This is a genomic window from Cohaesibacter sp. CAU 1516, assembly GCF_005771485.1.
GTDB lineage: Bacteria > Pseudomonadota > Alphaproteobacteria > Rhizobiales > Cohaesibacteraceae > Cohaesibacter > Cohaesibacter intestini.
The window spans coordinates 115,344-230,686 of record NZ_VANT01000005.1; the positions used below are offsets into that span (position 1 = coordinate 115,344).

A 115,343-nucleotide genomic window follows, 5' to 3' on the forward strand; every position below is an offset into this window, starting at 1 on the left:
TTGGTGGATTGACCGATCCTCGGGTCACCTATTGGGAGCCTGCAAAATGGGTCGCCAAGCTGCGCGAAAAGCGGCTCGATGACAATTTGCTGCTGCTGAAGATCAATATGGATAGCGGCCATGCGGGCGCATCAGGGCGCTTTGATCGCCTGAAGGAAACCGCCCTTGAATATGCCTTTGCTCTGAAGATCAGCGGCAAGCTCTGATCGCCCCCCAAACAACAAAAGCCGCCCCATATTGGGCGGCTTTTTTGTTTTGGCTTCAGCGATGGCGATCAACCAAAGCGTTGACTGGTCATGTTGACAACCTTCTTGGCAATGGTCTTGATCAGACCGCCCTGATTATAGGCTTGAAGCGCCAATGATCCCATCAGGCTTTCAGCCTGCGCCATATGCTTGAGCGGAGTTGGTGTTGCCCCAAAGCGCGCCTTGTAGGCTTCATCCCCGATGGTAAAGTCCGCACGAAGGTCGCCTTGCTCGGCCCGAAATTCGAGCACATAGTCCATGGCCAGGATGCCCGGCGACAATTTGGCATACCGCCCTTCCGTGATGCCTCCGAGAATGAAGTGGTAGCAATGGTTATGGATCAGGCCAAATTCCACTGCAACAACATCGCCCCCGGCACGCAGGATTGATGTTTGGGCCAGACCGATCCGGGCCCCTTCCTTGGCAACCTTCGAATAGAAGTCAAAAAAAGCATCCTGCTGGAACAGGTCGTCGTCATAGCGCGCGGATCGCTGCTCGCGCATCAGATCCATTGCCAGCTGAATTTCTACCGGGTCGTCAAGCACTTCATAGGAAACTTCGCCGAACTCTTCCAACTTGCGTCGATTGCGCCGCAAGGTCTTACGAAAGCTTGAAGACATGATTGCCTTCTTCCAATCCTCATACGGGGCGAAAAGGTCGACGTCATGAGCGCAGCTTTCCATTACTCCAACGTCGCCTTCACCGAGCATCTGCTCTATGACCTCACAACTTTTCGAGACTTTCCGGAAAAAGATCAAATGAACCGGGCGCAGTTCATTGATGATCTTCTCTCGCAACCTGTCATCGGAAAGCAAATCGTCGCCAAGTTCCTTGACCGTGATCGCCGCATTATAGTCGCAAATCCCCAAATCTGCAGGCTCGATACAACTCAGTCCCACATAGGAACTGCGCACCAGCGGCAGCACAGATTTCAAGCTGCCATTGTTTGGGTCACGAACCGTTATGATGACGGGATCAACGCCGCATTTGGGAATGAGATTCTGATACATCAGATGCAGCCACAACGGATGCTGGAACACCGTTGCGTTGCTGGTCTCATACAAGGTCTGAAATTCTTCGCTCAGAAAATCAAATGCATCAAGATATTCTATTTTAAAACAATGCCTGTTGGGCACGACATATCTCCCCACGTCCGTCGCCTGAGCCACCATCTGGTGTCTGCCCAAAAGTTAGGCGAAAAACCTTCAGATTGTGTTTCCGAATGTTTCCCTCCTGCGGATCGCAAGAAAGAAAGGGCTTTAGGGTTAACGAAAGCCAAACGGCCTTGGGGAAAAGAGAATATGGCAGCTGATACCCCATACTGGCTTGTTCATGCTTGTGAGACGCCTGGGCACCACAGACTGTGTTGCAGCATTTGTGCAAACCTGCCATATCAGGCCATTGTCGGAACTTCAGTGTGATTCGCCTTCTGTGGGCGCGTTCTTCAGGTTGTTAGCGTTATGCATAAAGATGTCATGGCCAATGAACAGGCAGCCCACCGTCCGAGCCTACTGTTTTTTGCGCCGGACCGTGCGGACGCCGCTCTCGCCGAGGCGGCCTACATGCTGTATCTCGATGAGTTGCTGGACGCACAGCAGTTTGACATCACGATTATAGCTCCCAATGGCTCACGGTTGGCAGACAGGGCACGAGCCGAGGGGTTAACGTTGCATCCCCTGTCGGACTTTGCCCGCAAGTTGCTGATGCGCACGCCCCAATTGTGGCCGATCCTGACTGCTATGCGGCGCTGGCGCTATGATATAGCGCTGACTCATGAGGGCTATGCCTGTCGCGGTCTTGGGGTGATTGCCCGCAAGGTGGTCGGCATTTGCCACGATGATCAGGTTGAGCGCTTCAGCGCAGCCAACCAGATCATTGTTCTGAATTCCGGCATTGCCGACCTTGCGAAAGACCTGATCGAGGATGGTCCGCCGATTGAAGTTCTGCCCTATCCCTATGATTGCCGGTTTGATAGCGTCAAAACCTTGCCCGACGAGCAGACCCCGCTGCGTATCGGCACCTCCGCTCCTTTCCTTGAGGGTGACGGGCTTGGGGTTTTCATTCACATGGCGCAATTGCTCAAGCAGAGCCATCCGGAGATCCACTTTGTCGTTGCTGGCAATGGACCGACCGAGCATGACATGAAGGAACTGGCGGATCATATCGCCCCCTTCATCGAGTTTGTCGGAGTGGCATCGAGCTATGAGTTGGCCAACAGCATCGATCTTTTTTGTCTGACCTCAAGGGACACTGCCTACTCGCTTGACTTGTGCAGCATGATGGATGCGGGTCTTGCCTGTGTTGCCACCTGCACCAATGGTGCGATGGATATTCTCAAAGGTGGCATGGTGGCGCCTTTGGTGCCAATTGATGATGGTTTTATGTTGGCGGTACAACTTCAGGAGTTGCTTGACGATCGGGCGCATATCTACCGCATCAAGAAGGCATGCTATGAGAGAATCCGCGAAGAGGATTTTTCACGTTCTCATTTTTCCTATCGATTGCAGAATCTGCTGCTTTCGCGCTCTGGGCGATGAGTGCCTTGAGAGCACGACCGCGGCCATTTTGATGCCACATCTCAAAAGAGACGCAATAATTGCTCTATCTCTTTCTTTTCAATTGTGAATTTTTTAGCAGTTCGTCGAAGAATTGACCTTGCCCCCTTGTTCTCGGACCGCTTTGACCCTATTTTGACCTAAATCAAACAGCAAAACCCTCCCGGAGATGCTGGCTTTTCGACAAGGAGATATTCGATGGCTTTTGAACTTCCCGAACTTCCTTATTCCTATGACGCGCTCGGTGACTTCATGTCCGCTGAAACGCTCGAATTTCACCATGACAAGCATCACCTTGCCTATGTCACCAACGGCAACAACCTGCTGAAGGATTCCGGTCTGGAAGGCAAGAGCCTCGAAGAAGTCGTCAAGGAAAGCTACGGCAAAAATCCGGGCCTGTTCAACAATGCGGCTCAGCATTACAACCATATCCATTTCTGGAAATGGATGAAGCCGGTCGCCAAGGAAGCTGGTGTACCGGGCGCTCTGGCCGCAAAGATCGAATCTGATCTGGGTGGCATGGACAAGTTCCGCGCCGACTTCATCAATGCTGGTCTGACCCAGTTCGGTTCTGGCTGGTGCTGGTTGGCTCTGGTTGACGGCAAACTGGCTGTCACCAAGACCCCGAACGGCGAAAACCCGCTGGTGCATGGCGGCGTGCCGCTCTTGGGCTGTGACGTTTGGGAGCATTCCTATTACATCGACTACCGGAATGCGCGTCCGAAATATCTCGAAGCATGGTTCGACAATCTCATCAACTGGGACTATGTCGCCGAGCTTCTGGAAGCTGCTTCCTAAGGGAAAAAGCACCTGTCTCTGACTGACGACCTCAGAAACAGGAAAACCCCGTCTCTTCAAGAGGCGGGGTTTCTTTTTGTCTTGTTCTGCTTCGCCTGCTGCACCTCAGCCAATTTCGCTCTCTCAGAGCCCGCGTCGGCAGGGTTTGATGGCGTGGAAGTCATAAAATTCGGTGCGCTTCCAATAAAGCCAATTCTCACAATCCTGACGGCTCTTGAAACAACCGATTGCATTGAAATATTCCCGGCGCGGCCCCCAGTCAAACATCGTGTCTCGCTCGCGCGAGCCTACATGGCGCCCCCACCAGACCCGCGAGGCTCCGATTTGCTTGGCCAGCGCGAAGCACTTTTCCGGTTTGGGATTGGGGCGCTGGGCAGCGTGCGATGGCAAGGAGAGCATGACCATCGGTCCGGCTATGACCGAGAGCGTGATTGCCAATGAGAGAAACGCATAAAGACTCTTTCTCGCCAAAATCAAGCTCCTGAGATTAGAGATCCGGGGATGGACCTCTTCAATATTCTGTCTTCGTGATCCTGACTTGACCGACAGGCATGCCACAATGGGCGTGGTGCAGACTGCAAGGATCAGAAACCTGTCAAAAATGGCAATCCATTCCTGACGCTCACTGGTTATCTAGATCAGCAAAATGTCAAAAGCTGGGCAATAGTCCAACTGGTTGTTAACGGATGCAATAACTCCAAGAACAAAAAAAGGGAGCAATGCTCCCCTTTGTGAATGCCCAATTTTCAGGCGCCGTTGGCCCTCTATTTGTGGGCATAGTCCCAATAGAGCGCACGCGCACGTTCGGCGATGGGGCCGATACCAAGCTCACGATCACAGAATGTGTGGATCGGGGTGACCTTGGAATAGTTGCCCGTCGAGAACATTTCGTCAGCCTCAAGGCAATCCTGCGGCTTCAGGGTACATTCGACCACTGTTTCGCCAGCTTCCCGAAGCAGCTTGATGACACGCTGGCGGGTGATGCCATTGAGGAATGTCCCATTCGGGATCGGGGTCTTGACGATGCCGTCCTTGACGATGAAGACGTTGGCGGTGGCCAGTTCAGCAACATTGCCCAACATGTCGCAAACAAGCGCATTGTCAAAGCCATTGGCAATGGCTTCGTTGAGACAGCGAGCATTGTTGGGATAGAGGCAGGCTGCCTTGGCGTTGACCGGCATGGTTTCAATTGTCGGGCGACGGAATGAGGTGGTGCCGACACTGATGCTGCCAGTCTTGTTCAGGGGGGCATCGAACAGCGTCAGGCAAAAGTCGATTTCATCAGGATGGGCGGCGATGACACCATTGCCCTGCCCAACGGCCCAATAGGTCGGGCGCACATAGATGGCAGAGCCTGCGTCGAATTTGGCCGCGCCTTCCTTGGTCAGCTCCATCATTTCACCAACCTGCATGGTCGGATTCATACCAAGAGCCGAGGCCGAATCGTTGGTGCGACCACAATGAAGGTCGAGATCAGGCATCACACCGTCAAACACGCGGGCACCGTCAAAAACCGTCGAGCCAAGCCAGAAGGCGTGGGCCCGAGGGCCCATCAGTGGCGGATTGCCTTCATGCCATTCCCCTTTGTACCAGGTCCAGGTTTTTGAAAATTCCGTCATCGTCTTTCCCTCAGTTGTTGTCCCATGCCTTGTCTGGTTCGCGCATACAGGTACTTTCCCGGCCTTTGACCCTTCACGGGAGCCGGCCTGATCCTTTGCATTGCGATGTGTCCGGGGTGCCTTTCGGCAGGCATGGCAGGATATTTTTCAGATCTGAATGGAAACCAAACTGGGCGCAGAGGTCAAGACATTCCTGTCTATTGATGAAATAAGGTGCAAATCATTCTCTCTTCTGTTGAAAGAGCAAAGAAAGCGCAAGAAACCTTCTCAAACTACGCACTTTTACCCCACCATCTCGCCTATGGGGTGCCTACGACCCTTTGCCCCCTTGAAATATGGTCAACCATGGGCAACTCTGCCTTTCCGCTCCGGCCCTGTTATTTGCGGCGCCGAGGCAACAAATCAAAATGGCTTTCGGCCTGAAGGCAAAGCCAACCTGAATAAAAAAAGAACCTGACGATAAAAAAAGGGGGAGAGAGACATGGCGGGACAGGATCCATGCTCCATTTTCGTATTTGACGCCTATGGGACCTTGTTTGATGTTCATTCTGCCGTGCGCCGCCATGGCGATCGTCTCGGTCCAGACGCACAGGCTTTTTCCGATCTGTGGCGACTAAAGCAACTGGAATATAGCTGGATCTATGCCCTAATGGAGCGTTATGTCGACTTTTGGGCTCTGACCGAGCGCGCACTCGACTTTGCTTTTAGCAAATATCCCGAAGTTGACCGTGCTGTGCGCGGCGATTTGTTGGCGGCCTATGAGGAGTTGGATGCCTATGAAGAAGTGCGCACCATTCTTGAGCAGCTGAAGGGAAGCGGGAAAGAACTGGCGATTCTGTCCAATGGCTCACCCGCCATGCTGTCGTCGGCAGTGGAGCGCAATGGTCTTGGCGACCTGTTTGATCATGTCCTGTCGGTCGATGGCATTCGCACCTTCAAGACAAAACCGGCGACCTACGATCTGGTGACCACGGCCTTTCGCTGTTTCCCCAGTGCGGTGTCTTTCCAGTCTTCAAACCGCTGGGACATTGCCGGGGCAAGCGCCTATGGCTTCCAGACGGTCTGGATCAACCGGACCGGCCAACCAGATGAGTATCGCGACTTCTCACCCTTGGCGCAGCTGAAGGATCTGACAGGGCTTCTGAATCTTTAAAGCGCCTTGCCCAACACCCAGAATTCCGAGCCGTTCTTGTCGAATGGCTCGATCTTCTGATAGCCGCTGGTCCGGTGCAGGTCCGGCTCTCCAGTGGCGATGAACAGCTCTTCGAAGCCATAGTCACGGGCGATGGCCTCGACCTTCTCGACCAGATCAAGGGCCAGAGACGAGCCTTTCAGGTCAGGGGCGAACGAGATACCAGAAATCCAAGGTCCAAGATCGTCAAAGGCTTCGGTATCGGTCTGGACCAGAGCCGCGAGTCCGACAATCTGCCCTTCCTTCTCCCCGTCTGCCCGGTAAGCGACAATCGCATCTTCCTGCTCACCATCAAGCGCCAGCTTGCGGAAGGCAGCCAAGCGCATTTCGTACCCCTCTATGCTGTCATCACCGCTCAAATCCGCATGAAAGGCGGCGCATGGTGCGGCAAGGTCAGGCAGTTCGGACAGGCGAATGAAGTCGAGAGTCTGGAGACCAGTCATCAGGTCTGGCTTTCCTTGGTGATCCATTTGCCGACATTCTGAGGGGCTTGATAGCCCTCCATGCGATCGAGCAATGCGGTCACCTCTTCCTCAACAATCAGCATATCGCGGTGGCCTTGCTTGACAAAGGCTTCGGCCACCATGTTGTCGAAGAACTTGATGAGATGGTCATAATATCCATCGACATTGAGCAACGCAGATGGCTTGCCGTGCCAACCGAGCATGCCCCATGTCCAGACCTCGAACATTTCGTCCATGGTCCCTGCCCCACCGGGGAGCGAGACAAAACCATCGGACAGTTCGACCATCATGGCTTTACGGGTATGCATGCTGTCGACAATATGCAGCTCGGTGAGGCCTTTGTGGTCGACTTCCTTGCGCATCAAAGCATCGGGCAGGACCCCAATCACTTCGCCACCCGCTTCCAATGCGGCATCGGCGACGACGCCCATCAGGCCAACAGAGGAGCCGCCATAAACGACGCGGTATCCCCTGCGCACGATTTCCTTCGATAGGGTGATGGCAGCTTGTTCAAATTCCTTCTTGCGGCCCCAGCTGGCGCCGCAAAAAATGCAGATGCTCTTCATGGCAAGTCTCTTGTCTGTTCTGTTTGCGTGAGACTATTGCAGATTCGTTACTTGATGACGACAGCAGTACCAGAGGCTGCGACCATCAGCATCGAGCCACGCTCACCGACCGTTTCATAATCCACGTCAACGCCAATCACAGCATTGGCTCCGAGGCGCTGGGCATATTCGGTCATTTCGTCAAGGGCAATGTCCCGCGCCTTTTGCAACTCGCCTTCATAGGCTCCGGCCCGACCACCGACGATATCTCGGATTCCGGCAAAAAAGTCCTTGAAGACGTTGGCACCCAGAATGGCCTCGCCATTGACCATGCCTTTATAGTCAACGATCTGGTGGCCTTCGACATTATCGGTGGTGGTGATCAGCATGGATGTATCCCCCTATGGCTGCTGAATGCGGCTTGGATCATCCATAGGTGGGATCTGTGACAAGGGGATCAAGATGCCAGATAAAAAGAAAGCCGCCCCGTGGGGCGGCTTTCCTATCTCGTTCGAACGTTGGGCGACTTATTTGTAGCCGAGACGCTCGTTGAGTTTTTCGATCACGTCGATTGCGGAGTCTGCAATCACGGTGCCTGGAGCGTAAATCGCTGCAGCGCCAGCTTCGTAGAGAGCATCGTAATCCTGTGGAGGAATAACACCACCAGCAACGATCATGATGTCGCCACGACCTTCGTCTTCGAGCACTTTCTTCAGAGCAGGAACCAGGGTCAGGTGACCAGCTGCCAGAGAGGAAGCTGCTACGACGTGAACGTCGTTTTCAACTGCCTGACGGCCAGATTCTTCTGGGGTCTGGAAGAGAGGTCCGATATCAACGTCGAAGCCGAGGTCAGCAAAGCCGGATGCAACCACTTTCTGGCCGCGATCGTGGCCGTCCTGGCCCATTTTGGCGATGAGGATACGAGGACGACGACCGTCGTTTTTCTCGAAGTCAGCAACCAGTTTTTCGATCTTCTCGATTTTGTCAGACATCGCAGCAGCCTCTTTACGGTAGACACCGGAGATGGACTTGATCTCTGCTTTGTGACGGCCAACGACTTTCTCGATAGCGTCGGAGATCTCACCAACAGTTGCCTTAACGCGAGCAGCTTTCACGGAGAGGTCAAGCAAGTTGCCATCGCCAGCCGCACATGCGTTGGTCAGAGCGGTCAGAGCGGAGTCGACATCAGCCTGACTACGCTCGGCCCGCAGGCGCTCGAGTTTTTCAAGCTGCTGTTGACGAACAACCGTATTTTCCACTTTAAGAACTTCGATCTGCTCGTCAACTTCTGGAACATACTTGTTCACGCCAACAACGGTCTGGGAACCGGAGTCGATGCGAGCCTGAGTTTTCGCAGAAGCTTCTTCGATGCGAAGCTTAGGAACACCAGATTCGATGGCTTTTGCCATGCCGCCCAGTTCGTCGACTTCCTCGATATGCTTGAGTACTTTTTCTACCAGCTCGGCAGTCAGTTTCTCAACATAGTTGGAGCCACCCCATGGGTCGATCACTTTGGTGGTGCCGCTTTCCTGCTGCAGGAACAGCTGGGTGTTACGAGCAATACGAGCAGAGAAGTCAGTTGGCAGAGCCAGTGCTTCGTCAAGCGCGTTGGTGTGCAGGGACTGCGTGTGGCCCTGGGTAGCACCCATTGCTTCGATCGCGGTACGACCGATGTTGTTGTAAACGTCCTGAGCGGTCAAAGACCAACCGGAAGTCTGGGAGTGGGTACGCAGGGAGTAGGATTTAGGATTCTTCGGATTGAAGCGTTCCTTGACCAACTTCGCCCATACCAGACGACCAGCGCGCATTTTGGCAACTTCCATGAAGAAGTTCATGCCAATTGCCCAGAAGAAGGACAGGCGCGGTGCGAAGGCATCAACGTCGAGGCCGGTTTCTACACCAGACTTGATGTATTCCAGACCATCGGCGATGGTGTATGCGAGTTCGAGGTCAGCGGTCGCACCTGCTTCTTGCATGTGGTAACCGGAGATCGAGATCGAGTTGAATTTCGGCATGTTCTGCGAGGTGTACGCAAAGATGTCCGAAATGATGCGCATGGAAGGTGCTGGTGGATAGATGTAGGTGTTACGGACCATGAACTCTTTCAGAATGTCGTTCTGAATGGTACCGGCCAGCAACTTCTGGTCTACGCCCTGCTCTTCAGCTGCGGTGATGTACAGAGCCAGAACTGGAAGAACGGCGCCGTTCATGGTCATGGACACGGACATCTTGTCGAGCGGAATACCGTCGAACAGGGTGCGCATGTCGTAGATGCTGTCGATGGCCACACCAGCCATACCAACGTCACCTACCACGCGTGGGTGGTCAGAGTCGTAACCGCGGTGGGTTGCAAGGTCAAACGCGATGGAGAGACCTTTCTGACCAGCGGCCAGGTTACGACGGTAGAATGCGTTGGATTCTTCAGCGGTGGAGAAACCGGCATACTGACGAACAGTCCAAGGACGCTGGGTATACATGGTCGGGTATGGGCCACGAGCGAACGGAGCCATACCTGGGTAGCTGTCCAGGAAGTCGTAGGATGCGATGTCAGCATCGGTGTAGGTGTTCTTCACTGCGATGCCCTCAGGGGTCATCCAGGAAGCGTCGGAGCCATTGGCCACTGGGCCTTCAGGCTTGAATGCGACGTCGGCAAAATTAGGGAGTTTGCTCATAATTCAAGTTCCTTAAGCCTTAAGCCTTCGCGATGCCCAAACGAGCGTGGATGTTCTGCAGTTCACCAAGAACGTCGCAGCCTTCGAAGCAGTAAGCTTCAACACCAGCAGCAGACAGTTTTTCCATGATGTCAGCAGGACGACCAGCCAGCCAGAGCATTTCAACGCCAGCTTCTTTGAGTTCCTTGGCAACTTCTTCGCCCATTTCTTCATAGCGAGCATCAGACGCTACGAGACAAGCGATTTTCGCACCGGAAGCCTTGAAGGCTGCGCCGATTTCGCCAGTTTCCAAGAAGTTCTGATCGGACAGAGACTTGATGCCACCGGCTTCGAAGAAGTTTTTCGCCCAGGTTGCACGTGCGGTGAATTCGGCAATTTTACCGATCTGAGCAAAGAAGACGGTTGGTTCACCGGCAGCTTTGGCAGCATCACGCAGCGCTTCGAAAGGCATGGAGTAGCGGAAGACTTTGAGAGGTTCGCAAGATTCGCCTGCTGGAGCCGCAGCCAATTCGGTGCGTTCAGCTTCGTCAACAGCGGTTTCGCCTTCCAGAATGTTCGGGAATGCGGAAGAACCGGTCAGCGCTTCTTTACGCTTGGCGATCAGTGCGTTACGGACTTCGCTCGACTTGGCGATAGCTTCCTGAACCAGACCGGATTTCAGAGCTGCGTCGATACCGCCGGCAGCAAAGATTTCCTGGAACAGAACCCAAGCAGCGTTGCCATACTGGTCGGTCAGATCTTCAACATAGCCCGAACCAGCTGCAGGGTCAGTGACGCGATAGAGGTTGGATTCCTCGATCAGCATGATCTGCAGGTTACGAACGATACGACGACCCAGAGCATTTGGCAGGCCAAGTGCGATGGCATGTGGCAGGATGCAAACGCTGTTTGCCCCACCAACACCGGCAGCGAAGCCAGCGGTGGATACGCGCAGGGTGTTCACCCATGGATCCAGACGGGTGGTCATAGCAAAGGAGGTTTCAGCATGCAGGCTGAGCGCTTTGAACTCAACGCCAGCAGCATCCAGCAGGTTCGCCCACAGTTTACGCATGGCGCGCAGTTTGGACAGGGAACCGAACTGGTCAGCGCTTACGGACAGGGTGACATCGATGAGACCAAATGCCTCTGCGGTGTCAAAGCCGTTTTCTTCAAGCGCCTTCACATAGGTGATGATGGTTGCGACAACAGCGCCGAGTTCCTGAGAATCGGAAGCGCCAGCATCATGGTAAGGACGGCCATCAACAGTGATGAATGGGCCTTTGAAGCCTTTGTCCTGCAAGCCACGGATGGTTTCAGCCAGTTCAGCTGCCCAACCGGTAGCAACACCACCAGTGGAAGCGAAGTTGCCCAGAGGATCAAAACCGAAGGACAGGCAGAGACCAGCTGGGGCAGCGCCCTTAGCTTCAACGAACTCTACGAAAGCAGCCTGGCCAGCGCCTTCGAGGCGGAGGCTAACGACGTCAAGCATGACACCGTCGAGTGCTTTGGCGATTGCGTCCTTGTCAGCGGCAATACCGTAGCCACGGGCGGCTGCGCTGCCTGCGAAAGGAACAACCAGCATGTTGGAGCCGTTTTTCAGGTCGTCCAGCGCTTGCTTGTTAGCTTTAGCGACATCTGGATTGTCGACGCGCTGAGCAACAGCCCAAGGGGTGTTGTCTGCACGCATGGCCAGAGGCTCTTTGCCTTTGGCACGGTGATACATTGGTTCCACTTCAAGACCATCAACGGTCTTGGTGGTCAGGCGGGAAACAGGTTTCCCTTTGAGGGCCTTTTCTACTGCCGCAACCCATTCATCACGGGAGAAGCCAGGAAAAGTGTCAGTTATCCTCAGAGCATCGCTCATCGTGTTCGCTCCAGTTAGTTAAAGATGAATACAGGAAACACGCCGCTCGCGCCCCTGCTCCAACCTCGGATTGAGTTTCCCAAACGCCGCCCCTCTCGCTCACTCAGCGGTTTGGCGCTTCCCTTGCGAAACATGCATCTGAACTGAATGATAGAGCAATGAACATCGACCGCTTTGTTATATCGCAAGTCCCTGTCCAAAGATGCGCTATTCTCCTCAGCTCTCATGATGTTCTTGTCGAATGCCGTGGACCCGAAATCGGAAGCCATTCTGGCCCAACGATTCAACGACGGATTGAAGGTGACCGAACTGGTCGGGATCCAACTATGGTTTAAGACCCACCCGTCCGTTCCGCAAGCTGGCCAAATGGTCCGGTTTGGGTTTGATATGTCTCAAATACATTTTCTCAGGCTGCGGAAACTGGCGAAATTCTCAGGGAAAATGCCTAACCCCTGCCTAGTCCAGACTGTTACGAATCATCGCACCGGTGATCTGGTATTTCCGCTTTGTCTTACAGGCATAGGTCGATTGATTTTTACGCAGACTTGACGAAACCATCGTCATTTTTGCCAAATCCAACGTTATAACCGCCGTTCACATCTGTTCAGAACCCAATATTTATGGTCGCGCTGTCACTCTTTTGGGTTGCCCTTTAGGGAACAATGGTTCAGGTATATCTACGGGTAAAAGTGGGGAAAGCGACTGTATTTCGATCCTGAATGTTCGGGATTGCGATTCATGTTGCCTTAAATAACAAATCAGGCGTCTCGATGGGGCGCTCAGATCGCAACACCAGAATTGCAGAAAAAGATAAATGTTCCATACCCAATGGTCTGCCAACGAGGCGATTCTGTCCGGACAGAATCGCGGTGGCACAAAAGGTTTATATCAGGAAATTGGGCAACGATTTCGCACTTATGGTGTGGAACGTGTTCTGATTTCGGGCATCCCCCTTCCTGGTCGTGACATGAGCAAGCTCGTGCTTCACCAAAATTGGGGCCAAGAGCCACTCACCCCTGTTCAATTGTCACAGATTCGCGGTAATGACGCGCTCGTGCGACGTCTTGCGGTGGCTCACAGGCCGGTCCGCTTGCTATCAAATGGCGCAGAAACCGAATGGCTGGCAAACGCTCCTCTATATGGTTTGCTTAAACGCAACAGCGGTGACCAGAATGGTTTCGACTCACTGATCGGCATGCATATTCCGCTCGAGCAGTTGCAGATACTGATCCTTCTGGCCGGCGCCAACGTTACCATTTCCGATGCTGACCTGTGCAATGCCATGAGCATGATCAGTCGCGATATGGAAGCGATGCACAGCGTCAAGCCATTGCTGCCGCCCCGTCCCGGCGAACTGTCCGTGCGCGAAAAGATGGTTCTGAGCAAGACGGCGGAAGGCAAGACTGCCAATGACATTGCCGTTGAGTTGGAAATTTCCCAGCGGACGGTGCATGCCCATCTGCAAAATGCTTCAGAGAAGATGCAAGCGGCCAACAAAACCCAGACGGTCGTTGAAGCTTTGCGTTACGCCCAGATCTCACTTGCCTGAGCAATAGACTCTTCGATGATGACAGCAAGACCGATTCTCGGTCTGCCTTGCAAAGAATGCCGCTTCATCGCGGCATTTTTTGTGTTTTGTAACAAAGTTTGTCCGTCCGGAAACACGATACAGTGGGTTACCAAAAAACTGGGATCTCACTTGCCTGTTTGGCGCCAGAGCCACGTCAACCGCTCCTATTGTTGCTAAGATCTGAATATACAGACCAACTCGACACAGGAGACCATCATGAAAACTCTTCTCAGCGGAGCTCTGATTGCGGCAGTTGCTATGACCGGCGCAGCAATGGCCTTTGGCCCCGGTTATCAGACCAACCAGCAAATGACACAGAATAACGGTCAATTCCAAATGCAACGCCCCGGCATGAGGCAAGGAATGGGACCAGGCATGCGGCAGGGAATGGGCCGCAGAATGGACTTCAATCAGACTCAGACCAACGCCTTCCCCAACCGTGGCAAGCGCACCGGAGAACCGGTGTTCGTCGATAGCTGGGACAGTGATGAAGACGGCACCGTCAGCCTTGCAGAAGCCAACGAGCGTCGAGCCGAGTTTTTCAGCGTGCTGGATGATGATGAAGACGGCAAAATTGTCGCCAAGGAGTTCACGGCCTTCCTGACCAACCAGAGAATGCCGCCAGAGGAAGCCACCAATGGGCAGCGAGGCCTGTTTGGCATGGATCTCGCCTTCAATGATGCCAACAAGGATGGTTTTGTGACCAAGGAAGAATTCCTGGCTCAAACCCAGCGTTGGCTTGATGGCATGGATCGTTCGGGTGACGGCAAAGTGACAAGCGCGGACTTCGGGCCGCGCAACGGACAGATGGCCAATAACAGCCAGTCCAACCAGACCTGGGGACCGGGCCGTGGCATGAAACAGGGCATGCAACGCGGTATGGGCCGTGGGATGAGACAGGGCATGGGCCGAGGAATGGGCCGCGGCATGGGCATGCGCTGGCAACAACAAGCCCAATAATCCCTACCGTTTCAGACCGGCCATTTGCAAAAAAGAGCTGAGCCAATCATAGTCGGTTGGCCCAGCTCTTTTCCTTGTCACATCTGGCAAGCCTTTGACCGCGCGAACCGCGATGGCCAGCCGCTCGCACTCGCTTAGTAGGTCATCATTGGCGGCAGTTCTTTTGCCTGCGCCACCCACTGTTCAACATTGCTCTGGGCTGGTACCTGACGAACAAGCTTCCGCTTTTCGTTGGCTTCTTTCATGGCGACGGTCAGATTGGCTGCATTGCGGTTGCGCAATTCCTTGACCGTGTCGACGCCAGCGGCTTCGAGCAGTTCGGAATATTCCTCACCGACACCCTTGATCCGCATCAGGTCAGCCATATTGGCCCATTTCAGAATGCGGGCATGCTCAATCCCGGTCTCGGTTTCCAGCGCCTTGCGGCCAGCCGGATCCTTTGCACGCTCCAGATAAGCCTTGGTGTTGGAAATGCCAACGGCTTTGAGTTTTTCCGCATAGGTTGGACCGATACCCTCGATTTTCGCAATTGGATAGGACGACATTCTTCTCTCCTCTGTACAAACGCTGTCCGTTGCAAACCAGCTTTTTGCTCATGATTGGACTGGACAGGCTCCCCATTTGATCCCCGCGGTGGTCGCCAACTGATCAAGTTCCGGTCAGTTAACAACCGCGTCATAGCCAGAGTGGGCCAAAAAAAAGCGACCCGCAAGGGCCGCTTTCTGACTAGATGATTTGGCTCAGGCCGGGGACCGATGAAATCACTTCATCGACTATCGACTCGTCGACATGTTCCTTGGCAATGTCAATCATCTCGCCAGCAACGGACTTCACTTCGCCCATGCCGAGACCTGCACTGTTCAGCTCGCTCATAGCGGCCATAGCACCACCCATGCCGCCCATCAGGCCACCGAGCAGTCCGCCGCCCGAATTGCTCTCTGCCTCAAGCAATTCCTTGGCATTGAGCGCTCCGGCAATCTGCTCCACCTTGTCGGTGTCGGCTTCCTTAGCAAGGAAGTTGAGGATGATTTTCACCGCAGCCTGAGCCATCTCTTCAGAAATACCCGCGGCCGATGCGATGCGCGAAATAATGACGTCTTGCATTCTAGTCTCCCTTGCAGCAGCCCCTTCCCCTTGGCTGGTGACTGCCTTCAACAAATTCGACGGTCGCTCCCCGCTCATCCAAAGCAATTGGGAAGGTGGTCCGTCTCCCGATTCAAACCTTACGTGTACGTTACCCTACACATGCTTGCATCAAAGGCAAGAGCATAGATGGTCCGTCTCAGACACAAGTCTTATCCATCTAAGCCCAGCGACACAATGCGAGAGCAATTTCCGAAAAGCCGGTTGCAGGCTTGTGACAAGCACCGTAAAAGAATCGGTGTGGGATTGATCTCTTCTGTCGCATTCAGCCTTATCGCACGCTGCCTGAACGCTGTATGAATAGATCATGGGAGTGGATGCAAAATCAGGATGCCCAATGGTCGCAGGACCAGGATGAGGAACGGGGAAAGCACATGCTGCAGGACGGCAAGGTCTATCTGGGAACTTCTTTTCTTACCAATGCAGACGGGAGCGAGACCAGTCAGGGAGAATATCTCAATCTGGCATTGGCCAATCGACACGGCCTGATTACCGGGGCAACGGGGACGGGCAAAACGGTGTCCCTCCAGATCCTGACGGAAGGCTTTTCCAATGCAGGGGTGCCGGTCTTCTGTGCCGACGTCAAGGGCGATCTGTCTGGCTTGGCAGCGGCGGGCGAACCGAAGGATTTCCTCGCCAAGCGGGCGGAGAAAATCGGCTTTGCAGACAAGTATGTCTTTGAAGCCATGCCGACCATTTTCTGGGATCTGTTCGGCGAACAGGGGCATCCGATCCGCACCACGATCACAGATATGGGCCCGTTGCTGCTGGCACGCCTTTTGGGGCTGAATGACACGCAGGAAGGGGTTTTGAACATCGCGTTCAAACTGGCCGATGACGAGGGTCTGTTGCTGCTTGATCTCAAGGATCTACGTGCCTTGCTGGTCAATATGGAAGAGCGACGCAAGGAACTGTCTGCCGCCTATGGCAATATTTCCACCGCCTCGATCGGCGCCATCCAGCGCGATCTGCTAGTTTTGGAACAACAGGGCGCAGAGCAGTTTTTTGGCGAGACTGCGCTGAATATCCTTGATCTGATGCGCACCACCCGTGACGGACGCGGGGTGGTCTCCGTGCTCGCAGCAGACAAGTTGATGCAGTCGCCGCGTCTCTACGCGACCTTCCTGTTGTGGCTGCTGTCTGAATTGTTCGAAGAGCTGCCAGAAGTCGGCGACCGGGACCGCCCTCGCCTCGTCTTCTTCTTTGATGAAGCCCATTTGCTGTTTGATGACGCGCCGAAGATTCTGGTCGAGAAAGTCGAACAAGTGGTCAAGCTGATCCGCTCCAAGGGCGTCGGTGTCTATTTCGTCACCCAGAACCCGCTCGATGTGCCCGATGGGGTTCTCTCCCAGCTTGGCAACCGGGTGCAACATGCGCTGCGTGCCTTCACACCCCGCGACCAGAAGGCCGTGAAGGTGGCCGCTGATACCTTCCGGCCCAATCCCGCGCTTGATACCCGCCAGGTGATCATGGAAATGGGTGTTGGTGAGGCTCTGGTGTCGACGCTGATGAAAAAGGGCGTGCCTTCCATGGTGCAACAAACCCTGATCCGCCCTCCTAGCTCACGTCTGGGGCCGATCAGCTCAGCCGAGCGGCAAGCAGTGATCAATAACAGCCCGGTATTGGGGGTCTATGACACTGTCGTTGACCGTGAAAGCGCCTATGAGATTCTCAAGGAACAGGCGGCCGAAAAGGCCAAGCGCGAAGCTGCGCAGCGGGCCAAGGAAGACAAACAACGCGAAGAGCAAGGCCGCATGAAACGAGGCCGTACAGGCTTCTCATTGCCGGATTTCGGCCGCGACGACCGTCCAACACGGCAATCACGACGCAGGACGACCAGCCGCCGCTCCAATAGGCAATCGGTCGCTGAAGCGGCCATGAAGTCCGTTGCCCGTTCGGTCGCCACTTCGCTTGGCAAAGCTTTGGTGCGCGGCATTCTGGGCAGTCTGAAAAGCGGGCGATGACTGCGACTTTCGACCGCTATGATTAGTCAAAAGTAACTGTATCTGTTTACGAAATCCAAGGAATTCTAGCGGACACTAGACGAACCCTTTGCTGGCTTGTCTGTTCAGGGCGTCCAGTCATTGACCAACAATTTATCCTTTCGTGGCGCTTTGTCTTTGCTGCGGGAGGATTTGGCATAGATATCTCGAAGTGTGAGGCCATCTTGTCGCGTCGCTTAAAACCAATCAAAGATCTCTCGGTTCTCATTCTTGCACCACGCAAGCATGACCGGCAATTGTGGGCAGAACTGCTGAAGAATTGTGACATTCGTAATCCGATCTCCATGACCGACATCAAGCAGGCCACTATCACAATTGGGGCAGGCCAAGTGGATGTGGTGTTTGTTGATGAAGCCTATGGACCGCAGGACATTGCCAACATTCTCATTCCGGCACGCAATGTCGAGTTTGCGGGAGGGCGCGGGGTGTGCCTGATCCTGTGTTCCAAAAAAGCGACGACTCAGGATGTGCTCAATGCCAGAAAGCTGGGTTTTGCCTCGCTGGTGATCCTGCCGGCCTCCACTGGAACCGTGCAAAAGCATCTGGAGCTTGCCGCGCGCTATATCCCGATGAGCGATGAAGAGCTGGGCTGGTCAGCCCCGAAAATTCAGGAGCATCGGGAAACCAAAGCCATGCCAGCTCCAAAGGACGATCCGGCATTTGGTTCGATATCTTCACCCTCTCCCATCCCATCAGGTCAGACTCATCAGTCATTAGCGAAATCCGATGCGTTCCGAGAAAGCCAAGCTGCTTCTTTGCCTGCATCCCAGACCTTGGCTGTTGACGGCACTGAGGAAGAGCCCCCGTCCCAAAGCGATGTTCTGAACCTGTCACGGCGCGACATAAGCAGAGAACCCGAGCCATCGCCCGCCAGTCAGCCAAGCGACAAACCGGCGTCTGATCCGGACCGCGAAGACGCCCTCGAGCGCCTGAAAGCGCCGGGCCGCAGTGGGTCTTCGGCAGAGGAAGAGGTGATTTTCCTGTGACCCCCTTCCCTTGCCTTCGCAAGACGCAAAAAACCGGGCCAAGAGCCCGGTTTTGTTTTTCTCAAGTCAGAGACTGCTCAGGCTTTGGTGTTGCTGAATAGCAGTCCCTGAAGCGTGTAGGCCACCATGACCGTACCAACCGCTCCGGCAATCCAGATCAAGGCGAGGATAATCAGATCGATCGGGCCACCAATGTCTCCATAGCCTGAGGAGGTCATTGTCTGGACGAACCAAATGGCCGCAAAGCCACCAATGACGCCGAGAATCTCGGAACGCAGGAAGCGCCCCGAAGCGAGTGTCCTTTCCCGGAACAGCACATAAAGAAAGGCGATCAGGCCGATGACTGCCAGTGCAACCAGCGCCCAGAAAAGGGCGGGGCCGAAAACTTCCTCGAAAACCGCCAGCAGGGTGGAAAGTGTCAGTTCTTTCATTGTTTCAACTCCTTTGCCGAGGGTTAGGCGCGGCCGCGCACCATGGCCAAATAAGTGGCTTTCAACGCAATTTCCTTCATCAACCAGGAAATCCAGAGTTCTTCCAGCGGTGCAATGACACCGGGGAAGCTGGGCACCAGATTGTTGTTGTAATCAAACTCGATCAGCATCGCCCGTCCGATCTTGGTAATCAGCGGACAAGAGGTATAGCCGTTATAGACTTCGTCGGACGTCTTGCCCTCGATGTCGGCAATTATGTGATCGACCGCCACCGGTACCTGCCATTTGACCGAGGCTGCGGTTTTGCCCTTTGGCACGCCTGCAACATCGCCAACCGCCCAGACATTTTTGAAGCGATTGTGGCGCAGATTGTATTTGTCGACATCCACCCAGCCGCCTTTGGCCATATCGCCCGGATGGATCGGCAGTGGGCTGTTCAACACAGCGTCGGGTGCCCGCATGGGCGGGATGACGTTGGTGAAGTCATAAGGCATGACCTTGTCACCGTCCGGTGTGGCAAAGGTGCAGATCTTCTTGCCCGGATCGATGGCTTTGAGCACATGATTGAAGACAGGCTTGACGCCGCGGTCGGCAAATAGCATGCGCAGCTTTTCATTGACGATCGGCACACCGAAAAAGCCATTATTGTGCGCGGCATAATGGACTTCGATCTTGCCGCGTGTTCCTTTGCGGCGGGCTCGATCATCGGTCAGGAAGGTATATTTGAGTGGCGCACCGGCACATTTCATACCGGTCGCTGGTCGGTAGAAAAGACCGACGCCGCCTTTATCGGTGAAGCGGTCCATTTCTCGCCATGTGGCTTCAGCTTCTTCCGGCCCCGCATAGACCGCCCCTATGCCGTCCTTACCGATGAGGCTCTTTTCGAAGCCTTCGATGGCATCGAAATCCAGCATCAAACCGGTTGTGACCAGCAGGTAGTCATAGGCAATGGCCTTGCCGCTCTGGGTGATGACCTTGTTGCCTTCCGGGTCAAACTCCGCAACGGCTTCCTCGATCAGCTCCGCCCCCGATGGCATCCATTCTCGGGTGGAGGAAACGGAATAGTTGGCGGGTTTGAGGCCTGCGGCAATCAGCGTGAAACCTGGTTGATAAAGATGACGCTTGCGACCATCAATCAGGGTGATTTTCACCCCATCCAGTTGCTTGGCCAGCCGGTTGGCCGCGGCAAGACCGGCAGCCCCAGCACCGGCGATAACGATATGAGCCTTGGTCTTGGTTTGCGCCTTGCTGTTGGATGCTGCGGCCGCTGCCGTCAGAAGAAGACCACTGCCTGCGGTTAATTTGAGCAGATCCCGGCGCGATGGGCGGGTGAGCGCTTTGAGCATTTGGGACATCTGGATCCTCCCGTGCTGAGCCTGTTGAGGGGTGACACCCGCTCCATGCGCGGTGCGCAGCGGAAGGATGAACGCCCCTGAGTTGCACTTTGATTATGCCATATTCACATCACTCTGTTTGGCAAAGCCCGGTCTTGCGACCACCAGCCGCACGTGTCGCACAGCTGCCCTGCGGAATAGCAGGGGCCACAAAACAGGCTTAACCCTCTGAAATACTGAGTTATTTAGGTAAATTCAGAGCAAAAATTCCATGACATAACGGTCAAATTCACTGACCTTTCGGTCTTTTATGGCGTCTTTATATTATAATTATCTTATTTGCGAAATATACTAACTTTAGAAAAAGACGCAAATTACATGCTACTTTTGACTACACCCAAGTCTCAATTTGGCTACCTCAGACTGGAAGTGATTCCCTTACGCCGGTGCATGAGACGGAAAAAGCACTCCCCGCTGTCTGGCAAGTGAGGCATCTTGCTGTTAGATTGACCTCTTCCCAATTGGGCTCTTTGCGCCCCTCCCCCCGACGAACTCACATAATCCAACAAGGATGTTCGATGTCTAAACTTGATGCCGTACTTGATCATATCGATGCTCATATCGATGAGTCCCTGTCCCGTCTTGAAGCGCTGGTGCGGTTCAAATCCATATCGACGGATCCAGCCTATAATGACGAGTGCAGAAAAGCCGCTGACTGGCTGGCGGGCGAGCTGAATGGCATCGGTTTCACGGCAGAGGTACGGGACACACCCGGCCATCCGATGGTCGTTGCCCATGATGCTGACCAAGCAGAAAAAACCGGTCCCAGTGTGCTGTTTTATGGTCACTATGATGTGCAACCGGTCGATCCGGTCGACCTTTGGAACACCGATCCGTTCGAGCCAACCATCGTTGAGCGCAAAGGCGTAAAAATGATGATGGGCCGCGGCACATCGGACGACAAGGGACAGTTGCTGACCTTTGTTGAGGCCTGCCGCGCCTATAAGGCCGTTGCGGGCTCGCTGCCGCTGGCGGTATCCTTCCTGTTTGAGGGAGAAGAGGAAAGCGGCTCCCCTAGCCTGTTGCCGTTCCTGCATGCAAACAAGGACGAGCTGTCAAAAGATCTGGCTCTGGTCTGTGATACAGGCATGTTTGATGCGGATACACCAAGCATCACCACAATGTTGCGTGGCCTGGTTGGTGAGGAAATCATCATCACAGCGGCTGACCGCGATTTGCATTCGGGCATGTATGGTGGGCCTGCTGCCAATCCGATCCGCATCCTGAGCAAAATCCTTGCCGACTTGCATGACGAGAATGGCCGCGTTCAGATCCCGGACTTTTATGAAGGCGTGCAGGAGTTGACCCCAGAGGTCAAGGCACAATGGGATGCCCTGCCATTTGACGGCAAGAGCTTCCTTGGTGAAGTTGATCTGTCGATCCCGGCCGGTGAGACCGGTTACAGCGTCTATGAACAGATCAATGCGCGACCAACCTGCGAATTCAATGGCATTATGGGTGGCTATACCGGCGATGGCTTCAAGACGGTTATTGCTTCCAAGGCGTCAGCAAAAGTCTCCTGCCGTCTGGTGGGCCAGCAGGATCCAGACAAGATCCGCGACAATCTGCGAGCCTTTGTCGAGGCGCGCGTCCCGGCTGACTGTACGGTAACCTTCGAAGAGCATGGTGCTGGACCAGCGCACAGCCTGTCGCCGGACTTCCCGCCACTGGCCAAAGGGGCGCAAGCCCTGAAGGATGAATGGAACAAGGATGCCATTCTGATGGGCATGGGTGGCTCGATTCCAATCGTCGGTGAGTTCAAGACGATTTTGGGCATGGATTCGATGCTGATCGGATTTGCGCTTGACGAGGACAATATCCATTCGCCAAACGAGAAGTATAATCTCAAGAGCTACCACAAGGGCATTCGCTCCTGGGCACGGGTGATTGCATCGTTGGCTGATGCCTGATCGCCTTGATTGAAAGACAAAAAAGCCGGGCGTTGCCCGGCTTTTTTGTGTTCCTTTGTGGCAAAGCCATGCTTATTCTTCGATCATCGGGGCTGGCGCTCGCTGCCCCAGACGGTCATCCATATCCTGAAGATTCCACTCATCATCGCCCGCAGCCAGCGCCAATTTGTAATTGCGGCGGAAGGTATCCTCTTCCTCGACCTGCTCCTCAAGAAACCATTGCAGCATGGCCGTGGTGCCATATTCGCGAGCCTCTGCAGCGGCAGAGAAAATATCATGAATGGCGGCCGTTACATGCTTCTCATGTTCATACGCTGTTTTCCAGGCATCCGCAGGTGAGTCAAACTCCGCCTTGGGTGCGTCCAGCTTGCCGATGGTGATGCGCCCGCCTCTTTTTTCCATGAAGTCGAACAGTTTGCGGGCATGCTCATGCTCTTCAATCGAGTGGGCCTGAAACCATTTTGCCATGCCGGTCAGATCGAGCGAGGCGAAATAGGCCGCAATCGACATATAGAGGTGAGAGGCAAACAGCTCGCTATTGATTTGAGCATTGAGTTTTTCAGCAACAGTATCATTAAGCATGCGTGTCATTCCTTGTCTTGAGACTGCCACCGTTCCCGGGTAACAGAACGTGAAGGGCTTGGTATCGCGCCATTTTACGTGATTTGTTGAATGTAAGCCGCATATTAAGTCAAGATCAATCCAAATATGATGGTTAACCCCTTGCTTATCCCCATTGGACGGCCATGACTACTTTCACCCGGAGGGCCTTGGTGTTAGGCTCTCGTTCTAACGGTCTTGAGCGAACCGTTGACCCGACGTTGTCAGGCCCGTCATTGGCCGGATATGGGCGTTTCTCAAGCGGCCATCAAAACAAAAGAAGAAAGCAGTCAGTTCAGTTCATGCGTGCATTCCTTACTAAAATTCTGCGCCCTGCGGCATTCGTGTTTGTCAGCGCAACGCTTGCAGCTTGCGGTGTTTCCATGGGGCCGATTGGCAATCAGGGTGCAGCACCGCCCCCCAAGGCAGTGTTGAGTGTGACCGATGCAGGCGTTGCGGGCCTGACATCTGAGACCAGCTATGGGCCAAAGGCTATTGGCGCCGCCATGCCGGGCTATCAGATCGAAACGATCCAGACCGCTGGTGAAACTGGAACGCAATGGACGTATGCGGCCTTTCTCAATGGCTTGCAGATGGCTCAGATTTTCAAAGGCACGGGCGGCAAGATCGGCGTTGTTCATGGCGTTGGCGATGCGGTGGCCGGACCGAATGGCGAGCGTCTTGGCATGTCCTTTGCGCAATCGCGTCTGCCACGCAGTGCCTGCCGGGTCGGCACTGGTCTTTGGCGCGGCATGGGGATTTGCAAGGCGGCCAACACCGAAAAAGTCACGCTGATTTTCGCGATCTCCGGCTTCACCGGCCCATTTGACCGTTTGCCTCCTGCCAATCAGTTTGATCAGGCCACCCTGCAACGCATTCTTTGGACACCTTGATCCAATTTTCTCTCCCAATCCTCCTCCTTGCGGCCTAAAGTGTTTAAAAGGTGAGCAAAAGAGCGTCATTGGGCCTTGCCTCATTTATGTGCAGATGCATGTTTATAGTTAAAGTGTTTTTCTTTTCGGATCGGACCTTCTCCCAAATGCAAAATCCGCTTGCAGTGATCAATCAGGGCAAATGCATGGATGCGCATGGCACCAGCCGTGCCGCTCGCCTGTTTTTGTCCCTGACCTTGCTGGGCGGGTTGCTGCTCAACGGCACTGCATTGGCCGATGGACTGGCAGAACCGGTCAGTTTTATGGTGCAAGACCCACCCCAGGATTTGGGCATTGACCTATTGCCTTCCACCCCGACGCTCAAGCCGTCGCCAGCCAAACTGGTTGAGAACAGGACTGAGGCTGCCCCGGCTCAGCAGAACGAGCTTTCAGGCCCGGATGCTACAAAGAGAAAATCGGAGACCGCATCGGATCCGGCAGTGCCAGTTGAGAGCATGCCACGGGCGCTGACCAGTCCTGTCCTTGAGAATGTGCCCACCACGCTCGACAAAAGCCAAATGCAGGACTCGGTCGGAGAGGCCCCCGACATACCGGCGGCGACAAGCCAGCTCGAACCATCAGACGCAACAGCCGAAGCCAAGGATACACGACAAGACGGCGCACCGAATATTGTGCCGCAAGGTCCCCGCTTACGGCAGCGCTTTTCAGTGCTTTTCACCGAGCAACGTCCTTTCCTTCTTTATGCGCAAGATACCTCGATTTCCTATCTGATGCCGAATGCTCTGGTAGAGCATCCTTGGATCAGCAGAATTCTGCGTGGAACACTGGAAAACAGAGCCCTTTCGCAATGGCAGGAGCTGCGCGCGCAGCAGAAAGCCAATCCGGGCAACACGAGCGGGACAGATCGACCGAAACGGGTTATTTCCGGTCGGGTGGAAGACCGCTTTTCGTCCTCGGAGCTCAGCTCGCTGTTTCTCAAGGAAACCATCACCGAGAGCGATGCACACAAGCATGTTCAGCTTTTGAGCTTCAACTTCGATCACCGCTCACAGCAGGCCTTTGGTTTGCGCGATTTGTTCGGAAGCCAGAATGATGACGCATTGAAGGCCACGATCAATCTGATAGCTGCCTATATGCGCGCCGATATCGTGCGCCAGAAGTCCATACGCCTTGGTACGACAATCAGCATCGAACAGGATTCATGGTTGAAGGATCTCAACCCGGATCTTGATCTGCTCAACACCTTCACGCTGGTGCCCTCAAAACTGTCCGGCAAGATTGCCGGACTGACCTTCCATTTCAATCCCGGTCTGCTCGGGGCCGAGGCTGATGGCCCCTATGCGGTCTATATTCCGACAGCGATCTTTGCCGCCTCCCTAGATGCCTCCTATGCTGATCTGTTTGAAGGCGATGCCATGTTGGTCTCGCGTCATACGGCAACCGGTTTTTCAACGGCCAGCGTCAATCTGGACGGGGTAAGGGAGAATGCCGAGCTGGGGGGCGACATGCTGATTGAAGGGGAGGTTCCGGGCAGTTGGTGTGATGGGTTCCACCTCACTCTTGTTGATAACAAGACCGGTCAAATCGTCACAGAAGCACTGATTGAGTTGTTGCCGTCACTACCACCTTATGGTCTGGCGGGGAACATGATGCGTTTCCGCGCTGAATTGCCGGTTTCTGGCAATGGCGGCCAGCAGGGCCAACTGATTTTTGAACCCTATGCGGTCGCAACCGAAGGGGATCGGGTCGTTATGCGTCCCCAAAGTGCCTGTGACGTGGACAGTGCAATGACCGTACCCGACCCGACACGCGATTCTATCGCTATTCCAGTTACTTATTGATTTTATCCACTCATATCCTGAATTTTCCCCTGACACCCTTGAGGCACTTGGTCCATTTGGTCAGGCAGACAATCGTTCTTTTATACGTTAGACCAATAGGGAACATCCATTGGGAGGCGATTCAACGCCCTCGCTGGAAAGGGGTTCCCCGTAACCCGACCTTATCGATGTCCGAAACGAATGAAAGCTCGCTGCAGCGGGCCAAGGAAGCACTGCTATGGTACCTGATCGTCTGAATGCGGAGAAACTGACGGAGCAAATTCTGGAAGGCAACCGATCGGCTTTGGCGCGCGCCATCACGCTTGTCGAAAGCCGGAAGCCTGATCACAGAATGATTGCCCATGATCTTTTGACCCGACTGCTGCCCTATTCTGGGAAAGCGCACCGCGTTGGCATCACTGGTGTGCCCGGGGTTGGCAAATCGACGACGATCGACCAGTTGGGTTCGAACCTGACTGCAGCTGGCCACAAGGTTGCCGTTCTGGCGGTTGATCCGTCCTCGACCCGAACAGGTGGTTCGATTCTTGGCGACAAGACCCGCATGGAGCAGCTTTGCACTGACACCAACGCCTTTATCCGTCCCTCCCCATCTGCCGGCACACTGGGCGGTGTGGCAGCCCGGACGCGGGAATCGATGTTCCTGTGCGAGGCCGCCGGATATGACGTGATTCTTGTTGAGACCGTCGGCATCGGCCAATCAGAAACCACCGTTGCCGACATGGTGGACTTTTTCCTCGTTCTGATGCTGCCAGGAGCAGGCGACGAGCTTCAGGGCATCAAGAAAGGTGTGCTGGAAATTGCCGACATGATCGCCATCAACAAGGCAGATGGCGACGGATGGACGCGGGCGCGCAAGGCTGCAGCCCAATATCGCACTGCTCTTCACATCATGAAGCCAACCAGCCCCAACTGGAGCCCTCCGGTGATGACCATTTCCGGTCTGGCCAATGAAAGCCTCGACAAAATGTGGAAGCAGGTCGAGTTGCATCAGGAGAAATTGTCGGAAACCGGCGAGTTCCAAACCAAGCGCAGCGAACAGCAAGTGCGCTGGATGTGGGCCATGCTGGAAGATCGCATGCGCGCCATGCTGCACGAGAATGACAGCGTTCAAGGGTTGCTAAAACAGGTTGAGCATGCCGTCGAGATTGGTGAGCTGCCTGCGTCTGTCGCGGTAGAAAATGTCATCAACCAGCTATTGACAAGCTTACGAAGCGAACGTTCCTAATCTTATTTGGTACATTTTGCCCGCTGGGCGGACATTTTTTTCTTACAAGTTGACCAAAAAGACGTGTATCGTTTGAGAGGGGGACTAAACTTAGACATCTGCAAGTCACCATAGGTTTGCATTCAACCTATATGTGTGACCCATGCAGAGAGGGTCAGGTTTCAATGGTGCGACAAAGCAAACGTGTTCTGGTCGCGGATCAATCCGCGACCAACCGAAACAAGCTGACACAGCTTGTCAGACAGTTGGACGTGACTGCTGACCTGACAGAAGTTACGACGTTTGAAGACTGTTTGGGCAAGTTTAAAAAAGCCCAAAAGCAGCCGTATGATCTTGCGTTGATCGGTAGCTTTGAAGAGGTTGATCAAACGAACTTGCCGATGCAATTGTACGACATCGGCGAGGAAACGGTGATTGCACTGATCGTCGATGCTCCGAACCCTGACCTGTTTGTCAATGCTGTTGAATCTTCCGTCTATGACTGCCTTGTCGCACCGGTTGATCTGCCCAGCCTCGAGCGCGTGATGAAACGGGCCAGCCTTTCCAGAGATCCCCTCCCTGCGTTGATCGTCGATGATACGCGCGTCATGCGCAAAGTCGTGATGAAGGTCCTTGGCGAGAGCCAGTTCGCGTTGGCGATCTCGGAGGCCGACTCCAGTGAAATGGCGGTGTCTCTTTGCCGCAAAATTCCCTATTACTGCGTTTTCCTTGACCTCAACATGCCTGTTCAGAACGGGTTGGAAACGGCAAAGCAAATTCTCAGATTGCAGCCCCAATGCCGCATCGTGCTGATGTCGACCAGCAACGTTGATATGGACGACAAGGTTGCCGAGAACGGTTTGGCCTGCTTCCTGCCAAAGCCCTTCTATCCAAAGGATATCAATCGACTGCTTCACGAGTTTCTCGGTTTGGAACAGCCCAATCTGGCAGACCCCGACTTTGTGGGCGATAAAGATGCAGCCGAACCGTCCAAGGACCCCGGGAAAGACGAGCGTGAATATATTCTGGTCTGAATGAACGAGGCGCTAGCCTTTGAAGTAGCGCAGGGACATGCAGGACAAGCCGCCATCCACGCGGGCCGCCTCACTGGTGTCGAGTTCGACAACACGCACATCAGGCGTGGTTTTGCGCAACAAGGTTGCAGTTTTGGGAAAGCCCTTTGACATCAGGATGGTGTCATTGACTCGAATAGCATTGGCTGCCACCTCTTCCCCCTGCGGTATCACGACGGTTTTGTAGCCTTCGAACAAACCGCTTTCGGCCATGTCACGGGTGCACAGAACCGTTTCACTGCCCAGATATGAGCTGGCTGTCTTGAAGTGCAGGATGGTTTCTGGGGTCTTCATCATGCGTGGCCTGTAACCCCACGCCTTGAGATGCTTGGCGAGTTCCTCAAATCCTTCTTCGTTGGTGCGGGCAGACAGACCAACAAGCACCTCACGATCAGTGACCATGATGTCTCCCCCATCAACATAGCCCGGCCCCTGCAATTGGATCACCGTTGGAAACTGCTCTTGCAGCACCGGCAGAATGGCTTCAGCTTCTCCGAGGCGTGTCTGCGCACCAGGCCTGAGCAGGATCGCACCTTCGGGGAAGCAAAGGGCAGGATCCTCGACAAAGACCGAATCCGGGAAGGCTTCAAGCGCAGGCAAACAGAGTGTCGTCACCCCGGCCTCGGCCAACGCATCGAGATAGGCTTGATGCTGGGCCAAAAACAAGGCTGGATCCGGGTCCGGTCCGCTGCCAGCCCTCAGTCCGTCAGCAATCGAGCTGCCCGGCGTGCGGCTGATGGTATGAGTGAAGCGATATCCGACCTCTGACAACATTAATCTTGCTTTCCTGTTTTTCTGCACGCTGTTTTTCAGCGTCGTACCCAACCGATCGTGCCCAATTGGCTAGGCGGTTTTTCTCTGCATGAGATGACTCAAGACACCTTCGGCCAGTTGAACATCACCGACATGGATTCCATTCCAGTTGATCATCTTGTCTCTACGCCAGCGATCTAGCGCTACGGCCTCACCTTCGCTCATTGGCAAGAAGGCATCAATAACAGCGGCCATCATCACTTCTGCGGCTCGGAACGCCCCGTCCCAGCATTTGAGTGCAACGCCGATCCCCTGCTCTGGCAGAGTGGCGCAAAAGACGCCTTCAGCCCCAACCTTGACGAAAGCCCGTTCACCGAAAATATCCATCACGCCCGTGCAGAACCGATCATGCCCTGCAACCATGTAAGGCGCCTTTGCCACCGCTTGGCGGATATGGCTGGCTGCCTTGGCACGCTCTGGCGACAGATCCTGCCCGGTGCCAAACCGGGCAAAGGCATGTGCGAGGTTCTTAAGCGGCATGGCGTAGGTGGGGATCGAGCAACCATCCGTGCCGCACAGATCATGGACGCTATGCTCGTCCATCTGGAAGCTGGCCATGGATTCGACAACGGCCCGGATTTCCCGTTGGACCGGATGCTCGGCCTTGATGTAGCCGTGGTGATCGAGCCCCGCCTTCTGCGCAAAGCACAAGAAACCGGCATGCTTGCCGGAGCAATTGTTGTGAGCAGCGGTTGGTTCGATGCCTGCACGATGCAGGATCGCCTGATCAATCTCGTATTTCGGGCTGTGGGCACCGCATTCCATGGCGTCCAGCGTCAGACCGCACGCCGCTAGCATGTTATGGACAGTCTGCACATGGCTTTCCTCGCCATTGTGAGAGGCACAGGCAATCGAGACGGCTTCAGTCGGCAGACCATAGGCATCAACGGCACCGGATTCGACAAATGGCAGCGCCTGTAAGCCTTTGATGGCCGAACGCGGATAAACCGGGCTTTCGATGTCGCCGATAGAGGTCACAAGTTTTCCGGTGGTATCGACAACGGCAATCGCGCCCATATGCCAGCTTTCCACGCGTGCGCCACGTGTGACTTCAACCAGAACAGCCATAGAAGGGTCTCCTTGGTGAGAGATCATGGCAGCATTGCAGAGCTGCAGTCCGGGGAGACTAACGGTGACCGTATTCCAGAACAAGCGCGATTGAGACGGTTTGAACAAAAAGGCTCCGCAAGCAGGCAAGAAGCGGAGCTTTTGAGTCTTGGAACTGCTGGCTTATTTCACACGCTCAAGGATCGAAACATAGTTGGCGACCGCAGCCCCGCCCATGTTGAAAATGCCACCAATGTTGGCGTCGGCAATTTGCATGTCACCCGCCTTTCCGGTCAGCTGCATCGCCATCAGGGCATGCATGGAAACACCGGTTGCTCCGATTGGGTGGCCCTTGGATTTGAGGCCGCCGGATGGATTGACGGGCAGCTTGCCATCCTTGAGCACAAGGCCTTCCTTGATGGCCCGTTCGCCCTCGCCTTCCGCCACAAGGCCCATGGCTTCATATTCGATCAGTTCGGCAATGGTGAAACAGTCATGAGTTTCCACCAAAGCCAAATCAGCTAGCGTCAATCCGCTTGTCTCAAAGGCACGGGCCCACGCGGTGCGGCACCCTTCGAATTTCAGAATGTCGCGTTTGGACATGGGCAGGAAGTCATTGACCTGAATGTTGGCGCGGAACTGAATGGCCTGATCATGGCTTTTGGCAGAGTCGTTATCGGACAGAACCACGGCAGCGGCCCCATCAGACACCAGCGAGCAGTCGGTGCGTTTGAGTGGGCCGGCAACAATCGGATTTTTCTCGCTTTCGTCGCGGCAGAATTCAAACGGGAATTCCTTGCGCATCTGGGCATAAGGATTGGACATGCCATTCCTGTGCGCCTTGGAAGCAATCATTGCCAAGGCTTCTGTCTTGTCGCCATAGCGCTCGAAATAGAGATGGGCAATCTTGCCAAAGACACCCGCAAAGCCCATCGGGGTGTCCCCATCCTCGGGTAGATAAGAGGCTTTGAGCAGATTCGCGCCGATTTCCGGGCCGGGGGTCGTGGTCATTTGCTCGACACCGACAACCAGCACTTTGCGGGCACGCCCTGCTTCAATCGCCTTGATGCCTTGAGCGATGGCTGCGGAGCCGGTGGCGCAGGCATTTTCAACGCGGGTGGCGGGCTTGAAGCGCAAGTCGGGGCTCGCCTGCAAAACCAGCGAAGAGGTGAAATCTTGATGCGAGAAACCGGCATTGAAATGCCCCAAATAGATTTCATCAACATCCGCAGGCGCAAGACCAGCATGAGCGAGGGCTTCGGTTGCAACCTCGACCACCAACGACTCCACCGTCGCTCCTTCGAGTTTTCCGAACTTGCTATGCGCCCAACCAACAATGCTTGCTGACATAAGGTCCTCCCCGACCATTCTGGACTGCGCCGCCTCATCAAGGCCAAGGCCAGTCACACTTGATTTGTTTGACCGCCATACAATCGTGTTTTGACGTAAACGTCAAAATAATTTTGTTCTTTCACGGTCCTCCGCAACAAAAGTTTCTGTGATCCGTCCCCAGAGAAATGTGTGGTGTCACTAATCGTGCGTTTTGTCTTACCTTGGCTTGCACGTCCCCGCCCAGTTGCCTAGGGTCGCCGCAAATGAAAGACAATTGAAGGCCGAAAGGGCAACAAGACGATGAGTGAACGCAACGCGGCAGATTTTGGTATCCGGATCGGAACAATGACCCCCGGCCCTTCCAACAGCATGGCCGACATTGCTGGATTGTCCTTTGGCCATGTCACTTTGTCAAACGGTGCGGTGCAAACCGGGGTGTCGGTGATCCACCCCCATGGAGGCTCACTGTTTGAGGAAAAGTGCGTTGCTGCTGCCCATGTGATCAATGGTTTTGGCAAAAGCGTCGGCCTGATGCAATTGACCGAGCTGGGTCAATTGGAGACACCGATTGTCCTCACCAACACGCTGTCTGTCGGCACCGCGTCAACGGCGCTGGTCCGGCATATGCTGGCCGACCATCCGGCCATTGGCGAGGCCACCGGAACGGTTAACCCACTGGTGATGGAGTGCAATGATGGTGCTTATCTGAATGATATTCGTGGCCTGCATGTCACGCAAGATCATGTCGCGGACGCCTTGGTGCAGCGCTTGAGCCACTGTCAGCATGGGGCAATTGGCGCGGGCACCGGGATGAGCGCCTATGAGTTGAAGGGCGGCATTGGCTCGGCCTCACGCCTTGTGCCTGCAGGGCCGCAGTCCTATCGTCTTGCAGCGCTGACGCTTTGCAATATGGGTTTGCTGTGTGATCTGGTGGTTGATGGCCAGCCGGTGGGGCGGATGCTTGAACGACAGCAAGGTGCTGATGAGGAGAAAGGCTCTATCATCATTATCCTTACCACCGACGCTCCCCTCACCGCACGGCAATTGCAACGGCTTTGCGTCCGAGCCAGCGCCGGATTGGCACGGACCGGCACGCAGTTTGGCTCGGGCAGCGGGGATATCGTGCTGGCCTTCACGACGGCCAACCGCATCCCGCATGATATGCCGCAGGATCCGGTGACGATGATCGAGCATTTGCACGAAAACGCGCTTGATCCCTTCTTCCGTGCGACGATTGAAGCCACCGAAGAGGCGATCCTAACGGCGATGTTTGCTGCCGAGCGGACGGAAGGCAAACACGGCCGCTGCCGCGAAAGCCTTGCGGACCTTTGGCCTTCTCTTCCTTTGAAGAAAGACTGACATCTAGCGGGTGGTCAGCAGGCTGCGGGTGATCAGGGCCAGCATCATGGCAGGGACGGCCTTCAGCAACGAGCCGAGCGGATCGGCCCAGAGATCAGGCACCAGAATGGTTGCGGCAGCCAAATAGATGATGGTCATCAGCACCATTGCCAGACAGACCTGTCGGGCAAGATTTCGCACAAGGATCGCCACCCCCAACACGATGTCGATCATCGCGGCGCTGGCCAACAGGAACTGTGATTGCAACAAAGTGGTGCCGGATTCAGCCAGAAGATTGGTGGCATCCTGCATCTGGATCAGGGTTATCACCCCGGTCAGCACCCAGAAAAGTGACAAGGTCAATACCAACACCGGCAGCATCAGGGACAGTTTGGAAAACCAACGCTCCTGTGTGGTGCTTGGCAGAATGCCCAGCGTGTCCTGATAGGACCGGCAATAGCGACCTGAAATGGCGTGCCACAGAGTGGGATCACCAGCGACATGACCTTCCAGCACCTGCAGGGCGGTTGAGCGGAGCGGCGAGCGCCAGCCCAGATGTCCCAGCCCATTGGCAATGCTCGTGATCACTCCGGCCCATTTTTCCGACATGCGGATGGTGTAGCGCGCAGGCGAGAAGCCAAGCCAAGCGCGCATGCCGCGCACCAGATCCTCGAAGGAATGGGTTTCCTCTTCCACCAGATCGATGTCCGCATGGGCCGGAATACGGCCTTCAATCGCCATCAAGGCGGCTTCGGTCAGCTCTTCAACATGGACGGTCTGCATGCGGCGATCAGCCATGACCAGCGGTTGCCAGTAGGGAAAAGCAACCAGCAGGCGCAACAGGGCCGTGCCACTATAAGCAGACGGGGCCAGCACAAGACCGGGGCGCAAGATCACCCAGTCAATCGACGAGTCCATGATGGCATCGTCACCGGCAGCCTTGGTGCGCATGAAAGGTGTCGGGGCATTTGGTTCGGCGCCCGTAGCAGAAATCTGCACAAAGCGAATGATGCCACGTTCAATACAGGCATCAAGGCAGGCCTTGACTGAATGGTGATGGACGGCTTCCAGATCAGCCAACAGTCCATCCTGCAGGGCGCTGGCAGCATTGATCACCGCATCAACGCCAATGAGCATGTGGTGCCACTCACCGGGATCCTGTAGGCGGCGCATGTCTCCGGTATGCCATTCCACCTGCGGCAACAGGCGAGAGGCATCTTTGGGCGTGCGAGACAGACTGACGACCTCATGCCCGGCCTTGAGCAGAGTTCGGCAGATTTCCGATCCGATAAGACCAAAGCCACCAAGCACCAGAACTCGCATGGGTCGCCTACTGCTCCTATATTCAAATTTCGAGCGAAAAAGCCCGATTGTTCAAACGGTTGTATTCATGACAGGCAACTCGCCCGGACGTGCCAAAAATGGAAATCAAGTCGTGTGGACTTTAATCGGGGCTGACGCGCGGGTCACCACCTCAATTAGCATTAGACAATTGCCCCTATGCTGGTCTTTTGACCGGTTGCGACCAATTTACGCAACCGATTGTGGACAGGCAAGGGGCAGGTTTCACCCCTTGATCCATTTTGACAACCGGGCGATGGCTTCATCAAGAACAGGGATCTGCTTGGAGAAGCAAAAGCGGACAAATTGGCTGGGGATATCACTTTGCTGTCCGGGCCGATAAAAGGCCGAGACAGGTACGGCGGTCACCCCCGCTTGCTCGGTCATGGCCTGACAGAAGGCGACATCATCGATTGGCAACTGCTTATGACGGCACAGGGCGGCGATGTCGGCGGTGAGAAAATAGGTTCCGGCACAGGGAATCATCGCAAAGCCAATTGCGGCAAGGCCGGCATTCAAATGATCGCGCTTGGTTTGCAGCTCACCGGCCAGCGACCGATAATAGGTATCCTCCTTGGCGAGACCGAAAGCAACAGCCGCCTGTAGAGCCGGAGGCGTGGTGAAGGTGGTGAATTGATGGGCCTTGGCGACAGGGTCAAGCAACTGTGCCGGTCCGGAAATGTAGCCGACCTTCCAACCCGTCAGCGAAAAGGTCTTGCCAGCAGACCCAATCCGCAGGCAACGCTGATCCATGCCATCGAGGGTCATCAGCGGGATGTGGGTCCGGTCGTCAAACAGGATATGCTCATAGACTTCGTCGCAAATGGCATAGGCATCATGCTTTGTGACCAGCTCTGCAATCAGTTCGAGTTCGGCGCGGTCAAAGACCTTGCCCGCCGGATTGTGCGGATTGTTGAGCAGAATCGCTTTGGTCTTGTCGCTGAAGGCGGCTTCAAGCTCGGCGCGGTCCAGCTTCCAGCCCGGAGGGACAAGACGCACGCTTTTCACGTGCGCACCGGCCCGCTCGGCCAGTGGCAGATAGCAATCATAAAGCGGCTCGATCAGAATGACTTCATCCCCCGGCTCGATCAACGCGTTGAGGCAATCGGACAAAGCCTCGGTTGCACCAGAGGTGACCAGAATATTGGTGGCTGGATCCATATCCAACTGATAGAAGCGGCGGTTCGCCTCTGCCACGGCTTCTCTGAGCGCTGGCAGACCGAGCATTGGGGGATATTGGTTTGGCCCATCGATCAGCAGTTCAGCGGCCATTTGCCGGATGTCGAGCGGGCCATCCTCATCCGGGAAGCCCTGCCCCAGATTGATCGCGCCATGCTGGATGGCCAGTCTGGACATGGTTTCAAAAATCGTGGTCGGCAAACCTGTATAAATGGAATTGGTCGGTTTCATGAAATCCTCCAGCGATCGCCCTGCCTCAAACAAACCAGCCCTTGACCGAAGCATCTTGACGGGCCGACCATGAGGCCTACATGATTTCAGCCCGGATGGAAAGCCGGTGACCAAAATGGCTGTGTTGAGACCAGTGGGAGATTACGATGGTGCGGTTCGAAGACATCGAAGATGGTTATAGCCTTGAGGAGCGAACTGCCTTTTTCGAGGCGGTCTATCAGCGTGCAGCAGGCAACCAAGCCGAGATACCATGGACCAGTGAAGATGCCAAACCGGAGGTGCTGGAGTGGCTGGCAGCCAACCCGGCAACCACTGGCGCAAGGGCCGTTGATGTCGCCTGTGGACTGGGAGAAAATGCCGAAGCATTGGCCAAGGCTGGCTATCAGACCCTCGCCTTTGATGTCAGCAAGGATGCAATTGAATGGGCGCAAAAGCGTTATCCAGACAGCAAGGTGGAGTACCATGTCGCCGACATGTTCGATCTGCCAGCCGATTTTGGCCGTTTCGATTTGGTGCATGAATGCTATACGTTGCAGTCCCTGCTTGATGCCCTGCGGGAACCTGCCTTTGCAGCGATTGCCGATTTGGTAAAACCCGGAGGAACCCTGCTGGTCTATGCCCGTGTGCGGCCCGATGGTTCAGCATGGGAAACGGTGCCATGGCCTGTGATGCTGGGAGAGTTCAAGGCTTTTGAGGCGGCAGGACTGAGTATGGTCAGTGAAGTGCATTTTGATGCGCCGGGCCGCAGCGGCATGATTCCACATGCCTTTCTGATCTATCGCAGGGAGGTTTAATCCCTCCCCGCGGCAAGACACGATCATGCGTCCAGCATGAAGTAACGGCCAATGCCATAGATATAGAGCAAGCTGAAAACGATATTGATGTATTTGAGCTGCCGTTCTGTATGCAACCAGGCGCAATAGATCCAGATCATGCAGAAGGGCAGATTGATGAACATCGTATAGGGATACCAGTCCTGCACGATACCAATCGTGCTGACCACGCCCAACATGAGGGCGAACCATTTGAGATGCTGTTCATAGTTGGACAAACGAAGTCTTGTCATCGGTCACCTATTCAATTGACGTCTATCCCGCAGACACGACAACAAGCCGGGTCTGAAGACACGTCCATTCAGCGCACAGCAGACCCAGTCAGATCGGGCTGAAGCGCAATTGTTGGTTTTTTGAAAAGGCGGCGCGCAATCCGTTTCCATGACGGATCGGCTAGGCCAAGGCCCAGAGTGGGACAGCGCCATCATAGCGATCTGGGCTCAAAATGCAAACCACTCAATGATTTACTGGCAAGTGGCGCGAAACCGACGGCTTCAGATCATGTGACGATAGATCTTTGCCAAAGCGTCGATGGTCTTGCGGACCGCCGGTTCACGTAGCAAATCCCGATTGACAATCACATGCTCCGGCCCGGTCATCTCGTCCAAAGTGCCGGACAGGTTGATCAGTGCGTCGTCAGCCTCCCCAACGAAGCGCGGCAGAATGGCCAGCCCAACCCCCGCTTTTGTTCCCGCCAGACAATCGGCAATGCAGTTGTAACGCAGGCGCACGGGCGCCGTGACATGCGCCTCCATCCAGAGATGCTCCTGCGGATACCATTTGGTATCGGCACAAAAACCGATCCATGGTGTGGCGGCGAGATGCTCGGCCATACTGCGTTCGGGCAATTTGGCGAGCCAGTCCCTTTGACCATAGACCGCATAGGATTGCTCTGCGAGTTTGCGCATGATCACCGTGTCAGTGTCTGGCAGGCAGGTGCGAATCTGCAAATCGCTGGTTCGGTCGACCAGATTGAGATGCTGGTGAGTGGAGAAGAACTCCAACTCGACATCCCCCACCGCGTCCACCAGTTCGGTCAAATGCCGGTTGATGAACTGGATTCGCATGTCGTCGACGGAGAGACGGATCTTTCGCAAACCTCTGGTCGACAGGTTGGGCGTCACGCGGTAGACCGCGTCGGCCGCTTTGCGCATATCTTCGGCGTGGGGCAACAGGGTTTCTCCGGCCCGTGTCAGTTTGAGGCCTTGCGGCGTCCGGTCGAACAAACGCGCACCAATGCCATCTTCCAGTTGGCGCAGGCGACGGGACAATTGCGGCTGCGACAGGTTCAGGCGACGGGCGGCCCCGGTCATTGAACCAGCCACCGCTGCGGCATGAAAAAGCTGCATATCATCCCAGTTCATATTCATTTTCGCATTCTCACTATTTTCTGCATGCATTTACGCATACCCATAATGCCAAAATGGCGGCTGCATTTCCATCGCTAAATCGGTCATTGTCCGCGCTATTCAAAACGGATACGGATGTCAAAAGAGCGTGGCGGGATGGCAGGCATGGACAGAGATGTAGTGAAGGCAATCGCCTATTCATTGGTCGGGACGGCCTGCTTCACACCGATCTTTGCCGCGGGCAAGCTGATGGGGGCAGAGGTGCCGATCCTGCTGATCGTTTTCATGCGCTTTCTTGGTGGCTTTGTCTCGATTGCCAGTCTTGCTCTGATCACGCGAACACCGCTCAGTGGTCTCAAAGCGTCCAATCCTTCAACCCATCTGATGCGGGCCATGCTGGCACTCAGCGGGGTGGGTGTAACCATCTTTGCTGCGGCCAATATGCGGCTTGCCGATGCAACGGCGATTGGTTTGCTCGAAGGCTTGATCGTTATAGGTCTGGCGGCTTTGCTGCTGGGAGAACGTGTGCGGCGCGCCCATTGGGTGGCTGGCTTCCTTTGTGCCATAGGGGCTTATATCGTGCTGTTCGGAGACAGTGGGTTTTCCCTTGCCCTCACCGCGCAAGAATGGATGGGCGCAACGGCGGCACTGGCCGGGGCAGTGATTTTGGGTCTTGAGGTGTTGGTTCTCAAGGTTGTCGCCCGTCGGGACACGGCCTACAGCGTCATTTTGCATGTCACCGGCATCAGCAGCCTTCTGATATTGGTTCCTGCTGGGTATGTTTTCATGACCTCGTCCCTGACCTTTGCCGATCTAGCCCCCCTGCTCTGGATCGGCCCTTTGGCAACCATCGGCCAGCTGTTCAACATCAAGGCTTTCCGTCTGGCGGATGCAGCGATCCTCGGGCCAGTCAATTACAGCTGGATTCTGTTTGCCACATTGATGGGCTGGATGGTCTTTGAGGAAGTGCCGGGCCCGTTCACTTTGCTCGGTGCTTTGCTGATCCTGTTTGGTGGTGCCAAACTTGCCCGGATTGTACCAATGCCTGCGGATCCATCCCGGTCTTTGCTGCGTTACCTGCCGGCACGTCTGCGCAAGGTGGCATGACGCCCGGCATGCATGCTCAGTTGCAGGCGGGCTGGTGAATGTCCGACAAAGCTCCGATCTGATCGCTCAACCCCAAAAGCGGCTTGAGGCAGTCCGGGTGGCTGACAAGGTCTGCCAATGTGTGGGCGTCGAGCACCTTCAGGAAAGCGGCCAAGGCATCCATCAACAACAAGCGGAATTTGCATTCGCTGATCAACGGGCAGGTATTGCTTTCCTCGGAAAAGCACTCGACGATCACCAGATTCTCTTCGGTCTGACGGAGGATTTCGCCGATATTGATGTCCTTGGGATCCTTGGCTAGACGAATTCCACCATTGCGTCCGCGGATTGCCTGAATCGCGCCGATATGGGTCAATCTCTGGGCTATCTTGTTGATATGATGTCCAGAAATATCGTAAGCATCGGCAATTTCAGCCAAACGGACCGGTTGGTCTGGCTTCAGGGCACAATACATCAGCAGCCGCATGGCATAATTGGAATGCTGTGTCAGTCGCATGAAACCTCCCAGGTGCGTGTGTGCACGCTTCTCATTTTATTCGTTGTTTTACGGATCATCTCACACAGTAAAAAGCATCTCGTCAACCAGCCTGCGAAGCTGCTTCTTCAAATTTCACCGACATAATCCGATTGTCTGTTGTCAAGTAAAGTGCACTGCCACCCAAGCCAGCTAGAGACCGGGGTGACAAGCCCGGATGGCAGTGCCATCGTCTCTCCTCGTCGGAAAGCGATGATGGGTCGAAGTATGTTTATACTTTCGAATATATTTGACTTTTTCCCGTGATCAACGTGATCATTTGTTGCATATCTTTTAGCACTTAATATAACAAGCATCAAGTTTACTTGTTTAAACACTGTACGCCCACGGAGAGGCACAATGACGCAGATGGTCACCAGTGAATTGCCCAAACAGGTCGAGGCAGCAAAACCGGAACCGGCGGACACATCAAGATTGGCGCACTTTCCCAATGCCTTCTTTGCCATGGTGATGGGACTGGCGGGGCTCACTCTGGCCGCCGAACGACTTGAGAAAAGCCTAGGGGTGGCGCATGGAGCCAGTTTGGGGCTGTTGATCGGCACTGTGGCGGTACTGGTGGCCCTGCTGGCACTCTATGGGCTGAAGGCTGTGCGCTATCCCGAGCAGGTTGTCTGGGAATGGAATCATCCTGTGCGGATCTGCTTCTTTCCAGCCGCCTCGATCGGCATCATTCTTGTGGGTACGGCGATGGAACCCTTCTCCCATGGGCTGGCTGTAGGCGTGTGGGCGCTGGGGGCCGGGCTGCATCTGTTGGGTACGTTGGCGGTGTTAACAGCCTGGATCGGCCACCGGACATTTGAAACCCTGACCCTCAACCCGGCCTGGTTCATTCCGGTGGTTGGCAACATCATCGTGCCAATCGCTGCGAGCCGCTTTGGCCTGATCGAGCTGGGTTGGTTCTATTTCTCGGTCGGGATCGTCTTCTGGATCGTACTGCTGACACTGGTCTTCAACCGGCTGGTCTTTCACAATCCCCTGCCCGAGCGGCTGCTGCCGACCCTGATGATCCTGATCGCCCCGCCTGCGGTGGGCTTTGTGGCTTATGTCAGCCTGACCGGAGGGCTCGATCCCTTTGCGCGGATTCTCTACAATACCGGCATTGTCTTCTTCCTGATCATTCTCACCCAATTGCCAAAACTGTCGCGGATTCCCTTTGCCATGTCGTGGTGGGCTTACAGCTTCCCCTTGGCTGCCCTGACCATCGCAACATTATTGTTTGCGGAAAAAGCGCAATCAGACCTTCATCTCATTGCAGGCATTGGTCTATTTGGTCTACTAATTCCAGTTATTGTCGGTCTGCTGCTCAGAACGGCAAAGGCCATAGCAAATCGACAGATCTGCAAGCCCGAATGATTCCGGCGTCTGCTACCCTAGGGATACGATCCTCGGGACCGATCAATGGCAGACCCTGACAGATTGAGGACCATCAATTTGTCGGATTTTTTACCGGATTCGGGCCATGCAATCTGTCAAGGGAAGGATTGCATATCGCTTTATGACCAAGGATCTGGCAGCTAACGACAAGACGTTCAAGGACCGAGCGCCAAAGCAGGAAAGAGCCAAGAGACGGAAGGAAAAGCGACCAGCAGATCAATGGCTGGCCGCCGTGCTGTTACCGCACGCCTCCACTCTGTCCCGCAAGGCCTGGCTTGACGTGGCATCGGGCCTGATGGCCATTCCCATAGCCTTCTCTTTGGCCTTCGGCATTGATGCCCTTGTCGCCGACAAAAGCGGCCTTTCGGGTCTGTTCCCCTATGCCTTGGCTCTGTTTGCATCCATCGGCCTGCGCGCGCTGTTGGCCTATCTGGCGGGGCGCCTCGGCCATCATGTGTCCAGTGCGGTGCGTCGGGATCTGCGCGGTTTATTGGCTTTGCGATTGGCCAACCACCCCCCGCTCGACAAGGAGCGCAAAGCGGCAGGAGAAGTGGCTGCGCTCGGATCGGATGTGATCGAGGCACTCAATGATTATACGGCACGCTATCTGTCCTTGAAGCGGCAACTGATTGTCATTCCGCTGATGATCCTCATCGCGTCCGCCTCCATATCATGGGCGGCGGCCTTGATCCTCATGGTCTGTGGTCCCTTGGTGCCCGTGTTCATGGCCATTGTCGGCATCCGCGCCAAGAAAGCCTCGGACGACCAGATCTCTGCCCTGTCAGACATGAGCAGCCTCTTTCTGGACCGCCTGTCAGGCATGACGACGCTGAAACTGTTCCGCGCCGTTGGCCGCACCCGAGAGGAGTTTGACATTCTGGCCACGGACTATCGCAAGGCAACAATGCGGGTTCTGCGCATTGCCTTTCTGTCCTCTGCGGCGCTTGAATTGTTCGCCGCGCTTGGCATTGCCCTTACCGCCATTTTCGCCGCCTATCACTATTTGGGCAGTATCGACTATGGCACCTATGGTGCCCCGATCACGCTGGGCACCGGCTTGTTTTTATTGTTGCTGGCACCGGAATTCTTTTCTCCGTTGCGGGAGTTCGCCGTCGCCTATCATGACAAGGCAACCGCACAAGCGGCCGCCGACCGCCTGATGCAGGTGTTGCCGATAGACTGGATCACGGCCCAAAGATCTGAGATGGAGACCGCTTTGGTGCCGTCCTCCACGGCATCTGCACCGATCACAATCGATAGCGTTGTGTTCAAGTCTGCAAACCTTGGCTATTTGGAAGATGCACCCGCTGTCTTGAAAGACGTTTCCTTTCGTTTCGAGAAGGGTGAGAAGATCGCCATTCTCGGGGCGTCCGGTTCGGGTAAATCAACCATTCTAGGGGCCCTGTGCGGTTTCCTGTCCCCTCTTGCCGGCAATCTTGAGATCAATCATCAGGCGCTTGATGCAGAACAGTGGGCCGCGCTGCGCCCAACGATTGGCTGGATTGGCCAGAGGCCACACATATTCCATGGCTCGGTTTTGATGAATGTCCGCTTGGCTGCACCGAAGGCAGATCGCGATGCGGTGCGCCAAGCACTTGAGCACGCCCACGGGGATCACTTCGTCACCCAGCTGCCGCGCGATCTGCTGACCATACTCGGGGAAACCGGCTTTGGCATTTCCGGGGGACAGGTGCGGCGGCTGGCGATTGCACGGGCGATGCTGAGCGACGCCAGTCTTATTCTATGCGACGAACCGACCGCGGATCTCGATGCCGAGACTGCGTCTCTGGTCACCGACAGCCTGATGCAGATTGCTGAAGGACGGTTGCTGGTGGTTGCCACCCATGACCGCTCGGTTGCCGAATGCTGCGACCGAATCCTGTATGTGCATGACGGTCGCGTGCAAGCCATCTCACATGCAGAGCTGGCTGCCCTTGATGAAGCAGCGCTTGCTGAGCGAACGGCCGACAGCCCCCTCCACACAAAGGAGGACGCATCATGAAGACCTTGATGTCTGTGCTCTCGCTTTACTGGCGGCATTATCCCAACTGGTTCCTGTGGGGACTGCTGATCGGATTGATGGCAGCGCTGGCCAGCATCGCGCTGATGGCAACAGCGGGCTGGTATCTTGGCGCCACAGCCATTTCAGGGCTCAGTGGTGCCAGTGTGGCGCTGGCCTTCAACACACTGTATCCCGGCTTTCTCATTCGCACGGCGGCTTTGGCCCGTACTTTCGGGCGCTATGGGGAGCGGGTGATCACTCATGACGCCACCTTCCGTTTCATTGCTCGATTGCGGCTTTATGTATTTGACGGCATCTCTCAGTTGACCTTCCGGCGGCTACGCGACTTCCGCTCCGGGGAACTGCTCGCCCGTTTGACTGCGGATATCGACGCGCTTGATGGCATCTATCTCAAGGTGGTCCTGCCTCTGGCAAGTGCCATTCTGTCGACCCTCGTGGTTCTGGTCGCCTTGCATACCATCAATGGCCCGATGGCGCTGGCTGTTGGCGGTATTTTGCTGCTGGCGCTGATCCTGCTGCCGCTGCAAGCGGGGCGGGTTGGTGTCGGTCTGGGACGCAGGTTGGCCTTTTCGTCAGAAGCCCTGCGGCTGCGTTATATCGATTTACTGCGCGGTCAGGTCGAATTGATCATGGCAGGGCGCTTGACCGATCAGGTGGATGCGATTCAGCGTGCTGCTGATCGCATTCACATCTTGCAGGACCGGTTGGCCAAACATGATCTGGTTGGTCGGGCGCTGATCAGTCTCGCTGGCGGAGCGGCTCTGGTGGCGGTGCTGCTGACCGGGGCATATGCCTATGAACAAGAGGCGATATCCGGGTCTGTTTTGTTGATGGCGGTGCTGGCGACATTGGCACTCACCGAATTGATGGCTCCCATCCGCCGCGGCTTGCTGGAAATCGGCAAAGCGATTTATGCAGGGCAGCGAATCCTGCCTTTGGTGGCTGATCCTCTTGAGGACGAAAGCACGGATTTGAGCGACCATGGCCCCATCCTGCTGGAGGTGAGCCGCGTGGACTTCGCCTATTCCGACAAGGCGGCTTTAATCTTTTCCGACTTTTCCCTGTCGCTGCGCTCAGGCGAGGCCATCGGCATTGTGGGCGCATCCGGAGCGGGCAAATCGACCCTGCTCGGGCTTGTTTCGGGATTGCTGGATCCACAATGCGGGCGCATCCGACTGGATTACGAAGATGGGCGGGCCGCCCATTTGCAGCCTCGCATCGGACTATTGACCCAGCGCACGGAATTGTTCCGCGAGTCGCTGGCCTTCAATTTGCGCATTGCCGATGCTTCAGGCAGCGACACACTGCTGAGGCAAACGTTGCAAAAAGCCCAATTGGCCAAGGTGCTGGAACGCTCGAATGCCGGACTTGAGCAGACGCTCGGGGATGATGGCCTTGGCCTGTCTGGTGGCGAAAGCCGACGGCTCGCCCTGTCACGGCTGCTGCTGTTCAAGCCCGATCTGTGGCTGCTGGATGAAACCACGGAAGGTCTCGACAGTGAGACGGCGGCTGCGATCCTGTCAGTGTTGCGTTCTGAGACCGCCAACAAGGCCTTGTTGTTCGTCACCCACAAACAGGCCGAAGCCGAACTGGCCGACCGCCTTCTGATCATGCATGAGGACCAACCGCCCAACTTGATCAGCCGCGCTGATTCTGATCAATGGCAGGCAGCGGTAAATGGCTTGCGCTAGGATCCATATTTGACGCCCGGTCTCGCAGCATGGCGGACAGGCAGAGGCTGCTGCCCAACTAGCCTGTTTTGTTACCAGACAGAGCACATCGTCGAGCTGAGGCAAAGCACCGCCTGAGATCGACTCGTGGATCGCCACATTGATTCAGCCCAAATTGCTGAAAAAATCGCCAGATTTTCCTCAAAAACATTGGCCTTTCGGACGCCTTCGACCCGCATTTTTCTCTTTTGGTCCGATAGGGAAACCCAAAACCCGGTGTTATACTTTCGATTGAAGGTCGACCTTCGATCCGTTTCAGGGAAGAGGAACCGGGTATGTCCACATTTGAAGCGCAATATCAGGCCAAATTGACCACACCAGTCAAGGCAGCCGAAGCCATCAAAGACCATATGAACCTGATTATGGGATCGGGTGCCGGGCAACCTTTGGCCCTGATGAAGGCAGTTGGAGACCGCGCTCGTGATGGTGCCTATGCCCGCCTCAATGTCTATTATCTGCACGGTCATGATGAGCATCTGAACACGATCTTCACCCCGGACACGATTCCCTTCATCAAACCACATCCGCTCTTTATGTCCCGCGCCGACCGCGAACTGGCGCGCAGAGGCCATGAAAAGGGCGAGGAATGGGTGCATTTCGTCCCTTGCATGTTCCATCAGGCCGGGCGCCTGTTGACCGAACATGTGCGCCCGGACGTGCATATTGTCACCGTGTCGCCAATGGATAAATCCGGGCATTTCTCTCTCGGCACCAACCCTGATGTTTCGGTGAGCGTGATCCGCAAGGCCAAACATGTGATTGTGGAAGTCAATCCGCAAATGCCGCGGACATTTGGTGAATGTTTGGTCCATGTCAATGACGTCGACCAAGTGGTCGAATATGACCACCCCCTCATGGAGTACGAGGTGGAAAGCGGCTCCGAGGTGGATGAAGCCATCGGCAAACTGATTGCAGAACAAATTCAGGATGGCGCGACAATCCAAATGGGGATTGGCGCGGTTCCGGACGCCGTGATGCGGTTCTTGGGTGACAAGAACGATCTTGGCCTTCATTCGGAACTCTTCTCGCCCGCGATGGCTAAGCTGATCCAGCAAGGTGTCATCAATGGCCGCAAGAAGACCTTCCTGCCCTACAAACATGTCTACACGCTGGCATTGGGCAATCGCGAGATGTTCGACTTCATGGACGATAACCCATCCGTTGTCGGCTATCCGGCGTCGTTCACGAACAGCCCGAAAAACATTCGCCTGAACAAAGGCATGATTTCGGTCAATGCGGCTATCGAGATGGATCTGGGCGGTCAGATCAACTCGGAAATGGTGGGTGGACTGCAGTTTTCGGGCACAGGTGGACAGCTCGACTTTGTCCGCGGTGCCTATGCGTCGGAAGGGGGCAAATCGTTCCTTGCCCTGCATTCAACCGCCAAGAATGATACGGTTTCGCGGATCGTGCCAAGACTGGAAAACTGCGCAGTGACGGGTCCGCGCATGGAAGTGATGAATGTGGTGACGGAATATGGTGTCGCCGAAATGAAGGGCAAATGCATGCAGCAGCGGGCCGCCGCTCTGATTGAGATTGCCCATCCAAAATTCCGCGAAGGCCTCCGTGTGGCGGCTCGGAAGTCAAACCTTTTGTAGGATCAACGAGAGTTTCAATCGGTGACGCAAACTGCCAAAGCGCAACTGGCTATGATCAAACAAGGCCTTGGAGGCCAATCCAGAGGCCTCAGCCTGTGCTGTGGCCGGGATGTGATCGAACGCACCGACCCATCAATCGGGGCAGCTTCTTGCAAGGCTGCCCCTGCCCTATCCAATTCGAACGCAAGAACCACTGCACAAGAGACCAGACTTTCACTTCAATTATTCAAAACTGATTTGGTGACTTTCCTCTGCTCGATCACGCATATCGGGAACCAAGCACGGGAAATGACCCTTGAATTCGTTGCTCGCAACAGAGCAACAGCTTAACAGGAGAAAAAGAAGAATGGGTACGTATGGAACACTGGAAGAACGCGTCCGCTGTCCGTTCCTGATGAACAAAGTTAAAACCGTCGAAGAAGTCCTTCCGATGTTCAAAGACGGTATGAACCTTGGCTGGTCAGGTTTTACCCCTGCCGGTTACCCTAAAGCGGTTCCGATCGCTCTTGCCGATTATGTTGAAGAGAACAATCTTCAGGGCAAAATGCGCTTCAACCTGTTCATCGGTGCTTCTGTTGGTGCAGAAACCGAAGACCGTTGGGCAAGCCTCGACATGATCGACCGTCGCTGGCCTTACCAGACCGGTAAAAACATCGCCAAGGCCATTAACGAAGGCCGCATCCGCATGGGTGACAAGCACTTGTCCCTGTTTGCTCAGGATCTGGCCTATGGTTACTACACCAAAGACACCCAGTCTGGTAAACTCGATCTGGCGATCATCGAAGTGTCTGGCATCACCGAAGATGGTGGCCTTATTCCTTCCGCTTCCGTTGGTGTGATCCCTGAAATCGTTCAGACCTGCGAAAACATCATCATCGAAGTCAACACCGCCATGCCTTCCTTCGAAGGAATGCACGACGTGATGGTTCTGCATGCGCCTCCGCATCGTGAAATCATCGGTGTCACCAAAGCTGACAGCCGCATTGGCTCCACTTATGTGCCTTGCGATCCTTCCAAGATCGTCGCAATCGTCGAATCCGAGCATACCGATAAAGGCCGTTCCTTGGCCGGTGCTGATGAAGATTCCATCGCTATCGCCAACCATTTGCTCGACTTCTTCGGCGCTGAAGTAAAAGCAGGCCGTCTGCCGGGCAACCTGCTGCCACTGCAGTCCGGTGTGGGCTCCATCGCCAACGCTGTTGTGTCTGGTCTGGCCAACGGTCCTTTCTACGATCTGTCGGTTTACACCGAAGTTCTTCAGGACGGTATGCTTGACCTGTTCGACTCCGGTCGTCTGAAACGTGCATCTGCCTGCTCGCTTTCCCTGTCGGAAAATGAAGGCATGCCACGCTTCATCAAAAACCGCGAGCTGTATCAGGACAAAATCGTCCTGCGTCCTCTGTCGATCTCCAACAACCCTGAGGTTGCCCGTCGTCTCGGCGTTATCGCCATGAACACGCCGGTTGAAATCGACATGTATGGCCATGCAAACTCGACCTTGATCAACGGTACCCGTATCGTCAACGGTATCGGTGGGTCGGGCGACTTCCTGCGCTCCGGCTTCCTGAAGATCATGCATACCCCATCCAGCCGTCCAACCAAAACCGATCCAACCGGTATCAGCTGCATCGTTCCGCACGCACAGCATATTGACCATACCGAACACGATCTGGACATCGTCGTAACCGAACAGGGTCTGGCTGACCTTCGTGGTCTGTCTCCTCGTGACCGTGCACATGCCATCATCAACAATTGTGCGCATCCGGACTACAAAGACATCCTGAACGCCTATTTCGACAAGGCTGAAAAAGACTGCCTGGCTCGCGGCGTTGGCCACGAACCACAGCTTTGGGATTGCGTCTTCAAGATGCAGTTGAACAATGCCCAGAACGGCACCATGAAGATCAACAACTGGGACGTTAAACTCGACCTTCTTTAATCGAGAATTTTCCCGGTGATGGGCGTCAAGCGGCTCATCAATTCAGCATATATCAAGGGCGGGTCCTTCGGGGTCCGCCCTTTTTGTCTGTCCTATCGAACCGTGTAGCCAAGATCTCACTTTAAGCAAATTCCACTTTAAGTAGACTGGAAGCGAGAGTCATTTCAGAGGCTTGCTGGGGATTGCGAAGAGACAGATTCATCTGGCTGAGAAAATGATTCCGTTGCCTCACAGAGTGATTCAAGTTGTTCGAATAGTGATTCACCGTCTTGCCCGTGATGCTGTTGTATTGCTGGGCTCTTCCTCATTCGCTAGGCCGGTCTTTTCCGGAGCCATCATGGTGAACAAAGTCTTGCGCGAAAGACGTAAATGCGGCGTCTGGCTTTAGGTCGTTTTAAGGCTGATTGATAGATGTGGTTGAAAGTCCTCATTTCTTTTCCACCTTCTGACGAATGGCAAGTCGGGGTGTCTTTCTCGATCATGCCTAACAAAGTCTTTCGGGAATTGATCAGCAAATCGGATTTTGTCAATCCAGCAGAGATTTGCCAATCCGTGGCAAAAATTCGGTCTCGCAAGGCCCATTCGCCGACCCGTTTTTTTCGCTGTCATGATTAAGCATCTGTGAATTAACGATCTTAAATCTCCAATAGTTTCAAAGCGCATATTTAAAAGCGAAGCCTAGCCTCGGTCCCGAAATCTATGGAGGGCCGATCTTGTTTCGACTTCGTTCCTATCGAAATCAATCCCGCATTTTGCAGGCAGCCACCCTTGTCGCTGGCCTGTTGGTTGGTGCAAGCCATGCTGCAGCAACCGGCGCGACAGATGTGTCCCTGTCGGGTCTTGGGATGCGCGTGGTTGAGCGGACCAGCCCACCAGCCGGTCATGTCCACTATTGCGCCCGGGAACCCGGCGCCTGTGCCCGCTATGGTCAGGGAGCGGTCATTCTGACCCAGACCAGCTGGCAACAGCTGGTCACGATCAACAGCGTGATCAACAACAGCATTGCCCCGAAAGCCGATGGCCGTGTCGACCAATGGTCTGTTTATGTGTCTGCGGGGGACTGCGAAGATTACGCCCTGACGAAACAGCGCGAGCTGTTGAGCCGGGGCTGGCCTTCAGATGCACTGCTGGTCACCACCGCCTATCTGCCTGACGGCACCTATCATGCGGTGTTGGTGGTGCGCACGGATCGCGGCGAATTTGTGCTCGACAATCTCGAACCGCTGATCCTGCCTTGGCAGAAGGTCAAATATCGCTGGAACAAACGTCAGGCGGTCGGCAATCCGCACATCTGGCAGACGATCGTGGGTGCTCCGAAAGCACGTGACGGCCAGTCGGTTGCGCGTCTGAGGCCCGCGCTTGAGCCCTAAATGAACCGGGACCGGCGCACTGGTCCGCAAGAATAGATCTGTGATGCGATGCATCACGACCTCCCACTCCCGGAGGTATAAGACAAGCCGTGCGGGGCACGGTGTCTGGAATATGGACCCTTGGCACACCAAGCGGAGGAGCGAAGCGAGTCCGGGCCATATTCAGGGAGACCAATCCAACTTGAGCCGGACGGTTTTACTCACATGCTGTCCCAACTGCCTCCGAAGCCCCCACTTCGGAGGTTTTTCTTTTCACTTCGCATTTGCAAGCAGCGCTTCAAGGCTTATGAAGAAGCAAGTTCGCAGATTGGAATCAAGAATGGATATGAGGCAATGACGGCGCATCGCAAAAAACAAGTGGCCATTATCGGGGCCGGTGCAGCTGGCCTCATGGCGGCAGACCGGCTGTCGAGCGAACGGCCAGATCTGGCCATCACGCTCTATGATGCCATGCCGAGCCCTGCTCGCAAAATCCTGATGGCAGGCAAGAGCGGTTTGAATATATCCCATCAGAGCGGAATCGATGCCCCCGAGCGCTTCCTGGCTCGCTATGGAAAGGCAGCAGGTTTCATGGGACCCATGCTGGATCGCTTTGGGACGGCCGAACTGATCACATGGATGGAAGGGCTTGGACAAACTCTCTTTGTTGGCTCGTCAGGTCGGCTCTTTCCCAGCACCATGAAAGCTTCACCGTTGCTGCGTTCCCTTCTGACCCGGCTTGACGGACGCGGTGTCGCACTGTGCGCACGGCATCGCTGGAGCGGCTGGGACAACGATGGAGCGCTGCTCTTTGCCACCCCACAGGGACAAAAGGCCGTTCGTGCTGACGCAACATTGTTGTCTTTGGGTGGACCAAGCTGGCCACGGCTCGGGACCGATGGCGACTTTGTGGACGTCCTTCAAGCACGTGGTCTTGCGATGCGCGCCTTTCGCCCGGCCAATTGCGGCTTTGATGCCAACTGGCCTGAGGCCTTTGCCGAGCAGTGGGCGGGTCAACCGGTCAAATCGGTGCGCCTGTCCTTTGGCGACAATGAAGTGACGGGCGACTTCATCATCACACGCCACGGCATCGAGGGAGGGCCTGTCTATGGTCTCAGCGCTTCATTACGCGATGCGATCGAGCAAGATGGCCAAGCCACTCTATTGATCGATTTGCGGCCCAATCAAAGTGATGACCAGCTTGCTGCCAAGATGTCTCGCCCAAGGGGCAAACAGTCATTGTCGAACCATTTGCGCAAAACGATCCATCTGCAAGGGCTACAAGCGGCTTTGGTGAAAGCCTTGGTAGACCGCGAGACCATGCAGGATCCACAGAAGCTGGCCAGAAGCCTGAAGGCTCTTCCCTTGCCTTTGGTTCGAACGCGGCCGATGGCGGAGGCGATCAGCACCGCAGGCGGCGTTGCGTTGGATGCGCTGGATGCGTCTCTCATGGTGCGGTCTCAGCCTGGTCTGTTTGTTGCCGGGGAAATGCTTGACTGGGAAGCGCCAACGGGTGGCTACTTGCTGACCGCCTGTCTGTCTCAGGGGCGATGGGCCGCAGACGGCATCGCCAGCTATCTTGCCTGATAAAAACCCCGCGCCACAGACATATGGCACGGGGTTCAACTATTCCACATTAGCCGCTTGAGACTAACTCAGGCTGTCGCGAGCAAAGGCCACATACAGCGCACGCAGGCGGGTGCTGACCGGTCCCGGCTGGCCATCGCCAACGGGCTCGCCGTCAAACTTGGTCACTGGCATGACGAACATCGAAGCAGAGGTGATGAAGGCCTCAGACGCTTCACCCACTTCCTCGGGCGTGAAGCTGCGCTCTTCAACCGTGATGCCGGTTTCTTCAGCCAAGGCCAGTACAGCCTTGCGGGTGATGCCGTGCAGAATCTTGTTGGACAAGGCCCGGGTTACCAGCACGCCATCCTTGGTGACGATGTGGGCATTGTTGGACGAGCCTTCGGTAACATAGCCATCTTCGATCATCCATGCGTCATCGGCTCCAGCCTTCAGCGCAGCTTGTTTGGCCATCGAAGCGGGCAGCAGGCCAATGGCCTTGATATCGCGGCGCTGCCAGCGAATATCCGGCATCGTAACAACGCTAATCCCGGTCTTGGCGGCAGGATTGTCGATCACAGCTTTGGCCTGAGTGAACATGACCAACGAGGATTTTGCTTCTTTGGGAAAAGCAAAATCACGATCGGCCGCACCACGGGTGACCTGCAGATAAAGTCCGCCTTCCTTGACATCGTTGCGACGCAGCAGCTCATGCTGGGCGGCTTCCAGCTTTTCCATCGTGCACGGCTGATCCATCTCCAGCTCTTTCATCGAGCGTTCCAGACGGGCGAGATGGGCACCATTGTCGACCAGTTTGCCATCGATTATGGTCGAGACTTCATAAACGCCATCTGCAAACAGGAAACCGCGATCAAAGACCGAAATCTTGGCGTCTTCTTCTGGCAGAAATTCGCCATTTACATACACGATACGGGACATCGAAAAGCCTTTCTTCAAACGGGAAACATGGAATCGCGCCGGGACAATGCCGCGCGTGGGTCTGGGAAGCTTGAGGCGGGGGCTCAGCCTGAACAGCTGGCTTTGTTGCGGGCAGTGTAGGTGGTGCGATGCAGACTGACAATCATCGCTCCGGGATTGGAGGGCGCTTCGCCCACTTATACACGGCTTTGGACTGGGTGATCTGTCGGGGTGGGATTCCTGTCTCTGATATGCAAGAAGAAGGCGATCACCCCTTCGCTTCCCCTCTTATAATTTGTCCGATCATGCCCTTTTCCCCTTCAAAACTGACCGCCATGCATCTTGCCATTGGCTCCATCTTCATTTCGCTCGTTGTTCTGGCAATGAAATATGCAGCCTATCTGCTGACCCATTCTGTCGGTCTGTATTCGGATGCGCTCGAGACGGTGGTCAATCTGGCGGCGGCGATTGGGGTCGTGATTGCTGTCTGGCTCAGCGCAAAACCTGCCGATGACAACCATCCGTTTGGCCATCACAAGGCCGAATATCTCTCGGCAGTGGCTGAAGGGGTGTTCATTGTGCTGGCGGCCCTGTCGATTTTCCGTGAAGCCTATGCGGGATTTATGAATCCCCGATTGCTCGATATTCATTGGCTCGGCCTGTCGCTCAATGCCGGGGCCGGTGTGGTCAATGGCATCTGGGCAGCTGTGCTCGTGCGTCAGGGAACGCGCATGCGGTCCCCTGCCCTGATTGCCGATGGCAAGCATCTGTTCACTGACATTGTTTCTTCGGTCGGTGTGCTGGCCGGTGTTGGTATTGCAGCCCTGACGGGTCTGCACTGGCTTGATCCTCTGCTCGCCTTTGCGGTGGGGGTCAGCATTCTGTGGACCGGCTGGGGTTTGCTCAAAGGCTCGATGAGCGGCCTGATGGACGAAGCGATCGATGAAGAAGAGCAAGAACAGATCCGCACCATCATCATGGCCAATGCCGATGGGGCGATCGAGGCGCATGACCTGAAAACCCGCCATTCAGGGCGGGTGATCTTTGTCGAATTCCATCTGGTCGTGCCCAGTGCGATGTCGGTCGATACCGCCCATGCCATTTGCGACCGGATCGAGCATGCGCTGATGGACAATATGCCACATGCCGACGTGATCATTCACATCGAGCCGGAAGACAAGGCGCATGAACCCCATTCCGAGGGCAGCATGGTCTTCTGACCCTCCCGCCTGACTGTGTTTGACCGTCGGTCAGGTGGACAAGTGCTCTCCGCCTTTCGAAGTCATTTACAGAGGCTCGAACATTCGCTAACCTCACCTTAACGTAATGTGCCAAACATTCTCCAAGGGGGACTCCCATGAGCCTGCCAGCTCTTTTCGACACACTCACCCTGCCCGCTGTGGCGTCGCCAATGTTCATCATTTCCAATCCGGAGATGGTTATCGCCCAATGCAAGGCCGGGATTGTGGGATCCTTTCCCGCCCTGAATGCTCGACCGCAAGAAAAGCTGGATCAGTGGCTGACCCAGATTGAGGAAGAATTGGACCGCCACAATCAGGCGCACCCGGATCACCCTGCTGCCCCTTATGCCGTCAACCAGATTGTGCATCGATCCAATGATCGGCTGATGGCGGATATGGAAACCTGTGTCAAACACAAGGTCCCGATCGTCATCACTTCGCTTGGTGCCGTGGAAGAGGTCAATCAGGCAGTGCATTCCTATGGAGGGCTGATCCTGCATGACATCATCAACAATCGTCATGCCAAGAAGGCGGTTGAAAAGGGAGCCGATGGGCTGATTGCAGTGGCAGCTGGTGCCGGTGGGCATGCGGGGACCTTGTCGCCGATGGCGCTGGTCGGTGAGATCCGGCAATGGTTTGACGGCCCCTTGTTGCTCTCGGGGTCGATTTCGACCGGTGCCTCCATTCTGGCAGCCCAGGCCATGGGGGCTGATCTTGCCTATATCGGTTCGGCCTTCATCGCTTCACGCGAGGCCAATGCAGAGGAAGCCTACAAGCAGATGATCGTTGATTGCGGTGCCGATGACATCATCTATACCGACCGCTTTACCGGCGTGCATGGCAATTATCTCAAACCCTCGCTGGTCGCATCAGGCATCAATCCCAAAGAACTGATGAAGGAAGAACGGAACAAAATGGACTTTGCCAAGGCCACCAATGAAGGCGCCAAGGCCTGGAAGAATATCTGGGGCTCGGGGCAAGGCATTGGTACTGTGGATCGTGTCGAACCGGTTCAGGCGATTGTCGACCGACTGAAGGTCGAATATGCGGCTACCAGACAACGGTTGCTTGCTCGGGAATAGAGAGAAAGTTCAGGCAAGTTCAGGCAAATTCAGCCAAATTCAGGGAAGCATGAAGAGTGCTTCCCTTTTGTAATTTTTCAACCCTGCCTTGTTTGCAGAAACAGGCACTCTTATTTCCAACTTAGACACATTCTGTTTTTCCATCACGAAAGATCAATCCATGACTGTAGCACTTTATGCGTCCCTCATTGCTTTTCTATTCCTTGCCTTATCCGTCAACGTCGTTCGCAATCGCCTCAAATTGAGAGTCGCTTTGGGAGATGGCGGCAAAGAAGCCATGCGGCAAGCGGTTCGGGCACACGGCAATCTGGCGGAATATGCACCGATCTTTCTGTTGCTTCTGGGGCTGGCAGAATATCAGGGCCTACCGGCTTGGGGGGTGCATCTGCTAGGCGCGACATTCTTGCTGGGTCGCCTGTCCCATGCCTACGGGGTGGCCTTCCGCGAACGCTATTCCCTGACTGGGGTCGAAAATCTTGCCTACCGAACCAGAGGCATGATCGTGACCTTTGTCTGCACCGTCAGCGCAGCCATATTCGTGCTGGTCCAGTATATTCTCACAATGCTCAGCTAAGCATTGAAAAGATAGGCTTTTCAGCAGCGTATTTCAAATTTTCGGGGAAGTACCATGGTCGGAGCGAGAGGATTCGAACCTCCGACCCCCTGATCCCAAATCAGGTGCGCTACCAGGCTGCGCTACGCTCCGTACCGTTGGTGGGCGGCTTATAGCCTTCCTAATCGGTGATGGCAAGGGTCTCTCAAGGCAATTGTGCGAAACTTTTGAAGATTTCCACGCTCATTGTTCGACAGGCAGCAAAACCTATTCGAAAGTTCAGCGAATGTGTCAGCAACATCGCTTTCTGCCTTGAAACCAGCCCCGTGCCAGACCGTTCTTTTGCTGCGCTTTGTTTGTGAAAAAAGCAGGAAGGGCATTGCACCGCTGATATCGCTTCTGTATAGAAAGCCTACTTCGCGTCGCAGCCAAGCGCTTCGACCTGCTGGGGTGTAGCCAAGTGGTAAGGCAACGGTTTTTGGTATCGTGTACCGTAGGTTCGAATCCTACCACCCCAGCCATTCATTCTCCCTGATCCAATCAGTCTCCCTCTTTTCGTGATTCCAAGCTGTCTCCTCTGGCATAGTCTGCGTTTGGTACGACGTTCGATCGTCGGCATGGCGGGTGCGATTTGCTCGATCAAAACTGCCTATTTTTGCGCCATTGTTTGAGAAAATACGCTGTTTGTTTGCGCTTTTCCGCGCTGCAGCAATATGCAAAAGTGCGGGCATGTCACCATCGGATCTCAAAATTCTAGTCGCAGACGAAAACCGCACGCGCGCTTCCATCATCAAGTTGGGGCTGATCGAGAGCGGCTATCTGAATGTCGAGATCGTTGACAGCTTCTCAGGTCTGGCGCTGCTGGTACAGACCAGCCCGCCTGATGTCATCATTGTAGATCTGGAAAACCCGCAACGCGACACGCTTGAGGCCTTTTTTGCCCTATCACGGGCCATCAAAAGGCCGATTGCGATGTTTGTCGATCAATCGGACCTCTCCGCCATGGAAGAGGCAATTGATGCAGGGGTGTCGGCCTATGTGGTGGACGGGCTGAAGAAGGATCGCATTCGTCCAATCATGGAGATGGCCATTGCCCGCTTCCGGGCCTTCTCGAGAATGGAGGATGAGCTTTTCGCGGCCAAATCCCAGCTCAAGGACCAGTCGGTGGTCACCAAGGCAAAAGAAATCCTGATGGATCGCAAGGGTCTGAGCGAAAGCGAGGCGCACAGACAAATCCGCACCACCGCCATGAACAAACAAAAAAAAATGTCAGAGATTGCCAGCAGCATCGTCCTAGCTGCGGAAGCAATGGATTTGTAGGAGCAATCATGACCAGTAAAGCAACCCATATTCAGGCAGGTTACATTGCGCTCAATGATGCAGCTCCCTTGATCATCGCGCGGGAGTGCGGCTTTGCGGAGGCCGAAGGCATTGATCTGCATCTGCACAAGGAAACCTCGTGGGCAACCTTGCGGGACAAACTGGCGATTGGCCTGTTCGATGTTGCCCATTTGTTGGCTCCCATTTCGGTTGCCGCCAGTTGCAAACTGTTTCCCCTGCCGCTGGATATCGTTGTGCCCATGGCTCTGGGGCTGGGCGGCAATATGGTCACGATGGCACGGTCGATATGGGATGGCCATGCTCCGGCCTCCGGGCCGGTTTCCTTCGATGCCGGGGCGGCAGGGGCGCGGCTCAAAGCAATGATCAAGGATCGCCGTGCACGTGGAAATCCCAAGTTGCGCCTTGGGGCCGTGCATCCCTATTCAGCCCATAATTATGAGTTGCGCTATTGGCTCGCAGGCTGTGGCATAGATCCGGATCAGGATACCGACATCGTCTTTCTGCCCCCTTCCACCATGCCTGATGCGTTGCGGTCCGGTGCGTTGGATGCCTTTTGTGTCGGAGAGCCATGGAACAGCGCAGCCATTCTGGATGGCGATGGCGTCCTGCTGACCACCAAGGGTCATATCTGGCAAAACAGTCCAGACAAGGTGCTTGGCGTGCGGCGGTCCTTCGCCCTTGATCAGCAGGAAGCACACTATGCGCTCTTGCGTGCCTTGTATAAAGCCGCAGAATGGATTGAATCCCCGGCCAACAAAGAGGAGCTTTGCCGCATTCTCAGCGCACCCGGCTATATCGGGCTGAGTGAAACACGCCTTAAGCCGGGCTTTAATGGAGCCATCAAGACGGGACTTACTGATCCCGAGCGCCTGAACATGCCGGACTTCTATTTGCCACTGTCTCGTGCTGCGCTCTTTCCGAAAGAAAGCCATGCCTTGTGGTTCTATTCCCAAATGGTGCGCTGGGGGCATGTGGAACTGAGTGACGACCATATTGCCCGTGTGCGGGCATCCTGTCATCCCGAGATGCTCAGAGCGGCGTTGGCTCCTCTGGACATCGCCCTTCCCGACACTCAGCAAGACATCCTGAGTGCCCAGGATATCCAGTCCCCAATCGCATCCGATCAGGGATTGGGGTCGCTGGGACCTGATGTCTTTTTTGATCGGATTCCGTTCGATCCTGATGCATTGGCCGCCTATGTCGCCGGGCAAAGAGTGAGCAAAAATTAAGCATTTGCACGTATTGATGACATTTTAGGCATCAAATGAAATAGCATCCCAAAGCTTCTCAAAATCATTTTCGTGACGATTATTCCCTATATTTCAACGTCTTAATTATTAACCTCTGAAACTGGCACGCTGATTGCAGTCAAGGTTTCACATGCCGCGGCGATGCGGCTGGCCCAATGATGGGTCATGAAAAGGCAAAGCAGCCATATTGGTCTGGACATTCTCCTCCTCCCGGAATGTCCCCACCGATATGGCTTTTTTTATGGACCAAACAGGAGGCATTTATGCCAGCAGCACGCAAGATCAAAACATCTCTTCTCATGACCGCAACCGCCCTCGCGGTGACCTTTGCGTCATCGTCCTACGCGGAAATGCTTGATGTCGAGAAGGATGAGTTGAAGTTCGGCTTCATCAAGCTGACTGATATGGCACCGTTGGCGATTGCCTATGAAAAGGGATATTTCGAGGATGAGGGCCTGTTTGTCACCCTCGAAGCACAAGCGAACTGGAAAGTTCTTCTTGATCGCACCATTACCGGTGAGCTGGATGGCTCCCATATGCTGGCCGGTCAGCCGCTGGCCGCCACCATCGGCTTTGGCACCAAGGCCCATATCGTCACTCCCTTTTCGATGGATTTGAACGGCAATGGCATCACCGTGTCCAATGAAGTCTGGGAAATGATGAAGAAAAACATTCCCGTCGGCGACGATGGCAAGGTGGTGCACCCAATCAAGGCCGATGCCCTGAAGCCTGTTGTCGAGCAATTCAAGGCCGAAGGAAAGCCGTTCAATATGGGGATGGTCTTCCCGGTTTCGACCCACAATTACGAGCTGCGCTACTGGCTGGCGTCGGGCGGCATTCATCCCGGTTTCTATTCCCCGACCGACGTTTCGGGCCAGATCAAGGCTGACGCCCTGCTGTCTGTGACCCCTCCACCGCAAATGCCTGCCACACTGGAAGCAGGCACCATCTATGGCTATTGCGTCGGTGAACCATGGAACCAGCAGGCGGTGTTCAAGGGTATCGGCGTACCGGTGATTACCGACTTTGAAATCTGGAAGAACAATCCCGAGAAGGTCTTTGGCATGACCAAAGAGTTCACCGAGGAAAACCCGAATACCACCCTCGCCATCACCAAGGCGCTGATCCGAGCGGCCAAGTGGCTCGACGAAAACGACAATGCCAACCGCATGGAAGCCGTGGAGATCCTGTCGCGTTCCGAATATGTCGGCGCGGATGCGGAAGTCATCGCCAACTCGATGACCGGTACGTTCGAGTATGAAAAAGGCGACAAACGCGACGTGCCGGACTTCAACGTTTTTTACCGCTACTTCGCCACCTATCCCTACTATTCGGATGCGGTCTGGTATCTCTCGCAAATGCGCCGCTGGGGCCAGATCCCGGAAGCCAAGTCTGACAGCTGGTATGACGAGGTTGCCAAGTCTGTCTATCGTCCGGACATCTATCTGAAAGCCGCAAAGATGCTGGTCGAAGAAGGCCATGTTGCCGAAGCGGATTTCCCATGGGAGAGCGATGGCTATCGCGCACCGACACCAGCCGCCGACATCATCGATGGCGTGGCTTATGACGGCAAGAAGCCCAATGCCTATCTCGACGCTCTGACCATCGGCCTGAAGACCGGTGAAATGGTTGAAGGCAGCGACATCATCAAAAAGTGAGGCCACGCAAGGGATCGTCCGCCAATGATGGGCGGGCGGTCCAGCGACACTGTCAGGCAACCAGCCAGACGACCAATCTGACTTTCAGATAAGGGACCGAACCAATGACCGACATAACTTCCAACTCCGTGGCCCCGTCCGGCCCCAGTCCGCGTCAACAGCGCCTATTTGCGGCAATCAACAAGGCCAGCAGCTGGCTTGATGCGCTTGGCCTGTCCTGGTTGACGCCCTTGCTGAAACTGGCCGCAGGTGACAATGTCAAAGAGCAATTGTCTGAACTGAAACGGGTTCTGATCATCCCCTTGATGGGTATCATGCTTTTTCTTCTGCTGTGGGCAGGCCTTGCACCGCAGGTCAAGACCTCTCTCGGCGCCATTCCCGGCCCGGTTCAGGTGTGGGAACAAGCAGGCAATCTGTGGGACGATCATATCCGCGAACGAGAGAAAGCCGCTGCATTTTATGAACGGCAGGACAAGCGCAACGCCAAGCTCGAAGCTGCCGGCAAGACCGACAAGGTCAAGTGGCGCTCTTACACTGGCAAACCAACCTATCTAGACCAGATTGTTACCTCATTGGTGACCGTTGGTGTTGGCTTTCTGATTGGCACCCTGATCGCCGTGCCGCTCGGCATCGCCTCTGGCCTGTCCAAGACGGTCAATGGCGCGATCAATCCGCTGATCCAGATCTTCAAGCCGGTCTCGCCGCTCGCATGGCTGCCACTGGTGACAATGATTGTCTCTGCCCTTTATGTCGACACCTTCGATTGGCTGCCGAAATCCCTGCTGATATCCGCGATCACGGTGACGCTCTGCTCGCTTTGGCCAACCCTGATCAACACTGCGCTCGGTGTGGCATCGGTTGACAAGGACCTGATGAATGTGGGTCGCGTGCTGCAACTGCCAACCAGCAAGACCATCACCAAGCTGGTGCTACCGTCTGCCCTGCCGCTGATTTTTACCGGTCTGCGTCTCTCGCTGGGTGTGGGCTGGATGGTGCTGATCGCCGCTGAAATGCTGGCGCAGAATCCGGGTCTGGGCAAATTTGTCTGGGATGAGTTCCAGAATGGCTCTTCCCAATCGCTGGCCAAGATCATGGTCGCCGTTCTGACCATTGGCCTCGTTGGCTTCATGCTCGACCGGGTGATGTATGCCCTGCAGCGCGCCTTCACCTTCAGCGCCAACCGATAGGGAGCCGATCTCATGTCCTTTTTGGAAATTTCCGCCCTATCGAAGCATTTTGGCGAAGGGGCCAGCCGCAACGATGTCCTCAGCGACATCAACCTGAAGGTAGAAGAAGGGGAATTCATTGCGATTGTCGGCTTCTCCGGCTCTGGCAAGACCACTCTGATTTCCCTGCTGGCCGGATTGATCGCTCCGGATCAGGGGGGCGTGATTTTCAAGAGCAAGGAAATTGCAGGCCCAAGCCCGGAGCGCGGACTGGTGTTCCAGTCCTACTCGCTGATGCCGTGGCTGTCGGTCTATGGCAATATCGAGCTGGCCGTCTCCAGCGTCCACAAGCGCAAATCCAAGGCGGAGCGGGCCGCGATCATCGACAAATATATCGAGATGGTCGGTCTTTCCCATGCCCGCGACCGCAAGCCGGCGGAATTGTCCGGCGGCATGCGGCAACGTGTGGCCGTGGCACGCGTGCTCGCCATGCAGCCAGAAGTGTTGCTGATGGACGAGCCGCTGTCAGCCCTTGACGCCTTGACCCGCGCCAAATTGCAGGATGAATTTGCGGCCATCTCGCAGCAGGAAAAGAAAACCATCATTCTCATTACCAATGATGTGGATGAGGCGATTTTGCTGGCGGATCGGATCATTCCCCTGACCCCGGGGCCGAATGCGACCCTTGGGCCGGACTTCAAGGTTGATCTGCCCCGCCCGCGTGATCGTGGTGAGATGAACCATGACGATGACTTCATCGCCCTGCGTGCCGCCATCACCGATTATTTGATGAATGTGGGCAGCGAACGCCATCACAGTGATGCGGACAATCTGATCGAACTGCCCAATATCTTGCCCTCGAGCCGGTCAAAGCCGTTGCCGCAGGCCTATCAGGAGGCGGCCCAGTCGCCACGCAGCGAGAAATATCTGCAATTCTCGCAGCTGACCAAGGTTTATCCGACCCCCAAAGGGCCACTCACCGTGGTCGACGGCTTTGAGCTCAATCTCAATAAGGGCGAGTTCATCACCCTGATCGGCCATTCCGGCTGCGGCAAATCCACGGTTCTGTCGATGGCCGCGGGCCTCAATCCGATCACGGGCGGTGGCATCATTCTGGATGGCAAGCAGGTGACCGGAGCCGGACCAGAGCGTGCGGTGGTGTTTCAGGCCCCTTCCCTGATGCCCTGGATGACCGCTCGGGAGAATGTCGCCCTCGGCGTTGATCAGGTCTATCCCAAGGCCAGCAAGGCGGAACGGGCAGATATCGTTGATTATTACCTGTCCAAAGTCGGCCTTGGCGACAGTCTCGATCGCTATGCCTCTGACCTCTCCAACGGCATGAAACAGCGTGTCGGGATTGCCCGGGCCTTTGCCCTTTCGCCCAAGCTCCTTCTGCTCGACGAGCCGTTCGGCATGCTCGACAGCCTCACCCGCTGGGAGTTGCAGGATGTGTTGATGGAGGTCTGGGACCGGACCAACGTGACAACCATCTGCGTCACACATGATGTCGATGAGGCCATTTTGCTCGCTGACCGGGTGGTGATGATGTCAAACGGCCCCAATGCCCGGATTGGCAACATCATGGAAGTCGATCTGCCACGCCCTCGCTCACGCAAAGAGCTGCTGGCCCACCCGGACTATTACGCCTATCGCGAAGAACTGCTCGACTTCCTTGAAGCCTATGAGGGTGGCGCAGACCCATCAGCAGATCAACTTCAATCAATCCAGCAAAAAAGGGCGTCGCGATTGGCACGCCAGCGCGGCTCGCAACCGACTTTTGCAGCGGAGTAAGACCTATGAAAAAGAAACTAGTCGTAATTGGCAACGGCATGGCACCGGGACGGATGCTGGAGCATCTGTTCGACAAGGCTCCTGATGCCTTTGACGTGACCATCTTCAATGCCGAACCACGGGTCAATTATAACCGCCTGATGCTGTCCCCGGTCCTGTCCGGCGAGAAGACCTATGAAGACATCATCACCCATGATGATGCTTGGTATGAGACCCATGGCGTGACCCTCTACAAAGGTGCAAAGGTGACCGTGATTGACCGCGACGCCAAGATTGTGACGTCGGAAAACGGCATCAGCGCCTCCTATGACCATTTGGTGGTCGCTACGGGTTCCTCTCCCTTCATCATCCCCCTGCCTGGCCATGATCTGGATGGCGTGCTGACCTATCGCGATCTCGATGATGTGGAACGCATGCTTGAGGTTGCCAAGCAGGGCGGCAGAGCCGTGGTGATTGGCGGCGGTCTGTTGGGGCTGGAAGCTGCAGCTGGCCTCAAAGAACAAGGCATGGATGTCACCGTGCTGCATTTGATGCCAACCCTGATGGAGCGCCAGCTTGACCCGACTGCAGGTTACTTGCTGGAAAAAGCCTTCACGGATCGTGGCATTGACGTGATGACCGAGGCCAACAGCAAGGAGATCCTCGGATCCAACGGCAAGGTGACAGGCATTCGCCTTGAGGACGGCAGTGAAATTGACGCCAAGATCATCGTCATGGCAGTGGGCATTCGCCCTTCCACGGCTCTGGCCAAAGAGGCCGGTCTGGAGGTCAATCGTGGTATTGTAGTCTCGGACGACATGCGCACCTCCGACCCGGATATTTTCTCCCTTGGGGAATGTGTCGAGCATCGTCAGCAGTGTTATGGCCTTGTGGCCCCGCTTTATGACATGGCCGGGGTCATTGCCGACAATCTGATCGGCGGTGCGTCGGAATATCATGGCTCGGTGACGGCCACCAAGCTGAAGGTAACAGGGATCGACCTCTATTCCGCTGGTGACTTTGCGGAAGGAGAAGACCGCGAAGAGATCGTCCTCAGGGATGGCTCGAAAGGGGTTTACAAGCGGCTGGTACTGGAAGGGGACAAGATCATTGGCGCGGTGCTGTATGGCGAAACCGCCGATGGACCTTGGTTCTTCGACATGTTGAAAAAGGCGACCAATGTTTCCGAGATGCGCGAGACGCTGATCTTTGGTCAGGCCTATCAGGGAGGGTCGCCGCTGGACCCTATGGCAGCCGTTGCAGCATTGCCCGATGACGCAGAAATCTGCGGCTGCAACGGCGTTTGTAAGGGCAAGATCGTTGGCGCGATCAATGACAAGGGCCTGACCAGCCTTGATGATGTCCGCGCCCACACCAAGGCCTCGGCCTCGTGCGGCACCTGCACTGGTCTTGTCGAGCAATTGATGGCTGCCACCCTGGGCGATGCCTACAATCCCAATGCGGTAGCAGCCATGTGCCCTTGTACCGATCTGGGGCATGGCGATGTGCGCCGCCTGATCAAGGCAAAGGAACTGAAAACCATCCCTGAAGTGATGCAAGCTCTGGAATGGAAGACCTCGTGCGGCTGTGCAAAATGTCGTCCGGCGCTCAATTACTATCTGGTGGCCGATTGGCCCGAAGACTATGCGGATGACTATCAGTCCCGCTTCATCAATGAACGGGTGCATGCCAACATCCAGAAGGATGGCACCTATAGTGTCGTGCCACGGATGTGGGGCGGTATGACCTCCTCGACCGAATTGCGGGCGATTGCCGACGTGGTCGACAAATTCGATATTCCTTCGGTCAAGGTGACCGGTGGTCAGCGCATCGATTTGCTGGGCATCAAGAAGGAAGACCTGACCGCCGTCTGGGCGGATCTGGGCAAGGTCGGCTTTGTCTCCGGCCACGCCTATGCCAAGGGGCTTCGCACCGTGAAGACCTGCGTCGGCTCGGACTGGTGCCGGTTTGGCACGCAGGATTCCACCGGGCTTGGCATCAAGCTTGAAAAATTCATGTGGGGCTCATGGACCCCCGCCAAAGTGAAGCTGGCAGTCTCTGGCTGCCCGCGCAACTGCGCCGAGGCAACCTGCAAGGATATCGGCATCATTTGCGTCGATTCCGGCTATGAGATTCATTTTGCCGGGGCGGCTGGCCTTGAAATCAAGGGCACAGAAATCCTCTGCAATGTCTCTAGCGAAGCGGAAGCAATGGAATATTGCGTCGCCCTCCTGCAAATGTATCGCGAGCAAGGCTTCTATCTGGAGCGCATTTATAAATGGGCCAAGCGGATTGGTCTTGACGAGGTGCGGGCCCAGATCGTCGACGATGCCGAGCGCCGCAAAGACTATTATGACCGTTTCGTTTTCAGTCAGAAATTTGCTCAGGTCGACCCATGGTCCGAACGGGTTTCGGGCAAGGACAAGCATGAATTCAATCCACTGGTGCTGATGGAGGCCGCAGAATGAACGCGCTTGGCAACAATTGGGTGCGCGTTGGCACCCTTGACGACATTCCAGCTCGCGGATCCCGCAAGCTGACGGTGGGGGAGACAACCATCGCCCTCTTCCGCACCAGCGCCGATCAGGTCTTTGCACTGGAAGATGCCTGCCCGCACAAGAAAGGGCCGCTCAGCGAAGGCATCGTTCATGACGGCTGTGTCACCTGCCCATTGCACAATTGGGTCATTTCCCTTGAAAGCGGTCAGGCGCAGGGTGCCGATGAAGGCGCCACCAAAAGCTTCCCGGTGAAACTGTCCGATCAGGACATTCTGATCGATCTGACGGGATTGGGTGCATGACAAAAATGGTGGCGACAGCAGAGGAGACAACCACCCGGTCCACCTGCCCCTATTGCGGGGTGGGCTGTGGTGTCCTGATCCAGAAAGGCAAGGATGGCAGCGTCAAGGTCAAGGGCGACCCTGATCATCCGGCCAATTATGGGCGGCTCTGTTCCAAGGGAACTGCGCTGGCGGACACGATCGGATTGGAAGAGCGCCTTCTGTCGCCAGAAATGAATGGCAAACAGGTCACATGGGACAAGGCCCTTGACCATATTGCGAACCGTTTCAACCAGATCATCACGGACTATGGCCCGGATGCCATCGCCTTTTACGTTTCGGGCCAGATCCTGACTGAAGATTATTATGCCGCCAACAAATTGATGAAGGGGGTGATTGGGTCGGCCAATATCGACACCAATTCCCGCCTTTGCATGGCGTCATCAGTCGCCGGTCACAAACGGGCCTTTGGGGCCGATACGGTGCCGGGTTGTTACGAGGATCTGGAACAGGCAGATCTGATCGTGCTCACGGGCACCAATCTGGCCTGGTGCCACCCGGTGCTTTATCAGCGGATCTTTGCTGCCAAACAAAAGAATCCGGACTTGACGGTGGTGCTGATCGACCCGCGTCGCACCCGCACTGCCGATCTAGCCGACCTGCATCTGGCCATCCGGCCAGACGGGGACGTTGCGCTGTTCCTCGGCCTTCTTCAAAGGCTGGCTGCGTCCCCGGCCTATCATGCCATCTATGTTGCCGATCATGTCAATGGAATGGAAACAGCACTTGCGGTAGCCAATGCGCTGACCCCTGAGGCAATCAGACAAGCCACTGGCCTCAGCGAGCGCGACCTTGAAGCCTTTTACAGCCTGTTCGTGAAAACCGAAAAGGTGGTGACGGTTTACAGTCAGGGGGTCAACCAATCAAGCTGTGGCACGGACAAGGTCAATGCCATCATCAATTGCCATTTGGCAACAGGGCGAATTGGCCGTCCCGGCATGGGGCCTTTTTCGGTCACCGGCCAGCCCAACGCCATGGGGGGCCGTGAAGTGGGCGGCCTTGCCAATATGCTGGCCTGCCATATGGATATCGAAAATGAAAGCCATCGGGCCTTGGTGGGTGACTTCTGGCAAACGGATCGCCTGCCGCACAAGCCGGGCCTGAAGGCGATTGACCTATTTCAAGCGGTCGGCGACGGTAAAATCAAGGCCCTCTGGATCATGGCGACCAACCCGGTCGACAGCATGCCGGACGCCGATGCGGTGCGTGCTGCGATCAAGGCCTGCCCGCTGGTGATTGTCTCAGATGTGCAGGACCGTACCGATACACTCGATCTGGCCGACATCAAGCTGCCGTCTTTGGCATGGGGCGAGAAGGCGGGCAGTGTGACCAATTCCGAACGGTGCATTTCCCGCCAGCGAAGCTTCCTGCCCGCCCCCGGTGCGGCAAAGGCCGATTGGTGGCAAATGGCCGAAGTGGGCCGCAGGATGGGTCACGGGGCCTTGTTCCCATGGCAGAATGCAGCGGATATTTTCAGCGAATATGCGGCACTTAGCCAGCAGGACAATGATGGCAGCCGCGATTTTGACATTGGCGCATGGGCAAGCCGCGATGCCGCCGACTATGACGCCATGCAACCCTTTTACTGGCCTCAAACCGAAGAGAAATCCTCATCTTCCAAGGCCACTCGTTTCTTTTCCAATGGTAACTTCTTCACCCCGGACCGACGGGCGCGAGCAATTGACGTTGCATTGCCAGAACAGCTCGAAGCCGTTGGCAAGGCCGGGATCGAGCCGCTCATTCTCAATACTGGCCGGGTTCGGGATCACTGGCACACCATGACCCGCACCGCCCGTAGCGCCCGGTTGTCGGCGCATCTGGCCGAACCGTTTTGCGAGCTCTCCCCTGAGGACGCCAAGGCGCGCGGCATTACTGATGCGTCTCTCGTTTCGGTCAGCAACGACCGAGGCGAGATTGTTGTCCGTGCTCTGATCACCGACCGTGTCAGGCCGGGGGAGGTTTTCGTTCCGATCCACTGGACCGATCAGGTGAGCGCCAAGGCCCGCGTTGATGTCTTGATACCGCCGGTCACAGACCCTTTTTCAGGTCAGCCAGCATCCAAGTCGGCACGGGTCACCCTCACCCCGGCCCCCATCCAGAGCTATGGCTTTGCGATCCTGAGAGACAAGCCAGTCGCCTTGGCATTGCCTTATTGGGCAATCGCCAAGTGCAAAGATGGTTGGCGGGTGGAGTTTGCCCTGTCTGAGCGACCTGCTGCTATTGCGCCGCATCAGATGGCCGGCCTGTTTGACCTTCCGTCAGACGCCTCCCCTCTCGTCTTTCTGGACCAGCGCAAGGAGCGGATGCGATTGGCCCAGTTTGAAGGAGATCAGTTGGTCGCTGCCATCTTTCTCGCGGCAGAGCCTGTATCGGTGTCGCGTGATTTTGCCGCCGGGTTGCTCGACGGGCATCGGCGCACTTTCTCTGAACGGGCACAAGTGCTTGCCAGCGTGCCCAGCGCCGCCCTGCCCGACAAAGGCAAGATCGTCTGTGCCTGCATGCAGGTGGGGCAGAATGAAATCGCGGCCGCAATCGCTGCAGGTTGCCAATCCACCGATGCGGTCGGCGCCATGACACGGGCAGGAACCAATTGTGGCTCCTGCAAACCGGAAATCGCGGAGATGCTCCATGACATTGCTGCTGAATGAAGCCGGACGACGCAAAAGACGCACACGCCGTGAGCGGGTTGGCTGCCTTGCGACCTTGCCCGTTTTCTTCAACCTCAAGGGTGCGAAAGTGGTTGTAGCAGGTGACGGAGATGGGGCTGCGTGGAAGGCCGAACTGCTGGCAGCCAGCGGTGCCGAGGTTCATGTCCATGCCCCTGCACCGGAAGAAGACATGCTCGACCTTCTGACCAACGGCAAGTGTCATTCAGGCCAGTTGATCTGGCATCGAAAGCAATGGGATGAGACAAGCTTTGACGGGGCTGTGATGGCGATTGGCGATCTTGAAACCACTCATGAGTGCGTGCGCTTCAGACTTCAGGCCAACGCGGCGGGAGCGGTGGTCAATATCATCGACAAACCGGCCTATTGCCAGTTTCAGTTTGGCTCCATTGTCAATCGCTCACCTGTGGTGATCGGGATATCAACTGATGGAGCTGCGCCCATTCTGGGACAAGCCATTCGCCGACGGATTGAAAGCTTGTTATCGGCCACAATGGCCGATTGGGCTGATCTGGCGCGACGGGTTCGCCCTGCCGTTCTCAGGCACCTGACGGCTGGTGCGCCACGCCGTCGCTTTTGGGAGGGGTTCGTTGATTTGGCCTTTTCGGGTCGCAAGGTTCCGGATGTTTCTCACTTCGACGGTTTCATCGCGGAAGTGGCCCGACTCAAAGGAAAGCCGGGAACAGTCACATTCATTGATGCCAGTCATGGAGAAAGCGATCTGCTGCCAATGCGGGCAATCCGTGCGCTGCAAGGCGCTGATGTGATCTTGCATGGCCCTGCAACCAACCTCGACATTCTGGAGTTGGCACGACGCGAAGCCAAGCGACAGACGATCGATGAAGCACAGAGCTTCGCGGACGGCGAGTTTGTCAGCACCGTGGACCGAATGGTGGCATTGAGCCAATCCGGCAAACATGTGGTCCGCCTTTTGGCGACCGATCCGCGCGATAGCCAGCAGATGCAATGCGAGTTGCAGTCCCTCACTGACCGACATATCCCGACCGCAGCCATTCCACCCTTGGCAAGGGAGGAGCAGTTTCGGCACGGCTTCGACGCGGTTGCGGCTGAATGAAGCGCTGTGCTGATAGCGATATGTCTGAATGAATGGTGCAGCGTTCTTATCGACAGGTTGTGGCGAATTGATGTCGCTTTTTGCCAGTCCGGTCAGATCGAAATGAGTGACTTTGTCCTCATCCTTCCTGTTTCGGCGTGGGGTGCCGGGCAAGACATATGATCGAGCTGCAGCGATCAATTTGCAGTGCCTTCGTTCGGGATCAGATCAGCGCCAACACGCGCTGCAAGCCCAAACGGGCTTTGAGGCCATTGGCCTCAAAGATCGATGCCGCGCAGAAGTTTCATGGCTTCCTGTTCGCGCTCATTCAGTTCATAGCGTTTTTTGGTGATGCTCAGACCAGGCAGTTTGCCGAAGGCACCGAAGAGAGATTTTGCGTTCAGTTCGTCGAACATTTTGATAACTCCGTTAGAGTGTGGCTTACAACCAACGTATATAAGGGAAATTGCTTTTCCTTGAAGCGCTGGTTTGTCAGGCCACCTCATACATTTTTGCATAGCTCAATAAATACCTATACCAATAGCTTAGTTCATACATATTTTATTATCTAATTCAACAACTTAACTTACAAACAAACAGACGATATTTTCGAACATTTCGACAGCTCACCATATAGTGAACTTGTGCCAAACAGACCAATTCATACGCGGTCTATGCATAGCTCGGCGCAAATAGCTTCGTCTTTGCTGTTTCAAAACCCTAGGAAGCAGACCGCAGTCAGCCCGGATCCAGGCTTTTTTAAGATTGTTTGAAGATCGAATTTATTCGCGTTTGAATTTGGGATCAGAGTATATTTTCCTCTCCGACAACTCATCCATTCGTCGGGAGTGACATCTTGTCTTCGCCATATTTTAACAAGTAATGTCAGTAGGTTAAACTAATATATCAGCAGACAATCGACAGCCAAGCCTGATGGCTTCCCTTGACGCATAAATACCTGCGAAGATATAGTTAGAAATCATACTAGTTTAAAAGATGACGTGGTTTTGAAGGCGGGGCGGTGTGATGACTGAAGAACTGGGGCGGCTGGACAACAGCCTGATGGCTTTCATGCGCTATGTTCCGAGCCATGTCGCGCCCATCCTTTATCGAGCGACCTACAACGATCGGCAGTTGCCTGAAAGCGAAGTGATGGCACTGATGACACTGACCCACCGCGGCCCCCTGTCACCGACCAGCATCAGTCGGCTGCTGAATATGCAGAAAGGGAGCCTGACGTCGGTGTTGAAGCGACTTGAAAAGCTCGGTCTGATTGCACGTCGGGCCCACCCTGCGGATGATCGCAGCCATGTTGTTGAATTGTCGTCGGAAGGCGTCGCTCTGGCGCACCGACTGAAGCAAAGGATGGAACGCGACCTCAAAGCGCTGTTCGAGACCATGGCGCTTGCGGATAGACAGGCTGCTGCCACTGGACTTGATCTGATGGCCCAGCATTTTCGGAAACTGGAGGAGGAGAAGATGGCCCAAGCTCGAACTGCTTATGCAAAGTCTCTGAACTGGTATCACGCTGCCAGCCCGGAAGATCGCAAGGAATATGATGCCTTTGGCCCATGGCTGACGGAGGTCAAATCCGAGGCCGACATGCCGCGGCGCTTCCGCTCTCTCTACTCGGAGTATCGCGACGCAACCTATTTGATCAAGGTGCCAAGAAATGCCGACCGGCGCAATTTGCGGCCCGGGATGGATCTTTATGAGGCGGTTATTGCAGTGGACGAGGCGGGTGTTTCTCTTGCCCGTCTGGAAGAAACAAGCATATGGACCCTTAAGGCCACATGGGACGATATTGCTGCCATCTGCAGCTTTGGCGACCGATTGCAGGGTATATGGACGCTGTATCTTAAGGATGGCAATCGACCCAGCATTTCCTTCAATCGCGTATCGAGCGATTTGATCGAAGTGGTCACAGACTTTGTCCGCAGCCATTTGACGGACAAGGCCAAAGCTTCCAATGCGGATACGGATGAGTTTGAGTTTTCCGACGAGGATCTGTTTTTCGGCTCAACCCTGCTCGAACTGCGTCGCCGGGAAGGGGGACCATTCACGCCCCTGCATTTCGAGCCGCAAGGACAGCCTTGCCTTGATGCGCAAGGCAATGAAGCAATCTCGACAGGTGTGCTAATGCTTGACGGTGGTGGGGAGTTGGTGATCATCAATCGCGGTGATCCGTGCCACCCGAGCGGGGAAGCCTGGTTTGCTGGCAATGATCTCTTCATTCCCTACAACCGGATCACATCCTGCACGGTCGTCGGGACTCCAGCACCCGGTTCAGGACAGTTCTACACTCTTGTGATTCAACTCGACCAACAAACAATCGAGCAGCCATGCCTTGAGGATCCAAAAACGGTTGTGGCTACCATTTGGTCACGCAGTCTGCCCAAGTCATAACGGCCGCACGCCAAAGCCACACGGCTCGGTTCAGGCTCTGAAACAGTCCAAACCGAACTGCGTTGCAGCATTTTGCAACCATCTAAAATGCCCGAATCACAAAGGATTGTGGCTGGATGGCCATGTATAAAAATGAAATAGATTTGCAAGGGGTTGCAAAAGAATTTCTGCTGCTATTCTATGAAGGAACAACACGCACAAAACCCCGATAAACAAGGCCTGATATCACGGGCCTGATCTAGTGGGTTTGGGAGGCCCAGTCAGCATGGCTGTTACATTGAAGGACGTCGCCGCAAAAGCAGGCGTCAGCCGGTCCGCCGTTTCTCGCACCTTTACCGATGGCGCTTCGGTCTCCGACAAGATGCGCAAGAAGGTCGAGAAAGCCGCCAATGAGCTGGGCTATAGCCCCAATGCGCTCGCCTCTTCGTTGACCACGGGCCGCACCAAGCTGGTGGGCCTTGTCTCTGACAACTTCCGCAACCCCCTGTTTCTCGATGTCTTTGACCGCTTCACTCGCGGATTGCAGGAAAAAGGACTGCGCCCCTTGCTGGTTAACTTGTCAGAGGAAACTGATCCGCAGCATTCTGTTCGGATGATGCGGCAATATTCGGTGGATGGTGTTGTGGTCGCCTCCTCTACCCTGCTGCCGGAATTTGCGCAGGCCTTTCGCGATGCTGGCATTCCGGTGGTCCATTCCTTTGGTCGCCCGTCAAGCAATGCGCGGGTGCACGTGGTCGGGATCGACAATATCGAATGCGGCCGCATGGCGGCCAGAACCCTGGTCGCCAGAGGCTATGACAATATCGGCTTTCTTGGTGGCCCCGAAAGTGCAACCTCAACGCAGGATCGCTATACCGGCTTCATGAGTGAAATGTCGGCCAATCCCGAGGTCAAATGCAGCTACTCCTTCGCACGCACTTACAGCTTTGCTGCCGGTCGCGAAGAGATGATGCGCCTGCTGGACAATACACCAGCACAAGCCTATTTCTGCGGCGATGATGTCTTGTCCATTGGTGCCTTGTCGGCAATCAAAGATCGTGGCATGTCGGTGCCGGATGATATCGGTCTGATTGGTCTCAACGACATGGAAATGGCGGGATGGCAGAATATCGATTTGACGACCATCCATCAGCCGATTTCTCAGATCGTCAACAGCTCGATCGAACTGATGGCAGCGATGCTGGCCGATCCGGACCGTTATCCCGAAACCCGCATTTTCCCATGCTCGATTACTGAGCGCAGCACCTTGAGACCGCTGCCGTAGGGGCTCCCGCCTTGTGAGAAATGAAAAGCCTGCCAGCATGATGTCTGGCAGGCTTTTTTGTTTGGGCCTTCATTCACGCGCTTTTGAGGGCGTGCAAGGCTTCTCTGGCGGCTTCCATCACCGGATCATGGGTCTGCTTCAAGATTTGCACCCGGTCAAAGCAGTCCGGATCGCCATTAACGGCCTCTCGCAACGCGGTACCAAAGGCAAGACGCAGCTCGGTGCCGATGTTGAATTTGCAGATTTTCGACTGTCTAGCGAGACGGGTCCGCTGTTCCAGCGGCACGCCAGAGCCGCCATGGATGACCAAGGGTATATCGGTCACGGCTTCGATGGCCCGGATCCGGGCTTCATCCAGCCCCCCTGCTCGGTCCGTCTGCAAATGCACATTGCCGACCGAGATGGCCATGGCATCCACCCCTGTTTCGCGGGCGAACCGCGCCGCGTCTTCCGGGTCGGTGCCTGCGGAGCTTTCACCACCGGCATAGCCGACAAAGCCGATTTCACCTTCGCAGGAGACGTTGGCCGCATGGGCCATGGCGGCGATTGCGGCGGTCTCGGCGATATTCTGCTCAAGCACCTTGCGGGAGCCATCAAACATCACCGAAGTGAAACCGCACTCGATCGCCTGCTTGCATTCCTCGATGGTGTAACCGTGATCGAGATGGGCGACGACCGGCACAGAAGCCTCTTCCGCCAGATGCCGGAACATTGTGCCCAAGATTGGCAGTGGGGTGTGGGCGCGACAGGATGGCCCGGCCTGCAAAATGACCGGGCAATTCTCAGCTTCGGCTGCGGCCACATAGGCGCGCATATCCTCCCAACCCAGCGTCACAAGGCCAGCCACCGCATGGCCCTGTTTCAAGGCTGGCTGAAGGACCTCCTTCAGCGTAACGAGGCTCATTTGAACTTGGCCACCATATCCATGATTCCGGGGATCGTGTGCAGTTGCTCGGCATGGGTCGGCTGGAAATATTGCTTCAGAGATCGCTGGGACAAGCCACCAAGGATCGTGAAATAATACATCTGATAGCCGGGCAGAACACAGCAGGGATGATAGCCCTTATCGATCAGCACTGTCGAGCCATCCATGATGTGATAGGCTTCGCCCGGCTCATTGTCGACCCGCTGGAGCATTTGCAGACCTGAGCCAAAATTGGGCTTGAAGCGGAAATTATAGGTCTCGTCATGGCGGCTTTCGTCGGGCAGACGATCCGTATCATGCTTGTGACTGGGGAAGCCGGACCAACCGCCCTCACCGACGGTGAAGAGCTCGCTGACCAACAAGCGGCCAACCTTGTCATGATAATTGGCCCCAAGGATATGCTTGATCTTGCGGTGGGTCTTGGTCTCGTCCGAGCCATATTGGACAATGTCAAGATCGGCGACACGGACGTCAAACGGTTCGAGCATCTTGTCAAACTTGGCCCCAGCAATGAAGCATTCGGTTGTATCACTGAGGCAAGTGATGCGGGCCTTGGCACCGACGGGGACATAGACCCCTTCCGGGTCGCCATCCCAGACATCTACGGTCCGGTTGCCGAGTTGATCAAAGGCGGCACCCTCGACATCCACATGCACGGTGCCAGTGGCGGGCACGATACAGGTTTCATAGCCAGGAACGGCATAGTCGAAGGTCTCGCCCTTATTCAGTTTGACGATGTTGAAATAGTTCAACGGCACCAGATCATGCCCAGCATCCACGATGGGCTTATTCTGATTGTCATGGGGAGCGATATGCATAACTCGGTACTCCTCAGGCCTCGGTTGGGCCGGGATGATCGGCAATGAAGGCGTCGAGCTGCGGCACGGTCGGCATGGCGGGCGCACAGCCCGGCTGACTGACAACCATCGAGGCGCAGGCGGAGCCACGCAACACAGCCTCTTTCAACGAGAAGCCATTGGCCAGTGAGGCCAGCAGACCCGCCATGAAGCTGTCGCCAGCACCATTTGGCTTGATCGCGGTGACCGGATAGATGCCCGTGCGGATTTCCTCGCCCTCAAACAGGGTGAGCGCACCTTCTTGCCCCATCTTGTAGATGACCAGACGACCGGGCTTTTGCGCCAGCTCACGGGCTTTATCAAGGCCCTTTTCGATGCCGCCAGCCATGAAGCCGAATTCCTCGTCATTGCCGACGATCATATCGCTTTCCTCACCCGCACGGGAGAGAACATCGGCAGCCACCTGAGGCGATGGCCAGCTGTAGGGGCGATAGTCGATGTCGAAAATGATCGGGATGCCAGCCTTGCGGGCATTCTCGAAGGCACGGAAGGTGGCGCTGCGCGATGGCTCGCTCGCAAAGACCGTGCCCGCAGTGATCAGCGCCCCGAAGGTGGCATAATCGACCTTGTCCATGTCCTCTTCGGTGACCTGAAAATCGACGGCCCCGTTGCGATAGATGACATTCTGGAAGTCTTCCAGCACGCTTTCATAGACGGCCAGCGAAATGCGATGCTCGCCGCCGACAATGCGGATATTGTCCGTATCGACGCCATAATGGTTCAGCCGATTGACGCAAAAGCGGCCAATGGCATCATCTGAAACCGAGGTGACCAACGTCGACCAGCTGCCCAATTTGCAGAGGCCGGCGCAGATATTGGCGGACGAGCCGCCAAGATCTGCCTTGAATGTGTCCGCATGCTCGCTTTTGACCCCGATCGGGTCGGCATACATGTCCATGCCTGCCCGGCCAAACACGCCGAACCGGTTGGTTTTGATCGAATCAAGAAGGGCTGTCATTGTTACACACCCTTGCGCTGTTTGGGGCGCGCCGATTCCCAGTCTTCATGGGCGGCGCGGACTTTCTCGCTGTCGGAGACTTCCGGCGTGCCACATTCCCACCATGCGTGACCCTGCGCGGTCCAGGCATCATAGGCGGCAACCTTCATGTAAATCACATAGGTCTTGTCAGAGGCCTTGGCACGCTTGAAAGCATCGCCGAGTTCGGACGCATCGGCCACGGTTTCGACATTGGCCCCCATCGAGGCGGCATGGGCTGCATAGTCCACATCGAACGGGTTGGGGATGGTCGGGGTGTCTTCATATAGGCAGTTGAAGCTTTCCGAGCCGACATTATTCTGCAGCTTGTTGATGACGGCCCAGCCGCCATTGTCGAGCAGCAGCACGATCATTTTCTTTTGGGTCAAGACCGAAGAATAGATGTCGGAATTCATCAGCATGTAAGCGCCGTCGCCGACAAAGACGATGGTGTCCTTATCCGGCTCACGCTCGGCCTGAGCGATACGGGCACCCCAGCCACCGGCAATTTCATAGCCCATGCAGGAATAACCAAATTCGACATCAACCGTGCCGATATCCAGCGTCCGCCAGTTGGCGGTGACTTCGGCAGGCAAGCCGCCTGATGCGGTTAGCACGCGGTCGCGCGGATCGCACAATTCGTTGACCACACCAATGGCCTGCGCATAGGAATTCGGCTTGTTGCCGCCAAAGGAGACGTTTTTGGCAACATAGTCATCCCATGTCTTGCGCTCGGCCTGAGCGAAGGAGACCCAGTCTTTTGGTGCTTGATAGTCGCCCAGAGCCTCGGTCAAAGCGAGCAGCGACAGCTTGGCGTCGCCGACCACGGGGGCGGCCATATGTTTGCCAGCATCAAAGCGAGCAGCATTGACGCCGATCAGCTTGGCTTCATGGGCAAAGGCGGTCCAAGAGCCGGTGGTGAAATCCTGCAGACGGGTGCCGACGCAAAGAATGACATCCGCTTTCTCGCCGATGATGTTGGCCGAATCCGAGCCCGTCACACCGATCGGGCCGATATTGAGCGCATGATCATTGAGCAGGTTGGCACGGCCAGCGATGGTTTCGACAACCGGGATCTGGTGTGCTTCGGCAAAGGCGGTCAATTCTTTGACCGCGCCGCTATATTGCACACCGCCACCAGCGATGATCATCGGGCGCTCGGACGCCTTCAGCAAAGCAACCGCATCGGCAATTTCATAGGCATCCGGAGCCTGACGGCGGATGCGATGGACTTTCTTCTCAAAGAAGACTTCCGGATAATCATAGGCCCAGCCCTGCACATCCTGCGGCAGACCGAGGAAAGCCGGGCCGCAATCGGCCGGATCAAGCATGGTGGCCAGAGCATTTGGCAAAGACTGGATGATTTGAGCGGGATGAACGATACGATCCCAGAAGCGGGTGACCGGCTTGAAAGCATCATTCACACCGAGGGTCGGGTCGTAGAAATTCTCCATCTGCTGGAGAACCGGATCCGGCAGGCGGGTGACATAGGCATCCCCGCAGAGCATCAGCATTGGCAGACGGTTGGCATGCGCCAATGCAGCGGAAGTGAGAAGGTTCGATGTGCCCGGACCCGCAGACGCGGTGCAAAACATGAAACGCTTGCGCAACCATTGCTTGGCATAGCCTGCGGCAGCAAAGCCCATGCTTTGCTCATTCTGACCACGATAGAGCGGCAGTTCTTCCTGAACATTGTATAGAGCCTCGCCCAGACAGGTCACGTTGCCATGACCAAAAATACCGAACCCGCCTCCACAGAGCCGATATTCCTGCCCGTCAATCTCAATATACTGATTTACCAGCCACTTAACGATAGCTTGAGCCGTCGTGAGGCGGCATGTCCCTTGTGCCTCTGTCATTTAGGCGCCTCCCTTGGGAAATGCGCGCATCCAAATTGAATGCCGCTTGCGAAACATCTTGGGTCATGATACAGATCTTGAAACCGATTGCAAATAGTATTTCAATTTGGGAGGGGATGCTGTGACCGATATCGGGATTGGCATGATTGGTGGTGGTTACATGGGCAAAGCGCACTCCGCTGCTTTCGCTGCCGTCGGCACCATTTTCGAAACCAGCCTTAAGCCTCGCCTCGAAGTGATCTGCTCAGCATCCGCTGAAAGAGCGGAAGGCTATCGTCAGGCCTATGGCTACAGACGCAGCACCGGGGACTGGCGCGCACTGGTCAATGACCCTGCGGTGGATGCGGTGGTGATTGCCGCGCCGCAGAGTTTCCATCGCCCGATCGCCGAAGCCGCCTTTGCCGCAGGCAAGCATGTTCTGTGCGAAAAGCCGCTCGGGGCCTCCATCAAAGACGCCTTGGCGATGGTAAAAGCGGCAGAATCCAGCGGTTTAATCCATCAGACGGCCTTTTGCTATGTGCGGTCACCCGCCACCCAGTTCGCCCGCAAGTTGTTGACTGAGAAAGCCATTGGTGATGTTACGTGGTTTCGCGCAGAGCATACGGAAGATTTTTTGGCCGATGCCAATGAACCATGGCAATGGCGCTGCACAGGCGCTGCCAATGGCACATTAGGCGATCTGGCAGTGCACTTGTTCAATGGCGCACTGGCCTTAATGGGGCCGATTGACAGCTTGATTGCCGAGACAGAAACCATTCATAAAGAGCGCCCGGGCGGCATCGTCGACAATGACGATCAGGTTCATCTGATGTGCCGCTTTCAGAGCGGCGTGATGGGGCATCTTCATTCGTCTCGCGTTGCAACCGGTCGCAAAATGGGTTACGCCTACGAAATCCACGGCACCAAGGGGGCGATCCGTTTTGATCAGGAAGATCAGAACGCCATGTGGCTCTATCGCATGGAAGGGCCAGAGGCAGAGCGCGGCTTTCGCAAGATCCTGACCGGCCCGGCGCACCCGGATTACAAGGCTTTCTGCCTCGGACCCGGCCATGGCACGGGCTATAATGACCTGATTGTCATTGAGGCCAAGGATTTCCTCGAAGCGATTGCGTCCGGCACGCCGCGCTTCCCGACCTTCCGGGATGGCCTTGCCGCAGCCCGGATCGTTGAAGCGGCGACCAAGTCCAACGCATCGCGAAGTTGGCAAAGCGTCATCCAGGACTGAGTTGGCGGACAGCAACCCGCACCCAAGAACCAATTTCCAACAAAATCAGAGAGCCAAGTCCTCGGGAGGAGTATGCCTGTCACAGGTTTCTTCAGTCACTGGGCTCTTTCTTGCAAGGAGAGGACCATTATCATGGCGATAAAAATAGGCAATGCCCCCTGCTCGTGGGGTGTGGAATTTGCGGGCGATCCGCGCAATCCGACATGGCAGAGCGTGCTGAAAGACTGTGCGGATGCAGGCTATAAAGGGATTGAGCTGGGGCCGATTGGCTTCATGCCTGAGGATCCGGCGATCCTCAAGGCTGAATTGGATAAGACTGGTCTAGAGCTGATTGGTGGGGTGATTTTCCGCCCCTTCCATGATGCCAGCAAATGGGACGAGGTGGTTGATGCGTCCAAACGCACCTGCGAAGCCTTGGTGGCCCATGGGGCCAAGCATCTGGTTTTGATCGATTCCATTGCGGAAGCCCGCGCCCCGACCGCCGGTCGTCCATCGGAAGCGGTGCAGATGTCAGACACGGAATGGGAAGGGTTCAAAAGCCGGATCGTCGAGATCGCCAAAATGGGGCTGGATCATGGTCTGATCCCGGTATTGCACCCCCATGCGGGCGGCTTCATGGACTTTGAGCCGGAAGTGGAGCGTATATTGACGGAAGTGGATGCGGATTTGCTCAAACTCTGCATCGACACCGGCCATTGCACCTATGCGGGCTTTGATCCAGTCGCCTTCATGAAGCGACATATGGATCGCATCACCTATGTCCATTTCAAATCGACCGACGCCAAGGTGAAGGCGGACGCGATTGCCAACCGCACGGGCTTTTATGATGCCTGTGGTCAGGGCATTTTCTGCAATTTGAGCGAAGGGGAAGTCGACTTCCCAGCCGTGCGCGACCTGTTAATCGAGGCAGGCTTTGAAGGCTGGTGCACCATCGAGCAGGATTGCGACCCCAATCTCGACCCGGATCCGGTCGGCGACGCACGCAAGAACCGCGAATATCTCGAATCCATCGGCTTTCAATAAGCCATCCGATTGCCCAAGCGACGGGAGTGTTTGGGCCAACTTGATCGATTGGGGCACGTCCCCATTCCTGGAGGAAATCACATGGCAAAACTCAAATGGGGCATGATTGGTGGCGGCGAAGGCAGCCAGATTGGCCCGGCACATCGCCTTGGCGCTCTGGCTGACGGGCAGTTTGAACTGACCGCCGGTGCGCTCGATCATCGCCCGGAAGAAGGCCGCGCCTATGCCCAGCGCCTTGGCGTTGCTGCTGACCGGGCCTATGGCGACTGGAAGGAAATGCTTGAAGGGGAACGCAATCGCGCGGACCGGATTGATCTGGTGACGATTGCCACCCCCAACTCGACCCATTTCGAAATCACCAAGGCCTTTCTCGAAGCAGGCTTTCATGTACTGTGCGAAAAACCCATGACGGTGAGCGTGGAAGAAGGCGAGGAAATTGTTCGCCTAGCTGAGAAGAGCGGCAAGATTTGCGCCGTCAATTATTGCTACACCGCCTATCCGATGGTCCGACAGGCCCGCGCCATGGTGGCCAATGGCGAAATCGGCAAGGTGCGTCTGGTGGTCACCGAATTCAGCCACGGCCATCATGGCGACGCAACGGACGCCGACAATCCGCGGGTACGTTGGCGGTATGATCCGGCTTTGGCGGGCGTATCCGGGCAATTTGCTGATTGCGGCATTCATGCGCTGAATATGGCCAGCTTCATTTGCAATGATGAGGTTGAAAAGCTCTCTGCTGATTTTGCCTCCTGCATCGAAAGCCGCGAGCTGGAAGATGATGCGATGATCAATTTCCGGATGAGCAAAGGAACCGTTGGCCGCCTCTGGACTTCGTCGGTGGCGATTGGCCGTCAACATGGCTTCACCATCCAGATTTTCGGTGAAACCGGTGGCCTGAAATGGTTCTCCGAGCAGCCAAACCAGCTGCTTTACACCAAGGTTGGCGGTCGCACCGAAATCATCGAGAAGGGCGAAGGCGGTCTGCATGATGAGGCGACTCGCCTGTCGCGTGTGGCAATCGCCCATCCGGAAGGATTCCCTCTGGCCGTTGCCAACATCTATTGCGACATCGCCGATGCCATTCGGGGCGAAGCAAGACCGTCCCTACCAACCGCTGAAGCAGGCGCCCGCTCTATGGCGGCGGTGCATTATGCCGTTCAATCCGCCAAGCAAGACGGCGTTTGGCTGGATGCCCGTCCTCCGATGTTCCGTTAATCGGACTATCATGCCACCTCCCCCGCACCCTGTTGCGGGGGAGATCGCACCAAAGCGACCCTATCAGACACTTGCATACAATATTGAAATCGGTTTTCAATTGATCGTCGTTCCGCTTGCCAATTTCGGATCATAAAATCATCATCTCACCCCAGCATGGGGCCTACCCACCGGGCAGATAAGTCGGTTTCAGCGAGATCTCCGATCAAGCTTTGACAGACACAGCTGACTAATCAGCCCACAACAAGCTTGCTCGGAAAAAAGCCAACGCAATCAACGAAATAGAAATTTCATTTATGAAAATTTCAATCCACCTGCACCGGTCAGCATGACTTTGATACCAGCGCGGCATCGCCTGGCAACCGCACCCTTGGGCAAAATCCCTAGATGTTGTTGATTAGATGAAACAAAATAGATTATTCACCTATCGTCAATCAAGACAGACTCGCAGGGCCCTTTCGGGCTGAGAGCAGATTGGATTGCTCAGTCTAGAGTTCCCATTTCCCAACATTCAGACAGAAATTTCTTGGCCTGATGGGTAAACCATCAACAGCCTTTGCGACGAAAAAGGACCAGCTTGACGATTGCCGGAAGAATGATGATTTTGCACGGGCTTTTGGAACTTTCCCCGGCGAGAGATTTGGTCAGCTTTTCCTGAAATAAATTTTTTTGAAAATTTCTGTTGCAACCGATTGCAATATTGATACAGTTGCAGAGCGAGGTCGGACAAAAGAGGAGCTATTGTCCGGGCATCGATCAGGCAACTTGGGAGGGCCTGTACAAACACGCCAACGCGCCTGACTGGGAGTGCAGTCGGGCAGATTATCGGTTCAAGCGTGTGTCGTTTTTTCTTCCCCATTTGCCCGAATACATTATTTCGTCGTTCCGCAGACTTGGCTGTTTTGGGGCGGCATGCAAAAGCAGGAATTCTTGCATTTCGGCTTTTTCAAACGGAGGAAATTGAGATGAAAAAGTTTGTTATGGCAGCAGTTGTTGGCACGTTGTTGTCCTCGTCTGCGATGGCCGAAAATATCGGCGTCACCATGGCTGCATTCGATGATAACTTCTTGACTGTTCTGCGCAACGCCATGATCGCCAAAGGCGAGGAAATGGGTGCAGATCTTCAGCTCGAAGACGCGCAGAACGAAGTTGGCAAACAGCTCAACCAGATTCAGAACTTTGTGGCTTCCGGCGTGGATGCGATCATCGTCAACCCGGTTGACACCGACGCCACTATCCCGATGTCCAAACTGGCTGCAGATGCTGGCATTCCGCTGATCTACGTCAACCGCGAGCCTGTCAACCTCAAGAAACTGCCAGAGAAACAGGCCTATGTCGGTTCTCTTGAAATTCAGGCAGGCAACCTGCAGGGTCAGCATGCTTGTGACCTGTTCAAGAAAATGGGCAAAACCGAAGCGCAGGTCGTGGTTCTGATGGGTGATCTGTCCAACCAGGCTGCGCGTCTGCGCACCAAAGGTGTGGAAGATGTGTTCGCCAAAGACGATTGCAACTTCATCAAGGTGGTCGAGAAACAGACCGGCATGTGGCAGCGTACCCTTGGTACCGACCTTGTCACCAACTGGCTGTCCGCTGGCTTGAAAATTGATGGCGTGATGTCCAACAACGACGAAATGGCCGTTGGTGCAGCTCAGGCCTTGAAAAATGCTGGTGCTGACTTCGACAAAGTCGTGATTGCTGGCGTGGACGGCACGATCGATGCCAAAGCCATGATCGAAACGGGTGAAATCGACCATACCGTGTTCCAGAATGCCAAAGGTCAGGGCGCTGGTGCTGTTGAAGCTGCTCTGAAGTTCGCACGTGGCGAAAAAGCTGAAGCAGTCAACTATATTCCATTCGAATTGATCACGCCGGAAAATCTGGCCGAATTCGCCAAGACCAACTGATCATTCTGATCTGATCACTGCGAGGGCGGCACCCTGCCCTCGCAAGCAAATGTTGCCTTTCAGCGCAAGCAAGGGAGGAAAACCATGCTTGATGAAAGCGCGGGTTCAGCGCGCAATACCTATACCGGCGAATACATTCTCGAAGTCGACAATGTGCGCAAGGAATTTCCAGGGGTCGTAGCCCTTGATGATGTCCAACTCAGGATCCGCCCCGGTTCCGTACACGCATTGATGGGCGAAAATGGAGCCGGTAAATCGACCCTCATGAAGATCATCGCCGGGATCTACAATCCAGACAAAGGCGAAGTCCGGTTTGCCGGCAAGCAGCTGGATATCAAGACCCCGATCGACGCCCTCAATTCCGGCATCGCAATGATTCACCAGGAACTCAACCTGATGAACACGATGACGGTGGCAGAAAATGTCTGGATCCGACGCGAACCGAAAAACGCGCTGGGCCTGATCGATCATGATCAGATGAACAAGCAGACACAGGCCCTGTTTGATGAGCTCAATCTCAATCTCGACCCGAAAGCCATGGTCGGAGACCTGACGGTCGCCCAGAAGCAGATGATCGAGATTTCCAAAGCCGTGTCCTACAAATCAGACGTTCTAATCATGGACGAGCCAACATCCGCAATCACGGAAAGCGAAGTGGAGCGCCTCTTCACGATCATTCGCGACCTGAGGGCGAAGGGGGTTGGTATCGTCTATATCACCCACAAGATGGACGAGCTGTTTGAAATCGCAGACGAGCTGACTGTCTTCCGCGACGGCCAATATGTCGGCACTGAGCCCGCCTCCAACGTCACCAAAGATGACGTCATTCGCATGATGGTTGGGCGCGAAATCACCGACATGTTCCCGAAAATCGAGTGCGAGATTGGCGACGTTGCGCTGGAAGTCAAGCACCTAAGCAACGGCCGTCACTTCAAGGATGTCAGCTTCCAGCTGCGTCGCGGCGAGATTTTGGGTGTTGCCGGGCTGGTTGGCTCGGGTCGCTCCGAGGTTGCCGAAGCGATCTTCGGGGTGAAACCGGCCGCTTCAGGTGACATTCTGATCAATGGCGAAAAGGTCACCATCACCAAGCCATCGGATGCCACGGCGCATGGTCTGGCCTTTCTGACCGAAGACCGCAAGGAAAGCGGCTGCTTTCTGATCCTTGACTGTCTGGAGAATATCCAGATGGCTCTGATCACGCAGGGCATGGTCAACAAGACCGGCTTTGTCGAGCAGGGCAAGGTCACCCAGATGGTCGAGGAATATGTCGAGAAGCTGCGGATCAAGACGCCTAGTCTGGCGGAGACCGTCGAGAATCTATCAGGCGGCAACCAGCAGAAACTGCTGATCGCCCGCTGGCTTCTGACCAATCCGAAAATCCTCATCCTTGATGAACCGACACGCGGTATCGATGTCGGGGCGAAATCCGAAATTCACCGCCTGATCACCCAGCTTGCGGGTCAGGGGGTGGCCATCTTGATGATCTCTTCGGAACTGCCTGAAGTTCTGGGCATGTCCGACCGCATCATGGTCATGCATGAAGGCTGCGTGAGTGGCTTCCTCGATCGGTCCGAGGCCGATCAGGTGAGCGTCATGCAACTGGCAGCGAAGTAAGACCGGGAGAAAATTCACAATGTCTAACGCAGATGTCACAGCGGCAGAGGCCGCACCCAAAGGCCGCAAACTTGCTCCAGAGGTCAATATTCTTCTGGTCCTGTTCGGTATCGCCATTCTGTTCGAAGTGCTCGGCTGGATGTTTCAGGGGCAATCCTTCCTTGGCAATGTCGCGCGCCTGAAAATCATGATCCTGCAGGTGTCGGTGATCGGCATCATCTCGGTCGGCGTCACCCAGATCATCATCACCGGCGGGATTGACCTCTCCTCCGGTTCCCTTGTCGGGGCCGTGGCGATGGTGTCCATGTCCTTTGCCCAGACCGCCGATTATGGTCTGGATCGGGTTCTCTTCCCGGCTCTGGTTGACCTGCCGGTTTTGGTTCCTGTCGCTGTCGGGCTGTTTGTGGGGGCCTGTGCGGGCTTCATCAATGGCTGGCTGATTGCCTATACCAAAATCCCGCCCTTCATTGCCACGCTGGGCATGATGGTGGCAGCCCGCGGCTTTGCCAAATGGTTCACCAAGGGCGCGCCGATTTCCTTCCCGACCGACTCCTTTGCCTTCATTGGCTCGGGCATGATGCCAGTGGTGATCTTCGTGATCGTCGCCCTCATCTTCCACGTGCTGATGAAATATACCCGCTATGGCAAATTCACCTATGCCATCGGGGCAAACGAGACCGCAGCCCGCGTCTCCGGTATCGATGTGGAGCGCCAGAAGGTCAAGATCTACATGATCGCTGGCACCCTGTCCGCTCTGGCAGCCATCGTGGTGGCCGCTCGTGGTCAGACCGCCCAGCCTGGCATGGGCCTGATGTATGAGCTGGATGCCATCGCCATGGCGGTGATCGGCGGCACGTCGCTGACGGGTGGTCGCGGGTCGATCATTGGCACGGCCATCGGCATGGTCATCTTCGGTGTCATCATTTCAGGCTTCACGTTCCTCCGTCTTGACGCCTACTATCAGGAAATGATGAAGGGTGTGATCATTGTCGGTGCCGTTGTCATCGATACCTACCGCCAGAAAAAAGGCAAGACTGCCAAATAGGTCGCCCAAGTCTCCCAAGACAGACCACAAGACTATCAAGGGGCTTCGGCCCCTTGTTTTTTATCCGCAACAATGATCAGACTAACGCCAGACAAAGCCCGCGTCAGACCCGGCTGGCGTGCGATGCAAAGGAATGCCCATGTTCGATTTTGACATCCCCTTCTTCCGCCCGCTCTGGGTCCGCTTGATCGTCGTCACAATCTGCATCGGCTGGGGCCTGTTCGAACTGATGGGCAACTCCGTCGGCTTCGCCATGATCTTCCTCGCCGCCGGATTTTACGCCGCCTATCGGTTGTTCGTGACATTTGACCCGGAGAAAGCTAAGGGGGAGTGAGTGGCAGTGTTGAGGCCAAGGTGGACATTGGAAATGGTGGGGTCTTTCGCAATGTTAGAAAGATGCATGGAAATCGCGGCCATTGCGGACCTTCGAGCCGCTTGCGGCGCACGTCCAGCCCCCCGCTACTTTCCCTTGCCATCTGGTGAACTATGCAAGGTGGGAGCCAGCCAAAATTCAGATGTTGTCGGCTTTTCGTCACCGCGCAAGTTTCTCTGAGCAAGCTGTTTTTGCCAGTCTGACGACCCAAGCCATTATTATGATGCAGGTGATCAGGGCGAAAACCATAACCATCCCAACGAAGGCTTGCATTTGGTCGGAAGCATAGCCGCCCGGACCTGCCAACGCCAAATTGTAGAGCTTGAAGCCAATCGTGATCAAGGCGATCAACCAGAACCATTTAAGCGCTTTCATGGGCAAGTTACTTTCCACACTCTTTCATCAATCTGTCATAAATAATTCTGGCCTCAGGATCCATGGCGTCCACCTCGGCCTGTAACTGCGCCTTCTTTTCCTCGGCCTCCTGCTGTATCCTCTTGCAGTCTGCTTCGTTCTTTTCCCGCATACGCGCGGTGGGTTGTTCCATCTGCTCGCTGAGCCTATTCATGCCATCGGAGCAACGGTCAAGACCATTTTCCAAGGAGGCGACGAGACCCTGAGTGCTGAATTTAGGCTCATGCGTGAGCGACTTCTGATTGGCAAACGTTCCATCCAACCCTTGCGCGCGGCTGGAGCGCGCCTGCGCTTTACGGTCCAGCCAAGCTGAGCGCGCATAACTAACCTGCTTGATGGCATCTTCAGGATTGTAGAGTGTGACTTTTGCGGGGATGCGCAGGATTTCATACCCTTCCCTTGCAAGCGCTTTGTCGCGTTCGGCATCACGCTCGATGGCCTCGGGCGTGGAATGCCATTTTGCGCCGTCAACTTCGACGATGAGGCCGTCATCGATCAGGAAGTCGAGGCGGTAATTCAAGACCGGCACCTGCATCTGCAAAGTCAGCCCTTCGCCGCGCAAGCGGCCCTTTTCAGGCATCAGGTTGAAGGCTGCGACCATCGCGTCAAGAAAGGCGACCTCCGCCGGAGATTCGCAGCAGCGTCGGAAATGTCGTTGCCAGTCTTCATCATCTGAAGTTAACGTATCCAGCTCATTTGAAGGGCTGCATGCACTCTTGTATTTAGGACGTATCCACGCAGTGACACCCCAAATTACGACGAGTTGCAAAATAAGAAGCGGGGAAACGAACACAAAAGCGAAGGTGAAGGCCGTCCAACCGATAGCGACCCAATAAATCCAATCCGGTTTATTGAACATAGCTCCAATAACCCGAGCGGCAACTAGTGACACGATGATTGTTACTTGAAATCCTAATACTGCCAGCGACAACACCCTTACGCCCCTATTCCTTAAATCACTTCCCGACAAGTAATTTAGTTCAATTAATTAGAATTATATTTCTATTAAAATAACTCAGAACTCATACTTCATATGATTTATACACCATCTTTAAATTTCAAATTTTGAGTAAGTCTCATTATCAAGCCAAAATACGAAACAACAATGAAACTCATTTCAGTGTGAGCAGCGCCCGATCACTTTGTTCAAAGATGCTTAACATAAAACTACAACCCGCTGCAACTCAAGGTAGATCAAATCATCACTACAAAACATATAATCCCAGTTTTACGAAATGTCAGCAAAGCCCACTTTTGTGGAATAACAAAACGCCCTTCGTCCCCTCACCCACCAATTCAGCACGCCCCCACCCACAAAAAAGCCGGAAGCGCTAGGCTCCCGGCTTTTTTCCACCTCACGATTTCACGATCACTCAAAGCTGTTTCAGCTGGCCGTCTCGGACGGAGGCGTCGGCGGCGTCGGCGAGGAGCTGGGCGCGCAGGCCGTCATAGCCGAGTGGGACGGCGACATCCTTGCCTTCGCACAGATCAACAAAGCTGTTCAGTTCGTTGACGAACGCCTGACCATAGCGTTCGAGGAAGAAGTCGAGGGCCGGGTCGACTTGATAGCCGTCGGCGTTGGCGAAGGTCACGGTGGTGGCGCGGCAGTTGCCGGCGCTCAGCATGCCTTTGGAGCCATGGACTTCGATGCGCTGGTCATAGCCATAGGTGGCGCGGCGGGAGTTGGAGATCTGACAAATTTTACCGCTGGCGGTTTCGAGCACGGCCACGGCGGTGTCAACGTCGCCGACCTTGCCGATTTCTTCATCCACCTGACAGGAACCGCGGGCGAACAGGGAGACAGGCTCTTCCCCCAGCAGGAAGCGGGCCATGTCGAGATCGTGGATCATCATGTCGCGGAACAGGCCGCCGGAGCGTTTGACATAGTCAATCGGTGGGGCGGACGGGTCGCGGGAGGTGATCTGAACCAGCTCGACGTCGCCAATTTCACCGGCTGCGATGCGGGCGCGGACGCTGGCAAAGTTGGGGTCGAAGCGGCGGTTGAAGCCGATCATCAGTTGCTTGCCGGTTTTCTCGACGGTGTCGAGGCAGGCACGGATGCGGTCGGTGGAGGTGTCGACGGGCTTTTCACAGAAGACATGCTTGCCAGCCAGCGCTGCCTGCTCGGTGAAGTCGGCATGGGTGTCGGTGGAGGAGCAAACAAAGACGGCGTCGACAGACGGGTCTGCCAGCATGGCTTCGACAGTCACCGCCGGAATGCCATAGTCCGCAGCCAAGGCGTCAGCGGCGGCCGGAATGGCGTCGGCGACGCAGGCAAGTTTGGCTTTGGCGGAAGCCGCGATGTTGGCTGCATGCAGTTTGCCGATGCGTCCGGCACCGATCAGTCCGATGGAGATCATGATCAATTTCCCTATCTTAACAAAATGAGGCCCCGAGGGGTGATTTCCCTGCAATTATGGGGCAAAAAAGGTGTCATTTGCGGCTGGTGATGCAACCGGTCACGACAGACAGGCAAAGCCGACTGCCGTGGCTTGAATAAGCGTGAAAAGCGGATTTCCTCCTCACCATTCCTATATTCTGTTTCATTTTGAGGATAACCTATCTCGTTGGGATTTTTAATCACCAGATCACGCAGCCCGGCGACATGAGGTCAGTTTTCCTCATATTTTTGAAACCGATTGCAAACAGCCTTGCAAAATATCCCGACGGGGCCGTGATCCCCCGCCGGGATAGCACTCCGAACTGGTTTGGGAGCAGATTTAGAGGGCTGCTTTGATATAATCCATCGACTGGTTCAGCAGCGGGGCAACATCGTCGAGCTGGTGAATTTCGGCGGCAAATGGCTCAAACGAGACCGGGCCGTCATAGCCGGTTGCAAGCAGCAGTTTCAGCTGGCCAATATTGTCGAGGCGGTCCGCTTCACCGACCAGAATGCGGTGATCATCGAGCATGTCGGCAACAGCAATGGCCGGATCTTCGACACCGGAAATGTGAATAAGGCCGGTCATGTCGGCAAAGAAGCTCTGCTCACCGGCGAGGTGATGGTGAAAGGTGTCATGCACGAGGCGGAAGACGCCCTCACCTGCCACGTCACGGATGGCGGCGACGGCTTTTTCTTTCAGCCGCAGGGAGCATTGCGGGAAGCCGAGCGGCTCGACCAGACCGATGATGCCCGCCTCTTCATACATTGGCTTCAGCGCAGTCAGGGACTGGCGCAGAGTGTCGTCGAGTTCCTGTTCGCTCTTGCCATAATCATGGTCGTTGACCGGGCACATGACCAGCCCCTTGGCCCCGCATTGGGCCGCATAATCGATCAATGCTTTGGCTTCAGTCGCGCGGGTATCATTCCATTCATTGAAGCGCTGCAGGGCGTTGATGGTGCAGATTTCCACGCCATTTTGGGCCGCCAAATCCTTCACTTCTGCCGGATCAAGGCCCAAAGCCATCGGGTCATTGGCGATGTCGTTGCGGATTTCGACCAGTCCCACATTCTGGGCTTTGACAAAGGCGAAAAAGTCGGCAAGTGGCATGTTGGGCGCGATCATGTGATTGATCGAAAAGCGAATGCTCATCAGGGAAGTCCTCCAAAATTGATGTGACGACTTGATTGCAATGCCATCAAATTCATCATTTGATAGGAACGATAAATTTCTCATCTAGCCCTGTCAATCAAGGCAAAGCATCCGCATCCCTTTGATCTATTAGCGCATAACGCATTATATTTATTGATTTATCTTTTCAGTTCTCGCATCCGAAGCACTTGATAGCGCATTCAGGCGAAATTCTTGATTGAAAAGCCATCAAACTTGATGTCAAATATAGCCAATTCACAAGGAAATTTGAGTGAGCATCGAAAGAAAATGAGACGCGCTGGCAAATTGGCTCCATCGATAGCGGATATCGCCCGTCTGGCGGGGGTTTCAACGGCGACGGTTGATCGAGTGTTGAATGATCGCGGCGGGGTGTCTGCCGCAAAGGCGCAGCAGGTGGAAGAGGCGCTGAAGGCGCTTGATAGCTCGCCAAGTACGGGACAGCAGACACAAGCCCCCTTGTCCATTGGCATGCTGATTGATTCAGGCTCTTCCTTCACCGGAACACTGAAGGCTCTGGTGCATCAGAGCAATCAGACGGACAAAGGCATCTGTATCCAGCTTCACTCCACCCTGACCAACCAGTTCGATGCCGGGGCCTTTTCCGACAAGGTGCTGGATTGGGGCCAGACATTGGATGGCATTATCATTGTCAGCCGGGAGCATCCGGCGATCTCCCGCGCCATTGAGGCCCTTGCCGAGCAAGGCAAAGGCGTGGTTTGCCTGACGACCGATCAGCAGAATACTCGCCGCCTCAGCTATGCGGGCATGGATCAGGTGGCGTCGGGCCTGTGTGCCGCCCATCTGATCGGTCGCTATGGCAGGCAGCCTCAGGGCGACGTTCTGATGCTGGTCAGCGCACCCTATCGCTGTCAGGAGGAACGCGAGCTGGGATTTCGCCGTCTTTTGCGCAGTGCCTATCCGGACCTGTCGGTGGTTGAGTTGTTGAATGCCACGGACAATTCGGAAAGCTCCTATCATCTGTTGCGAGAGGCATTGAGACGGGATGATCCGCCAGTCGCTGTCTATAATATGGCGGGCGGCAATGCAGGCATTGCCCGCGCCTTGCACGAAGCGGGCTTGCGCGAGGAGGTGTTGTTTGTCGGCCATGAGTTGAATGACACATCGCGCCAACTGCTCGAAAGCGACGCGATGGATTTTGTCATCACCCATGATCTGGAGGCCGAGCTGCTGCGTGCAAAGTGTCGCTTGAAGACACATCATGCGCATGAAGAGGCTCAGACACCAGATAAGACACCCAGCCACCAACTGCTCAAGCCCGTCATTAAGTGCAAGTTCAACATTTGACCTTGCCGGATCATTGCAGAGAAAACAGCCATCTTTACAGGGGCAGTCAATGGCCGTTTCCCCTTATCAAACAATGGGGATTAGCGTGCCAACCAGCCGCCATCCACCGCGATGGTGTAGCCATTGATATAGCTGGAGGCTTCAGACGAAAGAAAGACAACTGGGCCTTCAAGATCGCTCGGCAAGCCCCAGCGACCTGCGGGGATGCGACCGAGAATTTCGGCGTTGCGCGCTTCGTCTGCCCGCAAGGCCGCAGTGTTGTTGGTCGCCATATAGCCCGGTGCGATGGCATTGACATTGATGCCATGCTTTGCCCATTCGTTGGCCAACAGACGGGTGACGCCCATAACGGCGCTTTTGGATGCAGTGTAGGAAGGCACCCGGATTCCGCCTTGGAAGGACAGCATGGAGGCAATGTTGACGATTTTGCCACCTTCATTCTGCGCAACAAATTGCTTTGCGACAGCCTGACTGAGGAAGAAGACCGACTTGATGTTGATGTTCATCACATCATCCCAGTCTGCCTCGGAGAAATTGATCGCATCCTCACGGCGAATGATCCCGGCATTGTTGACCAGAATGTCGATACGGCCATATTCCGACACCGTCTTGTCAACGATGGATGGAATGTCATCCGTCTTCATCAGGTTGGCGCGAATATCAAGGAACTTGCGCCCCAAGCCCTCGATCATGTCCTTTGTTTCAGATGGTTCAACGATGTTCACTCCGGCAATGTCACAGCCGGCTTTTGCCAGACCAACGGCCATGCCTTGGCCAAGACCCGTGTCACAACCAGTTACAATGGCAATTTTACCGGATAGATCCATAAAGTTCTGCATGCATTTGGCTCCTGTTTAGGCGGAAGGGTTGGAGGTCGACCAAGCGTCCAGACGGTCGAGCGTAAAGGGATGATTGGTCAAGAAGGCATGGGCCTCGGTGACCTTGGCGACGAGATCGTCGGATGCGAGGCTTTCGCCCCAGAAGCTTTCCTCTGTCAGATAAGCGCGGATCATCGCCTTGCGACCATCCTGTTCGCCAATTTTCTTAAAGACATCAAAGTGATCGATGACCTCTTGATCATCGCGTGGTGGCAGAGTTTCGCTGCCAGCAAAGTCGCTTTGATAAAAAATCAGCCAAGCAGCGAGCGACAGGCTCATCAGGCGCGGCGGCGTGCCTTGATCGTGCCAGCAGGCCTTGAAACGGGGCAAATTGCGGGTGTGGAATTTGGCAATACCATTCAGCGAAATATCGTGCCAGCGATGCAGAATGAAAGGATTTTCGAACCGCCGCAGAACCTCTGCGCTGAAGGCTTCCAACTCGTCGCGAGGCAATGACAGATAGGGCAGGATTTCCGTCTCCAGCATCGCGCACAGAAAGGCCTTGGCCGAGGCACTTTGCATGGTTTCGCGCACGGCGAGGCTGTTGCCAAGCAAAGCGAGCGGGCAAAGGCCGGTATGGGCCCCGTTGAGGATCGCCACCTTGCGCTCTTTATAGCCATCGGCATTGGGCACGATGATGGTGCCTTCGTCGGCTTCTGCCATCGGAATTTTGAGGTCCGGCTGGCCTTCGCGCTGTTCGATGACGAGGAAATGGAACAACTCGGCAGTGACCAGCAAAGGATCGCGGTAGCCGAGGGATTCTTCTATCTCGTTGATCTCGTCGCGCGGAAAGCCCGGCACGATGCGGTCGACCAACGTGTTGTAAAAGGCATTGGCGCTGTGGACCCAGTCGATAAAATCCGCCCCCAGCTGCCATTGATCGGCATAGGCCAGCACGCAGCGTTTTAGCTCATCGGCATTATGGTCGATCAGCTCGCATGGCAGAAACTGAAAGCCCGGCGCTTCGCTGCCGCCAAGCGTGTCAAAGCGTTCCAGCAACAAGCGCGTCACCTTGGCCGGAAAGGTCGCTGGCGGCGCATCGTCGCGCTGGCAATCGGGGCTGTAGGTGATGCCTGCTTCGGTGGTGTTGGAAATGACCACAGAAATGTCCGGATTGTGGGCCAAGGCCAGCACGTCGTTCCAGTCGGCGACCGCTGACAATTCGCGCCGGACTGCGGCAATGGCGCGACTTTCGCTGACCGCTTTGCCATCGCTTCCGACCCCGCGAGACAGAACCGTATAGACTCCATCGCTGTCATTGAGGCTGTGTGGGATGCCGCCATCGATGGGGCGCACCACAACAATGCCATAGTCGCTGCCCGTGGCTTCATTCATCCGGTCAATTTTCCAATCCATGAAGGCACGCAGGAAGTTGCCTTCGCCAAACTGGATCACCCGTTCGCTCGGGCGGGGTCTGCCTTCTAGCTGGCTTTGATTGATGCGTTGCATGGCATTGGGCCTCTTACAGTTCGTTCAGAAGTTGGGTCGAGAGAGAGGGGGCGGATCACATCACCGCGCCGACCTGCCAAGGGATGAATTCATGGTCCCCCAGCCCCAGCAATTCGGATTTGGTTGGCTCGCCCGAGGCCACTGCGAGGATCAAATCGAGGATCTCCGCACCCTTGGCGTCGAGCGAGATGCCCGCGCTGAGGATGTCACCGCAATTGATGTCCATATCGTCGGGCATGGCTTCGAACAGACGATCATTGGTGGCGACTTTGATGGTTGGCGCCGGTTTGGAGCCAAAGGCCGAGCCACGCCCGGTGGTGAAGACCACCATATGGGCCCCGCCCGCAATCTGGCCGGTGGCGCAGACCGGGTCATAGCCGGGCGTGTCCATATAGACAAAGCCCGGTTCGGTGACCTGCTCGCCATAATCATAGACCGCGGTCAGGGGCGTTGAGCCGGACTTGGCAGTTGCACCAAGGGATTTTTCCAAAATGGTGGTCAGGCCACCGGCCTTGTTGCCGGGGCTTGGATTGTTGTCTAGGCTGCCATTGTTAATCTCGACATAATGCTCCCACCATTTGATCTGGGCGATCAGCTTGTCGGCCACCTCTTGGCTGGCGGCCCGGCGCAGCAAAAGCTGTTCAGCGCCGTAAATCTCCGGCGTCTCGGACAGAATGGCCGTCGCCCCAAGACCGGCCAGCAGATCGGCGGTCTTGCCCAGAGCCGGATTGGCGGTGATGCCGGAAAAGCCGTCGGAGCCACCGCATTGCAAAGCGATTTTGAGGGCCGAAGCCGGGCATGGCTCGCGGCGGGCTTTGTCCACCTCTGGCAACAGGTCCAGCACCTTGGCCTTGATGGCCTCGATGGTCTTGCGGGTGCCGCCGACTTCCTGAATGGCCAGACTGTGAAAATGATCAAGATTGGTCTTTTGCCCTTCGGCCTGAAAGATCTCTTTCATCCGGGCGACCTGCATCATTTCGCAGCCCAAGCCGACAAAAATGGTCGCGCCGACATTGGGATGGGTGGCATAGCCCCAGAGCACTCGCTCGAGGAGGCCAAAGTCTCGCATGCTGCTCATGCCGCAGCCGGTGCTGTGGGTCAGGCCCACCACCCCATCGACATGGGCATATTGCTCCAAAATACCCGACGCATTGAGTTCAGCGGCGGCCTGACGGATGACGGTGGCTGAGCAATTGACCGTGGCGCACAGGGCAATGAAGTTGCGTGTCCCCACCTGCCCGTTGCGGCGCTTGTAACCCATAAAACTGCGCGGGCTGACTTTGGGGACTGCCGCCCGCGCAGTATCCAGATCGCACCCGATCTGGTAAGATTGGTCATGGTCGGAAAAGGCGCAATTGTGCGAATGGACATGGGCACCGGGGGTGATGTCTTCAGTTGCCACCCCGATCTTCTCGCCAAATTTCAAGATCGCGTCCCCTGACTTATGAGCCACGCGGGCGATCTTGTGACCGGGCATGATATTGACGGACAATGGCGCGCCGAGCTGCAACGGATCGTCACCCGCACGCGCCCCGCTTGGCAGGATGGCGATGGTGTCGGACGGATTGAGGATGATCGGGGTCGCTTTGGTCATCAGTTGGTCCTGCTGAAATGGATGCCAGCCATCAGTCCGCGCAGTTCTGCCAGACCGCGCAGGCGGCCCACCAGCGGATAGCCGGGATGGGTCTGCTTTGCAGCATCATCGAGCAATTCATGGCCATGGTCAGGGCGGAAGACGATGTCGGCATCAGCACGCCCCTCAGCCTGTCGCCGCTCCTGCTCGGCCAACAAAACTGTCACGAGCGCGGCCATATTGGTATCGCCCTCCAGATGGGCGGCTTCTTCAAAAGACCCGTCGGCAAATTTGCGGACATTGCGCAAATGGACGAAATGGATCTTGTCGGCAAAAGCTTTGGCGATGGCTGGCACATCATTGTCCGGATGGGCACCAAGCGAGCCAGAGCACAGCGTCAGACCATTGGCTGGGCTGTCATGCGCCGCGAGCACCCATTCGATGTCGGCTGCGGTCGAAACAATGCGCGGCAGACCCAAAATATCGCGCGGCGGATCATCGGGATGGACCGCAAAGGACAAGCCCAACTCTTCTGCTGCCGGGATGACTTCATCCAAAAACCGCTTGTAATTGGTCCGCAGATCGTCTCGAGAAATGCCATCATAGAGCGCCAGTCCAGCACGCAAGCCTTCAATGTCATAGCGATCATAGGCGCCGGGCAAACCGGCCATGACCGACTGCATCAGCTCTTCCCTGTCGGCTTCACTGGCGGCCTGGAACCAGACCTTGGCTTTGTCCTGCGCCTCTTGGCAATAGTCGGCTTCGGCGCCTTTGCGCTTTAACATATGAATTTCGAGAGCGGCCATTTTCTCGGCGGAGAAGCGCAGGCAAGAGCCACCACGGGCCACGGGGGCTTTGAGGTCGGTGCGGGTCCAGTCGAGCAACGGCATGAAATTGTAGCAAATGACCTTGACGCCTTCGGCTGCCAGATTGGCCATGGACTGGCGATAGTTGGCAAAAAGCGTGGTCAGATCACCCTCACCACGTTTGATCCGCTCATGGATTGGCAGGCTTTCAACCACCGGCCAGTTGAAGCCAGCCTGTTCTATGGTGCTGCGAATTTCAGCGATCCGCGCCTGTGGCCATACCTCGCCATAGGGCACCTCATGCAGGGCAGTGATGATTTCCCGCGCCCCGGTTTGGGCAATCTCAGGCAGAGAAATACGATCATAGGGTCCGTACCAGCGCCAGCCTTCTAACATGATGGTCCTCCCGATTGGCTTCATCTCTTGGGGTTGTTAAAGCCGCAGGCCAAAGGCGCAGTGCGCCTCAGGCCCCTTTAGCCTGACGCTTTAGCGCAGGTCTTCCATGGCAATGAAATCCATGTCTGTATAGTCGACATTGTCGCCAGCCATCGCCCAAATGAAGGTGTAGCTGCCGGTGCCCGCGCCGCAATGGATCGACCATGGCGGGGAGAAGATGGCTTCTTCATTTTTCACCACAAGGTGGCGGGTCTGGTCTGGCTCGCCCATGAAATGGAAGACACGGGTCTTCTCGTCCATGTCGAAATAGCAATAGGCTTCCATGCGGCGATCATGGCGGTGGGCAGGCATGGTGTTCCAGACCGAGCCACCGTGGAATTTGGTATAGCCGAGCACAAGCTGGCAGCTTTCCATAACGGTTGGATGGACAAACTGGTAAATGGTGCGCTCGTTCGCAGTCTCTGCGGCACCCATATTGACGCTTGCGGCTTCTTCGAGCTTGATCAGGCGCGCCGGGAAGACCTTATGCGCTGGTGCGGAGGCAATGTAAAAGCGGCCCATGCCGGAGAATGTGATTGCACCGAGGCCTTTGGAGAGATAGAGCACATCGCCGTGATCCATAGCATATGTTTCACCGCCGCAAGCCACGCTGCCCGCATCCCCGATATTGACCACAGCCATTTCGCGGCGATCAAGGACCGACTTGGTGCCACATTCCTTGACTTCATCAAGCAGCAGATCGCCGCCATTCGGCACTGCAGCACCGACAAGCATCCGGTCATAGTGCGTATAAGTCAGGCGGATCTCGCCTTCCTTGAACATGCCTTCGGCCAGGAAACGATCTCTGAGCTTCTGGGTGTCATAAGCCTTGGCGGCTTCTGGGTCCACGGCGTGGACGGTTCTTACAGTCAGCATCATATGCTCCTCAGCGTTGAAGAATTAAAGGAAGTCGGCCCGTCGCGGCGTGAAACTGTCGATGAGCGTGCCCGGCTCAAGACAAACGCAGCCATGTTCCGCGAGGGAGGGAATGACGAAACTATCTCCCGGACCGACTTCAAGAACGTCCCCGTCGATTGTGAAACGGAAACGACCCGCCTCGACAAAGGTCGATTGGACATGGGGATGGGAATGCAGCGCCCCTTCGGCTCCGACTTCCTTGAAGCGGAAGACCACCACCATCAATTCCGGGCTGTCTGCCAGCACCTGACGACTGACGGGCTTGTCTGCATCAACCTCGGGAAAGGACTGGATATGCATGGAATACTCCGGGTTCATTTTGCATAAGAGTGCCGAACCGGGCGAATGGTTGACCGCCCGGTGGCTGGGATTTCGGGTCCAAGATCCGCGGCACCAAGGCCGCGGACGAGGTTAGTGGAACATGCTTGGCAACCAGAGCGACAGAGCCGGAATATAGGTGACCATCATCAGAACCGCGAAGGCCGCGAAGTAGAAGGGCCAAATGGTTCTGATGACTTCCCAGACCGGAATCTTGCCGACGGCACATCCGACAAACAGCACGGTGCCAACAGGCGGTGTGCACAGACCGATGCCAAGATTGAGAATGAGGATCACACCGAAATGCACCGGATCAACGCCGAAGGCCGTGGCCACTGGCAGGAAGATCGGCGTGGTGATGACGATCAGCGGCGACATATCCATGAAGGTGCCGAGCATCAGAAGCAGCAGGTTGATCAGCAGCAGGATGACCAGCGGATTGTCCGACAGGGTGCGCAGGGTTTCAACCAGCTGAGCCGGAATGCGCAGGAAGGCCAACAGCCAGCCGAAGGCGGCTGCACAGCCGATCACCAGCAACACCATCGCCGTGGTCCGCACCGCTGCATTGGTGGCCGCGACGAACTCATTCCACTTCATGGTGCGATAGGCCAGCGTGGTGACGAGAACCGCATAAACCGCTGCAATGCAGGAGCTTTCAGAGGCGGTGAAGATACCGGACCGGACACCGCCAAAGATGATGACGATCAACATGATGCCAGGGAAGGCATTGATGAACATCCAGCCAAGGGCCTTCCAACCAGCAAAAGGCTCGGTGGGATAATTGCGCTTTCTGGCAACCCAGTAAGCGGTAACCATCAGAGCCAGAGCCAGCAACAGACCGGGCAAAATGCCAGCGGTGAAAAGGTCGGCGATGGAGATCTTGCCGCCTGCAGAAATGGAATAGATGATCAGGTTGTGGGATGGGGGCAGCATCAGGGCGATAAGCGCCGCAAGCACGGTAACATTGACACCGTAATTGACATCATAGCCGCGCTCTTTCATCTGCGGGATCATGATGCCGCCGATGGCGGTGGCGTCGGCCGCAGCAGAACCGGAAATGCCACCGAACATGACAGATGCCATGATGTTGACCTGACCAAGGCCACCCTTTAAGTGGCCAACCATACCGCCAGCCAGTCCGACCAGCCTTCGGGCAATATCACCCCGAACCATGATTTCACCGGCAAAGATGAAGAAGGGAATGGCCATTAGCGCGAACACGGACACGCCGGAATTGAGCCGTTGGAACACCACCACCGGCGGAATGCCGAGATAGAGAATGGTGGCAAATGAGGCGACCCCGAGGCAGAAGGCAACAGGGGTACCGATGAGAAGCAGCACACAGAATGTGCCAAAAAGAACCCAGACTTCCATTGCATCAATCCTCGATACTGGTTTCGCCGAAACGGGCGGTCGGCAATCCGGCGGCTCTGCGGGCCAGACGCTCAATGGAGAAAATCACCATCAATATTCCGCCACCGACCAGTGGCATGAAATTGACAGCATCGCTGAAGCCCAGAGACGGGATCTTGATGTGCCAACCCGCAATCATCAATTGTGCCCCATACCAGGCCATGCCGAACCCAAAGGCCACGACAACCAGATCGGACAGACTGTAGAAAATGAGCTTGGCTTTCTCGGGAATGAACATCACCAGCACGTCAAAGCTGAGGTGATTGCCTTCGCGGATGCCGACAGCGGCGCCAAGGAAAATGAACCAGCCCATCAGAATGACGGCTGCAGGCTCGCTCCAGACGATAGAGTCATTGAGGACGTAGCGGACAAACACCTGAGCGGCGACAAAAACAGTCATCAGGATCAACCCGGCACCGGCCAGCCAAAGCGAGAGTTGAGAGAGTGGCCTCATCACCTTCGCGACGGATTTCATGAAATCTTGCACGTTTCACTCCGAACCCATGGGAAACAGCACCGGATGCGGGGACACCGGCACCGACAAAGAAGTGGCTTTTCGGGGTCTCGCCAAATCAGCAAGCGGCCGCTTCACATCAATGATGGCGGCAATGCCCGCGATGCAGAATCGCGGACATTGCGTTTGGTAACAGGATCAGTCGGTTGCACGAATGCGCTTGACCAGATCTTTCAGGTTATCGGAGGTAACGTGTTTTTCGTAAACCGAATCCATGGCAGACATAAATGGTGCCTTGTCAATGTCGGTAACGACTTTTACGCCAGCAGCCATAACTTTTTCTTCGGATGCTTTTTCGCGAGCGGCCCACAATTCACGCATTTTCGGAGTGGAATCCTTGGCAGCCTGACGAACGACAGCCTGATCTTCAGCGGACAGTTTGTCCCAGGAGATTTTCGACATAACGAGAATTTCCGGCACGATCAGGTGCTGATCAAGGGTGTAGTAGCCAGCAACATCAAAGTGACCGGAAGACTCGTAGGATGGCCAGTTATTTTCAGCACCATCAATAACGCCGGTCTGGATGGAGGAATATACCTCGCCATATGGCATTGGGGTGGCATTGGCACCAAGAGCGGTCATCATGTCAACGAAGATGTCTGACTGCATGACGCGGATTTTCATGCCTTTGAGGTCATCCATGGATTTGATTGGCTTGACGCTGTTGTAGAAGCTGCGTGCGCCACCATCATAGAAGGTCAAACCAACATAGCCGTGTGGCTCAAAGGCTGCGAGGATCTGATCACCGATTTCGCCGTCAACAACGCGGTGCATGTGGTCCACGCCCTTGAAGATATATGGCAAAGAGACAACCTTGGATTCTTCAACGATGTTGTTGAATGGGCCAAAGGAGACGCGGTTCAGATCAATCACACCGAATTTGGTCTGTTCGATGGTGTCTTTTTCTTCACCCAACTGAGCGGAATGGAAGACTTCGACGCAGATACGGCCGTCGGTGCGTTCCTTGAGCAACTCACCCATATATTTCACGGCTTCAACCGTTGGGTAGCCATCAGGATGGGTGTCGGACGACTTCAGCGTGATTTCGCATGCGGATGCTGTGGCAACCATGGCGACGCTGGCGACGAGTGCGGCAGACAGAGACTTGAGCATAATATTGGTTCCTCCAAGAAAGTGGCCCGTCAGAGCCGGTAAGCTTGCTTTGCAAGCCGATAAGCAAGGTCGTGTGCGACCTCGAAAGCCTCATCCTCATCTAGCCGTCCCGTAGCGACCAATGTGGCGAGGAATGCACTATCCACCCGGCGCGCAACGTCATGGCGCGCAGGAATGGAGCAGAAAGCCCGTGTGTCATCATTGAAACCGACCGTATTGTAGAAGCCGGCGGTTTCTGTCGTCATTTCGCGATAGCGCCGCATCCCTTCGGCGCTGTCATGGAACCACCAAGCAGGCCCCAGCCGCAAGGCTGGATACACACCGGCAAGCGGCGCCAGCTCACGCGCATAAACGCTCTCATCAAGGGTGAAAAGAATGATCGTAAGGGCCTTTTCCATCCCGACCGCATCAAGCAAAGGCTTCAGTGCCCGAACATAGTCGGTGCGGGTGGGAATATCGAACCCCTTGTCGAGCCCGAATTTTTCAAAAACCGGATTGCTGTGATTGCGATAGCTGCCAGGATGAATCTGCAATACCAGCCCATCATCAAGGCTCATACGGGCCATCTCGGTCAGCATGGCGCCCCGGAAAATGTCAGCCTCCTCCGCTGAACATTCCCCTTTGAGTGCTTTCTGGAACAGAGCTTCGGCTTCTGCCGTGGTAAGGTCTTCGGTGCGTGCCGTCAAATGTCCATGATCGGACGATGTTGCACCGAACTCCTTGAAATAGGCACGGCGGACCCGATGGGCCTTGAGATAGCCCTGCCATGTGGTGGTGTCTTCGCCGGTCAACTGCCCGAAGGTTTCGACATTCTCAACGAAGCCCTTGAAGTGGGGATCGACCACCGGATCGGGTCGATAGGCAGTCACCACCCTGCCCTGCCAGCCACTGTCACGCATGGCACGGTGCCATTTGAGGTCATCAAGTGGAGACTCGGTTGTCGACAGCACTTCGATATTGAAACGCTCGAACAGGGCGCGAGGACGGAATTCCGGTTTTTCCAGACAGGCGGCGATATGATCATAGGCCGCATCTGCATTGTCTTCGTTGATCCAGTTGGTCCAGCCAAAGACATTTTCGAAGGCGTGGCTCAACCATAGTTTCGATGGCGTTGCCCGCAGTAAATAAGCGTGCTTGGCAAAGAGGCGCCAAATCTTGCGTCCGTCCGTTTCGGTCCAGCCACCATCTATACGCGGCACGCCCAGATCTTCCATCGAGACCCCCTGCGAGCCAAGCATGCGGAAGACATAGTGATCGGGTGTTATGAACAGCTGGGCAGGGTTGGGGAAAGCTTCGTTTTCGGCAAACCAACGCGGGTCCGTGTGACCATGCGGACTGATGATCGGCAGAGACTTGACGCTGCTATAGAGCGCCCGAGCCATCGATCTGGTCTCTTTGTCCAATGGAAACAAACGATCATTGTTGAGCTTGCGCATCGCTTCCTCCGGGTTGTCCTCATAGAAGATAGCAGCTTCAGACAGGCCATGCTACCAAAATCTGGGATCCTAGTATTCTATTGCTAGGATCCTAATATCCCAGTTATACTTGTTTGTAAAGTCCGCTGACACTAGTATGGCTTCAAATGGAGTGTGAAATGCCGAACGATCCCCTGCAAGCCGCGCCAATCTCTCTCAACCGTACCGCGATTGCGGACCGGGTGTTTGATGAATTGCAGCGCCAGATCCTGTCGCTTGACCTCAAGCCGGGCACCAAGATGTCCGAGGCGGATGTCGCGAAAGCCTTTGGAATCTCAAGACAACCGGTTCGACAGGTCTTTTTCAGACTGTCTCGAATGGGATTTCTGGATGTTCGTCCTCAGGTTGCATCGCGGATTTCCTTCATATCGGAAAATGCCGTTCTGCAAGCGCGTTTCATTCGCTGCGCGCTCGAATCAAAAGCCATCAAGGTGGCCTGCGAGAAGTTGAGTGAAGAGGACTTGGACTACTTCTCCGATCATATCGAAACGCAGCGCAAGGCTGTGCAAGATCATGATTCCGACCTTTTTCACACTCTTGATGAAGACTTTCACAAAGAAATTTACAACCGCTCCGGTGTTGGATTTGCGTGGGACCTGATCAAGGAACACAAGGCGCACATGGATCGGGTGCGCTATCGGTCCTTGCCGCTCAATCTCGACAATGCCTTTCAGGCCCATGTTCGCATACTCGAAGCGCTGAAGAATCGTGACAAGTCGGAGGCTTCGCGGCAGATGGACCAGCATCTGTCGGAAATCTTCGAGCTGCTGAAGAATGTGCGGGAGGAATTTCCGGATTTCTTTGTCGAATAGGTTTGACGAATGGCCCTTCAGGGCAGATGCTTCCGGTTGAGCTTAGAGACCGTGCACCTAGCCCGAATGGAGATCAAGATGTCACCCATCCCCTCTCTCACAATGAATGATGGCCACCCTATCCCGCAGCTCGGTTTCGGTGTTTGGAATGTCCCCAAGGAGGACACGGCTGATGTCGTGGCGAGTGCTCTGAAGGTCGGCTACCGGCTGATAGACGGTGCCTATATCTATGGCAATGAGGCAGGTCTGGGCGCAGGTGTTCGCCAATCGGGACTGTCCCGAGACAGTGTTTTTATCACCACCAAGGTGTGGAACAGTGATCAGGGCAAGGACAAGACCCGAATGTCGGTCGAACGCAGCCTCAAGGCGATCGGCGTCGACCAGCTCGACCTGGTGTTGATCCATTGGCCTGCACCAAAGCAGGATTTGTATGTCGAGACCTGGAAAGCGTTGATCGGTCTGCGCGAAGAAGGACTGATCCGCTCGATCGGCGTGTCCAACTTCAATGCTGACCATCTGGACCGACTGATTGCCGAGACCGATGTCGTGCCAGTGGTCAATCAGATCGAGGTCAATCCGAAGCTTCAACAAGCCGCGCTTTGCGCTGCCAATGAGGCGCGCTCCATCATTTCACAGGCCTGGACCCCGTTGGGAAATGGCGCTTCCTTTGATGAGGATCCGATCCGGACAATTGCCGAACGCGTGGGCAAAAGCCCCGCACAGGTCATTCTGCGTTGGCACCTGCAATCGGGCCGTGTTGTCATTCCGCGCTCGTCCAATGCTCAGCGTCAGGCGCAAAATGTCGATCTGTTCGACTTCGAACTGACAGATGCAGAGATGCAGGCGTTCAAGGCACTGGAAGCAGGGACGCGCACCGGTCCCGATCCGCTGCAGTTCGAATAGTCCCAACCATCGATCAAACGGTTAAAAGGGGCCATCAAGGCCCCTTTTCATTCTGAGAAGCGGGCCCGTATCACTCACCAAGGGCGACGCCTTCGCGACGTGGATCTGCTGCCCCGATCAGTTTGCCATCCTTGATCTGAATGGCATGCAGACCAGAATTGAGATCGGTGATGTTGATCTCATGCCCCTTGGCCTCCAAAGCAGTACCGAGCGTGGTCGCAGACGTATCCTTCTCCAAATCGGTCTTGCCATTGCGGTTGACGATATGCGGCATGTTGATTGCGTCCTGCGGATCCATGCCATGGTCGAGAATGGCGATGATCGGGCGGGCAACATAATTGATGATGCGCGAGCCGCCCGGCGAGCCAATGGCCAGCACTGGCGCCCCCTGTTTCAGAACAATGGTCGGTGCCATTGACGAACGCGGTCGCTTGCCCCCTTCCACCCGGTTGGCGATGGGCTTGCCGTCCTTTTCTGGTGTCCGGGAAAAATCTGTCAGCTCATTGTTGAGCAGGAATCCACCCACCATGACGCGTGAGCCAAAGCCGGTTTCGATGGTGGTGGTCAGGGAGACCACATTGCCATAAGAATCGACAATCGAGACATGGCTGGTGCCGGGGCGTTCGAGCTGGGTGTCCGGCGACAGGCGTGTAGCCTCTTTCCAGGGCGGCGTGCCTGCCTGTGCCTTCCCCATGCTTTTCGCCGGATCGATCAGCGCTGAACGATCCCGCAAATAGTCTTTGTCGAGCAAGCCCTCGGGCATTTTGACAAAGTCACTGTCTGCCATATAAAGGCCGCGATCTGCATAGGCCAGCTTGGCCGCTTCAAGGAAAAGATGTTCGCCTGCAATGCCGGCTTCTGCCGTGAAGTTGGACAGAATTCCCAAAATCTGACCAACGGTCAGCGCGCCGGAAGATGGTGGCCCCATGCCGCAAACATCAAAACCACGATAATCTATGCAGACCGGGTCTCGCTCAACGACCTGATAGGCTTTCATGTCGTCCAGTGTCAGAATGCCCGCATTGATGTCGGTTTTGACCGCAGCGACAATCTGCTCAGCCAGCGGCCCCTGATACAGATGGTCCGATCGCTGGGACTGGATTTCGGCCAAAGTGGCTGCGAAGGCCGGATTCTTGAGCAGATGTCCCTGTTTGAGGGGCGCGCCATCCTTATCAAAGAAATAGGCCTTGGCTGCATCGAACCGGTCAAGCTGGCGCTTGCCCATCGCGGCCTTGATCAAACCGGCGAGCCGCTGGGAAACCTGAAAGCCCCCGTCTGCCAGCTTGCGGGTCGGCTCAATCAGGCTGGCCCAGTCAAGTTTGCCATAGCGCTGATGAGTGACATCGAGAAGTTTCAACGTCCCAGGTACACCAACCGAGCGACCGCCCACAACGGCCTCAAACCAGCCCACTGGCTTGCCATCCGCACCGAACCAATAGCGTGGCGTGGCAGCCATTGGCGCCTTTTCCCGACCATCAAAGGTCGTCAGTTTCTTTTCTTTGGCATCCCAGTAAACAAGAAATGCCCCACCGCCGATACCGGAACTCTGCGGCTCGACCAAATTCAGAGCGAGTTGAACCGCCACCATGGCATCGATGGCCGTGCCACCTTTGGCCAGAATGTCAGCACCAATCCGGCTGGCGATCGGATTGGCAGCGGAGACCATATAGCGCTCGGCAGTGACCGATTTCCTCTCGGCAATGGCTATGGTGCTTTCAGGCTGCATCGCTTCCTGTGCGACGGCTGCGCTGGTCCCTCCCAGCAGACCTGACACGATCAGAGGGATTATTGTTCGTTTTCCGATCATAGTGTTTTCCTTTCTCCCCTTGGTTGAAAAGGAACCTTGCTATGCTTGGTGCCAAATGGAAAGACTTGACAGCAACGAATCCTGCGGGCGGAATGCAGCTATCCCGTCAGACCGGTCCTGCACATTTCCGGTGGCGGGTGACAAACTCCACCGCCATCGCTACGTCCTTCCCCCAAGCCCTTGAAAATCAAAGAATTGAATTGCAGTGCGCGGTGCCGTTTTCCATTGGTTGCAGTTGTTAACACCGGTTTATTGGTAACAGGAGAAATTGATCCTTAAGCTGCTACAGCTTGTCGCAAAGCCGGTTCTATTAGGCTTTTGTATACCTCCGACTCAGATGATGACCGCAACAAATGTGACGTTGATTTTCACATTTCAGCTGACAATCGGACGCCAACCAAAACTGGCAAAGGAGCTCGGTGGTGTTTAGACGCTCCCTTAACATTTTGATCGCAATGCCCGACAGGGCCGTGGAGTCGATGCTTGAGGCAGTGCCTTCGCACGATCGTTTCTCCCATGCCTTCACGACACAGGCCTCTGCCCTGGATGCCAGCCTGTCACGCTTTTCCATCATCATCCTTGATCTGAGTTTTCAATCTCCCGCCAACCTCCGTCTGATTGATCAGCAACGAGACCCGTCCACGCTGATGGTGGCCTGTTGTTCGGGAAGCGACTTCAAGACCTTTGCTCCTCACTTGCATCGCTTTGATGCCATTTGGCCCAAGCCTCTTGATGCAGAACAGATACAGGAAAGCTTTGCCAGTCTTCTGCAACGGATCAAGCAGCGCGAAGAGGCTCAACTGAACAAGACCTATCTTGATACGCTGATCGACAGTCTGCCAGAACTGATCTGGTTCAAGGATGCTCGCGGTGCTCATCTCAAGGTCAATGAGAGCTTTTGCCGGACTGTTGGCAAAAGCAAGGCGCAGATCGAGGGGCGTGGCCACTATTATATCTGGGACATCGAACCGGATGAATATGCCGATGGCGAGTATATCTGTCTTGAGTCAGAAGAAATCGTGCTCGAGAAAAAGGAAACCTGCCTGTTCGACGAAACCGTCAAATGCAGCGGTGAGATGCGCAAGTTCAAGACCTACAAGTCACCTGTCTTTGACACCGATGGATCCGTCATCGGGACGGTGGGATTTGCCCATGACGCTACCGATCTGCAAAATCTGATGGTGGAACTGAACATTCTGCTCGAAGGTCTACCCTTCGCGGTCATGGTGACGGACAAACATCGGGTCATCACCAACGTCAACCAGAAATTTGTCGACATCTTCGCTCATAATCGCGATGACATGATCGGCAGCTCGGTGATCGATCTCTTCGAAATTACAAAAAACAATGACGGTCAGCGGGAATGGACGTTGAACGAAGAAGACGGCCAGATCCTGCTGCAGGCACAAGACAAGATTTTCAAACTGCATGACGAAAAACTGATGGATGTGTTTGGCAATTGCACAGGACAAATCTATCTGTTCCTCGATATCACCCACGAACATCGGGAGCGGACACGGCTGCAGGTCGATGCCAACACCGATTTCCTGACCAAACTGAACAATCGGCGTTGCTTGCAGACCTATCTACAGGAAAAGCCCATCGCACCGGATACGGCCCTGATATTGGTGGATCTGGACAATTTCAAGGAAGTGAATGACCGCTTCGGTCATGATGAAGGGGACAGGGTGCTGATCGCCTTTGCCCGCTTGCTGAAGCAAATGTATCCCTCAGAGCATATCTTCCGGCTTGGTGGCGATGAGTTCGCCATTTTGCTGCCCAGTATCAGCGATCCAAATGCTCTTAATGCCTGTGTTGCCCAACTGCTCGCTGCCTTTGATCGGCATATTGCCCAGAATTTTGTTCATACCAATATTGCAGCCAGCGTCGGTGTTGGAACAGCTGCCCTGTCTGCACACACTTTCGCGGACCTGTTCAAGAAGGCCGACAGTTCCCTTTATCAGGTGAAGAGATCCAAAAAGGCAGCCTGACCCCGCATCAGGCTTTCTATGCCCTGTTCCCACCCTCCAATGTATCTCTGATGACTGGGGTCAACCACGTATCTTGCCCTTGTGGCGCGTGTGGAATTTGCGCGCGGGCCGGAAGGCACTGGAACCATATCGGGCAGCGACGACCTCCGCCCCAAGGCAGGCTTCGTTCAAATGATGGTCTTGTCCCCTTGGCCTCATCCCAAAAATGCAGCCCTGACTTGCATTTTTCGCACGCAAACCCACCTCATATTTGAGGCAAAGCATGGTTTCCGCGTGGGAATCATGCCTTAATGACACCAGCAGCAGATGCATGTCAGGGCTATCGTATCACCCTGTCTATTGCCAAGACGCCTCGCTACCCGGACCAAGAGATCAAACCGGATCGAGCAAGGACTATCGGGTTTGAATGGCTCCCGTCCGATCATGGTCTGCCAATGCACGGAGATGAGAGATGCTTGAGAATATCTATTGGATCGCATTCGGAGCGACCATTGCAGCCGGTGGTCTTTGGCTTTTCCTGAAATGGGTCAAGGAACCACGAGAAGGCCGTGACCGGCCCAATCGGTAATTGTTGGTTTTAAAACGCAACAAGGCCGCTCTAACGAGCGGCCTTGTTTTTTTGGATTGCCGGTCAGTCGTCCCGGTTGCGGGCTATGTCAGGCGGCGGACTCGCGCTTGACACTGGACAGGAAGTTGTTGACCTGATCTCTCAGATGGGCTGCCTGATCCTTCAGCTCTTCAGAGGAGTGATTGACGCTGGTTGCCGTTTCACCGGTATTGCGGGCTGCTTCGGTCACCTGCACAATATTGGCAGACACTTCCTGTGTCCCCAATGAAGCCTGGGTGACATTGTTGGCGATTTCCTGCGTCGCAAGCCGCTGCTGATCGACGGCAGTGGCGATCTGACTGGAAATACCCGACAGGGACTGGATGGTTTCGGCAATGCTGGCAATGGCGGACACTGCATCATTGGTATCCGTCTGGATCTGGGAAATCTGCTTGTCGATCTCTTCGGTTGCCCGTGAGGTCTGACTGGCGAGTTCCTTCACCTCGGAGGCCACGACTGCAAAGCCCTTGCCTGCTTCCCCTGCCCGTGCGGCCTCAATGGTGGCGTTCAGTGCCAGCAGGTTGGTTTGTTCGGCGATGGCCTGAATAAGCGAGATGACCTCACTGATCTGTTTGGCCGATTGGGCCAGACGCCCGACCCGTTCGTTGGTCGATGCTGCCTCGTCCGATGCCTTCAATGCAATATCGTTGGAGGTTTCCACCTGACGGGCCACTTCGGCGACCGAGGCGGCCAGTTCTTCAGCGGCAGAGGCTACCGCCTCCACATTGGCTGAGGCTTCCTCGGAGGCAGCAGCCACCTGAACCGACTGGGACGAAGTGGTCTGAGCCGTCCGGTTCATGGCTTCGGATGCGGACTGCAGGCTCTGGGCAGAACCGGTCACGGTGGACAGCATACTGGATACGGTCTGGTCAAAATCCTGACAGAGTCGCTGCACACTTTCGCCGCGTCGCAAGGCATCATCCTGTCGTGCCTGCTGCTCGATCATCATCGACTTGCGCGCATTTTCATTGCTGACAAAGACTTCCATGGCGCGGGCCATGTCACCGACTTCGTCGCCGCGATCTCCGCCTTCAATACGGATGTCGCTGTTGCCATCAGCCAGCTCACCCATATTGGTGACCAGTTTGGCAATTGGCCGGTTGATTGAGCGAATGATGACAAAGGAAGTGGCGGCTGCCAGCCCAAGACCAACAAGGCTGAGGATCAAGATGAAGCTGGCCTGCTTCCAGAAAGCGGTTTGCAGATCGTCGACATAAACCCCTGTGCCAATCATCCATTGCCAAGCTGGCAGGCCTTCGGCCCAACTGCTCTTGGCAAATAGCCCATCCTCGCCCGGCTTTGGCCAGATATAATCCAGAGCGCCGCCGCCATTCTTGGCCTGTTCGATCAGGCCGGCAACGATCTGAATACCGTTGTCATCTTTCAGACCGATCAGATTCTTGCCTTCAAGCGACTTGTTGGTGGGCAGAACAACGCAAGTACCATCCCAGTCATAAACAAAGACATAGCCCGTTCCACCGTCAAAGCGAATGGCGCTAATGGCTGCTTTGGCCCCAGCCTGTGCCTTTTCGCGGGTTAGTTCGCCCTTTTGCTCTTTTTCATAATAGCTCACAGCAATCGCTTTGGCAGAACTGCTGATATGCTTGAGGCTCGCAAGGCGTTCCTTCTCCATGCTGGAATGGAGTTCGGACAGGCTAACTGTCGCAATAACGGCGCTGAGCAGAAAAACCACCAAAGTAGGAAGCGCGATTTTCCAGCTCAAGGAGAGTTGAGAGAGTTTCATGTCGGTTGGTCCGTTTCTTGAAACATTATTGTCTTGTAACCAAGAGACATGAATAGAAATAAATTTTGGTTAATAATCTACACATTTACTCGCTTTTAGGTGAGCTTTCCCTTCATTGCATATAAGCTTACTAAGCTTTTAAACTGATATATTAGAGACCTCAAATAAACGATTGTACCTAGCAATAAAACCTTAAATACAACTACATCCCTCAACTCCACCTTTGCGAGCAATAAAGCAATGACGAGAAGAGTTGCATCACCAGCATCAGATCCAGACGCTCCCCAAACACTGAAGACACGGCATTGCCGCTCGGGCAGCATGGGGTCACAATAATAAGCCTTCCTGTCCCCCAGCGGTCATTTGAACCTCTGCTATCGGATCAGGCCTTTCTTGCGCAAAAGCTTTTCAACTTCGGCAACGGAATAGCGATGTTTCTTCCAGCGCAGCAGGCGGGCCTTGGACGTTTCATTTTCCGGCACCGCCCATGCGAGCGGCATACCGGCGGGCCAATGGTCAGGATTGCTTTCGAGGCGCGAGAGCTTGGTGATCACAGGTTGCTGCTTGGTGTCTGTTTCATGCATCGTCCGGGCCTTGGCCACGGTTGCAGATTTATCTTGCGGCGTTGGCAGGTCGATGGACGAGCGGAGCGCACCCAATTGCTTGCTGAACGGTTTCGCGTTAGCGGCCTCTTGCCCAGAGCCGGTGACCTCGGGCTGAGACTCCACCATGGCGACATTTGGTGCCACAGGCGCCAAACTGGCGAGCCGCAGGGTCGGTGCCAGCTTCACCTTGGCAATCATCCGCGTCGGTGCCCGGCCACCACACGTAGCGACCGCTTGGCGATATTGTTGGTTGCTGGCAAGATGCTGCTCGCTATAGTTTGAGCATAGCTGTGCGGTATAAGGATGCTTCCGCGCGGCATTGGTGCAATGCAGTCCGGACCCATCATCCTGAGCCATGAAGCGAACCCCTTGGGAGCCCGTTTTGGGCTGGTCCAGTTGAGCAGCCAACCCGTTGAGAATTGCAATGCGACGTGCGCCACGCACCCCGTCGATGCGCTCTGGCTGCATGTGGGTTGACTGGATAGGCAAGGCCTCCACTGCGGCCAGAACCGGCTTTTTACCGCTTTCCCGGACGAAATGGGCGCGCACCATCAGCGAGTAATTATGGCACCCATTTTTGCCGTTCATGTTGGCGGTTCCCTGATGGTTGAAGTTGCCAAGGCCGTATACCATCAGCGTGCCGTTGCGGATTTCGATACCCCGGCTGACATGAGCATGATGGCCAATCATCACATCGGCATCGGTCTGCGCAACAAGGCTGCGCAGCATTGCGACTTCATAACCGGACGGGCGGATCACCCTTTCCGGGCCGTGATGAACCGACAAGAGCCGCAAATCGGCGCCAGACCGGGAGAAGCTATCAGCAAGGAACTGCTGATCCTGTTTCAGGTAAAGGCTCAATTGACCGGGACGATTGTCGGTTGCACGGGGCAGTCCACCACCATTGGCGCCGATACCGATGGCACCAAAAGCCACCTTGATGCCCTTTTTCTCAAAGACTGGTGTTTTGCCCGCTGCAGCGCGATCCATCCCGATCCCCGCGTGGGCGAGCAAACCCCTTCCCTCAAGTGGTTTCAAGTGACGCAAAGATTCCCGCACGCCCAATGCGCCATAATCAAAGGCGTGGTTATTGGCCATCGAGAGAAGATTGAACCCCGCCTTGACCAAATGCTTGATGCCGTTGGGATGGGTGACGAAATTGTATTTCTTGGAACGCGGCACCAGATTAGCCCGGTCCGAAATCACGGTTTCAATGTTGGCAAAATTGATATCGCCATTGATGTCTGCCTTGATCTTCTCTGTCGTCTCGGCAAAGGACAGCTTGCGACCATATTTGTACACCCGATCCGGCAGGGGCTTGGCACGACTGGGAGCAAAGCCCGTATCCCCAACCATCAGTAAGGAGAGATGCTCAACCATAGCACGCGGCGCTGTCTGCAAGTTCACGGGGGCCACAGGTTCCAGTTTTGCAAGTTGAAGGCCGGACGGGTTCAAATCGGCCGGTTGGTTATCCGCTGCAACCACACCAGTCGCAGCGGGAATGAGAGCAACGGCGATCAACAAGGACCGACGCCGACTGCAACCAACTAAAAAACTCTGTCGGGATGACAATAGAACCACAACAAATCCCCCACACGCGACACACAATACTTAAATACCCAAGTGGATACTGGCGGTAAGAAATAAATATTTTGCTACAACCCATACAGAAAATCCGCTAGCGAACACCCAAAGGTGGATCAAATTGCGAAATGACAGGCAACAAGAGACGAAAAACCCCACTATCCTGCGGATATTTGGCTCTTGCTTGCGCAGCAAGATCAGCAACCATGCCCTTCGCATCCGTGTTCTTCTTGGAAGAAGGCTCATAGTTCAGTCACAATGATCAAGTAAAGACACCGATAGAGAGATAGGCTACACTGTTGACAGGTTATAGAGAGCTGCCTTCTACTACGCTCACCTTTCCTTGTCCTTTCAATCACTTAACGCCCAAACTGAGACGCATAGCTTGATCAGACAGGGGTATGACATCAGAAAAATGGACAGAGCTCCGGGCAATATTTAGGGAAAATTAAGCATAAACAGTCACTTTTGATTTACTTTCAGTATTTGCACGCGTTCTAGCCCGGTCGGGTTTTCGGGTTCAGTTTGCCCATATGTGCAGCCAGCGTAGAGATCAGAGCTTATGTCTCAGACCCAGTTCAAACAGATGGCACCCGTCGATCCCGCTCACCCGGCCATGGCCGAACGAGCGCAGCAGCATCCACAGGGCCCGACAACTGGACAACATTCCGCAGGCAATCATCCTTTCCCTCAGGGACAACAGGGTCACGGCCAGCAGGGACCTGCTCCCTCGGCGCAAATCCATCACCTGCCCGGCGCTCAACGCCAACTTCAGGGCCAGCTTCAGGGCCAGCTTCAGGGCCAGCCTCAGGGCCACCCCCGGGCACACCAGCAAGCGGCGATGCCAAGTGCGCACGGCCATCCGCCTATTCAGGGCCATGCCTATGCACCCAATCCGGGAGCACCGGTCGAACATGCCCGTCATGGCTATCGCCCTGTTGAGCATCAGCCACAGATGCGGCCCCAAACGCGTCCTCAGGCCCAGCATCACGCCCCTCACCCGCAGCAACAGCGTCTGCAGCGTTCGCAGCAGCCTCGGGCGACCGCGGCCGTGCGCCCGCCGCACCGATCAGCCCCTGCGCCGCAGGAGCGTGGTCTGACAGCAATGCTGATGACAGGGCTGCTCTCGCTTAGCGTGCTGGCAGGCGTGTCGATCACGGGCTTGTACATGCTCAATAATGGGCAGGAAATTCCAGGCCTCACCGCCCCGACCAAACAGAGCAGTCAGGAATTTGCACCGCTATCGGATCGCGCGCCTCTCGATGCTCTGCGTCAGAGTGCTCAAAAGATCTCGAAGCTGGAAGCGCTCAATCATTCGATGATGCTGGAACTGCAACATTTGCGGCAAAAGAACCGCGACATGTCGCAGTCCATTGCGGATCTGAAAAGCCTCTATTCACAAGCACGGATCGGCAATAGCTGGACCTTGGCGCAACTGGACATGAAGCAGGCCGAGCCGATCTATCCGGCGGGTTTGGCGGTAGATCCCTCTCTTTATCTCAGCGTGCCACTTGAAACCGGGTCGATTGCGATCGCAAGCAATCTGCCAGCCATTGGCGTGACACCAGAGTCCGAACTGGCATTTCGTGAAAAAGTCGAAACGTTGGCCCCGAGCCTGAAACCGGATGCACCAAAGCTTGCCTTGACGGATGCGCTTCCTGGCGCCCAAACCCAGACACCAGCGACTGTTGACGTTCGCAAGGTCGATGCCCGTGAGGCGGATGCCTCCGAAGCAAATGCATCTGTGGCTTTGAAGCCAACCAAGGTTGAAACCGTGCCGATCAAGGTCGCAGCGCTGGCGCCTTCCGATCCGATTGCGGTACAGGGTGAAGAAAACAAGCAGACGCTTTTACACGAACTGCCAAAAGCGCGGCCGGCCAATCTGAGCGAAGCTGTCGATAACAAGGTCGCCTCGATTGCGCCTCCTGCTGGCTTTGAAGCAGACCCGCAACCGCAGCCTGTCGGGCCGATCTCTGGCAATAGCAACCGGTTCCTGGCAAAGATGCGTGCTTTGAAAGCAGGCAGTCTGAACCAACCGATCACCATTTTGCATGTTGGAGACAGTCACATTGCGTCCGACAGTTTCACCCGAGGCATTCGCCGTCGCCTGCAGGCGATGTATGGCGATGCCGGTCGCGGGGCGGTGATTCCGGCCAAGGCTTACAAATGGGCGCATGCGGATGGCTTGAAACTCAGCGCCGGACGCGGCTGGTCGTCGGCCAACTCCCTTAAAACCAAGAGCGGCCCCTATGGCCTTTCCGGGGTGCGGGTCAGTTCCTCGTCTCCGGGAGCGAAGATGACTCTGACCTCCCAAAAGGGCGCGTTCGATTGGGCAACGGTTACCCTTTATGTCGGACCGGGTCAGGGCAGCGCCACCATTCGGACCGATGGTGGTTCGAAGAAGGTTTCGGCACGAGCCTCCAAGCCGGGCTCAAAACTTGTCCGCATTGATGGTCGCTCCTCGAGCTTGAGCGTCACCCATAATGGCGGGGGCAAGACCACCATTCTGAACTGGGCCACTGGCAAGGACAAGCCCGGCATTCAATATGTGAATTTCGGCATTGCCGGGGCGACCGTGGCCGTCACCAACCGCTGGTCTGATGGGCTGTTGGCCAACGACATCAAACGTCTTGATCCAGATCTGATCATCTATGGCTATGGCACCAATGAAGGCTATAACGACAATCTGAACATGGCTTCCTATCGCAGGATGGCTGGCGGTCTGGTCGACAAGATGCAGGATGCCGCGCCAAATGCCGCGATGATGTTCATTGGTCCGGCCGATGGTGCACGCCGCCGGTCCAGCAAACTGTCTTGCGGCGGTGGCTGGTACACCCCCAACAAACTGCCCGCAGTACGCAACACGCTCAAAGACATGGCAAAAGACTATTCCGGCTTCTATTGGGATTGGTCCTCGGCAATGGGCGGACGCTGTGGCGTGACCCGCTGGGCTGGGCAGAAACTGGCCGCCAAGGACCGGGTTCACCTGACCGGCAAAGGCTATGATCGCAGTGCTGCGGCCTTTGTTGACTATCTGGAACGGACCATCAAAAACAGCTTGAAAATCGCTTCGAATTAATCCTCTATGGTTGCAACGAAGCGCCAGAATCTCGCCGCTTCCGACACGATTTCGGCCCTGTCCCGTCTGATTATATTTGTTCACTGACGGGACGGGTCTCCTGTTTATTTCTGCGATAGTCAAGATCATTCATGCTGTTTCCAACCGTCGATTTCGGCCTTTTCTTTCTTGTCGTCTTTTCCCTTTCGTGGCTGATGCGCGGACAGGCGTCCATGCGCAAGCTGCTTTTGTTGGTGGCCAGCTATTTCTTCTATGGCTATTGGGACTGGTCCTTCTGTCTGCTGCTGTTGTTCAATGCGGTGATCAGTTATATCGGCGGCCTGCTGATCGACAACAGCGACAATGATCGCCACCGCAAACGGGTCCTTGCGGCAGTGGTCGTGATCGATCTGGGCTTGCTGGGCTATTTCAAATATGCCGGTTTCTTCATGGACAGCCTCAGGGAACTGTTTGTGATGATCGGCCTTGAGCGGGATTTGCCGTTCCTTGAAATCATCTTGCCGGTGGGGATTTCCTTCTTCACCTTCCAGAGCATCTCTTACGTTGTCGACATTTACCGCAAGCAGATCCATGCAACGCGTTCCTTTGTTGATCTGGCGCTCTACATCTCTTTCTTCCCACAGCTAGTCGCAGGCCCGATTGTGCGCGCGGCCCACTTCATGCCACAGCTGGACACCAAGCCGGTTCTGACACGATTGATGATGGGCAAGGGCTTTTTCCTGATCTTGATCGGCCTGTTCAAGAAGATGGTTTTGGCCAACTATCTCGCCACTCTCTATGTCGACGAGGTGTTTCTGGCCCCTGAACAGGTGTCGAGCCTGGAGCTGGTGATGGGGGTCTATGCCTATGCGGGGCAGATCTATTGCGACTTTTCCGGCTATAGCGACATAGCCATCGGTATTGCGGCCCTGCTTGGCTATCACTTCAAGCGCAATTTCAACCAGCCCTATCGGTCTGCGAGTTTGCAGGAATTCTGGACCCGCTGGCATATCTCGCTGTCGCAATGGCTGCGTGACTATCTCTATATTCCGCTCGGAGGCAATCGCGGCGGCGTGGTGGGGACCTATCGCAATCTGTTCCTGACCATGCTGCTGGGCGGCATTTGGCACGGGGCCGCGATGACCTTTGTTATCTGGGGCATCATCCATGGTTCGGCCTTGATCGTGGAGCGTCTGACAGGCCTGTCTCGCCTCACCC

The 115,343-nt window shown here is 55.4% G+C and carries 95 protein-coding genes and 2 tRNA genes (2 of these 97 cut by a window edge); 52 read left to right on the forward strand and 45 right to left on the reverse strand.

The genetic code is table 11. From position 1 onward, the window contains the following. Window positions 1–206, forward strand: the final stretch of a protein-coding gene (locus FDK21_RS13870) for a S9 family peptidase (RefSeq protein WP_138149178.1). It extends 1,915 nt beyond the left edge of the window; 206 of the gene's 2,121 nt are visible here — the last part of the coding sequence; its start codon lies off the left edge, out of view; it ends in the stop codon at window positions 204–206. Between the two features lie 68 nt (window positions 207–274). On the opposite strand, the gene FDK21_RS20800 is transcribed toward FDK21_RS13870, so the two are convergent. After that, window positions 275–1,381, reverse strand: a complete 1,107-nt coding sequence (locus tag FDK21_RS20800) for a GNAT family N-acetyltransferase (RefSeq protein ID WP_210238784.1) — start codon at window positions 1,379–1,381, stop codon at window positions 275–277. A gap of 324 nt (window positions 1,382–1,705) precedes the next feature. Here FDK21_RS20800 and FDK21_RS13880 point away from each other — a divergent pair, with 324 nt between their 5' ends. Together FDK21_RS13880 and FDK21_RS13885 are read left to right on the forward strand one after the other, a co-directional pair. Continuing rightward, on the forward strand, window positions 1,706–2,782 hold the full coding sequence (locus tag FDK21_RS13880; RefSeq protein WP_138149182.1) for a glycosyltransferase family 4 protein: 1,077 nt from the start codon (window positions 1,706–1,708) through the stop codon (window positions 2,780–2,782). Window positions 2,783–2,998: 216 nt separating this feature from the next. Next, a complete protein-coding gene (locus tag FDK21_RS13885) occupies window positions 2,999–3,598 on the forward strand; it encodes a superoxide dismutase (RefSeq protein WP_114010157.1) in 600 nt (199 codons plus the stop codon). Window positions 3,599–3,721: 123 nt separating this feature from the next. Here the strand turns inward: FDK21_RS13885 and FDK21_RS13890 are convergent, their stop codons facing one another. Together FDK21_RS13890 and FDK21_RS13895 are read right to left on the reverse strand one after the other, a co-directional pair. Continuing rightward, window positions 3,722–4,069 (reverse strand): hypothetical protein, encoded by a 348-nt coding sequence (locus tag FDK21_RS13890; protein WP_138149184.1) that lies wholly within the window; start codon window positions 4,067–4,069, stop codon window positions 3,722–3,724. Between the two features lie 293 nt (window positions 4,070–4,362). Beyond that, a complete protein-coding gene (locus FDK21_RS13895; protein ID WP_114010155.1) occupies window positions 4,363–5,217 on the reverse strand; it encodes a branched-chain amino acid aminotransferase in 855 nt (284 codons plus the stop codon). Between the two features lie 157 nt (window positions 5,218–5,374). On the opposite strand from FDK21_RS13895, the gene FDK21_RS13900 reads away from it, so the two are divergent. Beyond that, on the forward strand, window positions 5,375–5,674 hold the full coding sequence (locus FDK21_RS13900; RefSeq protein ID WP_138149187.1) for a hypothetical protein: 300 nt from the start codon (window positions 5,375–5,377) through the stop codon (window positions 5,672–5,674). A gap of 24 nt (window positions 5,675–5,698) precedes the next feature. Next, on the forward strand, window positions 5,699–6,370 hold the full coding sequence (locus tag FDK21_RS13905) for a haloacid dehalogenase type II (RefSeq protein ID WP_138149189.1): 672 nt from the start codon (window positions 5,699–5,701) through the stop codon (window positions 6,368–6,370). On the opposite strand, the gene FDK21_RS13910 is transcribed toward FDK21_RS13905, so the two are convergent. The 5 genes from FDK21_RS13910 to FDK21_RS13930 all read right to left on the reverse strand — a co-directional run bounded on the left by FDK21_RS13910 (window position 6,367) and on the right by FDK21_RS13930 (window position 11,933). Further along, window positions 6,367–6,852 carry a GNAT family N-acetyltransferase gene (locus FDK21_RS13910; RefSeq protein ID WP_171022090.1) on the reverse strand — a complete coding sequence of 162 codons (486 nt, stop codon included), beginning with the start codon at window positions 6,850–6,852 and terminating at the stop codon, window positions 6,367–6,369. The two genes, FDK21_RS13905 and FDK21_RS13910, sit on opposite strands and share 4 nt — an antisense overlap. Continuing rightward, a complete protein-coding gene (locus FDK21_RS13915) occupies window positions 6,852–7,439 on the reverse strand; it encodes a TIGR00730 family Rossman fold protein (RefSeq protein ID WP_138149193.1) in 588 nt (195 codons plus the stop codon). Before FDK21_RS13915 ends, FDK21_RS13910 begins: the two co-directional genes overlap by 1 nt. A 47-nt stretch (window positions 7,440–7,486) precedes the next feature. Further along, complete coding sequence (locus FDK21_RS13920; protein ID WP_114010151.1) at window positions 7,487–7,807, reverse strand: heavy metal-binding domain-containing protein; 321 nt, start codon at window positions 7,805–7,807, stop codon at window positions 7,487–7,489. Between the two features lie 138 nt (window positions 7,808–7,945). After that, window positions 7,946–10,090 carry a methylmalonyl-CoA mutase gene (gene scpA / locus FDK21_RS13925; RefSeq protein ID WP_114010150.1) on the reverse strand — a complete coding sequence of 715 codons (2,145 nt, stop codon included), beginning with the start codon at window positions 10,088–10,090 and terminating at the stop codon, window positions 7,946–7,948. A gap of 19 nt (window positions 10,091–10,109) precedes the next feature. Further along, entirely contained in the window at window positions 10,110–11,933 is a 1,824-nt protein-coding gene (locus FDK21_RS13930; protein WP_138149195.1) for a methylmalonyl-CoA mutase family protein, read from the reverse strand. Window positions 11,934–12,987: 1,054 nt separating this feature from the next. Between FDK21_RS13930 and FDK21_RS13935 the strand changes: the two genes are divergently transcribed. Then, window positions 12,988–13,482, forward strand: a complete 495-nt coding sequence (locus tag FDK21_RS13935) for a helix-turn-helix transcriptional regulator (protein ID WP_171022091.1) — start codon at window positions 12,988–12,990, stop codon at window positions 13,480–13,482. Window positions 13,483–13,719: 237 nt separating this feature from the next. Next, window positions 13,720–14,463, forward strand: coding sequence for a hypothetical protein (locus FDK21_RS13940; protein ID WP_114010145.1), 744 nt, complete (start codon window positions 13,720–13,722; stop codon window positions 14,461–14,463). Between the two features lie 134 nt (window positions 14,464–14,597). On the opposite strand, the gene FDK21_RS13945 is transcribed toward FDK21_RS13940, so the two are convergent. Both FDK21_RS13945 and FDK21_RS13950 read right to left on the reverse strand, forming a co-directional pair. After that, entirely contained in the window at window positions 14,598–15,008 is a 411-nt protein-coding gene (locus tag FDK21_RS13945; protein ID WP_114010144.1) for a DUF4332 domain-containing protein, read from the reverse strand. A gap of 181 nt (window positions 15,009–15,189) precedes the next feature. Further along, window positions 15,190–15,567, reverse strand: a complete 378-nt coding sequence (locus tag FDK21_RS13950; RefSeq protein ID WP_114010143.1) for a DUF2267 domain-containing protein — start codon at window positions 15,565–15,567, stop codon at window positions 15,190–15,192. A gap of 413 nt (window positions 15,568–15,980) precedes the next feature. Here FDK21_RS13950 and FDK21_RS13955 point away from each other — a divergent pair, with 413 nt between their 5' ends. Further along, on the forward strand, window positions 15,981–17,570 hold the full coding sequence (locus tag FDK21_RS13955) for a helicase HerA-like domain-containing protein (protein ID WP_138149461.1): 1,590 nt from the start codon (window positions 15,981–15,983) through the stop codon (window positions 17,568–17,570). Window positions 17,571–17,773: 203 nt separating this feature from the next. Beyond that, entirely contained in the window at window positions 17,774–18,595 is an 822-nt protein-coding gene (locus FDK21_RS13960) for a hypothetical protein (protein WP_138149199.1), read from the forward strand. Window positions 18,596–18,672: 77 nt separating this feature from the next. On the opposite strand, the gene FDK21_RS13965 is transcribed toward FDK21_RS13960, so the two are convergent. Next, window positions 18,673–19,026: a DUF5368 domain-containing protein gene (locus tag FDK21_RS13965; protein WP_138149201.1), complete on the reverse strand. Its 354-nt coding sequence runs from the start codon at window positions 19,024–19,026 to the stop codon at window positions 18,673–18,675. Between the two features lie 23 nt (window positions 19,027–19,049). Then, window positions 19,050–20,381, reverse strand: coding sequence for an FAD/NAD(P)-binding oxidoreductase (locus tag FDK21_RS13970; protein WP_246657585.1), 1,332 nt, complete (start codon window positions 20,379–20,381; stop codon window positions 19,050–19,052). 557 nt (window positions 20,382–20,938) lie between these two features. Between FDK21_RS13970 and FDK21_RS13975 the strand changes: the two genes are divergently transcribed. Further along, window positions 20,939–22,330, forward strand: a complete 1,392-nt coding sequence (locus FDK21_RS13975) for a dipeptidase (protein ID WP_138149203.1) — start codon at window positions 20,939–20,941, stop codon at window positions 22,328–22,330. Between the two features lie 72 nt (window positions 22,331–22,402). Here the strand turns inward: FDK21_RS13975 and FDK21_RS13980 are convergent, their stop codons facing one another. Continuing rightward, window positions 22,403–22,912 (reverse strand): ferritin, encoded by a 510-nt coding sequence (locus FDK21_RS13980; RefSeq protein ID WP_138149205.1) that lies wholly within the window; start codon window positions 22,910–22,912, stop codon window positions 22,403–22,405. 320 nt (window positions 22,913–23,232) lie between these two features. On the opposite strand from FDK21_RS13980, the gene FDK21_RS13985 reads away from it, so the two are divergent. From FDK21_RS13985 to FDK21_RS14000, 4 genes are all read left to right on the forward strand, one after another. Beyond that, window positions 23,233–23,823 (forward strand): DUF1131 family protein, encoded by a 591-nt coding sequence (locus FDK21_RS13985; RefSeq protein ID WP_114010139.1) that lies wholly within the window; start codon window positions 23,233–23,235, stop codon window positions 23,821–23,823. Between the two features lie 146 nt (window positions 23,824–23,969). Next, window positions 23,970–25,664: an RsiV family protein gene (locus FDK21_RS13990; protein WP_138149208.1), complete on the forward strand. Its 1,695-nt coding sequence runs from the start codon at window positions 23,970–23,972 to the stop codon at window positions 25,662–25,664. A gap of 217 nt (window positions 25,665–25,881) precedes the next feature. After that, window positions 25,882–26,889: a methylmalonyl Co-A mutase-associated GTPase MeaB gene (gene meaB, locus FDK21_RS13995; RefSeq protein WP_114010137.1), complete on the forward strand. Its 1,008-nt coding sequence runs from the start codon at window positions 25,882–25,884 to the stop codon at window positions 26,887–26,889. A gap of 380 nt (window positions 26,890–27,269) precedes the next feature. Then, entirely contained in the window at window positions 27,270–27,902 is a 633-nt protein-coding gene (locus FDK21_RS14000; protein ID WP_157967700.1) for a response regulator, read from the forward strand. Between the two features lie 12 nt (window positions 27,903–27,914). On the opposite strand, the gene FDK21_RS14005 is transcribed toward FDK21_RS14000, so the two are convergent. The 3 genes from FDK21_RS14005 to FDK21_RS14015 all read right to left on the reverse strand — a co-directional run bounded on the left by FDK21_RS14005 (window position 27,915) and on the right by FDK21_RS14015 (window position 31,151). Continuing rightward, entirely contained in the window at window positions 27,915–28,715 is an 801-nt protein-coding gene (locus FDK21_RS14005; protein ID WP_138149210.1) for an arginine deiminase family protein, read from the reverse strand. A gap of 69 nt (window positions 28,716–28,784) precedes the next feature. Then, the gene (locus tag FDK21_RS14010) at window positions 28,785–29,822 is read right to left on the reverse strand and encodes an asparaginase (RefSeq protein WP_138149212.1); all 1,038 of its coding nucleotides are present in this window, start codon (window positions 29,820–29,822) and stop codon (window positions 28,785–28,787) included. A gap of 162 nt (window positions 29,823–29,984) precedes the next feature. Beyond that, complete coding sequence (locus FDK21_RS14015; protein WP_138149214.1) at window positions 29,985–31,151, reverse strand: acetyl-CoA acetyltransferase; 1,167 nt, start codon at window positions 31,149–31,151, stop codon at window positions 29,985–29,987. Between the two features lie 282 nt (window positions 31,152–31,433). Here FDK21_RS14015 and FDK21_RS14020 point away from each other — a divergent pair, with 282 nt between their 5' ends. Further along, window positions 31,434–32,492, forward strand: a complete 1,059-nt coding sequence (locus FDK21_RS14020; protein WP_138149216.1) for a P1 family peptidase — start codon at window positions 31,434–31,436, stop codon at window positions 32,490–32,492. Between the two features lie 3 nt (window positions 32,493–32,495). Here the strand turns inward: FDK21_RS14020 and FDK21_RS14025 are convergent, their stop codons facing one another. Then, window positions 32,496–33,794: an SDR family oxidoreductase gene (locus FDK21_RS14025; RefSeq protein WP_138149218.1), complete on the reverse strand. Its 1,299-nt coding sequence runs from the start codon at window positions 33,792–33,794 to the stop codon at window positions 32,496–32,498. Between the two features lie 243 nt (window positions 33,795–34,037). Continuing rightward, complete coding sequence (locus FDK21_RS14030) at window positions 34,038–35,222, reverse strand: aminotransferase (RefSeq protein WP_138149220.1); 1,185 nt, start codon at window positions 35,220–35,222, stop codon at window positions 34,038–34,040. Window positions 35,223–35,368: 146 nt separating this feature from the next. On the opposite strand from FDK21_RS14030, the gene FDK21_RS14035 reads away from it, so the two are divergent. Further along, window positions 35,369–36,016, forward strand: coding sequence for a class I SAM-dependent methyltransferase (locus tag FDK21_RS14035; RefSeq protein WP_138149222.1), 648 nt, complete (start codon window positions 35,369–35,371; stop codon window positions 36,014–36,016). Window positions 36,017–36,039: 23 nt separating this feature from the next. Here FDK21_RS14035 and FDK21_RS14040 read toward each other — a convergent pair whose 3' ends face one another. Together FDK21_RS14040 and FDK21_RS14045 are read right to left on the reverse strand one after the other, a co-directional pair. Continuing rightward, complete coding sequence (locus tag FDK21_RS14040; RefSeq protein ID WP_114010130.1) at window positions 36,040–36,288, reverse strand: peptidase; 249 nt, start codon at window positions 36,286–36,288, stop codon at window positions 36,040–36,042. Between the two features lie 261 nt (window positions 36,289–36,549). Next, entirely contained in the window at window positions 36,550–37,425 is an 876-nt protein-coding gene (locus FDK21_RS14045) for a LysR family transcriptional regulator (RefSeq protein WP_171022092.1), read from the reverse strand. A gap of 144 nt (window positions 37,426–37,569) precedes the next feature. Here FDK21_RS14045 and FDK21_RS14050 point away from each other — a divergent pair, with 144 nt between their 5' ends. Then, window positions 37,570–38,511 (forward strand): DMT family transporter, encoded by a 942-nt coding sequence (locus FDK21_RS14050; RefSeq protein ID WP_157967699.1) that lies wholly within the window; start codon window positions 37,570–37,572, stop codon window positions 38,509–38,511. A gap of 16 nt (window positions 38,512–38,527) precedes the next feature. Here FDK21_RS14050 and FDK21_RS14055 read toward each other — a convergent pair whose 3' ends face one another. Beyond that, window positions 38,528–39,007 (reverse strand): Rrf2 family transcriptional regulator, encoded by a 480-nt coding sequence (locus FDK21_RS14055; RefSeq protein WP_114010127.1) that lies wholly within the window; start codon window positions 39,005–39,007, stop codon window positions 38,528–38,530. A gap of 378 nt (window positions 39,008–39,385) precedes the next feature. Here FDK21_RS14055 and FDK21_RS14060 point away from each other — a divergent pair, with 378 nt between their 5' ends. From FDK21_RS14060 to FDK21_RS14090, 7 genes are all read left to right on the forward strand, one after another. Continuing rightward, a complete protein-coding gene (locus FDK21_RS14060) occupies window positions 39,386–40,399 on the forward strand; it encodes an SLAC1 anion channel family protein (protein ID WP_245418466.1) in 1,014 nt (337 codons plus the stop codon). Between the two features lie 142 nt (window positions 40,400–40,541). Beyond that, entirely contained in the window at window positions 40,542–42,422 is a 1,881-nt protein-coding gene (gene cydD / locus FDK21_RS14065) for a thiol reductant ABC exporter subunit CydD (protein WP_171022093.1), read from the forward strand. Continuing rightward, entirely contained in the window at window positions 42,419–44,134 is a 1,716-nt protein-coding gene (gene cydC, locus FDK21_RS14070; protein WP_138149230.1) for a thiol reductant ABC exporter subunit CydC, read from the forward strand. The genes cydD and cydC overlap by 4 nt, the downstream gene beginning before the upstream one ends. A gap of 314 nt (window positions 44,135–44,448) precedes the next feature. Beyond that, the gene (locus tag FDK21_RS14075) at window positions 44,449–45,771 is read left to right on the forward strand and encodes an acetyl-CoA hydrolase/transferase C-terminal domain-containing protein (RefSeq protein WP_138149232.1); all 1,323 of its coding nucleotides are present in this window, start codon (window positions 44,449–44,451) and stop codon (window positions 45,769–45,771) included. A gap of 346 nt (window positions 45,772–46,117) precedes the next feature. Then, on the forward strand, window positions 46,118–47,710 hold the full coding sequence (locus FDK21_RS14080) for an acetyl-CoA hydrolase/transferase C-terminal domain-containing protein (RefSeq protein ID WP_138149234.1): 1,593 nt from the start codon (window positions 46,118–46,120) through the stop codon (window positions 47,708–47,710). Window positions 47,711–48,423: 713 nt separating this feature from the next. Further along, window positions 48,424–49,080 carry a transglutaminase-like cysteine peptidase gene (locus FDK21_RS14085; protein WP_138149236.1) on the forward strand — a complete coding sequence of 219 codons (657 nt, stop codon included), beginning with the start codon at window positions 48,424–48,426 and terminating at the stop codon, window positions 49,078–49,080. A 333-nt stretch (window positions 49,081–49,413) separates the two neighbouring features. Continuing rightward, the gene (locus FDK21_RS14090) at window positions 49,414–50,646 is read left to right on the forward strand and encodes a TIGR03862 family flavoprotein (protein WP_138149238.1); all 1,233 of its coding nucleotides are present in this window, start codon (window positions 49,414–49,416) and stop codon (window positions 50,644–50,646) included. 63 nt (window positions 50,647–50,709) lie between these two features. Here FDK21_RS14090 and FDK21_RS14095 read toward each other — a convergent pair whose 3' ends face one another. After that, window positions 50,710–51,564 (reverse strand): D-amino-acid transaminase, encoded by an 855-nt coding sequence (locus tag FDK21_RS14095; RefSeq protein WP_138149240.1) that lies wholly within the window; start codon window positions 51,562–51,564, stop codon window positions 50,710–50,712. A gap of 284 nt (window positions 51,565–51,848) precedes the next feature. On the opposite strand from FDK21_RS14095, the gene FDK21_RS14100 reads away from it, so the two are divergent. From FDK21_RS14100 to FDK21_RS14110, 3 genes are all read left to right on the forward strand, one after another. Next, window positions 51,849–52,763 carry a cation diffusion facilitator family transporter gene (locus FDK21_RS14100; RefSeq protein ID WP_171022094.1) on the forward strand — a complete coding sequence of 305 codons (915 nt, stop codon included), beginning with the start codon at window positions 51,849–51,851 and terminating at the stop codon, window positions 52,761–52,763. A gap of 137 nt (window positions 52,764–52,900) precedes the next feature. Further along, entirely contained in the window at window positions 52,901–53,866 is a 966-nt protein-coding gene (locus tag FDK21_RS14105; protein WP_138149242.1) for a nitronate monooxygenase family protein, read from the forward strand. A 160-nt stretch (window positions 53,867–54,026) separates the two neighbouring features. Next, the gene (locus FDK21_RS14110; protein ID WP_138149244.1) at window positions 54,027–54,440 is read left to right on the forward strand and encodes an MAPEG family protein; all 414 of its coding nucleotides are present in this window, start codon (window positions 54,027–54,029) and stop codon (window positions 54,438–54,440) included. A 55-nt stretch (window positions 54,441–54,495) separates the two neighbouring features. On the opposite strand, the gene FDK21_RS14115 is transcribed toward FDK21_RS14110, so the two are convergent. Beyond that, window positions 54,496–54,572 (reverse strand) — tRNA-Pro (locus FDK21_RS14115). A 293-nt stretch (window positions 54,573–54,865) separates the two neighbouring features. On the opposite strand from FDK21_RS14115, the gene FDK21_RS14120 reads away from it, so the two are divergent. The 10 genes from FDK21_RS14120 to FDK21_RS14165 all read left to right on the forward strand — a co-directional run bounded on the left by FDK21_RS14120 (window position 54,866) and on the right by FDK21_RS14165 (window position 68,184). After that, window positions 54,866–54,940, forward strand: a tRNA-Gln gene (locus FDK21_RS14120). 208 nt (window positions 54,941–55,148) lie between these two features. Further along, complete coding sequence (locus tag FDK21_RS14125) at window positions 55,149–55,739, forward strand: ANTAR domain-containing protein (protein ID WP_138149246.1); 591 nt, start codon at window positions 55,149–55,151, stop codon at window positions 55,737–55,739. Window positions 55,740–55,747: 8 nt separating this feature from the next. Continuing rightward, window positions 55,748–56,989 (forward strand): CmpA/NrtA family ABC transporter substrate-binding protein, encoded by a 1,242-nt coding sequence (locus tag FDK21_RS14130; RefSeq protein ID WP_138149248.1) that lies wholly within the window; start codon window positions 55,748–55,750, stop codon window positions 56,987–56,989. Window positions 56,990–57,309: 320 nt separating this feature from the next. Then, window positions 57,310–58,668 carry a CmpA/NrtA family ABC transporter substrate-binding protein gene (locus FDK21_RS14135; RefSeq protein WP_246657590.1) on the forward strand — a complete coding sequence of 453 codons (1,359 nt, stop codon included), beginning with the start codon at window positions 57,310–57,312 and terminating at the stop codon, window positions 58,666–58,668. Window positions 58,669–58,772: 104 nt separating this feature from the next. Further along, window positions 58,773–59,855: an ABC transporter permease gene (locus tag FDK21_RS14140; protein ID WP_138149252.1), complete on the forward strand. Its 1,083-nt coding sequence runs from the start codon at window positions 58,773–58,775 to the stop codon at window positions 59,853–59,855. A gap of 12 nt (window positions 59,856–59,867) precedes the next feature. After that, the gene (locus FDK21_RS14145) at window positions 59,868–61,625 is read left to right on the forward strand and encodes an ABC transporter ATP-binding protein (protein WP_138149254.1); all 1,758 of its coding nucleotides are present in this window, start codon (window positions 59,868–59,870) and stop codon (window positions 61,623–61,625) included. Between the two features lie 5 nt (window positions 61,626–61,630). Then, a complete protein-coding gene (nirB, locus tag FDK21_RS14150; RefSeq protein ID WP_138149256.1) occupies window positions 61,631–64,072 on the forward strand; it encodes a nitrite reductase large subunit NirB in 2,442 nt (813 codons plus the stop codon). After that, on the forward strand, window positions 64,069–64,404 hold the full coding sequence (nirD, locus tag FDK21_RS14155) for a nitrite reductase small subunit NirD (RefSeq protein ID WP_138149258.1): 336 nt from the start codon (window positions 64,069–64,071) through the stop codon (window positions 64,402–64,404). Before nirB ends, nirD begins: the two co-directional genes overlap by 4 nt. Further along, a complete protein-coding gene (locus FDK21_RS14160) occupies window positions 64,401–67,091 on the forward strand; it encodes a nitrate reductase (RefSeq protein WP_246657586.1) in 2,691 nt (896 codons plus the stop codon). The genes nirD and FDK21_RS14160 overlap by 4 nt, the downstream gene beginning before the upstream one ends. Next, window positions 67,072–68,184: an NAD(P)-dependent oxidoreductase gene (locus FDK21_RS14165; protein WP_138149260.1), complete on the forward strand. Its 1,113-nt coding sequence runs from the start codon at window positions 67,072–67,074 to the stop codon at window positions 68,182–68,184. The genes FDK21_RS14160 and FDK21_RS14165 overlap by 20 nt, the downstream gene beginning before the upstream one ends. 257 nt (window positions 68,185–68,441) lie before the next feature. Here the strand turns inward: FDK21_RS14165 and FDK21_RS20675 are convergent, their stop codons facing one another. Further along, window positions 68,442–68,579 (reverse strand): hypothetical protein, encoded by a 138-nt coding sequence (locus FDK21_RS20675; protein WP_171022095.1) that lies wholly within the window; start codon window positions 68,577–68,579, stop codon window positions 68,442–68,444. Window positions 68,580–69,189: 610 nt separating this feature from the next. Between FDK21_RS20675 and FDK21_RS14170 the strand changes: the two genes are divergently transcribed. Together FDK21_RS14170 and FDK21_RS14175 are read left to right on the forward strand one after the other, a co-directional pair. Continuing rightward, window positions 69,190–70,569 (forward strand): MarR family transcriptional regulator, encoded by a 1,380-nt coding sequence (locus FDK21_RS14170; protein ID WP_138149261.1) that lies wholly within the window; start codon window positions 69,190–69,192, stop codon window positions 70,567–70,569. A gap of 265 nt (window positions 70,570–70,834) precedes the next feature. Next, complete coding sequence (locus FDK21_RS14175) at window positions 70,835–71,833, forward strand: LacI family DNA-binding transcriptional regulator (protein WP_138149263.1); 999 nt, start codon at window positions 70,835–70,837, stop codon at window positions 71,831–71,833. A gap of 73 nt (window positions 71,834–71,906) precedes the next feature. Here FDK21_RS14175 and FDK21_RS14180 read toward each other — a convergent pair whose 3' ends face one another. The 4 genes from FDK21_RS14180 to iolD are packed head-to-tail and all read right to left on the reverse strand — an operon-like array spanning window position 71,907 to window position 76,450. Continuing rightward, a complete protein-coding gene (locus FDK21_RS14180; RefSeq protein ID WP_138149265.1) occupies window positions 71,907–72,737 on the reverse strand; it encodes a class II fructose-bisphosphate aldolase in 831 nt (276 codons plus the stop codon). Next, window positions 72,734–73,576, reverse strand: a complete 843-nt coding sequence (locus tag FDK21_RS14185; protein WP_138149267.1) for a 5-deoxy-glucuronate isomerase — start codon at window positions 73,574–73,576, stop codon at window positions 72,734–72,736. The genes FDK21_RS14180 and FDK21_RS14185 overlap by 4 nt, the downstream gene beginning before the upstream one ends. Before the next feature lie 13 nt (window positions 73,577–73,589). Next, window positions 73,590–74,573 carry a 5-dehydro-2-deoxygluconokinase gene (gene iolC / locus FDK21_RS14190; RefSeq protein ID WP_138149269.1) on the reverse strand — a complete coding sequence of 328 codons (984 nt, stop codon included), beginning with the start codon at window positions 74,571–74,573 and terminating at the stop codon, window positions 73,590–73,592. A 2-nt stretch (window positions 74,574–74,575) separates the two neighbouring features. After that, window positions 74,576–76,450, reverse strand: coding sequence for a 3D-(3,5/4)-trihydroxycyclohexane-1,2-dione acylhydrolase (decyclizing) (gene iolD / locus FDK21_RS14195; protein ID WP_138149271.1), 1,875 nt, complete (start codon window positions 76,448–76,450; stop codon window positions 74,576–74,578). 121 nt (window positions 76,451–76,571) lie between these two features. On the opposite strand from iolD, the gene FDK21_RS14200 reads away from it, so the two are divergent. The 7 genes from FDK21_RS14200 (at window position 76,572) to FDK21_RS14230 (ending at window position 84,810) form a co-directional block, all read left to right on the forward strand. Continuing rightward, entirely contained in the window at window positions 76,572–77,675 is a 1,104-nt protein-coding gene (locus tag FDK21_RS14200; protein ID WP_210238785.1) for a Gfo/Idh/MocA family oxidoreductase, read from the forward strand. Window positions 77,676–77,807: 132 nt separating this feature from the next. Then, complete coding sequence (locus FDK21_RS14205; protein WP_138149272.1) at window positions 77,808–78,698, forward strand: TIM barrel protein; 891 nt, start codon at window positions 77,808–77,810, stop codon at window positions 78,696–78,698. Between the two features lie 81 nt (window positions 78,699–78,779). After that, on the forward strand, window positions 78,780–79,913 hold the full coding sequence (locus tag FDK21_RS14210) for a Gfo/Idh/MocA family oxidoreductase (protein ID WP_138149274.1): 1,134 nt from the start codon (window positions 78,780–78,782) through the stop codon (window positions 79,911–79,913). 965 nt (window positions 79,914–80,878) lie between these two features. Further along, on the forward strand, window positions 80,879–81,817 hold the full coding sequence (locus tag FDK21_RS14215; protein ID WP_114010099.1) for a substrate-binding domain-containing protein: 939 nt from the start codon (window positions 80,879–80,881) through the stop codon (window positions 81,815–81,817). 84 nt (window positions 81,818–81,901) lie between these two features. Further along, window positions 81,902–83,431 (forward strand): sugar ABC transporter ATP-binding protein, encoded by a 1,530-nt coding sequence (locus FDK21_RS14220; RefSeq protein ID WP_138149277.1) that lies wholly within the window; start codon window positions 81,902–81,904, stop codon window positions 83,429–83,431. Between the two features lie 19 nt (window positions 83,432–83,450). Beyond that, window positions 83,451–84,476 carry an ABC transporter permease gene (locus tag FDK21_RS14225; RefSeq protein WP_114010097.1) on the forward strand — a complete coding sequence of 342 codons (1,026 nt, stop codon included), beginning with the start codon at window positions 83,451–83,453 and terminating at the stop codon, window positions 84,474–84,476. Between the two features lie 139 nt (window positions 84,477–84,615). Beyond that, window positions 84,616–84,810 carry a hypothetical protein gene (locus FDK21_RS14230; RefSeq protein WP_138149279.1) on the forward strand — a complete coding sequence of 65 codons (195 nt, stop codon included), beginning with the start codon at window positions 84,616–84,618 and terminating at the stop codon, window positions 84,808–84,810. Between the two features lie 198 nt (window positions 84,811–85,008). On the opposite strand, the gene FDK21_RS14235 is transcribed toward FDK21_RS14230, so the two are convergent. From FDK21_RS14235 to FDK21_RS14250, 4 genes are all read right to left on the reverse strand, one after another. Next, window positions 85,009–85,224, reverse strand: a complete 216-nt coding sequence (locus tag FDK21_RS14235; RefSeq protein ID WP_138149281.1) for a hypothetical protein — start codon at window positions 85,222–85,224, stop codon at window positions 85,009–85,011. Window positions 85,225–85,231: 7 nt separating this feature from the next. Further along, window positions 85,232–86,122, reverse strand: coding sequence for a DUF559 domain-containing protein (locus FDK21_RS14240; RefSeq protein ID WP_138149283.1), 891 nt, complete (start codon window positions 86,120–86,122; stop codon window positions 85,232–85,234). A 514-nt stretch (window positions 86,123–86,636) separates the two neighbouring features. Continuing rightward, on the reverse strand, window positions 86,637–87,623 hold the full coding sequence (gene iolG, locus FDK21_RS14245) for an inositol 2-dehydrogenase (RefSeq protein WP_171022096.1): 987 nt from the start codon (window positions 87,621–87,623) through the stop codon (window positions 86,637–86,639). A gap of 360 nt (window positions 87,624–87,983) precedes the next feature. Then, entirely contained in the window at window positions 87,984–88,799 is an 816-nt protein-coding gene (locus FDK21_RS14250; RefSeq protein ID WP_114010447.1) for a TIM barrel protein, read from the reverse strand. Window positions 88,800–89,084: 285 nt separating this feature from the next. Between FDK21_RS14250 and FDK21_RS14255 the strand changes: the two genes are divergently transcribed. After that, on the forward strand, window positions 89,085–90,122 hold the full coding sequence (locus FDK21_RS14255; protein ID WP_171022097.1) for a LacI family DNA-binding transcriptional regulator: 1,038 nt from the start codon (window positions 89,085–89,087) through the stop codon (window positions 90,120–90,122). Window positions 90,123–90,202: 80 nt separating this feature from the next. Here FDK21_RS14255 and kduD read toward each other — a convergent pair whose 3' ends face one another. The 10 genes from kduD to uxaC form a co-directional block, all read right to left on the reverse strand. Then, entirely contained in the window at window positions 90,203–90,961 is a 759-nt protein-coding gene (gene kduD, locus FDK21_RS14260) for a 2-dehydro-3-deoxy-D-gluconate 5-dehydrogenase KduD (protein WP_138149287.1), read from the reverse strand. 15 nt (window positions 90,962–90,976) lie between these two features. Further along, window positions 90,977–92,449, reverse strand: a complete 1,473-nt coding sequence (locus FDK21_RS14265; protein WP_138149289.1) for a tagaturonate reductase — start codon at window positions 92,447–92,449, stop codon at window positions 90,977–90,979. 55 nt (window positions 92,450–92,504) lie between these two features. Beyond that, entirely contained in the window at window positions 92,505–94,043 is a 1,539-nt protein-coding gene (locus FDK21_RS14270) for an altronate dehydratase family protein (protein ID WP_138149291.1), read from the reverse strand. Next, on the reverse strand, window positions 94,043–95,224 hold the full coding sequence (uxuA, locus tag FDK21_RS14275; RefSeq protein WP_138149293.1) for a mannonate dehydratase: 1,182 nt from the start codon (window positions 95,222–95,224) through the stop codon (window positions 94,043–94,045). The genes FDK21_RS14270 and uxuA overlap by 1 nt, the downstream gene beginning before the upstream one ends. A gap of 90 nt (window positions 95,225–95,314) precedes the next feature. Continuing rightward, on the reverse strand, window positions 95,315–96,139 hold the full coding sequence (gene kduI / locus FDK21_RS14280) for a 5-dehydro-4-deoxy-D-glucuronate isomerase (protein ID WP_138149295.1): 825 nt from the start codon (window positions 96,137–96,139) through the stop codon (window positions 95,315–95,317). 24 nt (window positions 96,140–96,163) lie between these two features. After that, complete coding sequence (locus FDK21_RS14285) at window positions 96,164–96,481, reverse strand: cupin domain-containing protein (protein ID WP_114010089.1); 318 nt, start codon at window positions 96,479–96,481, stop codon at window positions 96,164–96,166. A gap of 111 nt (window positions 96,482–96,592) precedes the next feature. Next, window positions 96,593–97,873 carry a TRAP transporter large permease gene (locus tag FDK21_RS14290; protein WP_114010088.1) on the reverse strand — a complete coding sequence of 427 codons (1,281 nt, stop codon included), beginning with the start codon at window positions 97,871–97,873 and terminating at the stop codon, window positions 96,593–96,595. 4 nt (window positions 97,874–97,877) lie between these two features. Then, a complete protein-coding gene (locus FDK21_RS14295; RefSeq protein WP_210238787.1) occupies window positions 97,878–98,387 on the reverse strand; it encodes a TRAP transporter small permease in 510 nt (169 codons plus the stop codon). 177 nt (window positions 98,388–98,564) lie between these two features. Continuing rightward, window positions 98,565–99,539 (reverse strand): TRAP transporter substrate-binding protein, encoded by a 975-nt coding sequence (locus FDK21_RS14300; protein ID WP_114010087.1) that lies wholly within the window; start codon window positions 99,537–99,539, stop codon window positions 98,565–98,567. 29 nt (window positions 99,540–99,568) lie between these two features. After that, window positions 99,569–100,975, reverse strand: coding sequence for a glucuronate isomerase (gene uxaC, locus FDK21_RS14305; RefSeq protein ID WP_114010086.1), 1,407 nt, complete (start codon window positions 100,973–100,975; stop codon window positions 99,569–99,571). A gap of 158 nt (window positions 100,976–101,133) precedes the next feature. Here uxaC and FDK21_RS14310 point away from each other — a divergent pair, with 158 nt between their 5' ends. Together FDK21_RS14310 and FDK21_RS14315 are read left to right on the forward strand one after the other, a co-directional pair. Then, window positions 101,134–101,826 (forward strand): GntR family transcriptional regulator, encoded by a 693-nt coding sequence (locus FDK21_RS14310; RefSeq protein ID WP_114010085.1) that lies wholly within the window; start codon window positions 101,134–101,136, stop codon window positions 101,824–101,826. Between the two features lie 78 nt (window positions 101,827–101,904). Next, window positions 101,905–102,729 carry an aldo/keto reductase gene (locus FDK21_RS14315; protein ID WP_138149297.1) on the forward strand — a complete coding sequence of 275 codons (825 nt, stop codon included), beginning with the start codon at window positions 101,905–101,907 and terminating at the stop codon, window positions 102,727–102,729. A gap of 70 nt (window positions 102,730–102,799) precedes the next feature. Here the strand turns inward: FDK21_RS14315 and ggt are convergent, their stop codons facing one another. Further along, window positions 102,800–104,536, reverse strand: a complete 1,737-nt coding sequence (ggt, locus tag FDK21_RS14320) for a gamma-glutamyltransferase (RefSeq protein WP_138149299.1) — start codon at window positions 104,534–104,536, stop codon at window positions 102,800–102,802. Between the two features lie 422 nt (window positions 104,537–104,958). Between ggt and FDK21_RS14325 the strand changes: the two genes are divergently transcribed. Then, complete coding sequence (locus FDK21_RS14325; protein WP_138149301.1) at window positions 104,959–106,527, forward strand: diguanylate cyclase; 1,569 nt, start codon at window positions 104,959–104,961, stop codon at window positions 106,525–106,527. 656 nt (window positions 106,528–107,183) lie between these two features. Here the strand turns inward: FDK21_RS14325 and FDK21_RS14330 are convergent. Next, on the reverse strand, window positions 107,184–108,878 hold the full coding sequence (locus tag FDK21_RS14330; RefSeq protein ID WP_138149303.1) for a cache domain-containing protein: 1,695 nt from the start codon (window positions 108,876–108,878) through the stop codon (window positions 107,184–107,186). 374 nt (window positions 108,879–109,252) lie between these two features. After that, entirely contained in the window at window positions 109,253–110,890 is a 1,638-nt protein-coding gene (locus FDK21_RS14335; RefSeq protein ID WP_138149305.1) for a CapA family protein, read from the reverse strand. A 739-nt stretch (window positions 110,891–111,629) separates the two neighbouring features. Here FDK21_RS14335 and FDK21_RS14345 point away from each other — a divergent pair. Both FDK21_RS14345 and FDK21_RS14350 read left to right on the forward strand, forming a co-directional pair. Further along, window positions 111,630–114,146: a GDSL-type esterase/lipase family protein gene (locus tag FDK21_RS14345; RefSeq protein ID WP_171022098.1), complete on the forward strand. Its 2,517-nt coding sequence runs from the start codon at window positions 111,630–111,632 to the stop codon at window positions 114,144–114,146. Between the two features lie 131 nt (window positions 114,147–114,277). Beyond that, window positions 114,278–115,343, forward strand: partial view of an MBOAT family protein gene (locus FDK21_RS14350; protein WP_138149311.1) — the 5' portion only. 341 nt of this gene lie beyond the right edge of the window; the window shows 1,066 of its 1,407 coding nt (coding positions 1–1,066); the start codon lies at window positions 114,278–114,280; the stop codon falls past the right edge of the window.

What these genes read in the sequence shown, in the direction of transcription:
- FDK21_RS14060 (WP_245418466.1), top strand. Translation starts at nt 39,386, where the DNA reads ATGACGCAGATGGTCACCAGTGAATTGCCCAAACAGGTCGAGGCAGCA.
- FDK21_RS14270 (WP_138149291.1), bottom strand. Translation starts at nt 94,043, where the DNA reads ATGACCAAAGCGACCCCGATCATCCTCAATCCGTCCGACACCATCGCC.
- FDK21_RS13975 (WP_138149203.1), top strand. Translation starts at nt 20,939, where the DNA reads ATGTCTAAACTTGATGCCGTACTTGATCATATCGATGCTCATATCGAT.
- FDK21_RS13885 (WP_114010157.1), top strand. Translation starts at nt 2,999, where the DNA reads ATGGCTTTTGAACTTCCCGAACTTCCTTATTCCTATGACGCGCTCGGT.
- FDK21_RS14230 (WP_138149279.1), top strand. Translation starts at nt 84,616, where the DNA reads ATGTTCGATTTTGACATCCCCTTCTTCCGCCCGCTCTGGGTCCGCTTG.
- FDK21_RS14040 (WP_114010130.1), bottom strand. Translation starts at nt 36,288, where the DNA reads ATGACAAGACTTCGTTTGTCCAACTATGAACAGCATCTCAAATGGTTC.
- FDK21_RS14220 (WP_138149277.1), top strand. Translation starts at nt 81,902, where the DNA reads ATGCTTGATGAAAGCGCGGGTTCAGCGCGCAATACCTATACCGGCGAA.
- FDK21_RS13950 (WP_114010143.1), bottom strand. Translation starts at nt 15,567, where the DNA reads ATGCAAGACGTCATTATTTCGCGCATCGCATCGGCCGCGGGTATTTCT.
- FDK21_RS14110 (WP_138149244.1), top strand. Translation starts at nt 54,027, where the DNA reads ATGACTGTAGCACTTTATGCGTCCCTCATTGCTTTTCTATTCCTTGCC.
- FDK21_RS14175 (WP_138149263.1), top strand. Translation starts at nt 70,835, where the DNA reads ATGGCTGTTACATTGAAGGACGTCGCCGCAAAAGCAGGCGTCAGCCGG.
- FDK21_RS13895 (WP_114010155.1), bottom strand. Translation starts at nt 5,217, where the DNA reads ATGACGGAATTTTCAAAAACCTGGACCTGGTACAAAGGGGAATGGCAT.
- FDK21_RS14025 (WP_138149218.1), bottom strand. Translation starts at nt 33,794, where the DNA reads ATGCGAGTTCTGGTGCTTGGTGGCTTTGGTCTTATCGGATCGGAAATC.
- scpA (WP_114010150.1), bottom strand. Translation starts at nt 10,090, where the DNA reads ATGAGCAAACTCCCTAATTTTGCCGACGTCGCATTCAAGCCTGAAGGC.
- FDK21_RS14100 (WP_171022094.1), top strand. Translation starts at nt 51,849, where the DNA reads ATGCCCTTTTCCCCTTCAAAACTGACCGCCATGCATCTTGCCATTGGC.
- FDK21_RS14240 (WP_138149283.1), bottom strand. Translation starts at nt 86,122, where the DNA reads ATGTTCAATAAACCGGATTGGATTTATTGGGTCGCTATCGGTTGGACG.
- iolC (WP_138149269.1), bottom strand. Translation starts at nt 74,573, where the DNA reads ATGACAGCCCTTCTTGATTCGATCAAAACCAACCGGTTCGGCGTGTTT.
- FDK21_RS13970 (WP_246657585.1), bottom strand. Translation starts at nt 20,381, where the DNA reads ATGTCCCAAATGCTCAAAGCGCTCACCCGCCCATCGCGCCGGGATCTG.
- FDK21_RS14020 (WP_138149216.1), top strand. Translation starts at nt 31,434, where the DNA reads ATGAGTGAACGCAACGCGGCAGATTTTGGTATCCGGATCGGAACAATG.
- FDK21_RS14080 (WP_138149234.1), top strand. Translation starts at nt 46,118, where the DNA reads ATGGGTACGTATGGAACACTGGAAGAACGCGTCCGCTGTCCGTTCCTG.
- FDK21_RS14160 (WP_246657586.1), top strand. Translation starts at nt 64,401, where the DNA reads ATGACAAAAATGGTGGCGACAGCAGAGGAGACAACCACCCGGTCCACC.
- FDK21_RS13985 (WP_114010139.1), top strand. Translation starts at nt 23,233, where the DNA reads ATGCGTGCATTCCTTACTAAAATTCTGCGCCCTGCGGCATTCGTGTTT.
- FDK21_RS13920 (WP_114010151.1), bottom strand. Translation starts at nt 7,807, where the DNA reads ATGCTGATCACCACCACCGATAATGTCGAAGGCCACCAGATCGTTGAC.
- FDK21_RS14185 (WP_138149267.1), bottom strand. Translation starts at nt 73,576, where the DNA reads ATGCATATCGCTCCCCATGACAATCAGAATAAGCCCATCGTGGATGCT.
- cydD (WP_171022093.1), top strand. Translation starts at nt 40,542, where the DNA reads ATGACCAAGGATCTGGCAGCTAACGACAAGACGTTCAAGGACCGAGCG.
- FDK21_RS14130 (WP_138149248.1), top strand. Translation starts at nt 55,748, where the DNA reads ATGACCAGTAAAGCAACCCATATTCAGGCAGGTTACATTGCGCTCAAT.
- FDK21_RS14345 (WP_171022098.1), top strand. Translation starts at nt 111,630, where the DNA reads ATGTCTCAGACCCAGTTCAAACAGATGGCACCCGTCGATCCCGCTCAC.
- uxuA (WP_138149293.1), bottom strand. Translation starts at nt 95,224, where the DNA reads ATGTTAGAAGGCTGGCGCTGGTACGGACCCTATGATCGTATTTCTCTG.
- FDK21_RS14145 (WP_138149254.1), top strand. Translation starts at nt 59,868, where the DNA reads ATGTCCTTTTTGGAAATTTCCGCCCTATCGAAGCATTTTGGCGAAGGG.
- FDK21_RS14285 (WP_114010089.1), bottom strand. Translation starts at nt 96,481, where the DNA reads ATGCATATCCAGTCCTTTCCCGAGGTTGATGCAGACAAGCCCGTCAGT.
- FDK21_RS14045 (WP_171022092.1), bottom strand. Translation starts at nt 37,425, where the DNA reads ATGAATATGAACTGGGATGATATGCAGCTTTTTCATGCCGCAGCGGTG.
- FDK21_RS14255 (WP_171022097.1), top strand. Translation starts at nt 89,085, where the DNA reads ATGAGACGCGCTGGCAAATTGGCTCCATCGATAGCGGATATCGCCCGT.
- FDK21_RS13905 (WP_138149189.1), top strand. Translation starts at nt 5,699, where the DNA reads ATGGCGGGACAGGATCCATGCTCCATTTTCGTATTTGACGCCTATGGG.
- ggt (WP_138149299.1), bottom strand. Translation starts at nt 104,536, where the DNA reads ATGATCGGAAAACGAACAATAATCCCTCTGATCGTGTCAGGTCTGCTG.
- cydC (WP_138149230.1), top strand. Translation starts at nt 42,419, where the DNA reads ATGAAGACCTTGATGTCTGTGCTCTCGCTTTACTGGCGGCATTATCCC.
- FDK21_RS14030 (WP_138149220.1), bottom strand. Translation starts at nt 35,222, where the DNA reads ATGAAACCGACCAATTCCATTTATACAGGTTTGCCGACCACGATTTTT.
- kduI (WP_138149295.1), bottom strand. Translation starts at nt 96,139, where the DNA reads ATGCTGACTGTAAGAACCGTCCACGCCGTGGACCCAGAAGCCGCCAAG.
- FDK21_RS14000 (WP_157967700.1), top strand. Translation starts at nt 27,270, where the DNA reads ATGCAATTGTACGACATCGGCGAGGAAACGGTGATTGCACTGATCGTC.
- FDK21_RS14315 (WP_138149297.1), top strand. Translation starts at nt 101,905, where the DNA reads ATGTCACCCATCCCCTCTCTCACAATGAATGATGGCCACCCTATCCCG.
- FDK21_RS20675 (WP_171022095.1), bottom strand. Translation starts at nt 68,579, where the DNA reads ATGTTCGACGAACTGAACGCAAAATCTCTCTTCGGTGCCTTCGGCAAA.
- meaB (WP_114010137.1), top strand. Translation starts at nt 25,882, where the DNA reads ATGGTACCTGATCGTCTGAATGCGGAGAAACTGACGGAGCAAATTCTG.
- FDK21_RS14215 (WP_114010099.1), top strand. Translation starts at nt 80,879, where the DNA reads ATGAAAAAGTTTGTTATGGCAGCAGTTGTTGGCACGTTGTTGTCCTCG.
- FDK21_RS14090 (WP_138149238.1), top strand. Translation starts at nt 49,414, where the DNA reads ATGACGGCGCATCGCAAAAAACAAGTGGCCATTATCGGGGCCGGTGCA.
- FDK21_RS14005 (WP_138149210.1), bottom strand. Translation starts at nt 28,715, where the DNA reads ATGTTGTCAGAGGTCGGATATCGCTTCACTCATACCATCAGCCGCACG.
- FDK21_RS14205 (WP_138149272.1), top strand. Translation starts at nt 77,808, where the DNA reads ATGGCGATAAAAATAGGCAATGCCCCCTGCTCGTGGGGTGTGGAATTT.
- nirB (WP_138149256.1), top strand. Translation starts at nt 61,631, where the DNA reads ATGAAAAAGAAACTAGTCGTAATTGGCAACGGCATGGCACCGGGACGG.
- nirD (WP_138149258.1), top strand. Translation starts at nt 64,069, where the DNA reads ATGAACGCGCTTGGCAACAATTGGGTGCGCGTTGGCACCCTTGACGAC.
- FDK21_RS13945 (WP_114010144.1), bottom strand. Translation starts at nt 15,008, where the DNA reads ATGTCGTCCTATCCAATTGCGAAAATCGAGGGTATCGGTCCAACCTAT.
- FDK21_RS14210 (WP_138149274.1), top strand. Translation starts at nt 78,780, where the DNA reads ATGGCAAAACTCAAATGGGGCATGATTGGTGGCGGCGAAGGCAGCCAG.
- FDK21_RS14290 (WP_114010088.1), bottom strand. Translation starts at nt 97,873, where the DNA reads ATGGAAGTCTGGGTTCTTTTTGGCACATTCTGTGTGCTGCTTCTCATC.
- FDK21_RS14295 (WP_210238787.1), bottom strand. Translation starts at nt 98,387, where the DNA reads ATGAAATCCGTCGCGAAGGTGATGAGGCCACTCTCTCAACTCTCGCTT.
- FDK21_RS13915 (WP_138149193.1), bottom strand. Translation starts at nt 7,439, where the DNA reads ATGAAGAGCATCTGCATTTTTTGCGGCGCCAGCTGGGGCCGCAAGAAG.
- FDK21_RS14300 (WP_114010087.1), bottom strand. Translation starts at nt 99,539, where the DNA reads ATGCTCAAGTCTCTGTCTGCCGCACTCGTCGCCAGCGTCGCCATGGTT.
- FDK21_RS14035 (WP_138149222.1), top strand. Translation starts at nt 35,369, where the DNA reads ATGGTGCGGTTCGAAGACATCGAAGATGGTTATAGCCTTGAGGAGCGA.
- FDK21_RS13980 (WP_138149205.1), bottom strand. Translation starts at nt 22,912, where the DNA reads ATGCTTAATGATACTGTTGCTGAAAAACTCAATGCTCAAATCAATAGC.
- FDK21_RS14265 (WP_138149289.1), bottom strand. Translation starts at nt 92,449, where the DNA reads ATGCAACGCATCAATCAAAGCCAGCTAGAAGGCAGACCCCGCCCGAGC.
- FDK21_RS14170 (WP_138149261.1), top strand. Translation starts at nt 69,190, where the DNA reads ATGACTGAAGAACTGGGGCGGCTGGACAACAGCCTGATGGCTTTCATG.
- FDK21_RS13910 (WP_171022090.1), bottom strand. Translation starts at nt 6,852, where the DNA reads ATGACTGGTCTCCAGACTCTCGACTTCATTCGCCTGTCCGAACTGCCT.
- FDK21_RS13990 (WP_138149208.1), top strand. Translation starts at nt 23,970, where the DNA reads ATGCAAAATCCGCTTGCAGTGATCAATCAGGGCAAATGCATGGATGCG.
- FDK21_RS14050 (WP_157967699.1), top strand. Translation starts at nt 37,570, where the DNA reads ATGGACAGAGATGTAGTGAAGGCAATCGCCTATTCATTGGTCGGGACG.
- uxaC (WP_114010086.1), bottom strand. Translation starts at nt 100,975, where the DNA reads ATGCGCAAGCTCAACAATGATCGTTTGTTTCCATTGGACAAAGAGACC.
- FDK21_RS13955 (WP_138149461.1), top strand. Translation starts at nt 15,981, where the DNA reads ATGCTGCAGGACGGCAAGGTCTATCTGGGAACTTCTTTTCTTACCAAT.
- FDK21_RS14310 (WP_114010085.1), top strand. Translation starts at nt 101,134, where the DNA reads ATGCCGAACGATCCCCTGCAAGCCGCGCCAATCTCTCTCAACCGTACC.
- FDK21_RS14010 (WP_138149212.1), bottom strand. Translation starts at nt 29,822, where the DNA reads ATGGCTGTTCTGGTTGAAGTCACACGTGGCGCACGCGTGGAAAGCTGG.
- FDK21_RS14180 (WP_138149265.1), bottom strand. Translation starts at nt 72,737, where the DNA reads ATGAGCCTCGTTACGCTGAAGGAGGTCCTTCAGCCAGCCTTGAAACAG.
- FDK21_RS13930 (WP_138149195.1), bottom strand. Translation starts at nt 11,933, where the DNA reads ATGAGCGATGCTCTGAGGATAACTGACACTTTTCCTGGCTTCTCCCGT.
- FDK21_RS13900 (WP_138149187.1), top strand. Translation starts at nt 5,375, where the DNA reads ATGGAAACCAAACTGGGCGCAGAGGTCAAGACATTCCTGTCTATTGAT.
- iolD (WP_138149271.1), bottom strand. Translation starts at nt 76,450, where the DNA reads ATGACAGAGGCACAAGGGACATGCCGCCTCACGACGGCTCAAGCTATC.
- FDK21_RS14075 (WP_138149232.1), top strand. Translation starts at nt 44,449, where the DNA reads ATGTCCACATTTGAAGCGCAATATCAGGCCAAATTGACCACACCAGTC.
- FDK21_RS14135 (WP_246657590.1), top strand. Translation starts at nt 57,310, where the DNA reads ATGACCGCAACCGCCCTCGCGGTGACCTTTGCGTCATCGTCCTACGCG.
- FDK21_RS14235 (WP_138149281.1), bottom strand. Translation starts at nt 85,224, where the DNA reads ATGAAAGCGCTTAAATGGTTCTGGTTGATCGCCTTGATCACGATTGGC.
- FDK21_RS14015 (WP_138149214.1), bottom strand. Translation starts at nt 31,151, where the DNA reads ATGTCAGCAAGCATTGTTGGTTGGGCGCATAGCAAGTTCGGAAAACTC.
- FDK21_RS13880 (WP_138149182.1), top strand. Translation starts at nt 1,706, where the DNA reads ATGCATAAAGATGTCATGGCCAATGAACAGGCAGCCCACCGTCCGAGC.
- FDK21_RS13965 (WP_138149201.1), bottom strand. Translation starts at nt 19,026, where the DNA reads ATGAAAGAACTGACACTTTCCACCCTGCTGGCGGTTTTCGAGGAAGTT.
- kduD (WP_138149287.1), bottom strand. Translation starts at nt 90,961, where the DNA reads ATGCAGAACTTTATGGATCTATCCGGTAAAATTGCCATTGTAACTGGT.
- FDK21_RS13940 (WP_114010145.1), top strand. Translation starts at nt 13,720, where the DNA reads ATGAAAACTCTTCTCAGCGGAGCTCTGATTGCGGCAGTTGCTATGACC.
- FDK21_RS14055 (WP_114010127.1), bottom strand. Translation starts at nt 39,007, where the DNA reads ATGCGACTGACACAGCATTCCAATTATGCCATGCGGCTGCTGATGTAT.
- FDK21_RS14125 (WP_138149246.1), top strand. Translation starts at nt 55,149, where the DNA reads ATGTCACCATCGGATCTCAAAATTCTAGTCGCAGACGAAAACCGCACG.
- FDK21_RS14165 (WP_138149260.1), top strand. Translation starts at nt 67,072, where the DNA reads ATGACATTGCTGCTGAATGAAGCCGGACGACGCAAAAGACGCACACGC.
- FDK21_RS14330 (WP_138149303.1), bottom strand. Translation starts at nt 108,878, where the DNA reads ATGAAACTCTCTCAACTCTCCTTGAGCTGGAAAATCGCGCTTCCTACT.
- iolG (WP_171022096.1), bottom strand. Translation starts at nt 87,623, where the DNA reads ATGATCTCCATCGGACTGATCGGTGCCGGACGCATCGGCAAACTGCAT.
- FDK21_RS14140 (WP_138149252.1), top strand. Translation starts at nt 58,773, where the DNA reads ATGACCGACATAACTTCCAACTCCGTGGCCCCGTCCGGCCCCAGTCCG.
- FDK21_RS14095 (WP_138149240.1), bottom strand. Translation starts at nt 51,564, where the DNA reads ATGTCCCGTATCGTGTATGTAAATGGCGAATTTCTGCCAGAAGAAGAC.
- FDK21_RS14105 (WP_138149242.1), top strand. Translation starts at nt 52,901, where the DNA reads ATGAGCCTGCCAGCTCTTTTCGACACACTCACCCTGCCCGCTGTGGCG.
- FDK21_RS14225 (WP_114010097.1), top strand. Translation starts at nt 83,451, where the DNA reads ATGTCTAACGCAGATGTCACAGCGGCAGAGGCCGCACCCAAAGGCCGC.